This window comes from Bradyrhizobium sp. Kon69 (assembly GCF_055807515.1).
This window is the reverse complement of the sequence record NZ_JBVVOS010000016.1, coordinates 113,318-194,433: the sequence shown is the minus strand read 5'-3', so window position 1 is coordinate 194,433 and position 81,116 is coordinate 113,318. Positions and strand designations below refer to the sequence as shown.

General features: G+C 64.0%; 81 protein-coding genes, 1 tRNA gene and 1 pseudogene (1 of these 83 cut by a window edge). 57 read left to right on the top strand and 26 right to left on the bottom strand.

The genetic code is table 11. From position 1 onward, the window contains the following. The 5 genes from AC0L3U_RS22190 to AC0L3U_RS22170 all read right to left on the bottom strand — a co-directional run. On the bottom strand, positions 1 to 1,021 hold a 1,021-nt coding region (locus AC0L3U_RS22190), incomplete at its 3' end, for a beta-ketoacyl synthase N-terminal-like domain-containing protein (protein ID WP_473363199.1). A gap of 99 nt (positions 1,022 to 1,120) precedes the next feature. Beyond that, the gene (locus AC0L3U_RS22185) at positions 1,121 to 2,326 is read right to left on the bottom strand and encodes a beta-ketoacyl-ACP synthase (RefSeq protein ID WP_473287323.1); all 1,206 of its coding nucleotides are present in this window, start codon (positions 2,324 to 2,326) and stop codon (positions 1,121 to 1,123) included. Next, a complete protein-coding gene (locus AC0L3U_RS22180; protein WP_473363198.1) occupies positions 2,323 to 2,793 on the bottom strand; it encodes a 3-hydroxyacyl-ACP dehydratase FabZ family protein in 471 nt (156 codons plus the stop codon). Before AC0L3U_RS22180 ends, AC0L3U_RS22185 begins: the two co-directional genes overlap by 4 nt. 10 nt (positions 2,794 to 2,803) lie before the next feature. Beyond that, positions 2,804 to 3,091 carry an acyl carrier protein gene (locus tag AC0L3U_RS22175; protein WP_007592476.1) on the bottom strand — a complete coding sequence of 96 codons (288 nt, stop codon included), beginning with the start codon at positions 3,089 to 3,091 and terminating at the stop codon, positions 2,804 to 2,806. Positions 3,092 to 3,301: 210 nt separating this feature from the next. Continuing rightward, positions 3,302 to 3,643 (bottom strand): hypothetical protein, encoded by a 342-nt coding sequence (locus tag AC0L3U_RS22170; RefSeq protein WP_247360403.1) that lies wholly within the window; start codon positions 3,641 to 3,643, stop codon positions 3,302 to 3,304. A 269-nt stretch (positions 3,644 to 3,912) separates the two neighbouring features. Between AC0L3U_RS22170 and AC0L3U_RS22165 the strand changes: the two genes are divergently transcribed. Next, a complete protein-coding gene (locus AC0L3U_RS22165) occupies positions 3,913 to 4,536 on the top strand; it encodes a ParB-like protein (protein ID WP_473363197.1) in 624 nt (207 codons plus the stop codon). Positions 4,537 to 4,595: 59 nt separating this feature from the next. Next, a complete protein-coding gene (locus AC0L3U_RS22160; protein WP_473363196.1) occupies positions 4,596 to 4,829 on the top strand; it encodes a hypothetical protein in 234 nt (77 codons plus the stop codon). A gap of 17 nt (positions 4,830 to 4,846) precedes the next feature. Here AC0L3U_RS22160 and AC0L3U_RS22155 read toward each other — a convergent pair whose 3' ends face one another. From AC0L3U_RS22155 to AC0L3U_RS22145, 3 genes are all read right to left on the bottom strand, one after another. Further along, positions 4,847 to 5,788 carry a hypothetical protein gene (locus AC0L3U_RS22155; protein WP_473363195.1) on the bottom strand — a complete coding sequence of 314 codons (942 nt, stop codon included), beginning with the start codon at positions 5,786 to 5,788 and terminating at the stop codon, positions 4,847 to 4,849. A 200-nt stretch (positions 5,789 to 5,988) separates the two neighbouring features. After that, positions 5,989 to 6,567: a peroxidase-related enzyme gene (locus tag AC0L3U_RS22150; protein WP_473363194.1), complete on the bottom strand. Its 579-nt coding sequence runs from the start codon at positions 6,565 to 6,567 to the stop codon at positions 5,989 to 5,991. Positions 6,568 to 6,670: 103 nt separating this feature from the next. Then, entirely contained in the window at positions 6,671 to 8,410 is a 1,740-nt protein-coding gene (locus tag AC0L3U_RS22145; RefSeq protein ID WP_279662812.1) for an ATP-binding protein, read from the bottom strand. Between the two features lie 435 nt (positions 8,411 to 8,845). Between AC0L3U_RS22145 and AC0L3U_RS22140 the strand changes: the two genes are divergently transcribed. Next, the gene (locus AC0L3U_RS22140) at positions 8,846 to 9,808 is read left to right on the top strand and encodes a catechol 2,3-dioxygenase (protein WP_275167413.1); all 963 of its coding nucleotides are present in this window, start codon (positions 8,846 to 8,848) and stop codon (positions 9,806 to 9,808) included. A 3-nt stretch (positions 9,809 to 9,811) separates the two neighbouring features. On the opposite strand, the gene AC0L3U_RS22135 is transcribed toward AC0L3U_RS22140, so the two are convergent. After that, positions 9,812 to 13,342 carry a molybdopterin cofactor-binding domain-containing protein gene (locus AC0L3U_RS22135; protein ID WP_473363193.1) on the bottom strand — a complete coding sequence of 1,177 codons (3,531 nt, stop codon included), beginning with the start codon at positions 13,340 to 13,342 and terminating at the stop codon, positions 9,812 to 9,814. Then, positions 13,342 to 13,824 (bottom strand): (2Fe-2S)-binding protein, encoded by a 483-nt coding sequence (locus AC0L3U_RS22130; protein ID WP_473363192.1) that lies wholly within the window; start codon positions 13,822 to 13,824, stop codon positions 13,342 to 13,344. Before AC0L3U_RS22130 ends, AC0L3U_RS22135 begins: the two co-directional genes overlap by 1 nt. A gap of 281 nt (positions 13,825 to 14,105) precedes the next feature. Here AC0L3U_RS22130 and AC0L3U_RS22125 point away from each other — a divergent pair, with 281 nt between their 5' ends. The 9 genes from AC0L3U_RS22125 to AC0L3U_RS22085 all read left to right on the top strand — a co-directional run bounded on the left by AC0L3U_RS22125 (position 14,106) and on the right by AC0L3U_RS22085 (position 22,729). Further along, positions 14,106 to 15,563: a 6-hydroxynicotinate reductase gene (locus AC0L3U_RS22125; protein WP_179950116.1), complete on the top strand. Its 1,458-nt coding sequence runs from the start codon at positions 14,106 to 14,108 to the stop codon at positions 15,561 to 15,563. Beyond that, entirely contained in the window at positions 15,560 to 16,456 is an 897-nt protein-coding gene (locus tag AC0L3U_RS22120) for a UPF0280 family protein (RefSeq protein ID WP_473363191.1), read from the top strand. Before AC0L3U_RS22125 ends, AC0L3U_RS22120 begins: the two co-directional genes overlap by 4 nt. 27 nt (positions 16,457 to 16,483) lie before the next feature. Beyond that, positions 16,484 to 17,068, top strand: coding sequence for an amino acid synthesis family protein (locus AC0L3U_RS22115; protein ID WP_456764838.1), 585 nt, complete (start codon positions 16,484 to 16,486; stop codon positions 17,066 to 17,068). 25 nt (positions 17,069 to 17,093) lie between these two features. Beyond that, a complete protein-coding gene (locus tag AC0L3U_RS22110) occupies positions 17,094 to 18,296 on the top strand; it encodes an ABC transporter substrate-binding protein (protein ID WP_473363190.1) in 1,203 nt (400 codons plus the stop codon). A gap of 152 nt (positions 18,297 to 18,448) precedes the next feature. Beyond that, on the top strand, positions 18,449 to 20,338 hold the full coding sequence (locus AC0L3U_RS22105) for an ABC transporter permease (RefSeq protein ID WP_247360681.1): 1,890 nt from the start codon (positions 18,449 to 18,451) through the stop codon (positions 20,336 to 20,338). After that, complete coding sequence (locus AC0L3U_RS22100; RefSeq protein ID WP_473363189.1) at positions 20,335 to 21,126, top strand: ABC transporter ATP-binding protein; 792 nt, start codon at positions 20,335 to 20,337, stop codon at positions 21,124 to 21,126. The genes AC0L3U_RS22105 and AC0L3U_RS22100 overlap by 4 nt, the downstream gene beginning before the upstream one ends. Beyond that, complete coding sequence (locus AC0L3U_RS22095; RefSeq protein WP_027517314.1) at positions 21,123 to 21,827, top strand: ABC transporter ATP-binding protein; 705 nt, start codon at positions 21,123 to 21,125, stop codon at positions 21,825 to 21,827. The genes AC0L3U_RS22100 and AC0L3U_RS22095 overlap by 4 nt, the downstream gene beginning before the upstream one ends. 14 nt (positions 21,828 to 21,841) lie before the next feature. After that, a complete protein-coding gene (locus AC0L3U_RS22090; RefSeq protein ID WP_007592445.1) occupies positions 21,842 to 22,297 on the top strand; it encodes a MarR family winged helix-turn-helix transcriptional regulator in 456 nt (151 codons plus the stop codon). A gap of 42 nt (positions 22,298 to 22,339) precedes the next feature. Then, on the top strand, positions 22,340 to 22,729 hold the full coding sequence (locus tag AC0L3U_RS22085; protein ID WP_473363188.1) for a hypothetical protein: 390 nt from the start codon (positions 22,340 to 22,342) through the stop codon (positions 22,727 to 22,729). 57 nt (positions 22,730 to 22,786) lie between these two features. On the opposite strand, the gene AC0L3U_RS22080 is transcribed toward AC0L3U_RS22085, so the two are convergent. Next, positions 22,787 to 23,983, bottom strand: a complete 1,197-nt coding sequence (locus tag AC0L3U_RS22080) for an amidohydrolase family protein (RefSeq protein ID WP_018459312.1) — start codon at positions 23,981 to 23,983, stop codon at positions 22,787 to 22,789. Between the two features lie 156 nt (positions 23,984 to 24,139). Here AC0L3U_RS22080 and AC0L3U_RS22075 point away from each other — a divergent pair, with 156 nt between their 5' ends. From AC0L3U_RS22075 to AC0L3U_RS22040, 8 genes and pseudogenes are all read left to right on the top strand, one after another. Beyond that, positions 24,140 to 24,913 (top strand): ferredoxin--NADP reductase, encoded by a 774-nt coding sequence (locus AC0L3U_RS22075; protein WP_106943076.1) that lies wholly within the window; start codon positions 24,140 to 24,142, stop codon positions 24,911 to 24,913. Positions 24,914 to 25,019: 106 nt separating this feature from the next. Then, positions 25,020 to 25,346 carry a hypothetical protein gene (locus AC0L3U_RS22070; protein WP_027517320.1) on the top strand — a complete coding sequence of 109 codons (327 nt, stop codon included), beginning with the start codon at positions 25,020 to 25,022 and terminating at the stop codon, positions 25,344 to 25,346. Between the two features lie 89 nt (positions 25,347 to 25,435). Then, positions 25,436 to 26,691 (top strand): annotated as a pseudogene (locus AC0L3U_RS22065) (cytochrome P450). A 133-nt stretch (positions 26,692 to 26,824) separates the two neighbouring features. Continuing rightward, positions 26,825 to 27,007, top strand: a complete 183-nt coding sequence (locus AC0L3U_RS22060; RefSeq protein WP_007592434.1) for a hypothetical protein — start codon at positions 26,825 to 26,827, stop codon at positions 27,005 to 27,007. A 9-nt stretch (positions 27,008 to 27,016) separates the two neighbouring features. Then, positions 27,017 to 27,217 carry a hypothetical protein gene (locus tag AC0L3U_RS22055; protein WP_007592432.1) on the top strand — a complete coding sequence of 67 codons (201 nt, stop codon included), beginning with the start codon at positions 27,017 to 27,019 and terminating at the stop codon, positions 27,215 to 27,217. A 3-nt stretch (positions 27,218 to 27,220) separates the two neighbouring features. Continuing rightward, positions 27,221 to 27,448: a hypothetical protein gene (locus AC0L3U_RS22050; RefSeq protein ID WP_027517322.1), complete on the top strand. Its 228-nt coding sequence runs from the start codon at positions 27,221 to 27,223 to the stop codon at positions 27,446 to 27,448. Positions 27,449 to 27,463: 15 nt separating this feature from the next. Continuing rightward, a complete protein-coding gene (locus AC0L3U_RS22045; protein WP_473346581.1) occupies positions 27,464 to 27,727 on the top strand; it encodes a hypothetical protein in 264 nt (87 codons plus the stop codon). A gap of 34 nt (positions 27,728 to 27,761) precedes the next feature. Further along, a complete protein-coding gene (locus AC0L3U_RS22040) occupies positions 27,762 to 28,004 on the top strand; it encodes a hypothetical protein (protein WP_027517324.1) in 243 nt (80 codons plus the stop codon). A 37-nt stretch (positions 28,005 to 28,041) separates the two neighbouring features. On the opposite strand, the gene AC0L3U_RS22035 is transcribed toward AC0L3U_RS22040, so the two are convergent. After that, positions 28,042 to 29,292, bottom strand: a complete 1,251-nt coding sequence (locus AC0L3U_RS22035; protein WP_473363187.1) for a DUF763 domain-containing protein — start codon at positions 29,290 to 29,292, stop codon at positions 28,042 to 28,044. Between the two features lie 125 nt (positions 29,293 to 29,417). Here AC0L3U_RS22035 and AC0L3U_RS22030 point away from each other — a divergent pair, with 125 nt between their 5' ends. Further along, positions 29,418 to 30,566 (top strand): mechanosensitive ion channel family protein, encoded by a 1,149-nt coding sequence (locus AC0L3U_RS22030; RefSeq protein WP_473363186.1) that lies wholly within the window; start codon positions 29,418 to 29,420, stop codon positions 30,564 to 30,566. 1 nt (position 30,567) lies between these two features. Here the strand turns inward: AC0L3U_RS22030 and AC0L3U_RS22025 are convergent, their stop codons facing one another. Then, the gene (locus AC0L3U_RS22025) at positions 30,568 to 31,362 is read right to left on the bottom strand and encodes an ABC transporter substrate-binding protein (RefSeq protein WP_473363185.1); all 795 of its coding nucleotides are present in this window, start codon (positions 31,360 to 31,362) and stop codon (positions 30,568 to 30,570) included. 10 nt (positions 31,363 to 31,372) lie between these two features. Then, positions 31,373 to 32,353 carry a tripartite tricarboxylate transporter substrate binding protein gene (locus tag AC0L3U_RS22020; RefSeq protein WP_473363184.1) on the bottom strand — a complete coding sequence of 327 codons (981 nt, stop codon included), beginning with the start codon at positions 32,351 to 32,353 and terminating at the stop codon, positions 31,373 to 31,375. A gap of 116 nt (positions 32,354 to 32,469) precedes the next feature. Between AC0L3U_RS22020 and AC0L3U_RS22015 the strand changes: the two genes are divergently transcribed. The 7 genes from AC0L3U_RS22015 to AC0L3U_RS21985 all read left to right on the top strand — a co-directional run bounded on the left by AC0L3U_RS22015 (position 32,470) and on the right by AC0L3U_RS21985 (position 38,701). After that, on the top strand, positions 32,470 to 33,180 hold the full coding sequence (locus AC0L3U_RS22015) for a TetR/AcrR family transcriptional regulator (RefSeq protein WP_473363183.1): 711 nt from the start codon (positions 32,470 to 32,472) through the stop codon (positions 33,178 to 33,180). A gap of 29 nt (positions 33,181 to 33,209) precedes the next feature. Further along, complete coding sequence (locus tag AC0L3U_RS22010) at positions 33,210 to 34,094, top strand: amidohydrolase family protein (RefSeq protein ID WP_473363182.1); 885 nt, start codon at positions 33,210 to 33,212, stop codon at positions 34,092 to 34,094. Further along, positions 34,091 to 35,392, top strand: coding sequence for a C4-dicarboxylate transporter DctA (gene dctA / locus AC0L3U_RS22005; RefSeq protein WP_473363181.1), 1,302 nt, complete (start codon positions 34,091 to 34,093; stop codon positions 35,390 to 35,392). Before AC0L3U_RS22010 ends, dctA begins: the two co-directional genes overlap by 4 nt. 39 nt (positions 35,393 to 35,431) lie before the next feature. Further along, positions 35,432 to 36,145 (top strand): PIG-L deacetylase family protein, encoded by a 714-nt coding sequence (locus AC0L3U_RS22000; RefSeq protein ID WP_473363180.1) that lies wholly within the window; start codon positions 35,432 to 35,434, stop codon positions 36,143 to 36,145. Next, entirely contained in the window at positions 36,142 to 36,825 is a 684-nt protein-coding gene (locus AC0L3U_RS21995; protein ID WP_473363179.1) for a 4-carboxy-4-hydroxy-2-oxoadipate aldolase/oxaloacetate decarboxylase, read from the top strand. Before AC0L3U_RS22000 ends, AC0L3U_RS21995 begins: the two co-directional genes overlap by 4 nt. Positions 36,826 to 36,908: 83 nt before the next feature. Continuing rightward, positions 36,909 to 37,778 carry a substrate-binding domain-containing protein gene (locus AC0L3U_RS21990; RefSeq protein WP_473363178.1) on the top strand — a complete coding sequence of 290 codons (870 nt, stop codon included), beginning with the start codon at positions 36,909 to 36,911 and terminating at the stop codon, positions 37,776 to 37,778. Beyond that, the gene (locus AC0L3U_RS21985) at positions 37,778 to 38,701 is read left to right on the top strand and encodes a DUF1932 domain-containing protein (protein WP_473363177.1); all 924 of its coding nucleotides are present in this window, start codon (positions 37,778 to 37,780) and stop codon (positions 38,699 to 38,701) included. The genes AC0L3U_RS21990 and AC0L3U_RS21985 overlap by 1 nt, the downstream gene beginning before the upstream one ends. Positions 38,702 to 38,713: 12 nt before the next feature. Here the strand turns inward: AC0L3U_RS21985 and AC0L3U_RS21980 are convergent, their stop codons facing one another. Further along, positions 38,714 to 39,025 (bottom strand): hypothetical protein, encoded by a 312-nt coding sequence (locus AC0L3U_RS21980; protein WP_456764819.1) that lies wholly within the window; start codon positions 39,023 to 39,025, stop codon positions 38,714 to 38,716. Positions 39,026 to 39,239: 214 nt separating this feature from the next. Then, positions 39,240 to 40,481, bottom strand: coding sequence for an amidohydrolase family protein (locus tag AC0L3U_RS21975; RefSeq protein WP_473363176.1), 1,242 nt, complete (start codon positions 40,479 to 40,481; stop codon positions 39,240 to 39,242). Between the two features lie 141 nt (positions 40,482 to 40,622). Here AC0L3U_RS21975 and AC0L3U_RS21970 point away from each other — a divergent pair, with 141 nt between their 5' ends. The 5 genes from AC0L3U_RS21970 to AC0L3U_RS21950 all read left to right on the top strand — a co-directional run bounded on the left by AC0L3U_RS21970 (position 40,623) and on the right by AC0L3U_RS21950 (position 45,462). Next, the gene (locus AC0L3U_RS21970; protein WP_247360432.1) at positions 40,623 to 41,042 is read left to right on the top strand and encodes a nuclear transport factor 2 family protein; all 420 of its coding nucleotides are present in this window, start codon (positions 40,623 to 40,625) and stop codon (positions 41,040 to 41,042) included. A 178-nt stretch (positions 41,043 to 41,220) separates the two neighbouring features. Continuing rightward, positions 41,221 to 42,129, top strand: coding sequence for an amino acid ABC transporter substrate-binding protein (locus tag AC0L3U_RS21965; RefSeq protein ID WP_473363175.1), 909 nt, complete (start codon positions 41,221 to 41,223; stop codon positions 42,127 to 42,129). A 215-nt stretch (positions 42,130 to 42,344) separates the two neighbouring features. After that, complete coding sequence (locus tag AC0L3U_RS21960; RefSeq protein ID WP_473363174.1) at positions 42,345 to 44,396, top strand: FUSC family protein; 2,052 nt, start codon at positions 42,345 to 42,347, stop codon at positions 44,394 to 44,396. Further along, on the top strand, positions 44,393 to 44,599 hold the full coding sequence (locus AC0L3U_RS21955) for a DUF1656 domain-containing protein (RefSeq protein ID WP_027517340.1): 207 nt from the start codon (positions 44,393 to 44,395) through the stop codon (positions 44,597 to 44,599). Before AC0L3U_RS21960 ends, AC0L3U_RS21955 begins: the two co-directional genes overlap by 4 nt. Then, positions 44,596 to 45,462, top strand: a complete 867-nt coding sequence (locus tag AC0L3U_RS21950; RefSeq protein WP_456764814.1) for an efflux RND transporter periplasmic adaptor subunit — start codon at positions 44,596 to 44,598, stop codon at positions 45,460 to 45,462. The genes AC0L3U_RS21955 and AC0L3U_RS21950 overlap by 4 nt, the downstream gene beginning before the upstream one ends. A 21-nt stretch (positions 45,463 to 45,483) precedes the next feature. Here the strand turns inward: AC0L3U_RS21950 and AC0L3U_RS21945 are convergent, their stop codons facing one another. After that, complete coding sequence (locus AC0L3U_RS21945) at positions 45,484 to 46,695, bottom strand: acyl-CoA dehydrogenase family protein (protein WP_473363173.1); 1,212 nt, start codon at positions 46,693 to 46,695, stop codon at positions 45,484 to 45,486. A 41-nt stretch (positions 46,696 to 46,736) separates the two neighbouring features. Further along, on the bottom strand, positions 46,737 to 48,362 hold the full coding sequence (locus tag AC0L3U_RS21940; RefSeq protein WP_473363172.1) for a long-chain fatty acid--CoA ligase: 1,626 nt from the start codon (positions 48,360 to 48,362) through the stop codon (positions 46,737 to 46,739). Positions 48,363 to 48,539: 177 nt separating this feature from the next. Between AC0L3U_RS21940 and AC0L3U_RS21935 the strand changes: the two genes are divergently transcribed. The 14 genes from AC0L3U_RS21935 to AC0L3U_RS21870 all read left to right on the top strand — a co-directional run bounded on the left by AC0L3U_RS21935 (position 48,540) and on the right by AC0L3U_RS21870 (position 60,404). Then, a complete protein-coding gene (locus AC0L3U_RS21935) occupies positions 48,540 to 50,393 on the top strand; it encodes a flavin-containing monooxygenase (protein ID WP_473363171.1) in 1,854 nt (617 codons plus the stop codon). Positions 50,394 to 50,432: 39 nt separating this feature from the next. Beyond that, entirely contained in the window at positions 50,433 to 51,251 is an 819-nt protein-coding gene (locus AC0L3U_RS21930; RefSeq protein ID WP_473363170.1) for a lytic murein transglycosylase, read from the top strand. Positions 51,252 to 51,447: 196 nt separating this feature from the next. Further along, a complete protein-coding gene (locus AC0L3U_RS21925; RefSeq protein ID WP_007592399.1) occupies positions 51,448 to 51,669 on the top strand; it encodes a hypothetical protein in 222 nt (73 codons plus the stop codon). A gap of 12 nt (positions 51,670 to 51,681) precedes the next feature. Continuing rightward, complete coding sequence (locus tag AC0L3U_RS21920) at positions 51,682 to 52,104, top strand: hypothetical protein (protein ID WP_247286611.1); 423 nt, start codon at positions 51,682 to 51,684, stop codon at positions 52,102 to 52,104. Positions 52,105 to 52,502: 398 nt separating this feature from the next. Further along, positions 52,503 to 52,949 (top strand): MaoC family dehydratase, encoded by a 447-nt coding sequence (locus AC0L3U_RS21915; RefSeq protein WP_247297582.1) that lies wholly within the window; start codon positions 52,503 to 52,505, stop codon positions 52,947 to 52,949. Between the two features lie 93 nt (positions 52,950 to 53,042). Further along, positions 53,043 to 53,555 (top strand): hypothetical protein, encoded by a 513-nt coding sequence (locus AC0L3U_RS21910; protein ID WP_473363169.1) that lies wholly within the window; start codon positions 53,043 to 53,045, stop codon positions 53,553 to 53,555. A 240-nt stretch (positions 53,556 to 53,795) separates the two neighbouring features. Further along, complete coding sequence (locus tag AC0L3U_RS21905) at positions 53,796 to 54,953, top strand: helix-turn-helix transcriptional regulator (protein WP_473363168.1); 1,158 nt, start codon at positions 53,796 to 53,798, stop codon at positions 54,951 to 54,953. Positions 54,954 to 55,182: 229 nt separating this feature from the next. Next, positions 55,183 to 56,154, top strand: coding sequence for a helix-turn-helix transcriptional regulator (locus tag AC0L3U_RS21900; RefSeq protein WP_473363167.1), 972 nt, complete (start codon positions 55,183 to 55,185; stop codon positions 56,152 to 56,154). Between the two features lie 82 nt (positions 56,155 to 56,236). Further along, positions 56,237 to 56,485: a DUF6894 family protein gene (locus AC0L3U_RS21895; RefSeq protein WP_027569497.1), complete on the top strand. Its 249-nt coding sequence runs from the start codon at positions 56,237 to 56,239 to the stop codon at positions 56,483 to 56,485. A gap of 166 nt (positions 56,486 to 56,651) precedes the next feature. Then, the gene (locus tag AC0L3U_RS21890; RefSeq protein WP_473363166.1) at positions 56,652 to 57,770 is read left to right on the top strand and encodes a helix-turn-helix transcriptional regulator; all 1,119 of its coding nucleotides are present in this window, start codon (positions 56,652 to 56,654) and stop codon (positions 57,768 to 57,770) included. 112 nt (positions 57,771 to 57,882) lie between these two features. Next, positions 57,883 to 59,001 carry a helix-turn-helix transcriptional regulator gene (locus AC0L3U_RS21885; RefSeq protein WP_473363165.1) on the top strand — a complete coding sequence of 373 codons (1,119 nt, stop codon included), beginning with the start codon at positions 57,883 to 57,885 and terminating at the stop codon, positions 58,999 to 59,001. Positions 59,002 to 59,231: 230 nt separating this feature from the next. Further along, the gene (locus AC0L3U_RS21880) at positions 59,232 to 59,489 is read left to right on the top strand and encodes a hypothetical protein (protein WP_456764805.1); all 258 of its coding nucleotides are present in this window, start codon (positions 59,232 to 59,234) and stop codon (positions 59,487 to 59,489) included. Then, complete coding sequence (locus tag AC0L3U_RS21875) at positions 59,482 to 59,661, top strand: hypothetical protein (RefSeq protein WP_473363164.1); 180 nt, start codon at positions 59,482 to 59,484, stop codon at positions 59,659 to 59,661. Before AC0L3U_RS21880 ends, AC0L3U_RS21875 begins: the two co-directional genes overlap by 8 nt. Before the next feature lie 14 nt (positions 59,662 to 59,675). Then, positions 59,676 to 60,404 carry a sulfite exporter TauE/SafE family protein gene (locus tag AC0L3U_RS21870; protein ID WP_473363163.1) on the top strand — a complete coding sequence of 243 codons (729 nt, stop codon included), beginning with the start codon at positions 59,676 to 59,678 and terminating at the stop codon, positions 60,402 to 60,404. On the opposite strand, the gene AC0L3U_RS21865 is transcribed toward AC0L3U_RS21870, so the two are convergent. Together AC0L3U_RS21865 and AC0L3U_RS21860 are read right to left on the bottom strand one after the other, a co-directional pair. Beyond that, entirely contained in the window at positions 60,401 to 63,589 is a 3,189-nt protein-coding gene (locus tag AC0L3U_RS21865; protein WP_473363162.1) for an efflux RND transporter permease subunit, read from the bottom strand. The two genes, AC0L3U_RS21870 and AC0L3U_RS21865, sit on opposite strands and share 4 nt — an antisense overlap. Positions 63,590 to 63,737: 148 nt before the next feature. Further along, positions 63,738 to 64,979 (bottom strand): efflux RND transporter periplasmic adaptor subunit, encoded by a 1,242-nt coding sequence (locus tag AC0L3U_RS21860; protein WP_473363161.1) that lies wholly within the window; start codon positions 64,977 to 64,979, stop codon positions 63,738 to 63,740. A 201-nt stretch (positions 64,980 to 65,180) separates the two neighbouring features. On the opposite strand from AC0L3U_RS21860, the gene AC0L3U_RS21855 reads away from it, so the two are divergent. Beyond that, complete coding sequence (locus AC0L3U_RS21855) at positions 65,181 to 65,786, top strand: TetR/AcrR family transcriptional regulator (protein WP_473363160.1); 606 nt, start codon at positions 65,181 to 65,183, stop codon at positions 65,784 to 65,786. 22 nt (positions 65,787 to 65,808) lie between these two features. Here AC0L3U_RS21855 and AC0L3U_RS21850 read toward each other — a convergent pair whose 3' ends face one another. Continuing rightward, positions 65,809 to 67,311 carry an amidase gene (locus AC0L3U_RS21850; RefSeq protein ID WP_473363159.1) on the bottom strand — a complete coding sequence of 501 codons (1,503 nt, stop codon included), beginning with the start codon at positions 67,309 to 67,311 and terminating at the stop codon, positions 65,809 to 65,811. Positions 67,312 to 67,575: 264 nt separating this feature from the next. Here AC0L3U_RS21850 and rnz point away from each other — a divergent pair, with 264 nt between their 5' ends. Next, a complete protein-coding gene (gene rnz / locus AC0L3U_RS21845) occupies positions 67,576 to 68,478 on the top strand; it encodes a ribonuclease Z (RefSeq protein ID WP_473363158.1) in 903 nt (300 codons plus the stop codon). Between the two features lie 9 nt (positions 68,479 to 68,487). Here the strand turns inward: rnz and AC0L3U_RS21840 are convergent, their stop codons facing one another. Beyond that, entirely contained in the window at positions 68,488 to 69,321 is an 834-nt protein-coding gene (locus tag AC0L3U_RS21840; RefSeq protein WP_473363157.1) for an IclR family transcriptional regulator, read from the bottom strand. Between the two features lie 121 nt (positions 69,322 to 69,442). On the opposite strand from AC0L3U_RS21840, the gene AC0L3U_RS21835 reads away from it, so the two are divergent. From AC0L3U_RS21835 to AC0L3U_RS21805, 7 genes are all read left to right on the top strand, one after another. Continuing rightward, positions 69,443 to 70,357: a dihydrodipicolinate synthase family protein gene (locus AC0L3U_RS21835; protein ID WP_473363156.1), complete on the top strand. Its 915-nt coding sequence runs from the start codon at positions 69,443 to 69,445 to the stop codon at positions 70,355 to 70,357. Between the two features lie 24 nt (positions 70,358 to 70,381). Next, on the top strand, positions 70,382 to 71,827 hold the full coding sequence (locus tag AC0L3U_RS21830) for an FAD-binding oxidoreductase (RefSeq protein WP_473363155.1): 1,446 nt from the start codon (positions 70,382 to 70,384) through the stop codon (positions 71,825 to 71,827). Beyond that, on the top strand, positions 71,824 to 72,930 hold the full coding sequence (locus tag AC0L3U_RS21825; protein ID WP_473363154.1) for a four-carbon acid sugar kinase family protein: 1,107 nt from the start codon (positions 71,824 to 71,826) through the stop codon (positions 72,928 to 72,930). The genes AC0L3U_RS21830 and AC0L3U_RS21825 overlap by 4 nt, the downstream gene beginning before the upstream one ends. Further along, positions 72,927 to 73,964, top strand: coding sequence for a 4-hydroxythreonine-4-phosphate dehydrogenase PdxA (gene pdxA / locus AC0L3U_RS21820; RefSeq protein WP_473363153.1), 1,038 nt, complete (start codon positions 72,927 to 72,929; stop codon positions 73,962 to 73,964). Before AC0L3U_RS21825 ends, pdxA begins: the two co-directional genes overlap by 4 nt. 14 nt (positions 73,965 to 73,978) lie before the next feature. Next, entirely contained in the window at positions 73,979 to 75,109 is a 1,131-nt protein-coding gene (locus AC0L3U_RS21815) for an iron-containing alcohol dehydrogenase (protein ID WP_473363152.1), read from the top strand. A 59-nt stretch (positions 75,110 to 75,168) separates the two neighbouring features. Further along, complete coding sequence (locus AC0L3U_RS21810; protein ID WP_473363151.1) at positions 75,169 to 76,140, top strand: Bug family tripartite tricarboxylate transporter substrate binding protein; 972 nt, start codon at positions 75,169 to 75,171, stop codon at positions 76,138 to 76,140. A 170-nt stretch (positions 76,141 to 76,310) separates the two neighbouring features. Next, positions 76,311 to 76,384, top strand: a tRNA-Gln gene (locus AC0L3U_RS21805). Positions 76,385 to 76,629: 245 nt separating this feature from the next. Here the strand turns inward: AC0L3U_RS21805 and AC0L3U_RS21800 are convergent. Both AC0L3U_RS21800 and AC0L3U_RS21795 read right to left on the bottom strand, forming a co-directional pair. Beyond that, complete coding sequence (locus AC0L3U_RS21800) at positions 76,630 to 76,989, bottom strand: CocE/NonD family hydrolase (protein WP_473363202.1); 360 nt, start codon at positions 76,987 to 76,989, stop codon at positions 76,630 to 76,632. Continuing rightward, positions 76,904 to 78,766, bottom strand: a complete 1,863-nt coding sequence (locus AC0L3U_RS21795) for a caspase family protein (RefSeq protein ID WP_473363150.1) — start codon at positions 78,764 to 78,766, stop codon at positions 76,904 to 76,906. The genes AC0L3U_RS21800 and AC0L3U_RS21795 overlap by 86 nt, the downstream gene beginning before the upstream one ends. A 203-nt stretch (positions 78,767 to 78,969) precedes the next feature. Here AC0L3U_RS21795 and AC0L3U_RS21790 point away from each other — a divergent pair, with 203 nt between their 5' ends. Next, a complete protein-coding gene (locus tag AC0L3U_RS21790) occupies positions 78,970 to 79,332 on the top strand; it encodes a DUF1428 domain-containing protein (RefSeq protein ID WP_473363149.1) in 363 nt (120 codons plus the stop codon). A gap of 165 nt (positions 79,333 to 79,497) precedes the next feature. On the opposite strand, the gene AC0L3U_RS21785 is transcribed toward AC0L3U_RS21790, so the two are convergent. Both AC0L3U_RS21785 and AC0L3U_RS21780 read right to left on the bottom strand, forming a co-directional pair. Next, positions 79,498 to 80,070, bottom strand: a complete 573-nt coding sequence (locus AC0L3U_RS21785) for an invasion associated locus B family protein (RefSeq protein ID WP_473363148.1) — start codon at positions 80,068 to 80,070, stop codon at positions 79,498 to 79,500. Between the two features lie 66 nt (positions 80,071 to 80,136). Then, positions 80,137 to 81,116, bottom strand: the 3' portion of a protein-coding gene (locus AC0L3U_RS21780; RefSeq protein WP_473363147.1) for a multidrug efflux RND transporter permease subunit. The gene runs 2,167 nt beyond the window's last position; 980 of the gene's 3,147 nt are visible here — the last part of the coding sequence; its start codon lies off the right edge, out of view — the gene reads right to left on this strand; the stop codon is at positions 80,137 to 80,139.

Sequence of the window (81,116 nt, the reverse complement as noted above, 5' to 3'; positions counted from 1 at the left end):
TCTTCGAGACGAGGTCGCCGAACACGGCCGATGTCGTATTGTACTCCATCTTGTCGTTCTCGGGCGTCGCGGTGCCGTGCGCGTTGATGTGGTCGATCTGGTCCGGCGTCATGCCGGCATCGGCCAGCGTCTTGTTCATGCAGCCGATGATCGGCTTGCCGTCGGGCGAGGAGCGGGTGCGATGGAACGAATCGGTGAGCTCGCCGCAGCCGGCGATCACGCCGAGAATTTTTGCGCCGCGCGCGGTGGCGGCTTCATAGCTTTCCAGCACCAGCGCACCGGCGCCTTCGGCCATGACAAAGCCGTCGCGATTCTTGGAGAAGGGACGGGAGGCCGCCTGCGGCGGATCGTTCTGGGTCGACAGCGCCGAGAGCAGCGAGAAGCGCACCAGCGCCTCCGGATTCACGGTGCCGTCGGTCGCCACGCACAGCGCGGCATCGGTCTCGCCGCGGCGGATCGCCTCGACGCCGAGCTGGATCGAGGTCGCGCCCGAAGCGCAGGCCGTCGACAGCGAGATCGGCGAGCCCTTGGTGCCGAAGGTCTCGGCGAGGTAGGCCGCGACCGAACCGAACATGAAGCGGTGGTGATAGGCGCTGTACTTGCCGCCACCAGAGATGCGTAGCAGATCGTCGTAATTGAAGTCGAGCTTACCGACGGCGCGGCCGAGCTCGCGGCGCTGCGGCCATTCGACTTCGACAGGTGCGACCGCAAGGAAGAGAGGACCCGGGAAATCCGCTTTGGCGCCGATGCCGGCCTGGTCCAGCGCTTCCTGCGTCACCAGTTCGGCCATCCGCTCGGACAGGCCGGTGGAGGAGAAAGGATCGACGCTGACGAAATCCACCGTGCCGGCCATCGTGGTTTTCAGGCCGTCGACTGGAAAGCGCGTGATGGTGCGGATGCCGGATTCGCCGGCGACGAGCTTCGCCCAATTGTCGGTCTTGCCGTTGCCGAGCGAGGTCATGATGCCCATGCCGGTGACGACGACGACGGGACGCCCGAGTTTGTCGCGTGGTGCAGTCATGTCGATCCCCGCTTGAGCTGGAGCATGATACGAAAAAGCGTGACGCGATTTTCCGAGAAGATCATGCCCAAACAATAACCTGCCAAAGCGCAACGCGCTCTAGCTTACTGCCTCGACCAGCGCCATGCCTTCGCCGCGCCAGTGTCCGGCCCCCACCACCACAATCTGGGTGGGCGCTCCTTGCATTTCAATCTCGGTGCCCGTGGAATCGTTCGGCGGAAACAGCGCGCCGCGAGAGATCGACAGCGCGGCGAGCGCGATACCGAGCGGGAATTGCGTCTCCATGGTGTGGCCGAACATCGTGCCGGTCGAGCGCACCGGGAACTCGGCGTGGCCCTTCAGGAAGCCGCGCTCTTCTGATGTTGCCGGCTCAGCGCCGGTCGCACCAGATATGATCGCGCCCTTGCCGTCGCGCTTCGGCAACTTTGCCCAAAGCTTCTCCAGCGTCGCGGCCATGTCGCCGGGGGTCTTGCGCCGGGCGAGGTCGGCAACGACGCTCGACAGCTTCGCGAACGGCTTGGCACCGCGCGCTTCCGCATGCGCCTTGGACTCCAGCACCAGAAACGCGCCAGCCGAGCCGAGCGCGAAGCCGGCGTTGTCCTCGCGCGCCCACACGGGTGCGAACTTGTCCTTGAGATTGAAATCGCCGAATTCGTAGAGGACCATCAGGTCCTTGCGCTCGCCATTGTGCGAGCCGCCGATCAGCGCGATGTCGCTCTCGCCGGAGGCGATGCGCGACAATGCAATGCGGGCGGCATCGGCGCCGGCAACCTCTTCACCCATGAAGGTGCGCGAGGTGCCGCCAATGCCATGCACGATGGCGATGTTGCCGGCGAGCAGGTTGGAGAGCTGGGCCAGGAACAGCGTCGGCCTGAGATCGCTCATCAGCCGCTCGTTGAGGAAGCCGGGCGCGTTGGCACCCTTGGCCTCGGCCGTGAGCACGCCGGTGTCGACGTTGAGATCGCGCTCGCCGCCGCCGGCGGCGACCACCATGTCGATCTTCGACAGGATGTCCTTGTTGCCCTTGATCCCGGCGGAGTCGAGCGCAAGCCCGGCCGCATAGGTGCCGATGCGCTGCCAGGCTTCCATCTGGCGCTGGTCGCCCTTCTTCGGGATCTGGCTGTCGAAGGTAACAGGCATCAGGGGGTGCACGATGTAGGGCGCAAAGCCCTTCTCGTCGACATTGATGCGCTTCTCCTGAAGCGCGGCCCAGTTGGCGTCCAGGCCCTCGCCGAGCGAGGTGGCCAGGCCAATGCCGGTGATCCAGACTTCCGTCTGGGCGGGCTTCGAAGCAGTCTCGGTCATGGCGATACGGCCTGTTGCGGAAAGCCGACGCGCTTGGCGACCTCGTCCATGTGGGCGCGCATATCCGCATGGGGAAAGGGAATCTGCGTGAAGGTCAGCGTCGAATTCGCGCGCAGCTTGCCGCCGACCTTGATCTTGGCTTCGGTCACGGCGTAGCCCGAGCCCTGATGGGCCAGGCTCGCCTCGATGCTCATGAGATCGCCGGGGAAGACCGAGCCGCGGACCTTGGCCTCCTTGACGGCAGCCAGGATCGGCATGCGCTCGAATTTGAGCACGCCAAGCTGAAGCCAGCCAGAGGCCTGCGCCATCGATTCGATCAGGAGCACGCCGGGCATCAGGGGATAGCCCGGGAAGTGCCCCTCGAAGATGGTGCTCTCCATCGGGACCTGAGCCTCGACGACAATCGTCTTCGCGTCGACGTTGAGGTCGACGACGCGATCTATCATGTGGAAGTATTCGAGTTGCATGACCGCGCGCTTAGGCGCTCGCGCCCTTGGCCGCAACCAGTTCGTCGATGCGCGCGCACAGGTTTTTCAGCACGAAATACTGCTCGGTGGTCGCTTTGCCGTCGTTGACCTCCTGGGTCCACTTTTCCAGCGGCAGCTTGATACCGAACTGCTTGTCGATCGCGAACGCGATGTCCAGGAAATCGAGGCTGTCGATGCCGAGGTCATCGATGGCATGGCTATCCGGCGTGATCGTGTCGCGCGGGATGTCGCAGGTTTCAGCGATGATCGTAGCGACCTGATCGAATGTGGAGGACATCACTAAGCCTTTGATATATTGCAGTTGTTTGTCAGATTTTCCAGAGTGGAACGGTGGGTGGGCATCGCGCCCCGATGACGCCCTCAACCCCCCTCTGGCCGGGTCGAAAGCCCGTATATCGGAGCGCCGCCCTGAGTTCAATGGAGCCGGCGGGTGTGGGGACAGGGCTGGGGATGCCCGGTTGAGCCGTTTCCGCCGAAGGACCGTCGCCTAGATGTGCGGCGTCGTGATCTTGACGCAGTCGCGGCGGCCCATCAGCACGCAATCCTGGGTCCGGCGCAGGTCGGCGATGCTCACCGCGAGCCAGATCCCGATCGCGGTCAGTGCGATGGTGAAGGCCAACGCCGCGATATTCGCGAGCATGCGATGGCGGAAATCGTCCGGTTCAGTGCGGGGCTGCTCGTAGCGTGACAGGTCGAGCGGTTCGGGCGCGACGCGCAATTGCTGCACGCTAGCGTTGCCACGGTAGCCCGTCGGGGAAGGCGAGGTGCGCGGCCTGAACTGGAGCACCCGGTGCTCGTCATCCGAGCTTATGGGCCGCTGGGTTGTCATGGTGCAGGGATCACTCCGAAGCAGCGATTTTTAGATAGCATACGTGGTGAACGCGTTGCAGAAAATCTTCTCAACGCGCACGTGCATTGCGCGTTCGCACTATCTTGCAGGGTTGCGAACGAAGGACCGTGGAACCGTGGTCGTTCCGGGCCTGCAGAGGGTGCGATGCAATATCTCCGCCCAGCCGAATGCATTGCCGGCCCGATGCCCATGGCATAGTCCAGGGAACCTGACCACGCAGCTGCAACCATGTGAAGGGCGCTTCGACCATGACCAATCCGCGCGAACCGAGAGTGCATCCGGTGTCGATCCTGTCGCTGCGGCCGACGCAGATGACGGTCGGAATGCGCGAGGTCAAGGAGAAGCGCAAGCGCTGGCGCGAGCACGACAAGAAGAAGCAGGCCGATCTGCTCGGCAAGCATATGATCCCCGTCGTGCATGGCCCCGACGAGCGCTATTACGTGATCGACCATCATCATCTCGGTCGCGCGCTGCACGACGAGGGCATCAAGGAGGTGCTGGTCACCATCGTCGGCGACCTCAGGATGGTCGAGCGCGAAGCGTTCTGGGGTGTGATGGACAACAAGCGCTGGGTTTACCCCTACGACGCCAAGGGCGAACGGCGACCGTTCCGCGATTTGCCCAAATCCGTCGTCGATCTCAAGGACGATCCCTTCCGGAGCCTTGCCGGCGAGCTGCGCCGCATGGGCGGCTTCGCCAAGGACACCACGCCGTTCTCCGAATTCCTGTGGGCCGATTATCTGCGCCGAAAGCTGTCGCGCAAGGCTGTGGATGCCAATTTCGACAAGGCGCTCGAGAAGGCGATGTCCTCAGCCAAGAGCAAGGACGCGATCTATCTGCCCGGCTGGTGCGGTCCGGCTGACGATGATTAGGCGCCACGCTCACGTCAGTACGGCATGTGGCTCCGCAAACCGGATCTGATCACAGCCTCTTGAGCGAAACCATCTTCCGTCCGCGCGAAGCAGTGCTGAAACAAAGCCGTGCCATCTGTGGGATTGTCGAGCTCACACAGGAGGCCGAAATGCGCCGTCTGGTTTTCACCGTTGCCCTGCTCGTGGTCGCTTCAGCCGGGATATCGGCATCGTTTGCCGCAGTTCACCATGCCAAGACGTTGACGTTTTCCGAGCGCTTTGCCCCCGCGCTCGAGTTGATGGCGAACCGTTAGGACAGATCCCCGCCAGTTCAACCAGCAGCGTCGCGATCGATTTTGCGCAGCCGCACAAAGGCGGCCCAGGCCCGCGGATAATCCTTGTCCGTGGGATCGATCGTAAGTAGCGCGCGACATGCTTCCTTGATCTCCTCAGGCGAGGGACGCTTGGCCGGGACCCCGGATGATTTGGCGTCCTCCCAGCGAGCCTCGATGCCTTTCGCGAAAGCCAGGGCCTCGGCGCTCGTCCGCTTCTGCGCCGATTTCGCCAGCGGATCGTCCGAGGGGAAATTCGGCCATGCAGCCGGCGGCTGGTCGACGCGCCACGTCAGTTCATCTGATTGTCGCGCCTCCACGCCCGAATTTGAATGCTGTGCTGCTGGCGCCCATCCTGCCCCTGCTGAGGCTGCCGAACCCGACAAGCCGGCCGATCTCCGCGGGACCGCCGAACCTGGCGCGACCGCCGCTGTCTGTCCGGCGAGCTGGCCAAGCTGTTGTTCCATCGTTCCGCCGCTGGACTTGGGGATGATTTTTTCGACGGTCTTGATCATCGACAGCGCGCCTGGCGATATCAGCGTGTTCTGGTCGGCAATTTTGTCGTCGGCCGCGCCCGGGCAGGGCTTGTAAGCAGAGCGCTGCGACGTCATCCGGCCGTCGTCGTCGATACGGGCAAAATCGATCGCGACGGTATAAACGAACGCGGCCTCGACGTACTGCCTCTCCTTGTCCATCGCCTTTACGGAGCCGCATACGTATTTTGCCTTGTCTGCATCGATCGTTCGCAGGCCGTTGAAGTGAGCTGAATTCGGCGCAATGAGGACGCGTAAGACGGCAGCCCGCGCCTTGCCATGCTCCGATTCAAACATGCTCCATATCTCGTTCGCGTTGATGATCTCCGGTTGATAGTTCCATGCGTATCCGGCCGCGAAGAATGCCGTGCCGATACAGGTCGCGATCACAAATGCCCGCACGTTCATGAGAAGCCCCTCAACAGGCACGACTCATCGGCGTCTCCGGTGACGGAAACTGCGCAAGTTGTGCCAAAGCGATTGTGCTAGTTGGGGGTGAGATTCTTAATTAAACGTGTGCGATTGCGAAAACATAGAGTTCCCGTAAAGCGGGAACTCATCCGCTGCATTTGTCGGTGATGCGTTCCTTCCGCGCTCGCGGCGGGCGCTCATTGCTTCGGCAGCCGTCCCATCAGATAGAATTCGTCGTTCGGCCGCATGCCGGTGAAATTCGCCAGCCGGTTCGACAGTGCGAAGAATGCGGAGATTGCGGCGATGTCCCAGATGTCGTCGTCGCTGAACCCATGCGGCGCGAGCGCGGTGAAATCGTCCTCGGAAATCCGCTGCGCATCGGCCGAGACCTTCATCGCGAAGTCGAGCATCGCCTTTTGCCGCGGCGTGATGTCGGCCTTGCGGTAGTTCGTGGCGATCTGGTCGGCGATCAGCGGGTTCTTGGCGCGGATGCGCAGGATCGCGCCATGCGCAATCACGCAATACTGGCACTGATTGGCTGCCGAGGTCGCGACCACGATCATCTCGCGCTCGGCCTTGGTGAGGCCGCCGTCCTTCTCCATCAGCGCGTCGTGGTAGGCGAAGAAGGCGCGGAACTCGTCCGGGCGGTAGGCCAGCGTTAAGAACACGTTCGGCACGAAGCCGCTCTTCTCCTGCACGGCGAGGAGACGTGTGCGGATGTCGTCAGGGAGCGCATCGAGGGCGGGAGCGGCGAAGCGTTGCGCGGGCTTGGTCATGGGCATGGATTCCGGCTTGGGGCCGGTAACCATAGTCGATGCCGGCGCCATGCTCAACGTGACGCCAGGCTCGCAATGCCGGAGCTGGAAAACGAGCGTTTCTTTACCGCAGCGGCTTCTTCAGCAGCGAGAAGCGGTCCGGATCCAACCCCATCGACGGTTGCAGCATCGGGGCTTCGACGTTGGAGAGCGTCTTCGCGGGCGGCGCCGAGAACACCGGATCGTTCGGCACGTCGCGCTGCGAGGTGGCACCGCGCCAGCGCTCGAGCACGGCGCCGACGAAATGCATGTCGTGACCGGAGGTGACGGACGGCACGCTGCTGATGGTGGCTTCGCCGCGCGGCAATTGATGCGGCGGCACCTCCTTGAAGCGCAGCCGCGTCGGCAGCGCGACACCTTCGCCGAACGCCAGCACTTCACGGGTGCCGAGCGAGGGCACGAACGAGAGCAGGTTCGCGGCCGCATCCGACACCGCGGCGCGCAGCAGCGCCTGGTCGCGCTCGTTGGCAAGACGCATCGTGAACAGCGTGTTGCACTGGGAGATGATGGTGGCGTCGAGCTCGGCCGGACGCTGGGTGATGAGGCCGAGATAGACGCCGTATTTGCGGCCTTCCTTGGCGATGCGCGACACCGCCTTGCGGGTCGGCCCGAAGCCGACATTGCGATCGGCCGAGGCGTAGCGGTGAGCCTCTTCGCAGACGAACAGCATCGGCGAAACGCCGTCGCTCCACAGGCCGAAGTCGAAGGCCATGCGGCAGAGCACCGAGACGACGGAATCGATGACCTCGGCCGGGAAGCCGGCGAGCTGCATCACCGTCATCGGCTTGCCGTTGGCCGGCAGGCGGAACAGATGGCTGATCACCTCGGCCATGGTGTCACCGCCGACATTGGCGTTGTCGAACATGAAGGCGTAGCGCGGGTCGTTGCGGACCGCCTCGATGCGGGAGATCAGCTTGTGATAGATGATGCGCGAGGAGCGGTTCTCGAGCTTGCCCATGCGCTCGTCGATCAGCGACATCAGATCGACCAGGCGATAGGGCACCGGCGTATCGACGGTGTAGCCGATCTGCTTGGGATCGATGCGCTTCAGGCCAATGCGGTCGGCGTTCTGGTACTGGGTGTAGACGCCCTTGGCGAGGGGAATGACCTCGGCGAGGACGTCGAGCTCCTCGGGCACGCCGGCGCGGCCGCCGAACAGCACGTCGACGATTTCCTCGAAATTGAACAGCCAGAATGGCAGTTTCAAATTGCGCGGGTTGAGCACCAGCGCGCGGTCGCCGAAGCAGCGGCCATATTCGTTGTGCACATCGAGCAGGAAGATGCGCAAATTCGGGCGTGCCTTGAGGATCTCGTTGAGCAGCAGCGACACACCGGTCGATTTGCCGACACCGGTCGATCCCAGCACCGCAAAGTGTTTGGAGAGCATTTCCTCGATGTCGACATAGGCGACGACGGAGCTGTCCTGCTGAAGGAAGCCGACATTGATCTGGTCGGAGCCGGTGGGCGCGTAGATCGTGCGCAGCTCCTGGCTCGTGATCAGGTCGACGGAATCGCCGATGGTCGGATAGTTGGTGACGCCGCGCTGGAATTTGGCCTTGCCGGCGGCGTTGAGAATTTCGCCGAGCAGGTCGACCGAGGCGATGGCGATCAAATTGTCGTTGCTCGAGAGGTTCTCGCAGGACACCTCGGTGATCATGGCGACGATGACCGAGCTGGCGCAGCGGATACTGACGAAGCGGCCGACGGTGGCCCGCACTTCCGAGACCGGCATCCGGCTTTCAGCCAGCAGCCCGACCCGGGCGAGCGACCCGCGAACCGAAATCACGCGTCCAAAGGATGTCACAATGAATGAACCTGGCAAGAGCAACGGGTTGCCCGGACTATGCACGGCCGTCGCTGGACAAACGGTTAAACGGCAGGCGCCGGCGCTTCGTTAAATCCGCGACAATTCGGGTGCGAGGTTTGTTCCCAATACATACTTGCGGGCAGAAACGGCGGGAATGCTGCTTTTTCCCGCCCGGCGGGCGGGGGAGTGTTTAAGGAAGATTTTACCATTCGGGCAGTCGGTCCGCGGTTCGGGACGGGTTCTCATCCCGGATCGCCCGTCATTCGCTCTCAGCGCCAATGGTTGATTTGTTGACGAGACCTAATCATTTGTACATTAGTACAAATGAACCGGCGACTTCGGCGCCGCCCACCGGCGCGTGAGCGGATTACAGCCTGCGCCGGATCGCGGGATCCGGTCCAGCGGATCGCAAGCCACCTCTTGGAGGACACCATGCAACCCGAACCGATCCTCGATCTCGCTCATCTCGGCCACATGGAACTGCTGACGCCGAAGCCGGACGAGAGCCTGAAATTCTTCGTCGACGTCATGGGCATGACCGTCAGCGGACAAAAGGGCGAGTCGGTCTATTTGCGCGGCTGGGACGATTACGAGCGCTATTCTCTCAAACTGACGGCGTCGAAGACATCGGGCATGGAGCACATGGCGTTGCGCGCGCGCAGCCAGCAGGCGCTGGAGCGCCGCGTCGCGGCGCTGAAGGGGTCCGGCTTCGACATCGGCTGGATCGACGGCGACATGGGGCAGGGGCCGACCTTCCGCTGCCGCGATCCCGATGGACACATCGTCGAGCTCTATTACGAGACCGAATGGTATCAGGCGCCGCCGGAGTTGAAGCCGGCGCTGAAGAACCAGGCGCAGCGCTTTCCCGCGCGCGGCGTCAATGTCCGCCGCCTCGACCACCTCAATTGCCTCGCCGTCGACATCAAGGCCAACCGCGAGTTCTTCGAGAACTATCTCGGCTGCCGCCTCACCGAGCAGATCGTGCTGAACGACGGCCGCGAAGCAGCGATGTGGCTGACCATGTCGAACAAGAGCTACGACTTTGCCTATTCGCTCGACCATTCCGGCACGCCCGGCCGCTTCCACCACGTCACCTACGCGCTCGACAGCCGCGAAGAGATCTTGCGCGCCGCCGACATCTTCCTGGAGAACGGCATCCACATCGAGACCGGCCCGCACAAGCACGCGATCCAGCAGACCTTCTTCCTCTACGTCTACGAGCCCGGCGGCAACCGCGTCGAAGTCGCCAATGCCGGCGCGCGCCTCATCCTCGCGCCGGACTGGAAGCCGATCGTGTGGACGGAAGAAGAACGCAAGAAGGGGCAGGCGTGGGGCCTGAAGACGATCGAGTCGTTCCATACGCACGGCACGCCGCCGGTAGAGCACAAGAAGTAGCGCTCAGTTGGCGGCGGCTCTCACACGCGCGATCGTCTCGCGCACGCCAGTCCACGCCGGCCTGTCCGGTGCGAACTGCTTGCGCAGGAAGGTGACGAGTTCCTCGACCTGCGCATCGCTCATGCTGTTCTTGAATGCCGGCATGTAGCCGAGATCGCTCGACACCGGCTCGGCGATGCCGTGCAGGATGATTTGCACGAGATTGTCCGATGCGGCGCTGTGCAGATTGCTGTTGAGTGCCAGCGAAGGCCGGCTGCCGAACAGCGGCAGGCCGCCGATCTCGTGGCAGGCGGCGCAGGCGCCCTGATAGAGCCGCGTGCCGGTGGAGGACGCCACCGTAACCTGCGTTGAGCTCTCAAGTTTTGCAGCAAGTGCATCTAGGCCCTGCGTATCGGTCACGGTGTCGTTGAACGAGTTGAGATAGACCGCCATCGCGCGAATGTCCTGGTCGGGCACGGCGGTGAGATCCCTGACGATCGGCGCCATCGGCCCGGCGGCGACGCCATGGTATCGCGAGTGGCCGGTGCGCAAATAGGCGAACAGCTCGTCCTCGCTCCATGGGATCGGCGCGTGCGAGATTGAGGTCAGCGGCGGCGCCTCCCAGCCCTCGGCAAAGCCGCCGGCGAGATAGGCGCCACGCTGCTCGGCGCCGAGCGCGTTGCGCGGCGAATGGCAGGCACTGCAATGGCCGAGACCTTCGACCAGATAAGCGCCGCGATTCCAGACGTCGGATTTGGCGGGATCGGGCTTGAACTCGCGCGTCTGGTGGAACAGCGCATTCCATCCGGCAAGTAGCGGGCGGAGATTGAACGGGAAGGCGAGCGTATTCGCAGGCTGCGTCGCGCGCACCGCCGGCTGTGCCATCAGGTAGGCGTAAAGCGCCTGCATGTCGGCATCTCCAGTCTTTGCAAAATGCGTATAGGGGAAGGCGGGATAGAGTTGCCGTCCGTCGCGATGCAGCCCGTCGCGCATCGCGCGCTCGAATGCGGGATAGGACCAGGCTCCGATGCCGGTCTCGACATCTGGCGTGATGTTGGTCGCGTAGATCGTGCCGAACGGCGTCTCCAGGGCGCGGCCGCCGGCGTTGAGCGCGCCGCCGATCGTGGTGTGGCACTCCGCGCAATTGCCGAGTGCGGCCAGTTGTTGCCCGCGCGCGATCGTCGCTGCGGAATAGACCGATGGGTCAGGCCGCGCGATCGGCGCGATGGCGCGGCCAGGCAAAAGGGCCGCACCGATGCCAATCGCCGCGGTGCAGACGGCCGCGATCGTCGCGAAAATGCCGGCGCGTTTGGCGAACGGATTTTCCCAGATACGGGATGGCTGTGGCGTAGCTGGAACCGGCAACGCCTGCGGCGTGGCTGGGGCGCTGCCGTGCAAGCCCTTCAGGATGCGCTCGGGCGTGAACGGCGGCTCGCGAAATCGCACGCCGGTGGCGTCGAAGATGGCGTTGGCAATCGCAGCCGCGCTTGGGACCGAGGCGGACTCGCCGACGCCGAGCGGCGGCTGGTCTGGCCGCGGCAGCAACAACACGTCCATCTTGGGCACGTCAGGGAACGGCATGATCGGATAGGCGCCCCATTCCCGCGCCGCGACTGCCCCGCGCTCGAACGAGACCTCCTCCATCAGCGCGCGGCTGGTGGACTGGATGACGTTGCCATGGATCTGGTGGCGCACGCCGTCCGGGTTGATCATCAATCCGGAGTCCTGCCCGGCGACCACGCGCGTCACGCTGACGTCGCCGGTCGACTTGTTCACGGCAACGTCGGTGACCCAGGCCGACCACGCCGCGCCATAACCGGGAAATTTGCTGTGGACGTAGAGCGCATAGGCAAAGCCGCGCCCATGCACGATCTCGCCGTCCTTCTCTTGTCGCACCGGCCGCGGCGTCCAGCCCGCACGCTCGGCGACCGCATGGACGAGATCGACGGCGCGCTGATCCCTAAGGTAACGCAGGCGATATTCGATCGGGTCGACGCCGGCCTCGGTCGCGGCTTCGTCGATATAGGATTCATGCGCAAAGGTGTTCGGCAGGGCCGAGACGCCGCGAAACCAGGACGCGCGCACGATCGGCGCCATGTCGTGGGCGACGACGCGCATGTGGTCGTAATCGTAAGGCGGGATCGCGGTGCGGTCGCCCATCTGGAGGACGTCGGCCTTCGGCGATATCCGCCCCGTCAGCAACAGTGCCAACGTCGGCGCGGCATTCGACGGATACCGCGTGGCAAGATCGTAAGCAGCGACGCCGCCCTCCGCGTTCAGGCCGCCATTGACGTCGATGAGCTGCGCGGCGCCCTTGGGCTCCCAGGCGTGCTCCTGCTCGCGCGTCAGCTGTACGCGCACGGGCCGGCCGACCGCGCGCGAGAGCAACAGCGCGTCCGCCGTGACATCGTCGGCGCAGTTGCGGCCGTAGCAGCCGGCGGCCTCCAACCTGATGACCTCGATCTCGCTCTCGGGACGCTCGATCAGCAGCGACAGGTCTGCGCGCAGCAGGTGCGGATTTTGCGTGCCCGACCAGACGCGGATGTTGCCGTCCTGGAAGTCGGCGACCGCGCAGGACGGGCCGATCGAGGCATGCATCTGATATGGCCAGACGTAAGTGCGCTGCATCGGCTTGGCCGCGCCGGCAATGGCCGCATCGACGTCGCCCTTGTCGATCAGCGTGCGCGGCGTCGATGGATTGGCACGCAGCGCGTTCTCGACGTCGGCGAGATCGGTCAGTTCAGGCGTCGGTCGCCAGCTCACCGCAAGCTGCTCCGCCGCGCGGATCGCGTTCTCCTCGCGCTCCGCGACGATTCCGACGAAATCGCCGATGCGCACGACGGCTATAATGCCGGGAATGCCGCGCACCGAGGATTCGTCGACCGAAATCAGGCTGGTGCCGACGAACGGGCCGGCGTCGACGCCGGCATAGGGCGGACGCACCACGCGGCCGTGCAGCATGCCGGGCACACGGATGTCGTGCACGAAGGTCAGCTCGCCTGTGGCCTTGGCCGGGAGGTCGATGCGGGGCATCGATTGGCCGACAATGGCGTAATCGCCGACCGGCTTGACGGCGACGTCGTCGGCAAGCTCGAGACGAATGGTCTCTCCGCCGATCAACTCGCCATAGCTGACGCTGCGATTGTCGTGCCCGCGCACGAGGCCGTCTTCGATCCTGAGATCGGCTGCCGGCAGCTCCAGGCGCTCGGCCGCACGTGCGATCAGGAAGTGTCGCGCCTGCGCGGCGGCTTTGCGCAGGGGAATGGCGGTGATCTGGATGGTCTCGCTCGCGATCGTGGCGCCCTGGTTCGGCACCGTTGCGGTGTCGCCGAGCACCACGACCACGCGGGCAAAGGAGACGTCGAGCTCTTCAGCAACGATCTGGCCAAGCGCCGTGCGGATGCCGGTGCCGAGGTCGACATGACCATTGTAGGCTGTGACCGAACCGTCCGCGGTGATGCGAACGAAGGTCTCGGATGTGCACTCGTCCACCGTGCGGACGACGACGAGCGAGCCGGATTGCAGCTCAGCTCCGTTCGGGGCAGGGGAGGCCATCAATCACCGGCCTCGCCGAGTTGGCCAGACGCACGCATCACGGCGCACAGGATTTCGATATGCGTGCCGCAGCGACAGAGATTGTAGCGCAGCGCCGCCAGCGCCTCCTGTTCGGTGGGCCGCGGGTTGATGGCAAGCAGCGCCTTGGTGGTCATGATCATGCCGTTGAGGCAATAGCCGCATTGCGCGGCCTGTTCGTCGATGAAGGCTTGCTGCACCACATCCGGCTTGTCGCGGGTACCGAGCCCCTCGAGCGTCACGACGTCGCGGCCGGCGCAGCCACTGATCGGAATCACGCAGGAGCGCGCCGCCGCGCCATCGATCAGGACAGTGCAGGTGCCGCATTCACCGAGGCCGCAACCGTATTTCGGACCGTTGAGCGCGAGATCGTTGCGCAGCACGTAGAGCAGCGGCGTGTCTCGCGCCGCAGTGATCTCGTGGATCCTGCCGTTCACGGTGATGCGGATCGGTGTCTGCGTCATCCTCGTTCCCAAATCGACTCGTTGAGCGTCGCGGCCAAAGCTTTGCGAATTCCAAGTCCGCTCAAAATCTACGTTGCGACGATACCGTTTGTACACAAACGTGCAAGCCGTGCATGCCGCAGTGCAGCGCGAATGCCTTCTTTGTGGACAGGGCGGATAGGCAAATGAGGTTTTATGCGGCAGGCGTATGTTTTGCGCCGCACCGCCGCTTGACAGTCATCGGGAGGGCGCGCAACATCGTTCGTGTACAAATGATAACTGCACTGTCGGCTGGCTTTGACATGGTGACTGAACCTACGAGCGCCGCCATCGACAAGATCCGCTGCGATGCGTGTCCGGTGATGTGCTACATCAAGCCGGGCGCGGCGGGCGCCTGCGACCGCTATGCCAATCACGAGGGCAAGCTCGTCCGCGTCGATCCGCATGTGATCCTGGAGCGCACCGTGTCGCATGGCGGCAAGCTCGTTCCGTTCAGCCGCACCGAAGATTGGGACGGCAAGATCGTCCACGAGCCTTCCACCTTTGTAACGGCGATCGGCGCGGGGACGACCTATCCCGACTACAAGCCGGCGCCGTTCATCGTCTCGGCGGAGGTCGACGGCGTCGACATGGTGACTGTCGTCACCGAGGGCATCTTCTCCTATTGCGGCATCAAGGTGAAGATCGACACCGACCGCTATCTCGGGCCGGAGACCGCGACCGTCCGTGCACAAGGCGAGGCGGTCGGTCACGTCACCACCAGCGAATACGGTTCGCAGATGCTGTCGCTCGGCGGCGTGCATCATCTGACCGGCGGCTCCAAGAAGGAAGGCCGCGTCACCTGCGACACGCTGATGGACCTCGCAAATTGCAAGGCGGTCGAACTCACCATCGACGGCGGCGCGAGCGTGGTGGTGCAGGCCGGCCAGCCGCCGATCGTCAACGGCATGAAAGAAGAGCGCATGCGCGTCGGCTGCGGCTCGGCGACGATCGGCATGTTCGCCAAGCAATGGCACGGCAAGGTCGACGAGGTCGTCGTGGTCGACGACCATATCACCGGCGTGCTCTCGGAGCACCAGGCCGGCAAGCTGCTCGACATCGCCGACACCGGCATCAAGATGAAAGGGCGCCGCTCGACGCCCGGCCGCTATTTCCAGGTCGCCGATCCCGGCACGGGTTGGGGCGGCACCAATATCTCCGATCCGCTCGCAATCCTGGGACCGTTCGACGCCAAGGAGGCCAGGGCCGGTCTTTCCATGCTGATGGTCTCCACGACCGGCGAACATTCGTCCTATTACGTGCTCGACGAAGCCTTGAAGCCGGTCGAGACCGAGATGCCGGATGACCTCAAGTTTTCGGTCGAGCGCATTCAGGAGAATTGCGAGCCGGCGCTGTGTACTGTGCTGTTCATGGCGGGCGCCGGTGGTTCCTTGCGGGCAGGCGTGACCGACAATCCGGTGCGGCTGACGCGCTCGGTGAAGGACGCGCTCACGCGCGTCACCAGTGGCGGCGCACCTGTTTACGTCTGGCCGGGCGGCGGCATCACCTACATGGTCGACGTGACGCAGATGCCTGCGGGGGCATTCGGTTACGTGCCGACGCCCGCGCTGGTCGCCCCGATCGAATTCACAATGAAGCTGTCGGACTATGCGGCGCTCGGCGGGCACATGGATTATGTGAAGCCGCTCGCCGAAGTTCAGCGCGGCGACGATGTCCGCCAATTGCCCTGGCAGAACCCGATTCCAGGGCCTCGGGCATGACAAGGCTCCCGCAAATCGCGTTGCTGTCTGACGGCCGGCGACTGCATTTGCAGGATGGACCGATTGATTTGGTCGTCGAGGCGAGGGGGGCTGCCGACGCAGTGCGCGCGGCCTATGAGGCGGCCGTCCGGCGCTTCACGGGATTGCTCGACGAGCTCTGCGCGGAACTGCCCGAACTGCGGACCGCTGTCGAGGAGCGGACCTCGTTGAGAGGCGTTGTGGCGCGTCGCATGCACGCCGCGGTCGCGCCCTATGCCGCTGATGGCTTCATCACGCCGATGGCCGCTGTGGCCGGCGCCGTAGCGGAGGAGATTCTCGGCGCAATGCTGAACGCTGCGGCGCTCGATCGAGCCTATGTCAACAATGGCGGCGACATTGCCCTGCATCTCGGCGAGGGCGAGCATTTTTCGGTCGGCCTGATGGACCGGCCCGATCGCGACGGCGTGATGCGGACGATCAGGGTGGACGCCGATGATCCCGTGCGCGGCATTGCGACCAGTGGACGGCACGGTCGCAGCTTTTCCCTCGGGATTGCCGATGCGGTGACCGTGCTGGCCGGAACAGCGTCGCAAGCCGATGCCGCCGCGACGATCATTGCGAATGCCGTCGATCTGCCGGGGCATCCCGCCATTATCCGAAAGCCTGCGTGCGAGCTTCAGCCCGACAGCGATCTTGGCGCACGGCTCGTGACCCGCAACGTTGGTGGATTGTCGCAGAACGAGATCACCACCGCGCTCGAATCTGGCGCGGAATGTGCACGGCAATTATTCGATCGCGGATTGATCGAGGGTGCCGTGTTGCAGCTTTGTGGTGATATGCTTGTCATCGGGACCAAGGATATTGAACGGCAACGATCGCGCCCGCTTGTGCCGGAGAACGCGGTTCATGCCTGAACAGGGAAGCGGCTTGAGGAAACAATCATGAGCGCGATCATCCGCAAGATCGTCACCGTCGTCGAAGAGACGCAGATGGAGATGGGCCGCCAGGTCTCGCCGCCGACGCGGCGCGCGGCGGCAATCGCCGTGATCGAGAATCCGTTTGCCGGAAAGTATGTCGAGGATCTCTCGCCCTTGATCGCGATTGGCGAGGAGCTCGGCGAGCTGCTGTCAAAGCGTGCAGTGGCGGCGCTCGGCATCGACGGTTCCAAGGCGCAGAGCTATGGCAAGGCGGCGGCCGTCGGCGAGAACGGCGAGCTGGAGCATGCCGCCGCCATCCTTCACCCGAAAATGGGCGCGCCCGTGCGCAAAGTGCTGAGCAAGGGTGCTGCGCTGATTCCGTCCTCGAAGAAGCGCAGTGGACCCGGCACGACGCTGGACATTCCGCTGGGCCACAAGGATGCAGCCTTCGTGCGCAGTCATTTCGACGGCATGGAAGTGCAGATCAACGATGCGCCGCGCGCCAACGAGATCATGGTCGCGGTCGCTGTCACCGACAGCGGTCGTCCTTTGCCGCGCGTCGGCGGGCTGACGGTTGCGGAGATCAAGGGCGAAGACGGACTGCGTTAATCTTTTCAGAAAAGTGGAGGTTGGGATGCGAGCAAAGAACTATTTTGTCGGGGCGGCGTTCGCGCTGTTGGCAAGCGGCATGGCTCATTCGGCCCTGGCGCAGGACATCAAGATCGGCGAGATCAACAGTTATTCGTTGCTGCCGGCGTTCACGGAGCCCTATCGCAAAGGCTGGCAGCTCGCAGTCGAAGAGATCAACGCGGCCGGCGGCATCAACGGCAAGAAGCTGGTCGTCGTCTCCAAGGACGACGGCGGCAAGCCGGCGGATGCGCAGACCGCGGCCAACGAGCTGGTGTCGAGCGAAGGCGTGGCGATGCTGACGGGCACATTCCTGTCGAACATCGGTCTTGCGGTCAGCGACTTCGCCAACCAGAAGAAGGTGTTCTTCCTGGCGGCCGAGCCGCTGACGGACGCCATCACCTGGTCCAAGGGTAACAAGTACACCTTCCGACTGCGTCCTTCCAACTACATGCAGGCGGCGATGCTGGTGGAAGCAGCCAGCAAGCTGCCGGCAAAGCGCTGGGCGACGATCGCGCCGAACTATGAATACGGCCAGTCCGCGGTCGCCGTATTCAAGAAGCTGATGTCGGAGAAGCGGCCCGACATCCAGTGGGTCGACGAGCAGTGGCCGCCGCAGGGCAAGATCGACGCCGGCCCGGTGGTGCAGGCGGTTGCCGCGGCAAATCCCGAAGCGATCCTCAACGTCACCTTCGGCGCGGACCTCGTGAAGCTCGTGCGTGAAGGCAACACCCGCGGTCTGTTCAAGGGACGCGAGGTCGTCTCGTTCCTCACCGGCGAGCCCGAATATCTCGACCCGCTCAAGGAGGAGACGCCCGAGGGCTGGATCGTCACGGGCTATCCCTGGTACTCGATCAAGACGCCCGAGCACGACGCGTTCCTGAAGGCCTATCAGGCCAAGTACAACGACTATCCGCGCCTCGGCTCGATCGTCGGCTATCAGACCATCAAGTCGGCGGCGGCGATCCTGGCGAAGGCCAATTCGACCGATCCGGAGAAGCTGATCAGCGCGGCGGAAGGACTGTCGATGCCGTCGCCGCTGGGCGAGATCACCTTCCGCAAGATCGATCACCAGTCGACGCTCGGTGCCTATGTCGGCAAGACCGCGCTGAAGGACGGCAAGGGCGTGATGGTGGACTCGTCCTACAAGAAAGGCGCGGATTATCTGCCGAGTGATGCCGAAGTCGAGAAGCTGCGTCCGAAGGATTGATGCAAGGAGAGACCGGGGCCTCGTGGTTCGAGACGCGCGGCGCGGCCGCGCTCCTCACCATGAGGGTCCCGGACCTCATCCTGAGGAGGCGCGTAGCGCCGCCTCGAAGGATGAAGCCCAGTATCGAGAATGTTGCTTAACGCGGACCGCCGATGGCCTTTTACGTCGTACAGTTTCTGACCGGTCTCGCCAGCGCAGCGTCGCTGTTCCTGGTGGCGTCGGGCCTGTCGATCATCTTTGGCGTGACGCGGATCGTGAATTTCGCGCACGGCGCCTTCTACATGATCGGTGCCTATATCGCCTTCACGCTCACCGAGCGCCTATCGGGGACGTTCGGCTTCTGGGGCGGGATCGTCATCGCAGCGCTTGCCGTGGCGGTGATCGGTGTCATTGTCGAGATGGTGCTGCTCCGGCGCATCTATCACGCGCCCGAGCTGTTCCAGCTGCTTGCGACCTTCGGCCTGACCTTGATGGTCGAGGACCTCGTCGTCCTGATCTGGGGCCCGGACGATCTCGTCGGGCGCCGTGCACCCGGCTTCAAGGGGGCGATCGACTTTTTCGGCCAGAACATCCCGAGCTATGATTTGTTCCTGATCGTGCTCAGTCCGGTCGTGCTTGGCATCCTCTGGCTCCTGTTCCAGCGCACGCGCTGGGGCGTGCTGGTGCGCGCAGCGACGCAGGACCGCGACATGGTCGCGGCGCTCGGCGTCAACCAGAAATGGCTGTTTACATCCGTGTTTGCGGTCGGCGTTTTCCTCGCCGCTCTGGGCGGTGCGCTCCAGATCCCACGCGATGCCGTGCATCATGCGATGGATTTGCGTATCATCGTCGAGGTCTTCGTCGTCGTCGTGATCGGAGGCCTCGGCAGCATCATCGGGGCTTTCGTCGCGGCGGTGCTGGTCTCCGAGCTCAACGCCTTCGGCATCCTGATCTTTCCAAAAATCTCCATCATCCTCGTCTTCCTGGTGATGGCGGCAGTGCTGATCGTGCGGCCCTGGGGCCTGTTCGGCAGGCCCGAGGCGCCGGCGCGCAAGACGCCGGGTCTCACGGTCAATCCCTGGCGGCCGCTGACGTCGAACGAGCGGCTGGCCGCGCTTGCAGCGCTCGTCATCGCCGCGACGCTGCCGCTGTTCGCCGGCAATTATGCACTGACCGTCGGCTCGGAGATCGCGATCTCCGTGATCTTCGCCGTCAGCCTGCACTTCCTGATGTCGGTCGGCGGGCTCGCCTCCTTCGGCCATGCCGCCTATTTCGGCCTCGGCGCCTACGGCGTCGCTTTCCTCGCCAAGATGGCGGGACTGCCGATGATCGTCTGCCTGTTGCTCGGGCCGCTGCTCGGCTGCATGGGCGCTGCCGTGTTCGGCTTCTTCGCGGTGCAGCTCTCCGGCGTCTATTTTGCAATGCTGACGCTCGCCTTCGCGCAGATCGTCTGGTCCATCGCGTTCCAGTGGGTGAGCGTGACCGGCGGCGACAACGGCATCCTGGGCGTCTGGCCCGCGAGTTGGGCGGCGAGCCCGTCGCATTTCTACTGGCTGTCGCTCGGGGTTGCGGCGCTTGTGACGATCGCGCTGCGGGCCATGGTGTTCTCGCCGTTCGGTTATGCGCTGAGGGCGACGCGCGACTCGCTGCTGCGCAGCGAAGCGGTCGGCATCAACGCCAAGCGGATCCAGTGGACCGCCTTCGTGATCGCGGGCACGACCGCCGGCATTGGCGGCGCGCTGTTCGCCTACCTCAAGGGCAGTGTTTTCCCGGACAATCTCGGCATCTCGCTCTCGGTCGATGCGCTTGTGATGGTGCTGCTCGGCGGCGTCGAGACGGTGTCGGGCGCGGTGATCGGCGCCATCGTCTACAAGGCCTTGAACATCTGGCTGGTCAGCCAAACCGACCTGTCAAAGCTCGTGCTCGGCGGCTTCATCGTTCTGATCGTCGTCGTCTTCCCCAAGGGCATCGTCGGCATGCTGGAGATGCTTGCCCAGCGCCGCAGGAAGGCGTCGCCACCGGGGTCACCCTTGCTTGCCAAGCCGATCGAGTCCGCCGAATGAGCGTCGCCCCACCACTTCTCGCGGTCGAAAGCCTGACCAAATCCTATGGCGGCGTCCACGCCGTGCGCGGCGTCTCGTTCTCGCTGCGATCAGGCGAAATCCTGGCGTTGATCGGGCCGAACGGCGCGGGCAAGAGCACCTGTTTCGACATGCTCAACGGCCAGAACAAGCCTGACAGCGGCCACGTCCGCCTGCTCGGCGAGGACACAACCGGCAGGAAGCCGCGCGAAATCTGGCGGATGGGCGTGGGCCGCACCTTCCAGATCACCGCGACCTTCGCGACCATGACGGTGCGCGAGAATGTGCAGGTCGCGCTGATCTCGCACGGCAAGCAATTGTACAATCTTTGGGGCTCGGCGCCGAACTTCGACCGCGGCGAAGCCGGGCGACTGCTGGAGCTGGTCGGCATGGGCGGCTATGCGGATCGCCCCTGTGGCGAGCTTGCCTATGGCGATCTCAAGCGGCTCGAGCTCGCCGTCGCGCTCGCCAACCAGCCAAAGCTGCTGCTGATGGACGAGCCGACCGCCGGCATGGCGCCGCGCGAGCGCGTCGATTTGATGCGGCTGACCGCGCAGATCGCCCGGGAAAAATCGATCGGCGTTCTCTTCACCGAGCACGACATGGACGTGGTCTTCGAGCACGCCGACCGCATCATCGTGCTCAACCGCGGCACGCTGATCGCCGAGGGCTCGCCCGCCGAGGTCCGGGGCAATCCGCAGGTGCAGGCTGTCTACCTCGGCGAGGGCTTGCTTTACGAGGCCGGGCATCGCGAGGGAGCATCGGCATGAAGCTCACGGTCGAGGGGCTCAATAGTCATTACGGCCCGGCCCATATCCTGTTCGACATCGGCTTCGAGGTCGGCGAGGGGGAAGTCGTGGCGTTGCTCGGCCGCAATGGCGCCGGTAAGTCGACGACGTTCCGCTCGATTGTCGGGCTGGTCGCGCAACGCTCGGGGCGGATCATGTTCGAAGGCAAGGACGTCTCGGCGCGCCCGACACATGAGATCGTGCGGGATGGGCTTGGTTACGTGCCGGAGGAGCGGCGCATCTTCACCGATCTGACGGTGGAAGAGAATCTGGAGGTCGGCCGTCAGCCGAAGCGCCCGAACGCGCCGCACTGGACCCGCGACAAGCTGTTTTCGCTGTTTCCTAACCTCGGCGAGATGAAAAATCGCCCGGGCGGCCGCATGAGCGGCGGCGAGCAGCAGATGCTTACCATCGCGCGCACGCTGATGGGCAATCCCTCGCTGGTGCTGCTGGACGAGCCCTCCGAGGGCCTGTCGCCGAAGATCGTGGAGCAGATGGTCGATGCCATCCTGACCATGAAGAAGGAGGGCGTCAGCATCGTCGTCTCCGAGCAGAATCTGCATTTTGCACGGCTGATCTCCGATCGCGCCTATATCATCGAGCGCGGCCGCATCTGTTTCGGCGGCACCATGGCCGAGCTCGACGCGCGTCCGGATATCCGCGACGCGCATTTATCGTTGTAGGGGGCGGGGAGCGGATGGCGAGAAGCGTCGCGGCGAAGAAGAGCGTCAAACCAGCAAAGCCGCCTTACGTGCTCGACGAGCAGGTTGGTTTCATCCTTCGCCAGGTCTGGCAGCGCCACAGCGCGATCTTCTCTCGCGAGATCGGCACCAATATCACGCCGACGCAATGGGCGGCGCTGTCGAAGCTCGCCGAGGCCGGGCCATGCTCGCAGAACCAGCTCGGGCGCCTGACGGCGATGGATGTGGCGACCATCAAGGGCGTGATCGATCGCTTGACGGCGCGCGGCCTGACCGAGACCAGCCAGGATCCCGAGGACGGACGGCGGCTTCTGGTCAGCCTGACGCGCGCGGGCCAGCAACTGGCGGAAAAGGTCGCGCCGAATGCGCTCGCGATCACACGGGAGACGCTGGCGCCGCTCGAGGCAAAGGAGCGCGAGATGCTGATGGCGCTGTTGAACAAGCTGCGGTGAGGCGCGACTAACCTCGGTGAAGGTCTTGTCGAGGTTTTTGATATGAGAGCGGCGAACCGGTTTGCGATGGCTCTGAGTATGAGTGTGATGCTGGCGGGCCAGTGTGCTCCCGCCCTGGCGGCGCAAGCCTATGAGGGGTTCTGGGCGTCGACCAAAAAGGATTGCCGCGACCAGGACAGCGCCAACCGCATGAGCATCGAGGGCGGCAACCGCCTCTATTGGTACGAGACCAGGTGCCGCGCCAGCGAGATCACCGCCGACGGGAAGCTCAGCTGGAAAATGAAGCTCGCCTGCGAAGGTGAGGGCGAGAAGTATCGCTCCAATCCCCGGGTTTCCATTGCCGCTGATGGCAAGCTGGTGATGGACAACAGCCCGGTCGGGCAAGGCAAGCGCCAGACCTACGTGCGTTGTGAAATCGCTAAGCGCCGTTGATTGGGTGATCAGCTTTTCCCGAGGGACCGCGCCGAGCGGCGAGCCGCTCCGGCTGCGTCACTTGGCCACCACCTCCGGCACCCGGCCGGCCGGCGGGGTGTTGCGGCTGCGCTGGGTGCGCACGATGCCGTCGATGATGGTCATGCCGATGCCGGGGAGGTCGCCGAGCTGGACGCTGTCTAAAATGTTCTTGCCGGCCGAGTGCTGCGCCTTGTCCATGATGACGAAATCTGCGGAACGGCCGACTTCGATCAGGCCGCAATCCAATTCGCGCATCCGCGCCGTGTTGCCGGTGGCCAGGCAAAACGCGACCTCGGCCGGCAGGTCGCCCAGCGAGGACAGCATCGACACCATGCGGAGAATGCCGAGCGGCTGCACGCCGGAGCCGGCGGGCGCGTCGGTGCCGAGGATGACGCGGTGCAGATCGCCCATCTCGCGCGCGATGCGCAACGTGAACAGCGCCGAGCGCTCATTGCCGTTGTGCACCAGCTCGAGGCCGCGCTTGCAGCCCTCGCAGATGCAGCGGATCTGGTCGTCGGGAAGCGCGGTGTGGCCGCCATTGATGTGGCCAACCACATCGGTGTCGGCCTCCAGCACCACGTCCTTGTCGATCAGGCCGGAGCCGGGGATCGAAGGACCGCCGGTGTGGATCGTGCTCTGGATGCCATATTTGCGGGCCCAGCCAACCATTTTTCGCGCCGTGGGGCCATCCTTGACGCCGCCCAAGCCCACTTCGCCGAGCAGCTTGACGCCGGCTGCGGCCAGCTCCTTGAAATCCTCCTCGACCATCTCGCATTCGATCACAGGTGCGCCGGCGTGAACCTTCACGCCGCCAGGCCGCAGATTCCAGAATGCGCGCTGGGCGAAGATGGCCATCGCCTTCAACCCGACGACGTCGCGCGGGCGGCCGGGCATGTGCACCTCGCCTGCGGAAATCATCGTGGTGACGCCGCCATGCAAATTGCTGTCGATCCAGCCGATCTGGTTCTGGCGCGGCGTCCAGTCGCCCGCAACAGGGTGGACATGGCTGTCGATCAGGCCGGGCGCCACCGTGGTGCCGTTGGCCTCGACGATGGTGGTCGCGCCTTCGGTGTTGAGGTCCTTGAAGCGGCCGATCGCGGTGATCTTGCCGTTCTCGGCGACGATGGTGTCGCCGTCCAGGATCGGCTTTTCCAGCGCGCCGGACAGGATCAGGCCGATATTGCGGATCACGAGCTTCGAGGGTCCGGTGGCCTGGGGTGCGTCATGCGCCATGGAATGGGTCCTTGTCCTTAACTGCAACGCTTCCGATCTTGGGCAGCCTTGACCCCGGGATCAAGCCGGATTATTCATTAGTATACAAATGATCGTGTACAAACGACGCATAGCTGCCGCCTTGAAAACCGCCACGACGCGCCACGGAAGGGTGAGATGAGCAATTTCAATCAGGAAGCCGTTTTGAGCGTCCACCACTGGACCGACACGCTGTTCTCCTTCAAGACCACCCGCAGCCCGACCTTCCGCTTCCGCAACGGCGAATTCACCATGATCGGGCTCAAGGTCGGCGAGAAGCCGCTGTTGCGGGCCTACAGCGTCGCCAGCGCCAATTACGAGGACACGCTGGAGTTCTTCTCGATCAAGGTGCCGGACGGCCCGCTCACCTCACGGCTCCAGCATCTGAAGGAAGGCGACGAGATCATCGTCAGCCGCAAGGCCACCGGCACGCTGGTGATCGACAATCTGGAGGATGGCCGCAACCTCTACCTTATCGGCACCGGTACGGGCCTTGCGCCGTTCCTGAGCGTGATCAAGGACCCCGAGACCTACGAGCGGTTCGAGAAGGTCGTGCTGCTGCACGGTTGCCGGCACGTGAAGGAGCTCGCCTATGGCGAGATGATCACCGAGACGCTGCCCAAGGACGAGCTGATCGGCGAGTACATCCGCAACCAGTTGATCTACTATCCGACCGTGACGCGCGATCCCTTCCGCAATCGCGGCCGCATCACCGACCTCATCACCTCGGGCAAGCTGTTTTCCGATATCGGCCTGCCGGCCCTGGAAGCCGCCCACGACCGCGTCATGATCTGCGGCAGCCCGGCGCTGGTGGCGGATACCCGCGTGCTCCTCGGCGAGCGGGGTCTTGTCGAGGGCAATCACGGCGAACCGGCCCAATTCGTGGTCGAAAAGGCTTTCGCCGAGCGCTAGGCCCGGAACCTCCGCGCAATAAGACCGTATTTTCGCCGCCGCGCGCCCGTTGCGGCGCCGATTCGGCACGCGATACACTGTGGGAACGAATCAGCGGAGTTCCCACATGGTTGCGGACAGCGACAGCAACATCGCCTGGCACCGGGTTCAGTTGAAGAAGAACCGCGCCGAGTTGAAGGCACTCGAGACCGCGCGCTTCACCATGGGCGAGATCGCGTCTTCGAAGCGGAACGGGCAGACCCAGAAGGCGGTCGGGGAACTCAAGCGCAAGATCGTGCAATCCGAGCGCGTGATCGCCGATCACGACAAGCGCACGCGCCGTCCGCTCACCACCGACCTGCGAAGCCTCAGCAACGGCAGCTGGAGCAATTGGGACGCCTACACCAATCAGCAGCAGCGCAAGATCGGCCCGCGTTCGCCCGGGCGGGGGTAGGCACTCAGCTCATCGCGCCGCTTCCGGCCCTTGCGGGCCGTCGCGTGCGCACCATCTGGTTGAGGCGCCACCAACCACTCGGTGATCCCATGACACCGCGCCTCGATTTCACCAGCGAGGCCTTCTTTCGCGATCCGCCCAAGGCGATCGCAACGTTGCGCATGTCCGGTCCTGTGGTCGCGACGCGATTTCCTCTCGTCGGCGATGTCTGGATCACCACGACCCACGATGCCACGGCGCAGGTCCTGAAGGACGGCACCAATTTCACGCTGCGCAAGGAGGATGGCGACGTCGCAGGTCTGCGCTGGTGGATGCCGAACTACGTCAGAACCATCGCCAACAACATGCTGACGATGGACGAGCCGGACCATACAAGGCTGCGCAGCATCGTGGACGAGGCCTTCCGGCGCCGCGCGATCGTCGCGATGGAGCCGCGTATCCGCGCCATCGCGGACGGTCTCGCCGACGAGCTGTTCCTGGCAGGAAGCCCGGCCGATCTCGTCCAGCGTTATGCCCGCATCCTGCCGCTCGCGGTGATCTCCGAGCTGCTTGGGTTGCCGTTGGCCGATCGCCCTCGCTTCATCGCTTGGGCCAATACGATGTCTTCGCTCACCGACGTCGCCAGCTTCTTCCGCCTGCTGTTCGCGTTCCGCAAGATGCGAGCCTACCTCGAACGGCAGCTTCAGATTGCGCGCGCGCGGGGCGGCGAGGGCCTGATCTCGGAGCTGGTCCAGGTCGAGCGCGAGGGTGGCCAGATCACGCCGGACGAAATGGTGTCGATGGTGTTCCTGCTGCTCGCGGCGGGCTCCGAGACCACCACGCATCTCATCAGCGGTTCCGTCTACGAGCTCCTTAGAAGTCCTGGCGTCCGCGACTGGCTGGCACAGGACTGGAGCCGCGTCGGGCTTGCGGTGGAGGAATTCCTGCGCTTCGTGTCGCCGGTGCAGTTCTCCAAGGCGCGCTATGTGCGGCGGGATATCGAGCTCGCGGGCGTGCGTCTCAAGAAGGGCGATCGCGTCATGGTGATGCTCGCCGCGGCGAACATGGACCGGCGGCGCATGATCGTCCCGACAGCCTCGATCTCGCGCGCAAGCCGAACCGTCACATGTCCTTCGGAACGGGAATCCATTTCTGCCTCGGTCATCAACTTGCCCGGATCGAGGCAGCGTGTGCCTTGCAAGCGCTGTTTGTGCGATGGCCGAAACTTGGCTTTGCTGTGGACGTGTCTCAGATCCACTGGCGCAAGCGACCGGGCATGCGTGCGATCGCGAACCTCCCCGTTGTGCCCGACGGCCACGGAGCAGCTGGATCGATGATGGTTCGTTCCCAGCCAGCGGCCTGCTGAGACTTACACGCTTGCGGAATTTCTCTGGACTCGTCGGTAGGAACGGCATGCCGTTGCTCTAGTTGTTTTTGCGACATCGAAAGCCGGATGAGTTCCTCCGGTCGATGTCGTGTCAACAACAGGAGACAGCATCATGACCGGCAAGATGCCACCTGTTCCCGCCGAGAACCAAAGCCCCAAGGGAACCGGCGACAGCAAGCAAGTGTCCTCGACTGCCCCGCACGGCCAGCAGCGTGCGCAAAATCCAGACCAGCAAGGGCAGCAGGGCAACATCAAGCAGAACACCACCAACCAAGGCTATCAGCAAGATCGCTGAGGAGGTGACATGTCGACATCCACCAAGACACCGAACAGCATCCGTCAGGGCGGACCTGGCGCATCGCATGAGAATGCGAAGGCACCGCTCGAAGTGAAGAAGCCACCGGCGGACGACCCGCAGCGCAACCACAGCCGCGTCTCTGGCGGGGGTGGCGAGCACGATTCACACCACAGACACGACGAGGCCGGAAAGGGCGGAGGCAGGTGAGACATGACCAATAAGCAACCCAAACTCTACGCACCGACCGAAAAGGATCTGCACGAAAATCCCATGATTGGCGGATCGAAGGGCGCAACGATGGCCGGTATCTCGCCTGACGACCTCGAGGACGCCCTGGGCGAGAACACGATCGAAGGCGATGTCGAGAACGACGTGAACGCCGCTGGCGGCATCGACAAGGACGTCGCGCGCAGCGGCGCGCGCCGACGAGACCGATAGCTCCGGAGGACGAGCATGCAAGGCAAGAAGACCCACGAGCAACAGGTTCGCATCCTCGAGCGCAAGCCCGATGTTCCAGACGCGCGAGAGCTTGACCAGGCGATCGGCCACAATCCGGAGGACACGGCCGTCCATCGCGCGCGACCTGAGGCGCGGCAGAGTGAATTTCCGGTGAGCCGGGGCGGCCTCAACCAGGAAAGCGACCACAACAAGCACAACGATTCCGGCCAAAGCGGACACAAGCCCCCGAAACCGACGCCGGCACAGCAGAAGCACTGAGCTTCACAGGCGATCAAAGCAAGAGGAGAAAAAGATGCCAGGTGGTCATGGCAGCAAGACGCATTTCAGATCGGGCATGCACGGCAAGGGCGACGGCACCGGCGCCATGACGGACGTGCCCAAGGACAAGATCGGCGACAACATGGTGCTGTCCAACCGCGACAAGAAGCAGCATTCGGACATTCGCGGCATGGACGGCAAGTCGATCCAGACCGATCAATATCAGGATCATTCGGCCAACCGGCTCGACGAGGAGCCGGGCACCGACGAGACCTGAGAGAGGCGTTCCTCCCGACCAACTCGCGGACCGGTGTTCAGCCGGTCCGCTTTTTTGTCGATGCCAGGTCCCGTTCCCAGCCGAACACTGAGCGGCCGTCGAGATCGGGTGAGGCGGCACGCTCTCCGGCGATATAGGACTCAACCGATGGCCCGCGCGCGGTGCGCTCCAGCCGCCGCGCCTGGTCGTCGAGGCGCTTGATGGCCTGCATCTCTTCCTCGCGCCCGAGCTTTGCATTCTGGATCGCGCTCTTGAGCACGCGGATGGTCTCGTCATACACCTTGATCGGAACGGGGTAGGGATGCCGGTCCTTGCCGCCGTGGGCGAGCGAGAAGCGGGCGGGATCGTTGAAGCGGTAGGGTGCGCCGTGCACGACTTCGGCGACCATCGCCAGCGAACGCACGGTGCGAGCGCCAACGCCGGGCGTCAGCAGCAGTTCCGGAAAGTCGACTGGGCCGCGCTCGGCCGCGGCCGCGAGTGTGCCGTGCAGGCGGCGCGCAAACACGTCCTTCGGCCGCACGTCGTGATGCCCGGGCATGATCAGGTGCGGCAGCGTCGCCTGTGCGGGCTCGGGCGTAGTCCCGGTGAGCCGTTCGAATTCGGAAAGGATGCGATCCGGGCCGAGATCGCTCAGAAGCTCGAGCTGCGCGCTCCGCGAGAGAACGGCGCGATGGTCGGTGAGATTGACGATCTCGCCTTGCAGCGGCCCGTCGATCGCGCTGTGCGGGGTATCGACAAAACTCTTCAGCGCCTCGGAATGCCAGTGATAGCGGCGGGCCTGTCGCTTGTCGCCGTTCATGCCCTGCTGCACCACGGTCCATTTGGCATCGGCGGTGACGAAGAAGCCGTGGAGGTAAAGGTCAAAGCCGTCCTGGACCGCGGCGCTGTCAACCTTGGCCACGAGGCGACTCGCACGCGTGAGCTTTGCGCCGTCGAAGCCGACGCGGTCGCCGAGCTGCATCAGTTCGTCCGGGGTCTTGCGCGAGTGCTGGCCACGTCCACCGCAGACGTAGATTCCGAGCTCATCCTGGAGCGGGCCTAACCCCCGCTTCAGCGCCCCTATCACGGAGGTCGTGATGCCGGAGGAGTGCCAGTCCATCCCCATGACGGCGCCGAACGACTGGAACCAGAACGGGTGCGAGAGCCGCTGGAGGAATGCATCTCGTCCGTAGTGATGCACGATCGCTTGCGTGACGATCGCGCCCAGCGACGACATGCGGGTCGCCAGCCAGGGTGGAACCCGGCCGGTGTGAAGGGGAAGATCGGCGCTGCCAGTCCGTCGAGTCATGATTGACCAGAAATAGCGCAGTTCGGCGATGATTGCACCAGAGGGATGCTGCATTGCACTGAGCGGGGGAGCGAACCACGCTACGACGCGTTGAACGGCAAGCGCGAATGCAAACGGGGACTTTAATGAATCGGCAGACCCTTTTGGCCGACATCGACAGGATGTTCGGGTGGATACCGTCGTGGTTCGTCGGCCTCTGTCTGGTCGCTGGCGCTATTCTGATGGCCCTGTCGATCTACCGCCTCGCGGTTTGGCTGTTCAACCGCGCCTTCGGAACCCGTCTCCCGCTCGTGAGCGTGTTCATCGAGCGCACGGCTGGCCCTGCTCAGTTGGCCCTCAGTCTTGCCGCCGTAGCCTTGGTGCTGCCGCTCGCGCCGCTGGACGATGCCTTCCGCACGCCGCTGACGCGCCTGTTCGTCGTCGCCTTCATCGCGCTGATCGGCTGGATCTCGATCCGGATCGTCGATATGAGCGCGGCACGGTATCTCCTGAACTTTCGCGACGTCACCGAGAATTTTGTCGCGCGCAAGCACGTCACCCAGGTCCGCGTCTTCAAGCGCGTCACCGATATCATCATTGTCATCATCACGGTATCGACCGCCCTGATGACATTCGACTCGGTCAGGCAATACGGCGTCAGCCTGTTCGCCTCCGCCGGTGCCGCGGGTATCATCGTCGGTCTTGCCGCCCGGCCGCTGCTGAGCAATCTGATCGCGGGCATGCAGATCGCGATCACCCAGCCGATCCGCATCGAGGATGCCGTCATCATCGAGAACGAGTGGGGCTGGGTCGAGGACATCGCCTCGACCTATGTGGTGATCCGGCTGTGGGACTGGCGCCGCATGGTGGTGCCGCTGTCTTATTTTATCGAAAAGCCATTCCAGAACTGGACCCGCGACACCGCGTCCCTGATCGGCGTGATTGCGTTCCATGTCGATTATCGTGCCGACGTGCCGCGGATCCGGCGCTGGCTGGAAGAAGCAGTAAAGGAGTCCAAGCTCTGGGACGGCGAGGTGGTCAACCTCCAGGTGATCGACGCGGATTCACGCACCATCGAGCTCCGCGCCCTCGTCAGCGCCAGGAATGCGCCGCAGTCCTGGGACCTGCGCTGCGAGATGAGAGAGAAGCTCATCGCCTTCATCCGCGACGAGATGCCGGAAGCGCTGCCGCGCGAGCGCGCGATCCTGATTCCGTCGGGAGGAGGCGACGATGACGCCGATTTCGTGCGGCGTGCCGCGCCGCCGGAGAAGATGCGGGCGAGCGCACGCAATTGACCTACATCGCCTTCGTGGCGCCGCGCAAGCCGGCCTGGCGCTGGATCGTGTCCAGCGCGCCGGACGACTGCTCTTCAGTGACGAAGCGGTTGAGCAGTGGCAGGGCCGCCTCGCGTCCTTTGGGGATAGCGATGGCCATATGCTCCAGGCCCCAATTGCCATCGAGGATCCGCGCGCCCGGCATCTGGTCGGACATCTCAAACAGTGTGGGCTTGTTGGTCGCGTAGAGATCGATCTCGCCGCGGCCGAACATGGCGACGGCAACCTTGACGCTTTCGGCGGGAACGATGGTCGCGTTCTTGAACTTGGCCGGCAGCGTACGCTCGGAGGTCGAGCCTTTGGTGACGCCGATCTTGACGCCTGGTTTGTCGATATCCTCGACCTTACCGATCGACGAGTTCGCCGGCACGAAATAGCCGAGCTCGATCGCCAGCACGGGCTGGCTGAAGCTGACCTCGGTAGCGCGAGCCGGCGTGGCATTTGTCACGGTGAAATCGACCTGGCCGTCATGGATCGCGGCGACGATGTCGGCGACGCGTTGGAACTTGACGTAATCGACGTTTACGCCGAGCCGTTTTGCAAGCTCGCCCCCGAGATCGTAAGCGAGCCCGTGCGGCTTGCCGGTTGCATCCGTCACCATCGAGGTCGGGCTGCCCGGATAGACGCCGACGCGTAACATGCCACTCGGCGCCAGCAGCTTTGCTTCGCCGTCGGCATGCGCTGGCGCCCCAAAGAAGCTGATGACTACCGCCGCGAGCAGGGCGGCGCGCGAAAGCCGCGCGGAGGAGGTCCTCATGCGAAGAGCCTCACTGCGCTCGGATGTCGGCAGCCTTCAGCACCGGCTCCCATTTGGTCGCCTCGGCATGCATGTAGGCGTCGAAATCCTTGGACGAAGAGCCCACTGGAGTTGCGCCGATCTTGCCGAGCGTCGACAGCACGTTCGGGTCCTGCAGCGCCGCCTTCAGATCAGTTTCGAGCTTCGCCACGATCTCTGGCGGCATTTTCGCCGGGCCGAGAACGCCCCACCAGACCGATACGTCGTAGCCCGGCACGCCCGACTCGGCGACGGTCGGAACATTGGGTAGCGCCTTGGAGCGTTCGGCCGAGGTCACCGCGAGCGCGCGCACCGGACCGCCTTCGATTTGGCTGATGGCTTCCGCAAGTGGATTGATGCTGAGCGGGATGTCGCCGGCGATCACGGCGGTCAGCGCGGGCGCGCCCCCCTTGTAGGGGATCGCGACGATCTTGGTGCCGGACATGTATTTCAACAGCTCACCGGCGAGATGCGCCGAGGTGCCGTTGCCGGACATACCGTAAGAGAGCTTGTCAGGGTCCTTCTTCGCCGCAGCGAGAAGATCGCCGACCGTCTTGTAGGGGCTGTCCTTGGCGACGACGATCGCTAGCGGCGAGGAGGCGACTTCGGTGATCGCGGTAAAATCCCTAAACGTGTCGTAAGGCACGCTCGGATAGATGAACTGGTTGAGGGGATGACCGCTCGCGACCAGGATCAGCGTATAGCCGTCGGGGGCGGCCTGCGTCAGTGCCTGAGAGGCGACGATGCCGCCGGCGCCGGGGCGGTTGTCGACCACAGGCTGCTGGCCCCAGGTTTTCGCCAATGCCTGTCCGAGCGTGCGCGCGAGCACGTCGACCGCGCCGCCGGCAGCGTAGGGCACCAGGATGTGAACCGGCTTGCTCGGATAGCTGTCGGCGGCCTGCGCGGCGCCGCCTCCCAGCAGCAGACCGGCACCCAGCATCAAGCCGCCGATCTTCTTATTCAAACCCTGCATTTTCCAGCACTCCTTGCGAGCGTTTGCGTGCGGACCCTCGGTCTTTCGAGCCGTCCGGACGCTGCCCATGGTTTTTGTTGACGAGACCTGATCTTTTGTACGATAGTACAAATCGCATGATACGCAACCCCACCAGCAAGGAAACGGCCCGCAAGCCGAACATGCGCGAGGCAATTCTCGCCGCGGCCGAGGAGCTGTTCGCCACCAACGGTTTCAACGCCGTGTCGGTGCGCGATATTGCACAGGCCGCGGGCGCCAATCCCGGCAGCGTCACCTATCATTTCAAGACCAAGGACGGCCTGCTGCTGGAGATCTACCGGCGCCATTGCGGGCCAATGAATTTGCGCCGTTCCGAGCTGCTCGCGGCCGCCAAACGCGTGCGCGATCTCCAGGACCGGCTCGAAGCGGTGGTGCGGGCCTATGTCGTGCCGGCCTTCACCTCGGGCAGTGATCTTGCCGGAGGCGGGGCGCGGTTCACGCGGCTGCGCGCGGTGATGTCCGCGGAGGGCAACGAGGTCGCGCGAAAGATCATCGCACAGACTTTTGACGACACCAGCCACGCCTTCATCGATGCTGTTCACGAAAGCCTGCCGCACGTTCCGCGCACCGATATCGTCTGGCGCAGCCACTTCCTGCTTGGCGCACTCTATTATTCGCTGGTGACGCCGGATCGCGTCTCGCGCCTGTCGCGCGGCGAGGCCGACGGTAGCGATGCCGCAAGCGCCATCGAGCAATTGGTGCAAGCCACCGTGGCCGCGTTCCAGGCGCCGGCACTGGATCAGGCTGGGCTGGCACGGCGACGACCGGTCGTCAGCAGCAAGACTTGAACACTCGGTCTCGTTCGGCGGTTTATCCGATGGCAATGATGTACACGCCGACCATCCCGCCGCCCGATCCGGACACGCGCACGCCGAAGTTCGAGCTGCCGAAGCTGTCTTGCGATGCGCATTGCCACATCTTCGGGCCCGGCGCGAAATACGCTTACGCGCCGGACCGTTCCTACACACCGCCGGATGCGCCGCTCGCCGATTTCCGCGCGCTGCATGCCAAGCTCGGCGTTGGACGTGCCGTCATCGTCAATGCCAGTGTGCATGGCACCGACAACACGGTGGCGCTTGACGCCATCGCGCAGAGCAACGGCGCCTATCGCGCGGTTGCCAATATCGACGACACCATCACCGAGCCCGCGCTCCGCGTGCTGCACGAGGGCGGCTTCCGCGGTTGCCGCTTCAATTTCGTCCGCCATCTCGGCGGCGTTCCCGATAAGGGGGGGTTCGACCGTATCGTCGCGATGGTCGCGCCGCTCGGCTGGCACATCGACCTGCATTTCGACGCGATCGACCTGCCCGAATATGCCGACACGCTGACAAAGCTGCCGCTGAGCTACACGATCGACCATATGGGACGGGTGAAGGCGTCCGAAGGGCTCGATCAATTGCCGTTCAAGATCCTGATCGAGCTGATGCAGCGCGACGAGAAGTGCTGGGTCAAGATCTGCGGCTCAGAGCGGGTGTCCTCCAGCGGTCCGCCGTTCACCGACGCCGTGCCGTTCGCGCGAAAGATCGTCGAGACCGCGCCCGACCGGGTCATCTGGGGCACAGATTGGCCGCATCCCAACGTCAAGGCGATGCCGAATGACGGCGATCTCGTCGACCTGATCCCGCTGTTCGCGCCGGAGCCGGAGTATCAGCAGAAGATCCTCGTCGATAATCCGGCGCGCCTGTTCGAGTTCGACCAATGACGGCGCTGGCGATCGACAAGCCACGCGGCCGCGCCTGGTGGAAGGAGCTCTGGATCCAGGTGCTCATCGCCATGGCGGCCGGCATCGCGCTTGGGATCGTCGATCCCGAGGCGGGCGCCAGGATGCAGCCGCTTGGCGACGCCTTCATCAAGGCGATCCGGATGCTGATCGCGCCGATCATCTTCTGCACGGTCGTCCATGGCATCGCGCATATGGCCGACATGGCGCGGGTGGGGCGCGTCGCGGTCAAGGCGATCGTCTATTTCGAGATCATGACCACGATCGCGCTGATCATCGGGCTCGTCGCGGTGAACGTGCTCAAGCCCGGCGTCGGCATGAACATCGATCCCGCCAGCATCAACGCCAGCGCGATCGAGCCCTATGTCAAGCAGACCGGCGTGATCGGCTTCGTGCCGTTCCTGATGAACATCGTGCCCGTGACGTTCGTCGGCGCCTTTGCCGAGGGCAACATCCTCCAGGTGCTCTTCATCGCCGTACTGTGCGGATTTGCGCTGGTGCAGCTCGGCGAGCGCGCCGCGCCGCTGGTCAATCTCATCGACATCGCCGCCAAGATGGTATTCACCGTCGTCGGATTCGTGATGTGGGCGGCGCCGATCGGCGCCTTCGGCGCCATCGCCTTCACGGTCGGCAAGTTCGGCGTGGGCTCGCTGGCCTCGCTCGGCAAGCTGCTCGGCGGTTTTTATCTCACCTGCGTGATCTTCATCATCGTGGCGCTCGGCCCGGTCGCGCGGCTGTGCGGCTTCTCGCTGCTCAAGCTGATCCGCTACATCTGGGAAGAGTTGCTGATCTGCATTGCCACGACATCGTCCGAGACGGTGCTGCCGCGCATGCTGACCAAGCTGGAGCAGGCCGGCTGCGAGCGCAGCGTCGTTGGGCTGGTGATCCCGACCGGCTATTCCTTCAATCTCGACGGCACCTGCCTCTACCTTGCCGCCGCCTCGGTGTTCCTGGCGCAGGCGACCAACACGCCGCTCGGGCTCGCCGAGCAGATCGAGCTGCTCTTGATCCTGCTCGTGACCTCCAAGGGCGCGGCGGGCATCGCGGGCGCCGCCTTCGTCGTGCTAGCGGCAACGCTGTCCGCCACCGGCAGCATTCCGGTGACGAGCGTGGCGCTCGTGCTCGGCATCCACCGTCTGATGTCGCAGGGGCTGACGCCGACCAATCTGATCGGGAACGCGGTCGCGACGATCGCGATTGCCAAATGGGAAGGCGCGCTTGATGCCCAACGCCTGAAGCGCGTGCTCGACGGCGAGGAATCCGCTGTCGCGGCTCGATGAACCGATGACGTTGACGAACGAAAGAGGGGAGTTTGTCCCATGAAAACAGGTCTCGTGATCACGGCCCATCCGGGCGATTTCGTCTGGCGCGCTGGAGGTGCCATCGCGCTGCATGCGAAGAAGGGCTATCGCATGAAGATCGTCTGCTTGTCCTACGGCGAGCGCGGCGAGAGCCAGTTCGCCTGGAAGGAGAAGGGCGCGACGCTGGAGTCAGTCAAGGCCGGCCGCAAGGACGAGGCGGAGCGCGCTGCAAAGCTGCTCGGCGCCGAGATCGAGTTCTTCGACTGCGGCGACTATCCGCTGAAGCTGACGGAAGCGCATTTCGACCGCATGGTCGACATCTACCGCGAGCTCAATCCAAGCTTCGTGCTGACGCATGCGCTGGAGGATCCCTATAATTTCGACCATCCGAACGCGGCGCATTTCGCGCAGGAAACCCGCGTGGTCGCGCAGGCCATGGGCCACAAGCCCGGCGCGCAGTACAAATACTCCGCACCCCCGCTGTTCCTGTTCGAGCCGCACCAGCCCGAGCAGTGCAATTACAAGCCGGACCTGCTCCTCAAGATCGACGAGGTCTGGAAGGAGAAGTACGAGGCATTCCAGATCCTCGCCGCGCAGAAGCACCTCTGGGGCTATTACGAGCGCGTCGCGCTCAATCGCGGCATTCAGGGCAGTCGCAACACCGGCGTTCCGATGACGTATGGCGAGGCTTATCAGCGCCTATTCCCGACGGTTGCGGAGGAGCTGGCATGAAGCCGGTCGTCGTTCGCAACATTGAGCGTGCCGATCCCGCTGGGATGGCGGAGTACGGCGTCTCGACCGTGCACGAGGCCTATGGCCGCATCGGCCTGATGAAGCCGTATCTGCGGCCAGTCTGGCCCGGCGCGGCGATCGCCGGCCCCGCTGTGACCGTGCTCGCCCAGCCCGGCGACAACTGGATGATCCATGTCGCGGTCGAGCAGTGCAGAAAGGGCGACATCCTCGTCGTCGGCTGTACCGCCGACAACACCGACGGCATGTTCGGCGAGCTGCTCGCGACCTCGCTGCAGGCGCGTGGCGTGCAGGGGCTGATCATAGATGCCGGCTGCCGCGACGTCAGGGCGCTGCACGAGATGGAGTTTCCGGTGTGGTCGCGCGCGGTCTCGGCCAAGGGGACGGTGAAGGCGACGCTCGGCGCGGTCAATGTCCCCGTGGTGTGCGCCGGCGTCAATGTCGATCCCGGCGACATCATCGTGGCCGATGACGACGGCGTCGTGGTGGTGCCGAAGCGCTACGCGGCCGAAGTCGCCCAGAAGGCGAAGAAGCGCAACGCGGATGAAGCCGGCAAGCGCAAGCGGCTGGCTTCGGGCGAACTGGGCCTCGACATGTACAGCATGCGCGAGGCCTTGACGAAGGCCGGGCTCGTCTATGTCGACAATCCCGAGGATGTGTGAGCGCAGTATTTTCTGAGCATGATCTATTCGGAAAACCGCTTCACACTTTTCCGGATCATGCTCTCGAGAAGCGGAGCGGACCGATGGATCGTCTCAAGCTGAAGACCGTGCTCGGCAGTCACCCCCATGTCCAGGCGGTGAAAAGCGGTGAGCTCCGCTCCGACCTGTTCGATCTCGATTTCATCGCATACACGCCGACCAACACCGCGTTCAAGCCGATGGTGCGCGAGCAGGCCTTCGACGTCTGCGAGATGGCGATCGTGACCTATCTGATGGCGAAGGCGCATGGCAAGCCGCTCGTGCTGCTGCCTGCCGCCATGCTCGGCCGTTTCCAGCATTCCTACGCGCTCTATAATCCTGCGCGTGGAACGCTTGGGCCGTCCGATCTGGAAGGCAAGCGCGTCGGCATCCGCTCCTTCACGACCACCACCGGAGCCTGGATCAGGGGCATCCTCGCCAACGACCACGGCGTCAATCTCGACAAGATCCGCTGGGTCACGTTCGAAGATCCGCATGTCGCCGAATATGTCGACACCACCGAGCGCGCGCCGAAGGACAAGAAGATCCTCCAGATGCTGCTCGACGGCGAGCTCGACGCTGTCCTCGGCGAGGCCTCCAATGATCCCAAGCTGAAGACGCTATTCCCCGATCCGGCCGCGGAAGCCGCCAAATGGTACGCGCGTCGCGGCGTCGTGCCGGTCAACCATCTCGTGGTCGTGACCGTGCAGCTGGCGAAATCGCGTCCTGACGTGCTCGCGGGCGTCTATGATCTGCTCAAGCGGAACAAGACCCGGATGGGGCCTGCGGCGACGCCCGATCTCGTTCCGTTCGGAATCGAGGCGAACAGGAAGCCGCTGGAGCTGATCATCGACTATGCGTTTCAGCAGGCGCTGATCCCGCGCCGCTATGTTGTCGAGGATCTGTTCGACGAGACAACGCGAGGACTGAACTGATGGCGGGCGATCCCAAGCGATGGCAGATCGGACTGGTCGGTTACGGCGAGGTCGGCAGGATCCTCGCCGAGGATTTGCGCCAGGAGGACATCAAGGTCTCAGCCTATGACATCAAGCTCGGTGGCGAGCAGGGCGATTCGCTGAAGGAGCATGCTGAGAAATTCGGTGTCGGGCTGAAAGCCTCGCACACCGAGCTGGCCGCCAAGTCCGATTTCATCATCTCCGCGGTCACCGCGAGTCAAACCGTGCCTGTGGCGAAGGCCTGCGCGGCCACGATCAATCAAGGCACCTGGTTCCTGGATTTCAATTCGGCGTCTCCCGGCGCCAAGCAGCGTGCCGCCGCGCTGATCGATGGCGCCGCTGGACGTTATGTCGAGGGCGCGGTGATGACGTCGGTGCCGCCTTATCGCATCAAGGTGCCGTTGCTGCTCGGTGGTCCCGACGCCAGGGAGCTCGAGCCGCTCTTGAACGCGATCGGTTTTGCGGCAAAGGTTGCGAGCGACAAGCTCGGTGTTTCCTCGGCGGTGAAGATGTGTCGCAGCATCATGATCAAGGGCCTGGAGGCCATGGTGATCGAGAGCTTCACCACCGCGCGCGCCTATGGCGTCGAGGACGCGGTGCTGGCTTCGCTGGCGGAAACCTTTCCCACGATCTATTGGGAGATGCAGGGCGCTTATTGCTTCCAGCGCGTGATCGAGCATGGCCGCCGCCGCGCCGAGGAGGTCCGCGAGGTCGCCGAGACCGTGCGTGAAGCGGGGCTGACGCCGTGGTCCGCGCAGGGCACCGCCGAGCGGCAGGCCTGGGTGGCGGACCTCGCCGATGAGGGCCTGTTCGGAATGAAAGGTACCAAGGAATTCGCCCGAAGCGCTGATTGGCGCACCGAGGCGGACCGAATCCTGGCGAAGATCAATCGCGAGAAATAGGGTGGCTCCTGCTCAGGACTTTGCCGTGCGAGAGCCAGTGAGCTCGTCGCGGGCGCGTTCGATCAACTCCATCAAGTCTTCGGCCTTGCGGGCTAGCCGATCGTTCGCGACTTCGGTCCGGAATTCTGCGCGGATCGACCGAATGCACTTGTCGGCGGTATCGAGCGTCAGGAGCATGCGCGTCAGGTCATCCTGTGTCCGGACGCCCGCCAGATCGAGGTCCGACAGGACGTGCCCGATGCCGTCGAGCCGCTTCACGGCGGCCTCGCTGGGCGTTCTTGCTCGAATGGAGTGAGTGTCGATGCCGCTGAATGCGCTGAACATGTCGATGCTTCCCCGTTTGAATGCAGACATCAGTGCCGGTCCTACTATGACCGGCACCGCGGGACTTGCAATGAGCGCAGCTATCGAGAATCAGCAAGAATCTACTATCCGGGAATCTACCGGATTCAGAATTGCGGAACGATGAGCGGTAACATCGAACGGAAGCTGCTCGGAAATAAGCCGCCCTTCAATGCAGATATGCATCGAGAGCGGATCAGCAGCCGGGGCTGAACAGAGTGGGCCGTTGACGCGCAAAAGTCTGCCGGCCGCTCTTGAAGCCCATCACGACATCCGGCAGCTCTGCGATGGCGAAGCGGCTGTCTTGCGTATCGAGCACGACGAGATCGGCGGGGTTTCCGACCTTGATGCCGTAATCCCCGAGGTTCATCAGCCGCGCCGGCAGCTCGGTCACGAGATCGAGGCACGCATCGAAGTCGTTGACCGAGGCATGCGCGACGTTGGCGTAGAAATTCGCCATTCGCAGCAGTGAGGCATCACCGAACGGCGTGAAGGGATTGAGCACGTTGTTGGTCGCGATCGAGCACACCACGCCTTCGCCGGCGAGCTTGTGGGCGAGCGTCAGCCCGCGCGGCGCGTTGTGGGTCGCCTCGCGCCCCATCAGATAGAGATCGGTTGCCGGCAGCACCGTGACGGCAACGCCGGCCTTGGCCAGTTGCGCGGTGGCCGCCCTCAGCCGCTCCGGTGGCAGCGCGGAGAGTTTCGTCGCATGGCCGATTGCCACGCGTCCTCCGTAGTTGCGCCGCTCGGTTTGCCGGCAGACCTCGTCGAGGTGCCACCAGGAGGGATCGAGATCGAAATCGAGATGGAGATCGACGTCCACGTCGAACGCCTCGGCGAGGTCGAAGATGCGTGTGAGATGGGCGTTCGGGTCCGTGTCCGTATAGGGACAGCCGCCGATCACCTCGCCCCCGTCGCGCAGCGCCTGGATCAGAAGCTCCTCGCTGCCGGGATCGTTGGTGAGGCCTTCCTGCGGAAAGACACAGAGCGACAGGTCGATCGCCCAGGCAAAGTCACGCTTCAGCGCCTTCACCGCCTCGAAGCCGCGCAAGCCGATGCGCGGATCGATCTCGACGTGAGTTCGCATGCGCGTGGTGCCGTGGACGATGGCACGTTCGAGCACCCGGGCGCCGCGCGCGTAGACGTCCTCGACCGAGAAATCCTTCTTCATCCCGGAGACGGCGCGGATCGCTTCGGAGACGCTGCCGTGATCATGCCCGCAGCGGCCGAGCAGGCAGGCCTTGTCGAGATGGATGTGGCTGTCGACGAAGCCGGGCAGGGCGAGACGCCCGCCGATATCGACCTCGACGGCCTCGCAGGCGAGCGTCGGTTCGATGGCGGTGATCCGGCCGCGCGTGACGCCGATGTCCATCGGGTCGGCGGCACCACGCAGCAAGGCGCTGCGAAAGACGAGGTCAAAGGCGGATTGGGCGGTCATGGCTCTTGCGGAAGGAAATTAGTGCATTCGGCCGCGTTTGGCGGCGCCAGATTGTCGGCAGTGTAGCGACGGATGTTCAAAATATATGCACGTATTCCCCGAGAGGGGCGTTAGTATTCCGCAGACCCGGGAGAATGAGCCATGTCCGCTGCCGCAAAAGCCGAAGCCGGTCCGTCGTCCGACGCCGAGATCGTTGAAGCCTATCTCACGGCGTCGATGATCCCCGATCCGGACGCCGCGGCGGCCTATATGGCGCCGGGCACGGTGATCACCTTTACCGGCGGGCGCGAGTTCGATCATCCGCGGGGCCCGACCGGGTTCAACGCCAAGCGCTACCGCTGGGTCAAGAAGAAGATGGATCGGTTCGATGTCTGCCCCGGCGACGGCGAGACCGTGGTCTATAGCGTCGGCACGCTCTACGGCGAATGGATGGATGGGACCGCGTTCGAGGGCAACCGCTACGTCGATCGCTTCGTGGTCCGGAATGGCCAGATCACCAAGATGGACGTCTGGAACGACAGCGCCGAGCGGATCCTGGTCCAGCGCGGTATCGACGCGTAAGCGCCATCCTGGCGCTTGAGGCGCCTCGACTCCAGGCGGACAAAAGGCCGGTCACCATATCCCAAGCCGCGATAGCTGATAGATGCAAGCTCGTGTGGCGGCTGCCGCGCGCCTGCGCTATCAACGGTGCGATTGCTGCGCCCGGCATGGAGGCGCGAGCCTCCTCGAGGAGTTCCCGATGCGTTTACCCACTGTTGTCCTGGCCCTCACATGCCTTGCAACGGCTGCTTCCGCCGAAGACCTGTCGGGTACGCTTCAAAAGGTCAAAGAGACCAAGAAGATCACGCTGGGCTATCAAGAGGCGTCGGTCCCATTCAGCTATCTCGACGGCAACCAGAAGCCGGTCGGCTTTGCCATGGATATCTGCCTTAGAATCGTGGATGCCGTGAGGAAGCAGCTCGGCATGCCCGACATCGCGGTCGACACGCTCGCCGTGACGTCGTCGAACCGGATTCCGCTGATGGTCAACGGGACGCTCGACCTGCATTGCTCGGCGACCACCAACAACGCCGATCGCCAGAAGCAGGTCGCCTTCACCAACACGCACTTCCTCAGCGCAACGCGATTTGCAGCCAAGAAAGCCGCAAAGATCAACACCATCGACGATCTCAAGGGCAAAGCGGTGACGGCGGTGGCCGGCTCGGTCAACCTGACGCAGCTCGCCAAGGTCAGCACCGAGCGCAATCTCGGCATCAATGTGATGCCGGCCAAGGACCAGGCCGAAGCCTTCCTGCTGCTGGAAACCGATCGCGCCCAGGCCTACGCGCTCGACGACGTGCAGCTCGCGGTCGCGATCGCGCGCTCGAAAGAACCTCAGCTCTTCATGATCAGCGAGGAGACGTTCTCGAAGCCTGAGCCTTACGGGATCATGCTCCGGCGGGAGGACGCGCCGTTCAAGGCGCTCGCCGACCGCGCGACTGCAGAGCTGTACGCGAGCCAGGAGATCGAGGTCCTCTACAAGAAATGGCTGGAATCGCCGACACCGCCGAACGGCCTCAACTACAACGTCCCGATGTCGAGCGCCTTGCGCAACGCCTTCAAGAAGCCGAGCTCCAGCTTCGATCCGGATGTGTACGTCGTGAACTGAGGCGAGGGCTGTCGCCGCCGGAGGCGGGTCGCGCGCGAGCGGTCCGCCGAGATGTCAGTAGGCCGTCGGGAACCCCCGCCGCGCCCCGGGTCCGGCCGGGGGCGGGCCAGCCTGCTGCATGATATCGGCCCGAGGAACTTGCGGTCACCTTCGCGACTCTCCAGCGCATAGAACGGTGGGCAAGCCGCCAAGACCGACGCCGAAGCGAAATAGCCATGCGCGCAAATGAACCCTTCCTGGTCCGCCACGCGGACCTGATTTTCGCTTTGAAGGCGTTCGCCGCGTCGATCCTGGCGCTCGTCATCGCGCTGGCAATGGATCTGCCGCGGCCTTATTGGGCGATGGCGACCGTATACATCACCTCGCAGCCGCTGGCGGGGGCGACCAGTTCGAAGGCGTTCTTCCGCGTGATGGGCACGCTGGTCGGCGCGATCACGACGGTGGCGCTGGTCCCGAACCTGATCGATGCACCCGAGCTGCTGTGCCTCGCGATCGCGCTCTGGGTCGGGCTCTGTCTTTATCTCTCGCTGCTCGACGGCACACCACGCAGCTACGTCTTCATGCTGGCCGGGTACACGGTGGCGCTGATCGGCTTTCCCTCGGTGTCCGAGCCGGGCGCCATTTTCGAGACCGCGGTGGCGAGGCTCGAGGAAATCTCGCTCGGCATCATCTGCGCAAGCCTGTTTTCGACCATCGTCTTTCCTCGCAGCGTCGCGCCGGCTGTTGCCAATCGGATCGAGAATTGGGTGGCGGACGCGCAGCGCCTAAGTCAAGTCGTCCTGCTGCGCAACGGGACGAACGAAACCCGCCGCGGCAAGCGCATCAAGCTTGCGACCGACATTGTCGAAATCGACACGCTCTCCACCCATCTTGCTTATGACCGGTTGACCGACCGCAATGCCATCGTCGGACTGGGTGAAATCCGGCTTCGCATGCTGATGCTTTTGCCGGTGATCGCTTCGCTCGAGGACCGGCTCGCCGCGCTGGGCGAGGAGGCGTTGAGGCGGCAACCCGAGCTGAGGCGGCTCCTGGAAGATCTCGCGGGATGGATCACCGGCGACGCCAACGCACGGCAGCCGGCCGAGCGAATTCGCGCCATGATCGCACGGCAGCAGGCGGTCCTAGACGACAGCGCGTCCTGGGAGCGGATCATCGTCACCGGCCTGTTGTCGCGGCTGCGCGAGCTGGTCGACCTCTCGCGCGATTGCCGCGCCCTGACGGAAGCGATCGTCGAGAGCCGGAACGTCTCGACCCTCGATCTGGATTTCCAATCCGAAGCAGGTGCCGCGCCGGTGCGCCATAGGGATCGCGGCCTTGCCCTGTGGTCGGCTGCCGGCGCGTCGGCGGCCATCCTGATCTGCTGCGCGTTCTGGATCGGTACCGGCTGGCCGGACGGCGCGTCGGCGCCGATGATGGCGGCCGTCGCCTGTTCGTTTTTCGCCGCGCAGGACGAGCCCGCGCGCTTCATCCGCAGTTTTGGCCTGTGGTCCCTGGTCGCCATTGTCGTCGTGGCGATCTACCTTTTTGCGCTGGTGCCCGCGATCTCGCGTCTCGAGGTTTTGGTCGCCGCGCTCGCGCCAACGTTCCTCTTCTATGGCTTCCTGATCGCACGGCCCGCAACGACCGGAACCGGCATGGCGCTCGCGGCCAACACGGCGACGCTGCTGGCGCTGCAATCGACCTACAGCGCGGATTTCGCGTCCTACGCAAATTCCGCTGTCGCCTTCTTCGTCGGTGTCATCATTGCCGAGCTGGTGACGCGGATCGCGCGTGGGGTGGGGGCGGAGTGGATCGCCAACCGCCTGGTGCTGTCGAACTGGACGGCGCTCGCGGTCGCCGCCGAACGGCGCGGCAAGCGGGATCGCGCGGAGTTCGCGGGCCTGATGCTGCACCGGCTCGGCCTTCTGGTGCAGCGCATCGCGTTTCTCTCCGAGAGTGACCGCCGCGACGCCGAGAGCCTGGTCCAGCTTCGTATCGGAATCAACATCATCGATCTGCGGCGCGCCCGCTACGGGCTTGCGGTATCCACCATTGCCGTGATCGACGACATGCTCGATCAGCTCGCCATCGCCTGCCGCAGATATGCGGGTGATGGAATGCCGGCCGAACTTCTGACAAGCGTCGATCGGGCACTGGCCCGGGCGGTGAAGGATCCCAACGGAAAGGCGCGCGAGGACGCCCTGGTCGGCCTCGTCGGCATAAGGCGCGGTCTGTTTCCGGACGCACCGGCCTATCGGCCGCGGGCAGGCGAGAGTGTTGCGGCATGAGATACGTGATCGATATCTACGGTGTGCTCGTGCCAGCGCTGCTGTTGTGGATCATCATCGCCTACGCGCTGAGTGCTCTGCTGCGCCGCTTCATGCAGCGCTTTGATCTTTACCGGCTGGTCTGGCACCGCGCGCTGTTCGATTTCGCGATCTACGTCTGCATTCTCGGCGTCGTCGTCTATCTCTCGGAGTATCTTGCATGAAAGGGAATGTTGCCTGGCTCGGGCGCCTCGCGTTGACGCTCCTTGCCGTTGTCGCCGCGCTCGCTGTCGGCCGCGAGCTCTGGGTCTATTACATGGAGCAGCCATGGACCCGCGACGGCCGGGTGCGCGCCGACGTGGTGCAGGTCGCGCCCGATGTGTCGGGCTTCGTGACCGAAGTGTTGGTCAAGGACAACCAGAAGGTCCATCGCGGTGACGTCCTGTTCAAGATCGACCGCGAGCGTTTTGCGCTGGCGCTGCGGCAGGCCGATGCGTCGGTGGCCGGTCATCAGGCTACGCTCGATCAGGCCAATGCCGATTTGAAGCGCTATAGCGCGCTGACGACCGACGCCGTGTCGCAGCAGAAACAGGAGCAGGTGCTGGCCACCCAGCTCCAGGCCAAGGCGGCTTTCGATGCGGCCGTTGCCGACCGCGCGGTCGCCCAGCTCAATCTCGATCGCAGCGAGGTGCATGCCTCCGTGAACGGCGTGATCACCAACATGGATCTGCGTCCCGGCGCCTATGTCACGGCCGGGAAAGGCGTAATGGCGCTAGTCGACAGCGATACGCTGCATGTGGAAGGCTATTTCGAGGAGACGAAACTCGCGCGCATTCGTATCGGTGACAAGGTGCAGGTCCGCCTGATGGGCGAGAAGGTGACGCTTTCAGGCCATGTCGAGAGCATTGCCGCCGGCATCGAGGACCGCGACCGCGTCGAGGGCGCCAGCCTGCTTGCCAACGTCAACCCGACCTTCAGTTGGGTGCGCCTCGCCCAGCGCGTGCCGGTACGCATCGCGCTGGATCATGTGCCTGACGGAATGTCGCTGGTGGCCGGGCGTTCGGCGACGGTGGAGGTGTTGAACTAGAAGCGATTGGCATCGCCCGATTCAAGCATTCGAATATTTCTTCAGCTCGAACCGCGCGATCTGGTTCCTGTGGACCTCGTCCGGGCCGTCGGCGAGACGCAGCAAGCGCGCGGTCGCATAGGCCTGGGTCAATCCGAAATCGTTCGACGTGCCGCCGCCGCCATGGGCCTGGATCGCCCAGTCGATGATCTGGCAGGCCATGTTGGGTACGGCGACCTTGATCATCGCGATCTCGGCTTTCGCCACCTTGTTGCCGACGGTGTCCATCGCGTAGGCGGCGTTGAGCGTCAGCAGCCGGGCCTGCTCGATCATGATGCGGGCCTCTGCGATGCGTTCCTGCGTCACAGTCTGCTCGGAAACCGGCTTGCCGAAGGCGACGCGGCTGCGCACCCTCCGGCACATCTTCTCCAGCGTGCGTTCGGAAAGCCCGATCAGCCGCATGCAATGATGGATGCGGCCGGGGCCGAGGCGGCCCTGCGCGATCTCGAAACCGCGGCCTTCGCCGAGCAGCATGTTCTCTTTGGGCACGCGCACATCGGTGAAGACGACCTCGGAGGCACGGTCGGGCACACCGTAGAAGCCGAACACGGGCAGGGGGCGCTTGACCTCGACGCCCGCTGTGTCCATCGGCACCAGGATCATGGATTGCTGCTTGTGGCGGTCCGCATTGTCGGGATCGGTCTTGCCCATGAAGATGCAGATCTTGCAGCGCGGGTCGGTCGCGTTGGTGGTGTACCATTTGCGGCCGTTGATGACGTAATGGTCGCCCTCGCGAACGATCGAGCTTTCGATGTTGGTCGCATCGGACGAGGCGACAGCAGGCTCGGTCATGGCGAAGCAGGAGCGGATTTCGCCTGCGAGGAGCGGCTTCAGCCAGCGCTCCTTGTCCTTCTCCGTGCCATAGCGCTCCAGCACCTCCATGTTGCCGGTGTCGGGCGCCGAACAGTTGAACACTTCGGGTGCGAGATGCGAGCGGCCCATGACCTCGCAGAGCGGCGCATATTCGAGATTGGTCAGGCCTGCACCGTGGCCGGAGTCCGGCAGGAACAGATTCCAGAGGCCTTCGGCGCGCGCCAGCGGCTTCAGCTCCTCGACGACCGGATAGACTTTCCAGGGACCCAGCTCCTCCGCCTCGCGATAAAAGCGTTCCTCGTTCGGATAGATGTGCCGGTCCATGAAACTTTCGAGCCTGCGCTTGAGCTCGACGACTTTAGGCGACATCGGGTAGAGCATCTTTGTCTCCTTGATCAATCGACAGGCCGGGTGCAATCGGCTCAGGCGACGCGATACCCTTTGAATTTCTCGCGCAACGCTGATTTGAGCACCTTGCCGGTGCCGGTCATCGGGAACTCGTCCATGAACTCGACGGCGTCGGGCATCCACCAGCTCGCGATCTTCGGGCGCATGTGCTCGAGCAGCGTCTTGCCGTCGACGGTCGCGCCCTTCTTGCGGACGACGAGGAGCAGAGGCCGCTCCTGCCATTTCTCGTGGTTGATCGCGACCACGGCGGCTTGCAGCACATCGGGGTGAGACAAGGCGACGTCCTCGAGCTGGATCGAGGAGATCCATTCGCCGCCGGACTTGATCACGTCCTTGGAGCGGTCGGTCAGCGTGACGTGGCCCTGTGGGTCGATCACGGCCATGTCGCCGGTGACCAGCCAGCCGTCGCGGTCGAGGCCTTCGTCGAGCTTCATGTAGCCGGACGCAACCCACGGTCCCCGCGCGCGCAGATGGCCGACGCTCTTGCCGTCGCGCGGCAGCTCGTTGCCGCCGTCGTCGACGATGCGCAGGGCGGTGCCGAAACAGGCGCGGCCGGACACCTGGCGGCGGTCGAACTTCTCCTTGTCGTCGAGATGCTCGGAGCCTGGCCGCAAGCCCGGCATCGAGCAGCCCAGGGCTTCAGTCATGCCCCAGGCCTGGACGTAGTCGATGTCATACTCGCGCTTGAGCTTCTCGACCATGGCGCGCGGCGGCGCCGAGCCCGACGACAATGTTGCACGAAGTGTCGAGAACCTGTTGCCGGTCCGTCCGAGCCAGTCCAGCAGGATCAGCCAGAAGCTCGGCACGCCCGCCGACAGCGTCACCTTCTCGCCTTCGAGCAGCTCGTAGAGCTTGTCGGCCTCGTAATTGCGGCCGGGCAGCACCAGCTTCGAGCCGGTATACGGGGCGGTGAACGGCATGTTCCAGCCGTTGCCGTGGAACAGCGGCGCCATCGGCATCATCACCTCGCGCACGCCTTCCAGGTGGCCGGGCAGGAAGTCGAAATTGCAGGAGACCATGGTCTGCAGGATCGCGGCGCGGTGCGAATAGATCACGCCCTTCGGATTGCCGGTGGTGCCGGAGGTGTAGCAGATGGTGGACGCCGATTTTTCGTCGAACTCCGGCCAGGCGAAGCCGGCGTCGTTCTCCTTGTCCAGAAGCTCCTCGTAGCAATGCACGTTGGCAAGCTTGGTCTCCGGCATCCGCTCGCGCGAGCACATCACGACGTAGGCTTCGATCGATTTGAGCTGCGGCGCGATCGCCTCGACGATCGGCAGCGTGGCGCGGTCGATGAACAGCAGCCGGTCCTCGGCGTGATTGACGATGTAGACGAGCTGTTCGGGGAACAGCCGCGGGTTGATGGTGTGCAGCACATAGCCCATGCCCGGCGCGGCGTAGAACATCTCAAAATGCCGATGCGTATTCCAGGCCAGCGTGCCGACGCGGTCGCCGGGCATCATGCCGAACCTCTTGAGCGCCAACGCCATGCGCTTGATGCGCGGATGGGCGTCGGCATAGGTGTAGCGATGGATGTCGCCTTCGATCTCGCGGGCCACGACCTCGGCCTCGCCGTGATAATCGGCGGCATACTGGATCAGGCCGCTGATCAGGAGCGGCATGTCCATCATCAATCCCTGCATCGTCTCCTCCGGACCGCCATGTCGTTGCATGACGTACGCTTGTGATGTGCGCTTGAGGTTAGCGGAACGCCACGCCACGTTCACGCAAAAAGCGAGAGACGTGATTGCATGCGTCACTTTTTCAGGGCTAAGTGATGCGAGCTGCCGGCGAGGCAGTGCCCGCCGGGGAGGAAACGGATGTCAGCGGAAAGACACAAGACCGGTGCAGCCGGCGAATCTACAATCGACATTGCAGCACTCCGTGCGCGCTATCGCGACGAGCGCGACCGCCGCCTGCGCACCGAAGGCAAGGCGCAATACGTCGAAGTGACCGGCGAGTTCGGGCGCTATCTCGACGATCCCTGGGCCAATTCCGGATTTGCGCGCGAGGCCGTCAGCGAACAGACCGAGGTGCTGATCGTCGGCGGCGGCTTCGGTGGCCTTCTGTGTGGCGCGCGACTGCGCGCGGCCGGCATCGATGATTTCCGGGTCGTGGAAAAGGCCGCCGATTTCGGCGGCACCTGGTACTGGAATCGCTACCCTGGTGCGGCCTGCGATACCGAGAGCTACATCTACCTGCCGTTGCTGGAAGAGACCGGCTACATGCCGGTGCGAAAATATGCGCGAGCCCCCGAGATCTACGAACATTCGCGCCGCATCGGCCGTCACTTCGGTCTCTATGAGCGCGCGCTGTTTCAGACCGTCATCACGCGCATGGAATGGCAGGAGCAGGAGGCAATTTGGCTGGTCGAGACCGATCGCGGTGATTGCATCCGCGCGCGCTTCGTCATCCTTGCCGGAGGCCCGCTGAGCCGTCCGAAGCTGCCGGGCATTCCCGGAATCGAAAGCTTCAAGGGACACAGCTTCCATACCAGCCGCTGGGATTACGCCTACACCGGAGGCACGGCCGAAGGTGGTCTGACCGGTCTTGGCGAAAAACGCGTCGGGATCATCGGCACCGGTGCGACCGCCGTGCAATGCGTGCCGCATCTCGGCCGCTCGGCCAAGGAGCTCTACGTCTTCCAACGTACGCCATCGGCGATCGGCGTGCGTGACGACCGCCCGACGGATCAGAGCTGGGCGCAGGGGCTCAGGCCTGGCTGGCAGCGCGAACGCATGGACAATTTCACCGCCGTGATCTCGGGCGAGCCATTCGAACAGGATCTGGTGCAGGACGGCTGGACCGGCCTGCTCGGCGAGATCCTGCTGGCGCCGCGCCGCCAGCCCCAACCGGTGACCTCGATCGAGGAGGCGCTCAAGGTTATCGAGCAGGCTGATTATCGCAAGATGGAAGAGATCCGGGCGCGCGTCGATGCGATCGTCGAGGACGAGGCGACGGCTTCGGCGTTGAAACCCTGGTACAAGGCCTTCTGCAAGCGGCCGTGTTTCCACGACGAATATCTCGACACCTTCAATCGTCCCAACGTGCATCTCGTCGACACCAGGGGGCAGGGCGTCGAGCGCATCACCGAGAACGCCGTCGTGGTCGACGGCCACGCCTACGAACTCGACTGCCTGATCTATGCCAGCGGTTTTGAAGTCGGCACCGATTACGCCCGTCGTATGGGCTTCGAGATTTATGGACGCGATGGCACGAGCCTGTCCGAGCGCTGGCGCGACGGCGTCAAGACGATGCATGGCTTCTACAGCCGCGGCTTCCCGAACTGCTTCCTGATCGTCATGGTGCAGGCCGGCCAGAGCGCCAACTTCCCGCACATCATCGACGAGCAGTCGCAGCACATCGCCTACGTGATCGCCGAAGCGCGCAAGCGCAAGGCGCGAACCCTCGAGCCGACGCTGGCGGCCGAAAACGCCTGGGTCGAGGAGGTGGTCAAAGCCGCGCTCGGACGCCAGACCTATCTCGCCGAATGCACGCCCGGCTATTACAACAATGAAGGCGTGTTCGATCCGATCGCGGCGAGAAACAGCCAGTATTGGCGCGGGCCGGTGGCATTCCTGCGGCTGCTCGACAAGTGGCGCAAGGAGGGCAATTTGGATGGACTGGAACTGTCCTATGATCACGCCATGGAGTCGGCGCCTTCGTCCGGGTAAGCTCGGGCATTGGATCGCGCCAGAGAGAGGACATCGGACATGATCAGGGGCAGAACTGTAGCTGGGGCGTTTTTTGGGGCGATGACGCTGCTCAGCTGCCTGGCGCCCGCCGCCCACGCCGCGCAATGCGGCAGTTCGCCGGCCGGCTTCGAGGCCTGGAAGCGCGAGTTCAGCGCGGAGGCGCAGGGCAAGGGCGTTGGCCAGACCGCGCTCTCGGCGCTGATGCAGACCAATTACGCGAGTGCCACCATCGCGGCCGACCGCGGCCAGCGCAGCTTCTCGCTGTCGCTCGACCAGTTCCTCGCCAAGCGCGGTGCCACCACCATCGTGGCCAAGGGTCGCCAGCTCAAGCAGTCGCAGGCGGCCTTGTTCGCCTCGATCCAGCAGCGCTATGGCGTCCCGCCGGGGCCGCTGATCGCGATCTGGGGCATGGAGACCGGGTTCGGCAGCCAGCGGGGCAACCAGAACATGCTCTCCTCGATCGCGACGCTCGCCTATGACTGCCGCCGTCCCGAATTCTTCACCGAGCAGCTCTATGCGGCGCTGAAGCTGATCGATCGCGGCACGCTGTCGGGGGCAACCCGGGGCTCGATGCACGGCGAAGTTGGTCAGACCCAGTTCATGCCCAAGAACATCCTGGCCTATGGCACCGGCAATCTCGAGGTTGCCGCCAATGCGCTGAACTCGACGGCGAATTTCCTCAAAGCCCATGGCTGGCGTGCAGGAGCCGGTTACCAGCCGGGTGAACCGAATTTCGTCGCCATCGAAGCCTGGAATGCCGCCGGCGTTTATCAGAAGGCGATCGCCCTGATGGGACGGCAGATCGACGAGGGCGGAGGAACGGCCGCCTCGCGTTGACGCGAGCCCCGTTTCGAACGGGGCTCTAGCTTCTTGTTTGGACGCGTTTTCTGTCTCCGAACTGGCATCCACTTCGCTTGAAAACGCTCTTGCTCAGCAAGGCGTGATGCGCCGGCAAGAGAAAGTTGTTGCCATCAGGAACCGACGGCACGAGGTTTGCTTTGATCGAACAGGGCTGGGCATGAGGAGACTCAACATGGCAACCCAGATCGTGATGGACCAGACTGGCGACACGCGCCACGAGTTTGATCCTGGCAATGCCGAAGCGCTGGCGCGGGCCGAACGGCGCTTTCGGGAGCTGACCGGAGCGGGCTTCACCGCCGCGTTGCGAACCGGACCTGGCGAGGTCACCCGGATCCGATCGTTCGACCCGACCGCGCAGGAAACGCTGTTCTATCCCCGCCTGGTCGGCGGTTGATCTGAGCTGCTCATGATCGCGGCGGTCTGGCTCCGCGCGCCGGCGCGTGCGCGTCTGCATGCGCTACGCGAACTCTATCGGCGCTTCTTCGGCGAGAACACGCCGGATGCCCGCGGCCGCCGGCTCCTGGCCGAATGGCTGTCGCCGGCGCAGCGCGTCCAATTTGAGCAGTACCGGCATTTCGATGTCGTCGGCTGCGATACCGGCAAGACCTATCGCATCCATTATGGCACCGCCGCCAATGTCCATGAGATCGACGCCGCCGGAAACGCGACGATGGGGTGGTGCTTCGTCCCGTCAGGCTTTCTCGTCCCCGGCGACGTCATGCTCGCACAGAAGATCGCGCTCGAAACCGACGAAAGGGGAGCTCTCGCGCTAGCCAATAGGTTTCCGCCGGCAACGCATTCGGAGCATTTCTACCGGCGGCCGTTCTAGGGCAAGGCTGTCAGTGCAAGGCTATCAGTGCAACGCTATCAGTAATGGGTGGTGCGATAGGCATCCACCGCGTGCGCTGCAAAAACGCCGACGCTGCAAAGCGCGAGCAAGGCCGAGATCAGCTCGATCATAGCTCATCCTCCCGCGGCGGCAGGGCGACGAGGTGCTGACAGCAGGAATAATCCCAGATCAGGTCGAGGAAGAATTGCATGGTGGCCGTCCCTGTATGATTTTGACAACCAGATAACCGACGATCTGTTTCAGGCGTGTTTCGTCGCATCTGGAAACGGGTTTCTTGGGGAACCCCGGGCTGGTTTGTGCGCTGCGGAGCCGTTACATCCCGCTCTTGCTCAATCTCATTAGCCGCGAGGCGGCACATCGCATGGCGAGGCGAAATCATGGCGCAGGTCGAGTGGTTCGACGATCTCACCATTGGAATGCAGTTCAAATCCCCCGAAGTTCACGTCACCGAGGCCGACATCAAGCGGTTCGCGGCGGAGTTTGATCCGCAGCCGATGCATCTCGACCACGAAGCCGCCAAGCAGACCCTGTTCAGGGGTCTCGCTGCCTCGGGATGGCACACCGCCGCGATTGCCATGAGCCTCGCGATCCAGACCCGCCCCTTCGGCCCCCATCCGCTGATCGGCGCCGGCGTCGATGGGTTGCGCTGGACCATCCCGGTACGGCCCGATGACCGCCTGCATCTGGTCGGGGAGGTCATGAGCCTGACGCCGTCGAAATCGAAGCCGCAGGGCATCGCACTGGTGAAATGGACGATGTTCAACCAGAACGGCGAGGAGGTTTACACCTTCACCCCGATCGCGATCGTGCCGCGGCGGGAGTAGGGCAGGGTCGGCGCCCTCCGCAACCGCCCGAGGCCCTTGCGGGTCACCGGCAGAGGTGGTCATCTCAGTCCGGGGAACACGCTGGAGGCTGACATGAAACGATCTCTTCTCGCCGCCGGGTTACTGGCCGGCGCCTTGAGCGCAGTCGCTTTGACCGCAAGACCGGTGCAGGCGCAACAATCCAAGGTCGGCGACTGGACCATCGAGAAGCGTACGCAGGACGCACATTGCAATGCGAGCCGCGGCTACAAGGACAAGGAAGACGAGAACCGGGACTACGTCATGGTCATCACCTATTCCGAGAAGGCTATCGTGATCGTGATGATCTATGACGGCTGGGAGTGGGACAAGGTTGGCGAGATCCTCCGGGCCGATGTCGGCACCGACGACGCCGATATCATGAAGAAGGCGAAGTGGGAGGTCATGGACAAGACCACCGTGCGCGGCATCTTCGAATACGATCAGTCCATGATGGACCGGCTGTCCAAGGCCAAGCGTCTCTCGCTCGATTTCGAGGACGATGACGACGACAGCATCGAGATACAGGTGCCGCGTGCCGGTGAAGCGCTGGCAGCGCTGAAATTTTGCGAGGAGAATCGCAAGTAGATTGCCGGAGCCGGATGCGAGGCCGGCGGGATCGGTGGCGACTGGATGCTGCAGCGCGCGGCGCGCGACGCATCGCACGCGTGACTCATCGCACACAGTCCGCGCGCTGTTCGCTTTAATCCTAGTCTTTGGCGAAAACGTCCAAGCCGCATCCTGCGGTTGACGTTACGCAAGGACGATGTTCGATATTCCAGCATTTCGTTGCAACGTTTTCTTCGCGTCGATTGCGTCGTCCGGACGATGACAATCCTCCACGCAAATCGATTCTCGTCCCTCGTCGGCGAGATCTACGACGCGGCGGTCGATCCCGCGCTGCGCAGTGGGGTGTTGGAACAGGTTTCGCATTTCGTCGGCGGATGTGCCGTGACCATCCTGTCCAGGGACAGAGCCAGGCTCTCGATCGAGATCCACGAGCATTTCGGCAGCGAATCCCGCTTCCGCCAGCTTTATCGCGACCGATATGTGGAACTCGACCCTCTGCTCGACCGTCATCTCGCGCTCGCGGCGGAACAGACGATCGGCGTCGCCGACATCATGTCTCAGGCGGATTTCCTGGCAACGAGCTTCTATCGCGAGTGGGTGGAACCGCAAGGAGCGATAGACCTTGCAACCGTTGCCCTCGAGAAGTCGGAGACGCGCGCCACGATCCTGCAGGTGTTGCGCCACCGGTCGCGCGGACTCGTTGACGAGCCGATGCGTGAGCGCATGCGGCTGCTTGCTCCGCACCTCCAGCGCTCCAGGATCATGGGCCGGCAGATCAGGGCGCGCTCGCATACCGTGGACGACCTTGCCGATGTCTTGGATGGGCTGAGCACGGCGATCTGCCTGCTCGACGCAGATGGCCGCGTCGTGCATGCCAACGCAGCATGCCACGGGCTCTTCGCCGATGCCAGCCTGCTCGCAATGGTCGGCGACCGGATCGTGGCCCGCAACACCCAGACCGACAAAATATTCCGCGGTCTGTGCGAAATCGATTCAGGCAGCGAAACTCGTTCCGCTGCCCGCCGCCAGATCGAGCTTGCGACATCAGTTGATGGGCAGCACTATCTGCTCCACGCTTTTCCGCTGAAGCGCGATCGCATTCCATCGCGAGATGCTGCAGCCACGGTTCTGTTCGTGCAGAAGGCCTCGGCAGCGACATGGCTCGCAGCCGATGCGATCGCTGCGGCCTTCAGGCTGACACCGTCCGAACTGCGCGTATTGATGGCCATTATCGAGATCGGCGGCGTTCCCGATATTGCGGCAAAGCTCGGCATCGCCGAGACGACGGTGAAGACGCATCTCGGCCGTCTGTTCGAGAAGACCGGCGCCGGCAGGCAGGCCGACCTGGTCAAGATCGCCACCGGCTTTGCCGTTCCATTCGCGCGGCGAACGAACGGTGATGGCGACGCCGTGTGATCCATTTCACAAGGCCCGCCGGTATCTGCCGCGATCTCAATGCATTGTGATGAGCCGAGCTCCCGTGTCCTCCGAATGCAGGACGCGAGTCATTTGATACTTTCGTATATCGCGATCCAGAAAAGTGAAGAGCAGCAAGCGCCGCGAAGAGATGCCACGACGGCGTCAAACGCGAGTGTGAGGAAACGACAGCGCACGGCCGGACCTGCTCGTCGGTTGGAGGATTGCAGTGAGCCAATTTGATTTTTCCGTTATCAATGTTTCAACGAACGAAATTCCCGAGAACGAGCGTATCCCGCTGCTTCGCGATTTCTACTGTCGCGGGGTGTTGAAGGCGGAGGTCGAGGTGAGGGAAGGAAAGCCGTTCGCGGCGAGCTTCACGTCCCACGTCTTGCCGGAAGCCCAATTGCTGATGGGAGGATTGTGCGGAGCGCGGGTCATTCGCACCAAGCACCTGGTTGCCGACGGCGACGACAGTCTGGCCCTGATCGTGAATCGATCTGGCGTGCTTGGGATATCCGAGCGGGGACACGATCTGAGCCTTCGTGCGGGAGAGGCCGTCCTGACCAGCGCGGAGGACGTCACGACGTTCGAACGATTGTCGCTGGGTAGCTGTTTCTCGCTCCGTGTGCCGAGACGCGTGCTGGCGCCGATGATCGTGGATGTCGATGACGCCGTGATGCGAGTGATGCCGGAGAGTTCGACGGGACTTCGATTGCTGGTCGATTACGCGGTGACACTGGTGCGGGAGAATGCGTTCGCGATGCCCAATTTGCGCAAGCTCGGGGTCGGGCATCTGCACGATCTTCTGGCAATCGTCCTCGGTGCCACCAACGAGCCGCGGGAGCTGGCTGGGCGGCGCGGCGTCAAGGCGGCACGGCTGCAGAAGGCCAAAGTCTCCATCGCCAACAACTGCTGGCGGCAGGATCTCTCCGTTGCCACGGTCGCCCAGGAGCTCGGCGTGACGCCGCGTTATCTCCAGCGCCTGTTCGAGGCCGACGGCAAGACGTTCTCGTCCTTCCTGATCGAACAACGCGTCAAGCGTGCGCATCGCATGTTGCGCGAACCCGGACACGCCGGGCGGACGGTCAGCTCGATCGCCTACGATGTCGGTTTCGGCGATCTCTCCTATTTCAACCGCTGCTTCCGGCGGACTTATGGCGCCACGCCCAGTGACGTCAGGAGCCGCGAGATGTCGTGACCGCGCGCGATTGAATGTCAGGTCAAATGCCGATTGGAGACGGCACGGGCGTGCGCCGCCCGCAGTTGGAGTGTTGTGTTGCATGCGCCGTTTTTTCTTTGATCTTATGCTCGGAAATATCGTGAAGATCGATCCGGGTGGCATGGTGTTCGAATGCCCCGAAGCGACATTCGTGGTGGCCAACGAGATGGCAAGCCACCTGTTCGTCTGGCGCGACGATTTGCGCGGCCGCGATGCCTGCATCCGGGTCAGAGACACCGACGGGCGCGAGATCTATCGCGCCGCGGTCTGGTCGGAGAATGTGGAGAAGGTCGGCTGGGACGAGGCGTGAGCGTCCCGCTCCGGTCTCGCAACTCCGCATCAGTAGCGCCCGAAACGGATATCCGTTCGTTCCGGCCCGGCTCCATCCGCCCGGCCGGCGTCCTCCGATCGGAGGATGCCGCATGCTGTGGTTGTGGTATGCTTGGTGATATTGATCACCCAGGCCATTTATAGCCATGCACGGACCACGGAAACTGCCCGACCTGGTCGAGGCCATCTACGATGCCGGGCTCGATCCCTCGCTGTGGAATAACGTCGTCACCGGCATCCGCGACTTCGTCGGCGGCCAGGCCTGCGGGCTGTTTTCCAAGGACTCGATCAGCAAATTCGGCGTCACGCACTATTATTGCGGGGCGGACCCGCACTACATCCGGCTCTATTCCGAGACGCATTCGAAGTTCGATCCGCTGACGGTCCTGCCGCCGCATGGCCAGATCGTCAGCATCCCGGATCTCGTCAATTTCGATGAATATCGGCGGGGACGCTTTTACCAGGAATGGATGCGGCCGCAGGGTTGCAGCGATGCGGCCAACGTCGTGCTCGACAATTCGAATGCGAACTGCCCGGTGATGATGACGGTGCTGTCGGGCCGCCGGATGGTGGATCCGGTGATGAAGCACCGCCTCTCGCTGGTCGTCCCGCACGCCAGCCGCGCGTTGCTGATCAACCGCGCCATGACCTCGCAACTGACGCTGGCGACAGCGCTGGCGGAGGTCCTGGACAATCTTGCCTGCGGCATCTTCCTGCTCGATGGCTCCTGTCGGGTGGTGCACGCGAATTCCGCGGGGCACGATTTGCTTGCGGCCGACGATCTGGTTCGGTCCGTTGCGGGGCAATTGGTGACCAGCAGTGCGGAGGCCAATCAGACGCTGCGGGAAGCGTTCGCGACCCGCAATGAAATTACCCTGCTTGCCACAGAGGGGCATGCGTTTTCGCTGCTTTCGCCCTCGGGCGAGCGCTACGTCGCGCACATCCTGCCGCTGTCGTCCGTCCTGCGGGACCGCAGCGAGCGGGTGGTCGATGCCGTCGGTGCGCTGCTCCTGCGCAAGGTATCGCCCGGCGGACAGTCCTACGGCGAATTGATCGCGCGGACATTCGACCTTACGCCGGCCGAGCTGCGCGTGTTCCTGTCGATCGTCGAGGTTGGCGGCGTCCCGGAGACGGCGGTCGCGCTCGGTATCGCGGAAACGACGGCGAAGACGCATCTGCATCGCGTGTTCGCCAAGACGGGCGTTTCGCGTCAGGCCGATCTAGTCAAGCTTGCGGCAGGATTCTCCAATCCACTCGTCAACTAGACCGTCGATTTTGCCTTCACGATTGAACCTTTCGCTCCCGCGAAAGACTCACGGAAGCCGCTAGGCATGAAGAACATGTCGCCATCTCCATGTGTCAGTATTGGCTCTTCCGATGCCCCGACCTCCAAAGCCGTCCGAGTTGATCGAGACTATCTATGACGCGGGTCTCCACCCGGAGTTGTGGAGCGAGGTCGTTGTCAAACTCAATGCTTTCATCGGCAGCCAGGCCTGTGGTCTGATTTCGAAGGACCCGGTCAGCAAATCAGGCGCGACGCATTATTACTGCGGGGTCGATCCGCACTACATTCAGCTCTATGCGGAGACCTACTCCCGGTACGACCCGCTCGCTCGGCTTCCGCGCTATGGCGAGGTGCGGAACATCCCCGATCTCGTGGATTTCGACGAATATCGCCGCGGCCGCTTCTACCAGGAATGGCTGCGCCCCCAAGGCTGCGTCGACGTCGCCAATGTGGTGCTGGAGCAGTCGAAGTCGTCCTGTCCGATGCTGATGACGGTGATCCCGCGCAGGGGGATGCTCGACGCCGAGCAACGGGCGCGGATGCAGTTCCTGGTTCCGCATGCGAGCCGGGCGTTGCTGATCAACCGGGCGATCGAACGGAAGCAGCAGCACGCGATCGCGCTCGCCGACGTCGTGGACCAGTTGAATGCGGGCGTCATCCTGCTCGATTCGACCTGTCATATCGTCCACAGCAATCCGGCCGCGGAGACAATCCTGGCCGTCGATGATGTCCTGCGGTCTGTCTCGGGCCGGTTGGTGGCAAGCTCCTCCACTGTAAATTCGGTGTTGCGCGATATTTTCCGCGACACAGGCGAAGTTGCGTTGGCGGCGTCTTCGGGCCGGAAAATTCCGCTGACGTCGCGTGACGGTTCCTACTACGTCGCGCAAATCATCGCGCTGCCATCATTGCTGCGCGAGGGTAGGGCCGAGCGCAGTTCGGCCGTAGGAGCCTTGTTCATCTGGAAAGCGGAACTCGACGGCCGCTCGTGTGCCGGTCTCATTGATCGCACCTTTGAACTCACGCCTGCGGAACTGAGGGTCTTGCTGTCGATCGTCGATGTCGGCGGCGTGCCGGAGACCGCGGTTGCGCTCGGTATCGCGGAGACGACGGTGAAGACGCATCTGCATCGTGTGTTCGCCAAGACCGGCGTTTCTCGTCAAGCCGATCTCGTCAAGCTCGCAGCTGGATTCTCCAATCCGCTCGTGCACTGAGACGCGTTCAAAAACGCAGGCGAGTCGCTGCAGCTCGCAATAGGTTCAATCAGAAGCATCATTAGAAAGTTATCGCGCGTCGTTCGATCGAATGACGCGATTTTCCGCGCTCTATTCTACTGAACATCACACGGTCTGTTGTTCGACGTATCGGGCATTTGTGTGAAGCAATTCACTGCAGGCGGAAGTGGATCCCGTCAACCTCTCGAGCAGGTTGAGAGGAGATTGTCATGCGAACGGCGTCACCGGTTTTGGCAGGCAGGTTCCGCGATATCGTCGCCCGCATAGGCGCGGTGCTCCGCGCGCAGCGGGAAATCGACGCGCAACGCGTGTTGCATCGCTATCGCCATCTGCTGGAGCAGCCGCACGAAACATTGCGTTTGAATGAAATCATTCCGGTCAGCAACGAAGAGGATATTGCAGAAAATGCCCACGGATCTGATGGGTGCGAGCGCGCCGCCGGACAGCCCAAATTCGAACGTGCGTAACGTCAACGTCGTCGCGATCGCGCTGACCGCGGCGCTCGTCACGCTCCAACTGGTCGGCCTCGCGATGGTGGAGCGATCTCACGCTTACGCGATGCATCCGTCGGCTCCACTCGAGCCGGCCGCTTGCACGGAGAGCGCCGAGGTCCCTGTCTCGCAAATTCCCTACGATTGACCGGAGGGCGGATTGTGCCTGATGTCACGACTCTGATGCTGCTCAGCGTTGCCGTGTTCGCCGGTGCCTTCGTATCCGGGCTCTCGGGATTTGCCTTCTCGGCGGTGGCGGGCGCCATCCTGCTCCGGGTGTTTCAACCGCTCGAAGCTGTGCCGCTGATGATGGCGTGCAGCATCGGCGTGCAGGCCACCAATCTGTGGGCGCTTCGACGCAATATCCGCTGGGAAGGCAGCCTGCTACTGATCGTCGGCGGCTTGATCGGAGTTCCCATCGCGGTATCGCTGCTCCAGAGCACCGATACGCATCTGCTCCGGCGCGGCTTCGGCATCATCGTTGCACTCTATGCGGCCTACATGTTGCTCCGGCCGACGTTGGTGACGGCCGGCGGGGCGGTCGGGCGGCATTGGGTTGCCTTGATCGGGTTCGGGGGAGGGCTGGTCGGCGGGCTGACCGCGATGCCCGGCGCGATCCCGACGATCTGGTGCGACATGCGCGGCATGCCCAAGAGCGAGCAGCGCGGCCTGGTGCAGCCGTTCATCGCCGCGATGCAGCTGTTCGCGATCGCGCTGCTGGTCGGACATCAGGATCTGTCGTCAAAAGTCTTCGTCGATCTCGCGGTCAGCCTGCCGGCGCTGTTCGCAGGCTCCGCGCTCGGCGTGATCGCCTTCCACAGGGTTAACGAAACGGTCTTTCGCAAGACCGTGCTCGTTTTGTTGTTGCTGTCGGGGATTTCCCTGATCTAGTGCCCGACGGTTTGCACCGGCGCCGCGCTGGCATCGCTGCCGTGATGCGTCAGCGGCTTCATGCCGGTGACGGTCCGTAGCAGCACATAGAACACCGGCGTCAGGAACAGGCCGAATACGGTGACGCCGATCATGCCGGAGAACACGGCGACGCCCATGGCGCGCCGCATCTCCGAGCCGGCACCGGTCGAGAGCACTAGCGGCAGCACGCCCATGATGAACGCCATTGACGTCATCAGGATCGGGCGCAACCGCAGTCGGCTCGCCTCGATCGCTGCCCGGATCGGCGTGCGGCCTGCGAACTCGAGCTCGCGCGCGAATTCGACGATCAGGATCGCGTTCTTGGCCGAGAGTCCCACCAGCACGATCAAGCCGATCTGAGTGAAGACGTTGTTGTCGCCCTTGGAGATCCAGACGCCGAACATCGCAGCCAACAGGCCCATCGGCACGATCATGAGGATCGAGAGCGGCAAGGTCAGGCTTTCATAGAGTGCGGCCAGCACCAGGAACACGAGCAGGATCGCCAGCGGGAACACCCAGAGGCCGGAATTGCCGGCGATGAACTCCTGATAGGTCAGGTCGGTCCATTCGAAGGCAAAGCCGGGCGGCAATGTCTCCGCCGCGATCCGCGTCGCGACCTCCTGTGCCTGGCCCGAGGAAAAGCCGGGCGCAGCCGCCGCGTTGATGTCGGATGACAGGAAGCCGTTGTAGCGGATCGCACGCTCGGGGCCGGCGCTCTGGCGGATCGTGAGCAACGCCGACAGCGGCACCATGTCGCCGGAGGACGAGCGCACCTTTAACTGCCTGATGTCGTCGGCGCGCGCGCGGAACGGCGCGTCGGCCTGCACGTAGACGGAGTAGGTGCGGCCAAACTTGTTGAAGTCGTTGACATAGTAGGAGCCGAGATAGATCTGGAGCGTGTTGAACACCTCCGTCACGGGGACGCCGAGCTGGAGCGCCTTGGTGCGGTCGATATCGGCAAAGAGTTGGGGCACATTGACCTGGAAGCTCGAGAACACGCCGGCGATCTCCGGCGCTTTCTGCATCGCCGCCATGAACGCATTCGTCGCCTGGTTCAGCGCCTCATAGCCGAGGCCGGCGCGATCCTCGATCTGCAGCTTGAAGCCGCCGATGGTGCCGAGACCGTTGACCGGCGGCGGCGGGAACATGGCGATAAAGGCTTCCTGAATCCCGGAGTATTTCTTGTTGAGGTCGGCCGCGATTGCATTGCCGCTCAGCGCGGGGCTCTTGCGCTCGTCGAACGGTTTCAGCGTTGAGAACACGATGCCGGCGTTGGAGGAGTTGGTGAAGCCCGAGATCGACAGGCCCGGGAATGCAACCGAGCTCTCGACACCGGGCTGGGTCAGCGCGATGTCGCTCATCTTGCGGATCACGTCTTCGGTGCGGTCCAGCGTGGCGCCATCAGGCAGTCGTGAGAACCCGACCAGATACTGCTTGTCCTGACCCGGCACGAAGCCGCTCGGGACCTGCTGGAACAGGAGGGCGGTGAGGCCGACCAGCACCACATAGAGGCCCATGACGGCCGCCTTGCCCGAGATCACCTTGGTGACGGTGCCGCTGTAATTCTCAGACGAGCGTGTGAACACCTTGTTGAAGCCGCGGAAGAACCAACCGAGGCTCTTTTCCATGATGATCGTCAGCCGGTCCTTCGGCTCGTTGTGTCCCTTGAGCAGCAGGGCCGACAGCGCCGGCGACAGCGTCAGCGAGTTGACGGCCGAGATCACGGTCGAAATCGCGATCGTCAGCGCGAACTGCTTGTAGAATTGCCCGGTGAGGCCGGAGATGAAGGCGAGCGGCACGAACACGGCGATCAGAACCATGGCGATCGCGATGATCGGCCCCGACACCTCGCGCATCGCCTGGTAGGTCGCATCGCGCGGCGACAACCCGCCCTCGATGTTGCGCTCGACGTTCTCGACCACGACGATGGCGTCGTCGACCACGATGCCGATCGCAAGCACCAGGCCGAACAGGCTGAGCGCGTTGATGGAGAAGCCGAAGACGTGCATCACCGCGAAGGTGCCGACGATCGACACGGGCACCGCCAGCAGCGGAATGATCGAGGCGCGCCAGGTCTGGAGGAACAGGATCACCACCAGTACCACCAGCGCGATCGCCTCCAGCAGCGTGTGGATCACGGCCTCGATCGAAGAGCGGACGAATTGGGTCGGGTCATAGACGATCTGGTAGGACACGCCTTCCGGCATGTTCTTCTTGATTTCGGCCATGGTGGCGCGAACGTGGTCGGAAATCTCGAGCGCATTGGAGCCGGGCGCCTGGAAGATCGGGATCGCAACCGCCTGCTTGTTGTCGAGCAGCGAACGCAGGCCGTATTGCGAGGCGCCGAGCTCAATGCGTGCGACGTCGCGCAGCCGCACCACCTCGCCACGCGTGCCGGTCTTGACCACGATGTCGCCGAACTGCTCCTCGTTCGCAAGCCGTCCCTCGGCGTTGACGGACAGTTGCAGGTCGATGCCCTTGACGTTCGGCGAGGAGCCGACCACGCCGGCGGCGGCTTCGACGTTCTGCGCCTGGATCGACTTGACGATGTCGCTTGCGGTGAGGCCGTGCTCGGCGGCCTTCTGCGGATCGACCCACACCCGCATCGAATAGTCGCCGGCGCCATAGAGTTGAACGTCGCCGACGCCGTCGATCCGCGCCAGCCGGTCCTTGACGTTGAGCACGGCGTAGTTGCGCAAATACGTCATGTCGTAGCGATTGTTCGGCGACAGCAGATGCACGACCATGGTGAGGTCGGGCGAGGACTTCTTGGTGATGATGCCGAGCTGCCGCACCACGGCGGGCAGGCGCGGCTCAGCCTGCTGCACGCGGTTCTGCACCAGCTGCGTCGCCTTGTCCGGATCGGTGCCGAGCCGGAACGTCACCGTCAGCGTCATCGCGCCGTCGGTGGTCGCCTGGCTCGACATGTAGAGCATGTTCTCGACGCCGTTGATCTGCTCCTCGATCGGCGTCGCCACCGTTTCCGCGATCACCTTCGGATTGGCGCCGGGATAGGTCGCGCGCACCACCACCGAGGGCGGCACGACGTCGGGATATTCCGAGATCGGCATCGCGAACAGCGAGATCAGGCCCGCGAGAAAGATCAGGACCGACAGCACGCCGGCGAAAATCGGACGATCGATGAAGAATTTCGAAAGATTCATGGCCTTGCCCCTGCGCGAGAGACGACTCTCCCGTCATTCCGGGGCGCGGACAAAGCCGCGAACCCGGAATCCAGAAGTATGTCTAGGTAGTTCAACGATTTCGACATTCCGGTTCGCGCTGCCCGCGCGCTCCGGCATGGCGGAGACGCTAACGCTGCACGACGTCCTGATTGCTGTGGTTGGATGCCTGCTGCGGCCCGCGCGCGCCCATTGCCGCGATCTCCGTCTTGAGCAGGGCACCCGGGCGCACGCGCTGGAGGCCGTTGACGATGATGCGGTCGCCGGTCTTCAGCCCCGCCGTCACGATACGCAACCCGTCCACCGAGCCACCGAGCGTGATCGACCGGTAGACCGCGCGGCTATCGTCGCCGACCGCCATCACGAACTTCTTGTCCTGATCGGTGCCGATCGCGCGCTCGTCGATCATGACCAGCGATTGCTGCTTGGGTTGGCCCATGCGCACGCGGGCGAACTGACCGGGAATGAGACGCCCGTCCTCGTTGTCGAACACCGCGCGGACACGAATGGTGCCGCTCTGGCCGTTGACCTGGTTGTCGATGAGCTGGATGTGCCCCTTCGCCGAGAGACCGCCGGAGGTCGCCATCGCGACCGGGATCTGGTCGAGATTGCCGCGCTTGCCGGAGTCCTCGGAAATCGAGTTCAACGCCCGCACCACCAGCTCTTCATCCGCATCGAATGACGCATAGATCGGATTGACGGAGACCAGCGAGGTCAGCACCGGAGAGGCGGTGCCGGCGGCGACGAGATTGCCGACGGTGATTTCGATCTTGCCGACGCGGCCGTCCACGGGCGCACGTACCTCGGTGTAATCGAGATTGAGTTTTGCGGTCTGGAGCGTCGCCTCGGCCGCCTTCACGTTGGCGATGGCCTCGCGGTTGGCGTTGTCGCGCTGGTCGTAGTCGCGCCGCGTGACCACCGCGTTGCCCACCAGTTGCGCGCCGCGCTCGAGCTCATTCTGCGTGAACACGACGCGCGCTTTCGCGGCTTCGAGTTGGGCCGCGGCCTTGTCGACCTCGGCCGCGTAGGGCGCTGGGTCGATCTTGAACAGGACGTCGCCTGCCTTCACCAGCGCACCTTCGGTGAAGTTGGTCGACAGGATCGCACCGGCCACGCGCGGGCGAAGCTCGACGCGTTGGATGGCCTCGAGCCGGCCGGAGAAATCGTCCCACAGCACCGTCTGCTTTGGTTCGATCAGCGCGACAGTGACGGGGACGGCTTGCTCGGCCGCGGCGGTCGCGGTCGCCTGCGCGGCACGAAAGTAATGGCCGGTCGCGATCGAACCGGCCACGGCGAGAGCGCCCACGATGGCGACGCCGCCGAGAAGGCGGCGGACACGGCCAGGGCGAGAGGTATTTTGGGACGGGGGCATTTGCGCGCTCCAGATATGTAGTGTTCACTACAGATGTGGAGCTGGATACCGCAGCGCAAGATACTTATGTACCGTCCGCTAAGAAAATTGTAGCCGCTTACCGCAAGAGTTGGCAAGTGGAAGAGAAAATAAAGCGAGAACAAAGAGATAGGATCAGGCGTTAGGTTGAGAGACGACGCCGATTTCGAGGAGAACAGGCACATGGGCATGGGACGCCCCCGCGAATTCGACGCCGAAACGGCGTTGGACCAGGCGATGGAAGTGTTTTGGCGCCATGGCTACGAGGGTGCCACGATCGCTCAGTTGACCGAGGCCATGGGGATCAATCCGCCCAGCCTCTATGCCTGTTTCGGCAACAAGGAAGGGCTGCTGAAGGCCGCACTCGACCGCTATACCAAACTGCGCAACGTCTGGATGGACGAGGTGGTGGCGGCACCCACCGCCCGCGACGTCGCCGAGCGGATGCTGATGGGCATCGCCGACAAGCAGACCGATCCCGCCAACCCGCCCGGCTGCCTGCTTGTGCAGGGGGGCATTGCGTGCGGCACCGGATCAGAGAGCGTCCCTTTTGAACTCGCCGCCCGTCGCGCCCAGAACGAGGACCAGCTTCGCGACCGTTTCATTCGCGCCAAGACCGAAGGCGATCTCAAGCCGGGCTCGGATCCCGCAGCACTTGCGCGCTATGTCTCGGCCGTCGCGGTCGGCATGGGCGTGATGGCGTCCTCAGGCTCCGATCGCGAAGCGTTGCAGCAGGTCGCGAGCGTGGCGGTGCAGGCGGTCGAGGCGCAGTCGACTGAAAGAACCTGACGACCGTTGCCGCCTTCCTCTCTCATCTCACCGATTGCGTGGCAGCCAACGACGGCGGCGGGACGAAGCCGCCGAACGCGCGTTCGATCAATCCGGCGAGCGCAATCGTGGTGCGATCCTCGAGATAAGGCCCGATGATCTGGACGCCGATCGGCAGGCCCGACGGCGTGCGCTCGATCGGAACGGCGGTCGCAGGCAGTCCGCAGGTCGAAGCGGGGTCTGCCCAGATGAAGCACGCATCGGCATAGTTGTAGAGCTGTCCTTCGATATCGAGTTGCCGCGCGTCGAACGGCTCGGACTGGTCCTGTGGAAACGCCGGCACGGCCGCGGCCGGATAGATCACTGCGTCGAAGTCTCGGAACAGTTCCTGCCACCGTTGTTGCAGCCGCAGGCGCGCCGCATCGGTCGCCAGCCATTCGCGATGGACCATCGCCCAGCCGCGCGCGCGCTCGGCCTGCAGGCTGCGGTCGTCGGGCGAAAGTGCCGCGGCAACGCCTTGCGCCTCTGCGAGGGCGGCCGGTGTCAGGCGCGGACTTCGCGCCGCGTTCAACAGCTTCATGTAGAGCCGCGCGGATTCGGCGAGGTCGGGCAGCGACGCACTCGACCGCGAAACCCGCGCGCCTGATCGTTCGAGCCGTTCCGACAGCCGCCCGATGGCGGAACGCACGGCATCGCCTGTCGGCATCAACGGATGCGTATCGATCACGAGGATCCTGAAATTCCCGAGCTGGTCGTGTCGCGGGGCCGGCAACGCAAGACGATAGCCGATCCCGTCGCGCGTCTCGTCGGGGCCGGCGATCACGTCGACGGCGAGCGCGAGATCCGAGGCAGTGCGCGTCATCGGCCCGACGACGGCGAGATCACCCTGGCCAGGCACGGGCGGCGCCGGCGGCAGGTTGTATCCGCGTAGCGGGACCAGGCCGAGGCTGGGCTTGTGTCCGAACACACCGCAGAAATGCGCGGGCACCCGGATCGAGCCGCCGATATCCGAGCCGATCGAGAGCGGTCCGAACCCTGCGGCCAGCGCCGCGCCCGATCCGCCTGAGGAGCCGCCGGGCGATCGGCCGAGATCCCACGGATTGTTTGTCGTCCCGTAGATATCATTGTAGCTCTGAAAATCCCGCAGACCGATCGGGATGTTGGTCTTGCCGATGATGACAGCGCCCGCCGCCTTCAACCGCGAGACGACAAGGGCGTCCTCCGCCGGCTGGAAATCCCTGAAATGCGGAAAGCCCCATGTCGTCGGCAGGCCGGCGACGTTGAACGGTTCTTTCAACGTCACGGGGATGCCAAGCAATGGCTTCCGCTCGCCGCGGCCAAGTGCGGTATCGGCGGCGCGCGCGGCGTCTCGTGCGCGATCGAAATCGCGAACGACGACGGCATTGATTCGCCCGTCCAGCGCCTCGATGCGCGCGATCGTATGCTCGATCAACTCCGACGCAGAAACCTTGCGCGCGTGCAGGGCGCTCAGCAGTGTGCTGATCGAACCGTAGTCCCAGTCGCTGGCGGTCAGTCCGGGCGGCATCACGATCTCCATTGTCTTGCATCGCCGCGTCGATGTCGCTCGGCTGCAAACCTATCCGAGCATCGAACATGCAATTTGGCAGAGGTAATGAGGAGGCCGCGCAACGGGAACCAGATCTGTCCGCCGGTCGGGGGCCGAAGGCGGCGTCCGACCGCCAGATCGCGGGATACGCACTTCTTGCCGCGGTCTATGCGCGATCGATGGGCTCTGTACGCGCTGCTGCTCGCGTGGCATTGGGGGCGGTGAAGCCTGGATACTGACAACATGTTCGCCCTGACATTCCTTGGGACCTCGGCAAGCGTTCCGTCGACGGAGCGCAACCATCCGGCTCTCCTCGTGGAGGCAGCGGGCAAGCGCGTCCTCATCGATTGCGGCGAGGGTACGCAGCGTCAGTTGCTGCGCAGCGGTGCGGGGTTTCGGCGGCTTGACCGCATTCTGCTGACGCATGCCCATCTCGATCACGTGCTCGGCATCCCCGGTCTCTTCTCGACGCTGGGGTTGCGCCAGCAATCGGACGTGATGACCGTCCATGGAGGGCAGGGGACCCTCGACATCGTCATCCGCATGCTTGCCGGCCTGTGGGGCGCGGGCAGGGCGCCGATCCCTGTGGAGTTCGCGCCGCTGATTGAAGGACAGGTTGTCGACGCCGGTGACTTCACCATCGACTGCTTTCCGGTCCGCCACCGGGACACCGACAGCTTTGGTTTTTCCTTCCGGAGCCCCGCACGTCGCCATCTGGAGCGGGAGCGCCTCGCCGAGCTCGGTGTTCCCGATGGGCCCATGCGCGGAGAACTGGCCGCGGGACGACCGGTCGTGATCGCCGGCCGCACGATTGATCCGGAAGACGTTCTGGGGCCGCCGAGCGGCGGCAGGAAGCTCGTGGTAATCGGCGACACCGAAACTACCGACGGGCTATCCAAACATGTCGTCGATGCCGATCTACTGGTGGTCGAGGCGACCTTCCTCGATCGCGACGCTGCGACCGCACGGGCCTATGGCCACCTCACCGCCCGCGAGGCGGCTTCATTTGCCGCCGCGAACAACGTCGGGCAACTCGTGCTGAACCACATGTCGGGGCGTTATCGGGACGAAGAAATTCTGGCCGAAGCGATAGGGATTTTTCCAAGTACCCGGATCGCCGCCGACTTCGATCACATCGTGATTTGAACGCCGCCCTCAGCTCGTCAATCCCGACTTGATCGCGAGGGCCTGCACCTCTCGCGTCGCCTGCATCAGCCTTGGCAGTGCCTGGTCGCGGAAGGTCGGCATGTCCATGCGCATCGCGTCGACAGTGACGCTCAATCCCCCGATCACGAGACCCCGGGCATCGAAGATCGGCGTTGCCAGCGTGCGCAGGCCATAGGCGTTCTCGCCGTCGGAGACGGCATGGCCCTTCTTCTTCACCTGATCGAGCCGTGCGAGCAGGGCATCGAGATCGGTCAGCGTTCGCTCCGACAATTTGACGCGAGGGCGCGCTTCCAGTCGCTCGATCTGCTCGTCCCGCGCCAGATGCGCCAGCATGGCATGGCCGAGCGCGGCGCTGTAGGCGGGAATGCGCGTGCCCGGCCGGCGATCCATCTTGTGGCGGTCGAGGCCCGCGCCGATGCGCGCGAGATAAATCACGTCGCCGCCGTCGAGGATCCCGAGCGAGGCCGCATCGCCGACATCAGGCACGAGATCGCGCAGCAGCGGCTCGACGATCGGCCGCAATGATCCGTGCGACAGCACGGTGTAGCCAAGGTCGAGACAGGCAACCCCGAGACGGAACCGGCGGCTTTGCGGAACCGCCTGGACATAGCCGAGCTCGACCAGGGTTTGGATCAGCCGGAATGCCGTCCCGCGATCGAGATCGGCGCGTGCGGCAATCTCACTCAGGGTCAACTCGAAGGCCTCGCTGGTGAAGCCCTTGAGCACAGCGAAGGCCTTGCCGACGGAAGCGACATAATTCTTCCGATTCTTCGGGGCGGTTTCCGGTGCGCGCTTCGTGGCCTTCTTTTCGATCTTGGCCATGCTCTAATGTCTCGCCATGACATGCCGCCCTTGACGTGGCGCCAAGCTGATTTTACGACAGGTCAAGCCAATAACAAATGTTCGCATTCCGAACAATATTGATTTGACGATCGGAGGAAGTTTGTCGACATCATCGCTGGACCCTCATGGCGTGTTCTCCGCCGCGCTGACGCCGCTCGACGCCGAGCTCGCCCCCGATCATGCGCGCTTCATCGCGCATTGCCGCCATCTTCTGGACGAGGGCTGCGATGGCATCGCGTTGCTGGGCACGACAGGCGAGGCGAACTCCTTCTCGGCCGCCGAGCGCATGGCACTGCTCGAGGCGGTGGTCGCCGCCGGCATCGCACCGCAGCGGCTGCTGCCGGGCACCGGCGTTGCCGCGCTCAGTGAGACCATTGCGCTGACGCGCCACGCGCTCTCGGTCGGCGTCGATACCGTCGTGATGTTGCCGCCGTTCTACTACAAGGGCGTCACCGATGACGGCATCTTCGCCTCCTACAGCGAAGTCGTGCAGCGCATCGGCGATGCCAGGCTCAAGGTCGTGCTCTATCACATCCCGCAGATGTCGGCGCAGCCGATCTCGCATGCCCTGATCGAGCGGCTGCGCGCGGTTTATCCGTCCACCTTCACCGGCATCAAGGATTCCTCCGGCGACTTCGCCAACATGACCGCGATGGTCGAGCGCTTCCCGGGCTTTTCGGTCCTGGTCGGGGCCGATCCGCTGCTGTTGCCGTTGCTGCGCAAGGGCGGCGCGGGCTGCATCACCGCGACTTCCAATCTCGTCGCGCGCGATCTCGCCTACGTCTACAAGCATTTTCGCGACAGCGACGACGACGCGGCACTCAAGGCTGCGCAGGCGCGCATCGTGCAGGCGCGCGAATTGGTCTCGCGTTTCCCGCAGATGGCCTCCCTGAAGGCGCTGGTGGCCGAGCGCACCGGCCATGGCGGATGGCAGCGCCTGCGGCCGCCGCTGGAATCCTTGCCGCCGGAGCAGGTCAAACAGCTGCTCGCGAACGCGACGGCAATCGCTGCCTAGCGCGGCGCGCGACGAGGCGATCCGATGTCCGACCCTTTCCGTGATGCGTTGACCGGGCTTGCCGCCATCGTCGGCGACAAGCACGTCATTGCGTCCGGGCCCGACCAGGAGCCGTACGTCGTGGACTGGCGCGGGCGTTATCACGGTCGCGCCGCCGCCGTGGTGAAGCCCGGCTCGACCGCGGAGGTCGCCTCCATCGTCGAGTACTGTGCGGCAAGGCAGCTCGCGATCGTACCGCAAGGTGGCAACACCGGCATGTGCGGCGCCGCGACCCCGGACGATCGTGCGGGCAATGTCGTGATCCGGCTCGACCGCATGCGGGCCGTGCGTGACGTGAGCCCGCTTGCCAACACCATCACGGTCGAGGCCGGATGCATTCTCGCCGAGGTGCAGAATGCGGCCCGGGACGTCGATCGCTATTTCCCCCTGAGCCTCGGTGCCGAAGGCTCCTGCCAGATCGGCGGCAACATCTCGACCAATGCCGGCGGCACGGCGGTGCTGCGCTACGGACCGACGCGGGATCTCGTGCTTGGGCTGGAGGTCGTGCTGCCCGACGGGAGAATTTTCAACGGCCTGCGTGCGCTTCGCAAGGACAATACAGGTTACGCGCTCAAGCAGCTCTTCATCGGCGCAGAGGGGACGCTCGGCATTGTCACCGCTGCCGTGTTGAAATTGTTCTCGCCACCGCGCAGTTCGGCACTGGCGCTGCTCAAATTGCAGGGCGTCGAGCAGGCGCTGGAGATCATGCAACGCCTGCGCGGTGCGGTCGGCGACCGGCTCGGCAGCCTCGAGATCATGTCACGATCACAGATCGAGGCGATCGCGGAGACCGTGCCGCATGTCACGATCCCGTTCGAGCTGACGACGCCGTGGTATCTGATCGTCGAGCTGACCGACACGCTCGCGGGCGTCGACCTCGATGAGCCGCTCGGCACGGTGCTCGTGGATGCGATGGAGGTGGGGCTCGCCGAAGACGTCATCCTGGCGTCCAACCTGGCGCAGGCGAAGGCGATTTGGGCCGTCAGGCACAGCGTGTCCGAGGGTAACAAGCGCAGCGGTTATGTCGTGTCGCACGACAGCGTGGTGCCGTTGGAGCGTCAGGCCGCCTTCGTCACCAATGTCGAGGCCCGGATCAACGCCGCCGTGCCGCATGCGCGCGTGGTGCTGCACGGCCATATCGGCGACGGCAACATCCACGTGATCGCCCTGATCGACCGCGCGCATGGCCGGGATCCGGATGCGATGACCGCGCTGGTCGCTGAGATCAACGAGATCGTGGACGACGAGACCGTGGCGCAGGGCGGGGCGATCAGTGCCGAACATGGCATCGGGATCACCAATCGCAGCCGGCTTGCCCGCGTCACCGATCCCCTCGAGATCGAGCTGATGCGCGATATCAAGCAATTGCTCGATCCCAAGGGTCTGATGAACCCGGGCAAGATCTTCAATGCCGGAGGCGCGCGACGATGACGAGCGTCCGCCTGCTTGCCGATGATCTCACCGGTGCGCTCGACACCGCGGCGGAGTTTGTCGGCCTGTGCGGACCGTTCAACGTCACCTGGCCGGAAGCGTCTGGGTCGCAGGATTCCGGAAGCCTCGCGATCGACAGCGGCAGCCGCGAGCGGTCGAAGGCCGAGAGCACCGACATCGTCGGACGGCTGGCGCCGCGGCTTCAGGGTGGGACGATCGCCTACAAGAAGGTCGACAGCCTGCTGCGTGGCTCATGGGCCGCTGAGCTCGGGGCCTGCCTGCGCAGCGGCCATTGGGCGTCGTGCGTTGTCGCACCTGCCTTCGACTATCAGGGGCGCCGCACCGTGGGTGGACAGCAATTTGCGCGTACGGTGCAAGGCGACTGGCATCGTGTCGGAGAGAATCTCCTGACGCAGTTGCAGGTGGAGGGCATCGAGGCACGGCAGGGCGGGGCCGATACGCTCTCGCGGGGCGGCGTTCAGGTCTTCGACGCCGAGAGCGATATCGAGCTCGATCGGGTGGTCGAGATGGGACGGCGCATGCCGGGGCCCGTGCTCTGGTGCGGAAGCGGCGGACTGGCCGGTGCGCTCGCCCGCAGTCATCGCGCCGATGCGCCGGACCGGTTGAAGCTGCCGGTGCTGGGGCTGTTCGGCTCCGACCAGGTTGCCACCGCCTCCCAGCTTGCAGCATGCGGTGAGGCAACCATCACGCTTGCGGAAGCCGAGGGCGCGCCGCGCGTCCAGCGCAAACTGGCCGCCGACGGCGTTGCGCTGGTCAGATTCTCCCTCGCCGACGGTCTGACCCGTGCCGATGCGGCGCGACGGATCGCGCGCGAGATGACGACGGTGATTGCGACGCTTGAGCGGCCGGGCACGCTGATCGTTGCCGGCGGAGAGACTTTGAAGGCCGCATGCGTTGCCCTGGGCGCGCAGGCGCTGCAGGTGACAGGACGTATCGTGCCGGGATTGCCGCGCTCGATCGTGCAGGGCGGCCGCTGGGCCGGCGTCGATGTGATCTCGAAATCCGGCGCGTTCGGCCCCATCGAGCTGTGGCGCGATCTGCTCCGGACCAATCATTTGCTCAACTTGGAGAGTCCGACATGACCTCTCGCCACCTTGCCATCACCATGGGCGATCCGGCCGGAATCGGGCCGGAGATCATCGTCAAGGCCTGCGTCGGCCTGAAGGACCGGATCGCGACGGGCGATCTGCGTCTGTTGATCATCGGCAGCGGCGCGGCGCTCGATGGTGCGAAAGCCACGCTCGGTGCGGGCATTGCGATCCCGGAGGTTACACCCGACGATCGCGAGTGGCCAAACTTGTGCTTCCTCCAGGCCGACGCCGAAGGCGATCCGATCAAGCCCGGCGTGCTCTCGGCCGATGGCGGCCGTTTTGCCTACAAGGCGATCGAGCAGGGCGTCCGCCTGACGCAGGCGGGACGGACCGCGGCCATCGTCACGGCACCGCTCAACAAGGAAGCGCTCAACAAGGCTGGCTATCATTTCCCCGGTCATACCGAGATGCTGGCGCATCTCACCGGTGTGCGCGGCTCGGTGATGCTGCTCGCCCATGGCAACATGCGCGTCAGCCATGTCTCGACCCACGTGGCGCTCGAGGACGTGCCGAAGCGTCTGACGCCGGAGCGCCTGCGCATGGTCATCGATCTCACCAACGATGCGCTGCTCAGGCTCGGCATCGCCAAGCCGAAGATCGCCATCGCCGCGCTCAATCCGCACGCCGGCGAGGGCGGCCTGTTCGGCCGGCAGGACATCGACGTTTCCGCGCCGACGATTGCGAAAGCGGTCGCCGACGGCCTCGATGTCGTCGGTCCCGTGCCCGGCGACACTGTCTTCGTCAAGCTGCGGGCCGGCCAGTACGATGCCGTGGTGGCGATGTATCACGACCAGGGGCACATCCCCGTCAAACTGCTCGGCTTCCAGGTCGATCCCGCGACCGGCCGCTGGCAGGAGCTCTCCGGCGTCAACATCACGCTGGGCCTGCCGATCATCCGCACCTCCGTCGATCACGGCACCGCCTTCGATATCGCCGGCAAGGGCATCGCCAACGAGCACAGCCTGATCGAGGCCATCGACTATGCCGAACGGCTGGCCGCTGGCGCCTCCGCATCCAAATCATGAGATCGATCGCGACGATGACCAACGCTTTCACACCCATCGAAATCCTTCGTCCGACCGTCCTCGAGTTCGGCTGCGGCACGATCGCCGCAGCGGCGCGCTTCGCCGAGCGCATTGGCGCCAAACGACCGCTCGTGATTTCCGATCCGTTCAACGCGCGCCGTGTCGACACGCTGGCGCTGCCGGGTGCAGTGAAGGTGTTCGGCGAGGTCAAGCCCGAGCCGGACCTGCCCAACCTCGACAAGGCCGTGGCGATGGCGCGCGACGTCAAACCCGATCTCGTCATCGGCTTCGGTGGCGGCAGTGCGATGGATCTCGCCAAGCTGGTCGCGGTGCTGTGTACCTCCGAGGTGGCCTTTGCCGATATCGTCGGTCCCGAGAAGGTGGCCGGCCGTAGCGTGGCGCTGATGCAGATTCCGACGACGTCGGGCACCGGCAGCGAGGCCGGCACCCGCGCGCTCGTCACCGATCCTGTCAGCCAGAACAAGCAGGCGGTGCAGAGCCGCTTCATGCTGGCAGATATCGCCATCGTGGATCCGGACCTGACGATGACCGTGCCGAAGGAGGTCACTGCCGCCACCGGCGTCGATGCTCTGGCGCATTGCGTCGAGGCCTATACCAGCCGCAAGGCGCATCCGGCGATCGACCTCTACGCGCTCGAAGGCGCCCGGCTGGTCGGCCAATATCTCAAGCGCGCGGTCGCCGACGGCGGCGATGGCGAGGCGCGCGCGGGTCTGGCGCTGGCCTCGCTGTACGGCGGCTATTGCCTCGGACCGGTGAACACGACCGCCGGCCATGCGGTGGCCTATCCGCTCGGCACGCGCCATCATGTGGCGCACGGGCTCGCCTGCGCGGTGATCTTCCCGCATACGCTGGCGTTCAACATGCCGGCGGCAGAGACGAAGACGGTGGCGGTGCTGGCGGCACTCGGACTGCCGGCGCACGGAGATGCGAAGGTTGCATTCGAGGCGACTTATGGGTTCTGCAGGAATCTCGGAATCGAGATGCGGCTGTCCGCACTTGGCGTGCCCCGGGACGATCTCGGCGTGATGGCTGGCGAGGCGCACGCAATTCGCCGCCTGCTCGACAACAATCCGCGCGACCTCGGCCGGGATGCGATCCTGAGCATGTACGAGGTCGCGTTCTAGCCATCTCCGCGCACGCGCGCGGCGGCCAATCAACAACAGGAAATGCAGAGGAAACTTCGATGAGATCGATATGGCTTGTTCTTGCCTCGGTCGTGATGCTGGCGACGTCGCCGGCGAAGGCCCAGGACGGCTATCCGTCCAAGCAGGTGACGGTGATCGTTCCCTTCGCCGCCGGCGGCACCGCGGACATTTTCGCTCGTATGGTCTCGAACCATCTGCAACTGAAGTTCGGCAAGCCGTTCGTGGTCGAGAATGTCGGCGGCGCCGGTTCGATCCTCGGCGTGACGCGGCTGGCGAAGTCGGCGCCTGACGGCATCACGCTCGGGCTTGCCAGCACGTCCGCGCTCGCAATCAACCCCACTCTCTACGGACTGAAGCTCAGTTACCAACCGGACAAGGATCTCGCGCCGGTTGCCCAGATCAGCGTGGTGCCCAACGTTCTCGTCGTCAACCCCGACAAGATCAAGGCGCGCACCGTGCCGGAGTTGATCGCCTATCTCAAGGCAAACCCGGACAAGGTCTCGTTCGGCTCGGCCGGCGTCGGCACTTCGCAGCATCTTGCCGGCGAGTTGTTTCAGCAGATGACCGGCACCAGGATGGTGCACGTGCCCTACAAGGGCTCGAGCCAGATGCTGACGGATCTGCTCAGTGGCCAGATCGATCTGGCCTTCGACAACGTGCCGCTGCTGCTGCCGCAGGTGAAGACCGGCCAGCTCGCGATGCTTGCGACCGCAACGCCCAAGCGCGCCGCCTTCGATCCGGAAACGCCCGCGGTCGCCGAATTCCTGCCCGGCTTCGAGGCCGTCGCCTGGCACGGCTTCTTCGTTCCCGCCGCGACGCCGAAGCCGATCGTCGAAAAACTCTCGGCCGAGATCCGCGCCTTCATGCAGCAGCCGGAGACGGTGCAGAAGATGGCCGAGCTCGGCGCAACCGCGGCTGCGGTGGATTCCGAACCGTTCGCGGCCTACATCGCCGCGGAAACGGCGCGCTGGAAGAAGGTGATCGAAGCCGCGAACATCAAGCTGGAGTAGGTGTCCGCGGGATCTCCGCGGGAGGCACGCAGCCCATCCACTGCAGCGCTTGCCAGCCCACGGCCGAGCGGGTAGAACGCTGCCACGCCTGAGCCGTGATTTGCGCCGAATGCGCTTCCGGCCTCAGCCGGGCTATTCAATAAGCCATTGAATTTGTTCGGCTATTCCGTTGGGGAATGGTGTAACGGTAGCACAACAGACTCTGACTCTGTTTGTCTAGGTTCGAATCCTAGTTCCCCAGCCAATTCCGGCGCCCTTCTGTTTCGCCCGCTGCGCCGTCTCGGCGCTACCTCGAATTTTTCCGCGCCGGATTCTTTGCTTTTTTTGCTGCTGATTTCTTTTTCTTCGCTACGGCCTTCTTCGTCTTGGCAGGGTGAAGGGGCGGGCGGCCATGAAGGCCGGATTGCTGGCGCCCACCAGCGACAGTTTGGGTGACTGATCCGGCGGCATCTTGGCGCCGATGGCGGTGTGGAAGCGCCGGTAAGATCCCTAGAATGTCCCGCCGTTCCAGACCGCCTTCAGCGTTCCCGTGAACAGGCCGTTGAATGTGCCGTCCTGCGAGAGCTGGTTGTCCTGGCAGCCGGAGATCAGCAGCACCGACGCCTTGACGTTAGAGAAGGCCTCGGAAAGGCCGCGCCGCTTCAGGATCGGATCATAGGTCTTCCTGTTGGCCTGGTAGTCGCGCAGCGCCATCTCGTCCGGCATCGCACGATAGATGATGCCGGGGACGGTGCGTGCCCTCGCCTGATCGCGCGATGCTTTGCTATCTCTTCTTTTTCGTCGCCTTCTTTGTCGCCGGCGCCTGCTTGCGCCCCGTCTTACGCGGCCGCCTGGACGGTGTTTTCGCAGCAGGCCTGGCGGACGCCGCGCCTTGCGAATTGCCCCACGGCACAAGAGCTGCACAGCGAACCTTGGCGCCGACCAGATTCGGCGTCTGGCTGTATCGCATCCGCCTCAGTTTCTCCGTGACCAGCTCGTTGAGCGTCTTGAACGAGGGATTTTCGCCCTTGGCCCTCAGCTCGCGCAGAGTGCTGGCCATGGAGTAGGTGTAGATGCCGTAAGACGTCACGCCATCCCGGTATTCGTAGGAGAGCTGCTGCTCCTGACAGGCCTCGAGCAGGATCGGCATGTATGGCCCGAGATGGTCGAGCTCCTTGCGCGTCTTGTCGTAATCCTTGTCCGGCTTGGTTCGCAGCATCATCGCGCGCCCCAGCCGTTGCGTTGCCCCGTTCTGCCCGAGGAAGTCGGCTCCATTCTTCCTGTCCTTCAAGCTCCTGTTCAGCGGCGTGAAGTCGCGCGGCACCCACATCCGCTCGGCCGCATCCCATTTCAGCGCACGGTGGCGGATGTCGTCCGGCGGGCTCAAACCCCGGACACGAGGACCGCCATCGCGCGTCATCCCGCCCGAATGGCAGCAATCGAACATCGCCACGAAATAGCTGTCATAGGGCAGTTGCGAATACAGCTCGACGAACTGGCGGTCCAGAATGGCGTGGGCCGGGGACCAGTCGAAATCATAGGGAACGAGACATTCGTCGACGTGATCAGGCTCGCCCTGGATGTTGTAGCGGGGAATTTGGGCGCCGTGCCCCGAATAGAACAGCATGCGCTCGTCACCGCCACGAACGCCGTCGAGCAACCAATGCAACCGGTCCATGATCCCTTGCGTCGTCGCGCGGTCGTTGAGAACGATGCGGATATCTTCCGGCTCGAAACCGCTCTCCTGGAGCACCGAGCTCATCAGGAACACATCGTTGACGCAGCCTTCGAGCCTGCTGGCCGGGTCAGGATAGTCGTTGATGCCGATCAGCAGCGCGCGGCGGCCGGGTTTGACAGCAAGGCTCGCCATCTCGCGCGCAGCGCTCACGATCGCGCGCGGGGCAGGCGCCGGAGCGCCCTCATGCCAGACCGTCGCAACTGTGCTGGTGTGCGACAGGTACCATGTCGCATCGTGATTGAGCGCGTCGTTGGGAACGTCGAAGGACACGATGACCTGCTGATAATTATCCGCACGAATGTCGAGCGGATAGGTCAGCACGTGATCGCCGGGATTATAGAGGTGATACCATTTTCGGCAGGTTAGGGGCTGAATGCGGCCGGCAAAGACGTCGCGCACCGCCGGGTTGCCGATTTGCGAGCCGAAGCTGACGAAGATCGCGTCCTTGATCGCGTCGCCGTCGTGCAGGAAGGTGTCGTAGCAGATCAGTGAGCCGAGGCTGTGCGCCAGGACCATGTCGTAGGTCTTGCCGTCTATCTTGTCGAGAATGAGCCGGCGGAGGTCCTTGCGGAGCTCTTCGTCGGTTGACCACTGGGCGATCATGCCTGCGGTCCATTTGATAACGGCGGGGATGTCGCCGATGCCGCGTGCGCCAGTCAGGAGATCGCCGATGCCGTGAACGACCGCGCTCGCCAGCAGCTTGGCCGCGGCCGCGGCGTAGGTGAGGGAATTGAGCGGGGCCTTCTCGAACAGATCGTCATAGCGAACGAAATCAATCTCGAGCTGGACTCCCTGGTCGACCTGCTCGACGGCACGCGTGATGACTTCGGACCATGACTGCTGAAACCCGGCATCGATCTCCGCGTGACCGACGCCGTGGACGCAAAGCAACGACAGGCGGGTGCTCATGAAAGCGGCCTCCCCAAATACAATCTGAAATAGCGGCTGTGCGGATGCAAACGTCAGGGATGATGTCACGGAGCCGCGACGGACGAATGTGAAGTAGCGCACGAATTGCTCGCGACAGTTTGCCTCACCTTGTGGGTGCCACGACGAGTCGGGCCGCCGCGCGCTGGATCGTCCTCCGGACACACAACCCAAGGAGATCCGTGATGCCCTATGTCGATGGTTTCGTGCTGGCCGTGCCGAAGGACAACATCGAGGCCTACAAGGCGCTGGCGACAACGGCCTGCGCGATCTGGATGGAGCATGGTGCGCTCGACTATGTCGAATGCATTGGCGACGACGTGCCCTATGGCGAGCTGACCTCGTTTCCGCGCGCGGTGATGGCGAAGGAGGACGAGATCGTGGTGTTCTCATGGATCGTCTATCGCGACCGGGAGACTCGCGACGCCGTCAACAAAAAGGTGATGGCGGACCCGCGGCTGAAGTTGGAGGGCATGCCGTTCGACGGCAAGCGCATGATCTATGGCGGCTTCACGACGCTGCTGAGGGCGAGCGACCTCGTGGAGTGAGGGCGCTGACCCGGCCCACACATCGGTGCTTGCCCATGCAGCAGCATCGTGGCTCGCCGTTTCACTTGCTCTCGCGCGTCAATGTCATCATGCACGACGACCAGAAGCTCGACGGCGACGCCGTCGGCAACGCGCAGATGGCGCGGCAGTGAACGCGCGAAACAGTTACTTGATCTTGTCGTAGGCCGCCGCGAAATCGCCCAGCGGCATCGGGATCGCGATGGTTTCCTTCGCCATGTTCTGGAAGGAGACCTTGAGCTGCTTGCCCGACCGCAAGGTCGCAAGCAGGTCCAGCGCGATCGGCGTCGATGCGTAGCAGCCGCGGTTCTCGCAGGTCTGGATTGGGAGATCGACCGTCTTGCCGTCGTCGACCTGGAGCTTGGCGCCGATGGGAAGGTTGAGTCCGAGGGGCAATTGCAGCAGCGCGACCGGGGTGCGGGTGTCGGGCGCGATCCGGATGTTGATCAGGACGATGGTCTGGCCGGTCTTGGTGAGCACCGCGTTCTGCTCCATCGCGCATTCGAGCGGTGCGTCGCGGCTGACGCTGGTGCAGCGCACGACCCAGCCGGGCTGCTGCGCCGCAGCGCCGTCAGCCTGCGGCTGCGTCGGAGCCGGCGCGGGCTGTGCCGCCGGGGCAGAGGGAGCCGCGTTCTTCTTGGCGCCTTGCTGGGCATGCGCGGCACTCGCCGACAACAGGACAGCGGCGGCAAGGGCGACAAGTCTGGATTGCATGGGCATGGCAAAACTGCGTTGACGTGAACCGAAGGCCTCGCTGTAACGTCGTGAGGCGCGCGGTGCAAGCTGCTACTCCGCAGCTTCCTTAACGGTGCCGTGCTCGACCGTCTCGTCGCTTTCGCCGTCACCCTTACGGCCCCAGCCCGAGAACCAGTTGTTGAGCTCGTCGAGATAGAGATAGACGACCGGCGTGGTGAACAGCGTCAGCGCCTGGCTGACGATCAGACCGCCGACCATGGCGTAGCCGAGCGGCTGGCGAATCTCGGCGCCGGTGCCGTGGCCGAGCATCAGCGGCACGCCGCCGAGCAGGGCAGCCATCGTCGTCATCATGATCGGACGGAAGCGCAACAGCGCCGCCTGCCGGATCGATTCCGCCGGCGTCTTGTGCTCGTCGCGTTCCGCGGCGATGGCGAAGTCCACCATCATGATGCCGTTCTTCTTCACGATGCCGATCAGCAGAATGACTCCGATCAAAGCAATGAGGCTGAACTCGAAGCCGGCCGCCATCAGGATCGCGAGCGCGCCGACGCCGGCCGAGGGCAGGGTCGACAGAATCGTGATCGGATGGATGTAGCTCTCGTAGAGGATGCCGAGGATCAGATAGACCACGACCAGCGCGGCGAGGATGAGGAGCGGCACGGTGCCGAGCGACTGCTGGAACGCCTGTGCCGTGCCCTGGAAGCTCGAATTGAGCGTCGGCGGCGCGCCGAGATCGGCCATCGCCTTCTGCACGGCCTCGGTGGCCTGGCCGAGCGCGACCCCCTGGGCGAGGTTGAAGCTGATCGTGATTGCCGGGAACTGGCCCTGGTGGCTGATCGAGAGCGGGCGGACCGGATCGGTGCTCCAAGTCGCAAATGTCGACAGCGGCACCTGGTCGCCGGTCAGCGGAGATTTCAGGTAGAGCTTGTTCAGGCTCTCGAGGCTGCCCTGCATCTCCGGCAGGATCTCGAGGATCACCTTGTAGGTGTTGAGCTGGGTGAAATACTGCGTGACCTGGCGCTGTCCGAAGGCGTCATACAGAGTGTCGTCGATCAGCTGCGGCTGGATGC

What these genes read in the sequence shown, in the direction of transcription:
- AC0L3U_RS22185 (WP_473287323.1), bottom strand. Translation starts at nt 2,326, where the DNA reads ATGACCGAGACTGCTTCGAAGCCCGCCCAGACGGAAGTCTGGATCACC.
- AC0L3U_RS22180 (WP_473363198.1), bottom strand. Translation starts at nt 2,793, where the DNA reads ATGCAACTCGAATACTTCCACATGATAGATCGCGTCGTCGACCTCAAC.
- AC0L3U_RS22175 (WP_007592476.1), bottom strand. Translation starts at nt 3,091, where the DNA reads ATGTCCTCCACATTCGATCAGGTCGCTACGATCATCGCTGAAACCTGC.
- AC0L3U_RS22170 (WP_247360403.1), bottom strand. Translation starts at nt 3,643, where the DNA reads ATGACAACCCAGCGGCCCATAAGCTCGGATGACGAGCACCGGGTGCTC.
- AC0L3U_RS22165 (WP_473363197.1), top strand. Translation starts at nt 3,913, where the DNA reads ATGACCAATCCGCGCGAACCGAGAGTGCATCCGGTGTCGATCCTGTCG.
- AC0L3U_RS22155 (WP_473363195.1), bottom strand. Translation starts at nt 5,788, where the DNA reads ATGAACGTGCGGGCATTTGTGATCGCGACCTGTATCGGCACGGCATTC.
- AC0L3U_RS22150 (WP_473363194.1), bottom strand. Translation starts at nt 6,567, where the DNA reads ATGACCAAGCCCGCGCAACGCTTCGCCGCTCCCGCCCTCGATGCGCTC.
- AC0L3U_RS22140 (WP_275167413.1), top strand. Translation starts at nt 8,846, where the DNA reads ATGCAACCCGAACCGATCCTCGATCTCGCTCATCTCGGCCACATGGAA.
- AC0L3U_RS22135 (WP_473363193.1), bottom strand. Translation starts at nt 13,342, where the DNA reads ATGGCCTCCCCTGCCCCGAACGGAGCTGAGCTGCAATCCGGCTCGCTC.
- AC0L3U_RS22130 (WP_473363192.1), bottom strand. Translation starts at nt 13,824, where the DNA reads ATGACGCAGACACCGATCCGCATCACCGTGAACGGCAGGATCCACGAG.
- AC0L3U_RS22125 (WP_179950116.1), top strand. Translation starts at nt 14,106, where the DNA reads ATGGTGACTGAACCTACGAGCGCCGCCATCGACAAGATCCGCTGCGAT.
- AC0L3U_RS22120 (WP_473363191.1), top strand. Translation starts at nt 15,560, where the DNA reads ATGACAAGGCTCCCGCAAATCGCGTTGCTGTCTGACGGCCGGCGACTG.
- AC0L3U_RS22115 (WP_456764838.1), top strand. Translation starts at nt 16,484, where the DNA reads ATGAGCGCGATCATCCGCAAGATCGTCACCGTCGTCGAAGAGACGCAG.
- AC0L3U_RS22110 (WP_473363190.1), top strand. Translation starts at nt 17,094, where the DNA reads ATGCGAGCAAAGAACTATTTTGTCGGGGCGGCGTTCGCGCTGTTGGCA.
- AC0L3U_RS22105 (WP_247360681.1), top strand. Translation starts at nt 18,449, where the DNA reads ATGGCCTTTTACGTCGTACAGTTTCTGACCGGTCTCGCCAGCGCAGCG.
- AC0L3U_RS22100 (WP_473363189.1), top strand. Translation starts at nt 20,335, where the DNA reads ATGAGCGTCGCCCCACCACTTCTCGCGGTCGAAAGCCTGACCAAATCC.
- AC0L3U_RS22095 (WP_027517314.1), top strand. Translation starts at nt 21,123, where the DNA reads ATGAAGCTCACGGTCGAGGGGCTCAATAGTCATTACGGCCCGGCCCAT.
- AC0L3U_RS22090 (WP_007592445.1), top strand. Translation starts at nt 21,842, where the DNA reads ATGGCGAGAAGCGTCGCGGCGAAGAAGAGCGTCAAACCAGCAAAGCCG.
- AC0L3U_RS22085 (WP_473363188.1), top strand. Translation starts at nt 22,340, where the DNA reads ATGAGAGCGGCGAACCGGTTTGCGATGGCTCTGAGTATGAGTGTGATG.
- AC0L3U_RS22080 (WP_018459312.1), bottom strand. Translation starts at nt 23,983, where the DNA reads ATGGCGCATGACGCACCCCAGGCCACCGGACCCTCGAAGCTCGTGATC.
- AC0L3U_RS22075 (WP_106943076.1), top strand. Translation starts at nt 24,140, where the DNA reads ATGAGCAATTTCAATCAGGAAGCCGTTTTGAGCGTCCACCACTGGACC.
- AC0L3U_RS22070 (WP_027517320.1), top strand. Translation starts at nt 25,020, where the DNA reads ATGGTTGCGGACAGCGACAGCAACATCGCCTGGCACCGGGTTCAGTTG.
- AC0L3U_RS22060 (WP_007592434.1), top strand. Translation starts at nt 26,825, where the DNA reads ATGACCGGCAAGATGCCACCTGTTCCCGCCGAGAACCAAAGCCCCAAG.
- AC0L3U_RS22055 (WP_007592432.1), top strand. Translation starts at nt 27,017, where the DNA reads ATGTCGACATCCACCAAGACACCGAACAGCATCCGTCAGGGCGGACCT.
- AC0L3U_RS22050 (WP_027517322.1), top strand. Translation starts at nt 27,221, where the DNA reads ATGACCAATAAGCAACCCAAACTCTACGCACCGACCGAAAAGGATCTG.
- AC0L3U_RS22045 (WP_473346581.1), top strand. Translation starts at nt 27,464, where the DNA reads ATGCAAGGCAAGAAGACCCACGAGCAACAGGTTCGCATCCTCGAGCGC.
- AC0L3U_RS22040 (WP_027517324.1), top strand. Translation starts at nt 27,762, where the DNA reads ATGCCAGGTGGTCATGGCAGCAAGACGCATTTCAGATCGGGCATGCAC.
- AC0L3U_RS22035 (WP_473363187.1), bottom strand. Translation starts at nt 29,292, where the DNA reads ATGACTCGACGGACTGGCAGCGCCGATCTTCCCCTTCACACCGGCCGG.
- AC0L3U_RS22030 (WP_473363186.1), top strand. Translation starts at nt 29,418, where the DNA reads ATGAATCGGCAGACCCTTTTGGCCGACATCGACAGGATGTTCGGGTGG.
- AC0L3U_RS22025 (WP_473363185.1), bottom strand. Translation starts at nt 31,362, where the DNA reads ATGAGGACCTCCTCCGCGCGGCTTTCGCGCGCCGCCCTGCTCGCGGCG.
- AC0L3U_RS22020 (WP_473363184.1), bottom strand. Translation starts at nt 32,353, where the DNA reads ATGCAGGGTTTGAATAAGAAGATCGGCGGCTTGATGCTGGGTGCCGGT.
- AC0L3U_RS22015 (WP_473363183.1), top strand. Translation starts at nt 32,470, where the DNA reads ATGATACGCAACCCCACCAGCAAGGAAACGGCCCGCAAGCCGAACATG.
- AC0L3U_RS22010 (WP_473363182.1), top strand. Translation starts at nt 33,210, where the DNA reads ATGGCAATGATGTACACGCCGACCATCCCGCCGCCCGATCCGGACACG.
- dctA (WP_473363181.1), top strand. Translation starts at nt 34,091, where the DNA reads ATGACGGCGCTGGCGATCGACAAGCCACGCGGCCGCGCCTGGTGGAAG.
- AC0L3U_RS22000 (WP_473363180.1), top strand. Translation starts at nt 35,432, where the DNA reads ATGAAAACAGGTCTCGTGATCACGGCCCATCCGGGCGATTTCGTCTGG.
- AC0L3U_RS21995 (WP_473363179.1), top strand. Translation starts at nt 36,142, where the DNA reads ATGAAGCCGGTCGTCGTTCGCAACATTGAGCGTGCCGATCCCGCTGGG.
- AC0L3U_RS21990 (WP_473363178.1), top strand. Translation starts at nt 36,909, where the DNA reads ATGGATCGTCTCAAGCTGAAGACCGTGCTCGGCAGTCACCCCCATGTC.
- AC0L3U_RS21985 (WP_473363177.1), top strand. Translation starts at nt 37,778, where the DNA reads ATGGCGGGCGATCCCAAGCGATGGCAGATCGGACTGGTCGGTTACGGC.
- AC0L3U_RS21980 (WP_456764819.1), bottom strand. Translation starts at nt 39,025, where the DNA reads ATGTTCAGCGCATTCAGCGGCATCGACACTCACTCCATTCGAGCAAGA.
- AC0L3U_RS21975 (WP_473363176.1), bottom strand. Translation starts at nt 40,481, where the DNA reads ATGACCGCCCAATCCGCCTTTGACCTCGTCTTTCGCAGCGCCTTGCTG.
- AC0L3U_RS21970 (WP_247360432.1), top strand. Translation starts at nt 40,623, where the DNA reads ATGTCCGCTGCCGCAAAAGCCGAAGCCGGTCCGTCGTCCGACGCCGAG.
- AC0L3U_RS21965 (WP_473363175.1), top strand. Translation starts at nt 41,221, where the DNA reads ATGCGTTTACCCACTGTTGTCCTGGCCCTCACATGCCTTGCAACGGCT.
- AC0L3U_RS21960 (WP_473363174.1), top strand. Translation starts at nt 42,345, where the DNA reads ATGCGCGCAAATGAACCCTTCCTGGTCCGCCACGCGGACCTGATTTTC.
- AC0L3U_RS21955 (WP_027517340.1), top strand. Translation starts at nt 44,393, where the DNA reads ATGAGATACGTGATCGATATCTACGGTGTGCTCGTGCCAGCGCTGCTG.
- AC0L3U_RS21950 (WP_456764814.1), top strand. Translation starts at nt 44,596, where the DNA reads ATGAAAGGGAATGTTGCCTGGCTCGGGCGCCTCGCGTTGACGCTCCTT.
- AC0L3U_RS21945 (WP_473363173.1), bottom strand. Translation starts at nt 46,695, where the DNA reads ATGCTCTACCCGATGTCGCCTAAAGTCGTCGAGCTCAAGCGCAGGCTC.
- AC0L3U_RS21940 (WP_473363172.1), bottom strand. Translation starts at nt 48,362, where the DNA reads ATGCAGGGATTGATGATGGACATGCCGCTCCTGATCAGCGGCCTGATC.
- AC0L3U_RS21935 (WP_473363171.1), top strand. Translation starts at nt 48,540, where the DNA reads ATGTCAGCGGAAAGACACAAGACCGGTGCAGCCGGCGAATCTACAATC.
- AC0L3U_RS21930 (WP_473363170.1), top strand. Translation starts at nt 50,433, where the DNA reads ATGATCAGGGGCAGAACTGTAGCTGGGGCGTTTTTTGGGGCGATGACG.
- AC0L3U_RS21925 (WP_007592399.1), top strand. Translation starts at nt 51,448, where the DNA reads ATGGCAACCCAGATCGTGATGGACCAGACTGGCGACACGCGCCACGAG.
- AC0L3U_RS21920 (WP_247286611.1), top strand. Translation starts at nt 51,682, where the DNA reads ATGATCGCGGCGGTCTGGCTCCGCGCGCCGGCGCGTGCGCGTCTGCAT.
- AC0L3U_RS21915 (WP_247297582.1), top strand. Translation starts at nt 52,503, where the DNA reads ATGGCGCAGGTCGAGTGGTTCGACGATCTCACCATTGGAATGCAGTTC.
- AC0L3U_RS21910 (WP_473363169.1), top strand. Translation starts at nt 53,043, where the DNA reads ATGAAACGATCTCTTCTCGCCGCCGGGTTACTGGCCGGCGCCTTGAGC.
- AC0L3U_RS21905 (WP_473363168.1), top strand. Translation starts at nt 53,796, where the DNA reads ATGACAATCCTCCACGCAAATCGATTCTCGTCCCTCGTCGGCGAGATC.
- AC0L3U_RS21895 (WP_027569497.1), top strand. Translation starts at nt 56,237, where the DNA reads ATGCGCCGTTTTTTCTTTGATCTTATGCTCGGAAATATCGTGAAGATC.
- AC0L3U_RS21890 (WP_473363166.1), top strand. Translation starts at nt 56,652, where the DNA reads ATGCACGGACCACGGAAACTGCCCGACCTGGTCGAGGCCATCTACGAT.
- AC0L3U_RS21885 (WP_473363165.1), top strand. Translation starts at nt 57,883, where the DNA reads ATGCCCCGACCTCCAAAGCCGTCCGAGTTGATCGAGACTATCTATGAC.
- AC0L3U_RS21880 (WP_456764805.1), top strand. Translation starts at nt 59,232, where the DNA reads ATGCGAACGGCGTCACCGGTTTTGGCAGGCAGGTTCCGCGATATCGTC.
- AC0L3U_RS21865 (WP_473363162.1), bottom strand. Translation starts at nt 63,589, where the DNA reads ATGAATCTTTCGAAATTCTTCATCGATCGTCCGATTTTCGCCGGCGTG.
- AC0L3U_RS21860 (WP_473363161.1), bottom strand. Translation starts at nt 64,979, where the DNA reads ATGCCCCCGTCCCAAAATACCTCTCGCCCTGGCCGTGTCCGCCGCCTT.
- AC0L3U_RS21855 (WP_473363160.1), top strand. Translation starts at nt 65,181, where the DNA reads ATGGGCATGGGACGCCCCCGCGAATTCGACGCCGAAACGGCGTTGGAC.
- AC0L3U_RS21850 (WP_473363159.1), bottom strand. Translation starts at nt 67,311, where the DNA reads ATGCCGCCCGGACTGACCGCCAGCGACTGGGACTACGGTTCGATCAGC.
- rnz (WP_473363158.1), top strand. Translation starts at nt 67,576, where the DNA reads ATGTTCGCCCTGACATTCCTTGGGACCTCGGCAAGCGTTCCGTCGACG.
- AC0L3U_RS21840 (WP_473363157.1), bottom strand. Translation starts at nt 69,321, where the DNA reads ATGGCCAAGATCGAAAAGAAGGCCACGAAGCGCGCACCGGAAACCGCC.
- AC0L3U_RS21830 (WP_473363155.1), top strand. Translation starts at nt 70,382, where the DNA reads ATGTCCGACCCTTTCCGTGATGCGTTGACCGGGCTTGCCGCCATCGTC.
- AC0L3U_RS21825 (WP_473363154.1), top strand. Translation starts at nt 71,824, where the DNA reads ATGACGAGCGTCCGCCTGCTTGCCGATGATCTCACCGGTGCGCTCGAC.
- pdxA (WP_473363153.1), top strand. Translation starts at nt 72,927, where the DNA reads ATGACCTCTCGCCACCTTGCCATCACCATGGGCGATCCGGCCGGAATC.
- AC0L3U_RS21815 (WP_473363152.1), top strand. Translation starts at nt 73,979, where the DNA reads ATGACCAACGCTTTCACACCCATCGAAATCCTTCGTCCGACCGTCCTC.
- AC0L3U_RS21810 (WP_473363151.1), top strand. Translation starts at nt 75,169, where the DNA reads ATGAGATCGATATGGCTTGTTCTTGCCTCGGTCGTGATGCTGGCGACG.
- AC0L3U_RS21795 (WP_473363150.1), bottom strand. Translation starts at nt 78,766, where the DNA reads ATGAGCACCCGCCTGTCGTTGCTTTGCGTCCACGGCGTCGGTCACGCG.
- AC0L3U_RS21790 (WP_473363149.1), top strand. Translation starts at nt 78,970, where the DNA reads ATGCCCTATGTCGATGGTTTCGTGCTGGCCGTGCCGAAGGACAACATC.
- AC0L3U_RS21785 (WP_473363148.1), bottom strand. Translation starts at nt 80,070, where the DNA reads ATGCCCATGCAATCCAGACTTGTCGCCCTTGCCGCCGCTGTCCTGTTG.